At 43.9% G+C, this 115,343-nt stretch carries 104 protein-coding genes and 1 pseudogene (2 of these 105 cut by a window edge); 72 read left to right on the top strand and 33 right to left on the bottom strand.

All coding sequences use genetic code 11. The features are described from left to right. Together hypD and HMPREF1212_RS11965 are read left to right on the top strand one after the other, a co-directional pair. On the top strand, positions 1-109 hold the end of the coding sequence (hypD, locus tag HMPREF1212_RS11970) for a trans-4-hydroxy-L-proline dehydratase (RefSeq protein WP_232430145.1). 2,300 nt of this gene lie to the left of the window's left edge; only the last 109 of its 2,409 coding nucleotides appear in the window; its start codon lies off the left edge, out of view; its stop codon occupies positions 107-109. Between the two features lie 2 nt (positions 110-111). Further along, positions 112-1,020 carry a glycyl-radical enzyme activating protein gene (locus tag HMPREF1212_RS11965; protein WP_046149498.1) on the top strand — a complete coding sequence of 303 codons (909 nt, stop codon included), beginning with the start codon at positions 112-114 and terminating at the stop codon, positions 1,018-1,020. 76 nt (positions 1,021-1,096) lie between these two features. On the opposite strand, the gene HMPREF1212_RS11960 is transcribed toward HMPREF1212_RS11965, so the two are convergent. Together HMPREF1212_RS11960 and HMPREF1212_RS11955 are read right to left on the bottom strand one after the other, a co-directional pair. Further along, a complete protein-coding gene (locus HMPREF1212_RS11960) occupies positions 1,097-3,118 on the bottom strand; it encodes a hybrid sensor histidine kinase/response regulator (protein WP_046149497.1) in 2,022 nt (673 codons plus the stop codon). Between the two features lie 25 nt (positions 3,119-3,143). Continuing rightward, entirely contained in the window at positions 3,144-4,025 is an 882-nt protein-coding gene (locus HMPREF1212_RS11955; protein ID WP_028729469.1) for a helix-turn-helix domain-containing protein, read from the bottom strand. Between the two features lie 163 nt (positions 4,026-4,188). On the opposite strand from HMPREF1212_RS11955, the gene HMPREF1212_RS11950 reads away from it, so the two are divergent. Further along, entirely contained in the window at positions 4,189-4,548 is a 360-nt protein-coding gene (locus HMPREF1212_RS11950) for an Hpt domain-containing protein (protein ID WP_028729468.1), read from the top strand. 95 nt (positions 4,549-4,643) lie between these two features. Here HMPREF1212_RS11950 and HMPREF1212_RS11945 read toward each other — a convergent pair whose 3' ends face one another. Further along, the gene (locus HMPREF1212_RS11945; RefSeq protein WP_028729467.1) at positions 4,644-5,096 is read right to left on the bottom strand and encodes a NanQ anomerase/TabA/YiaL family protein; all 453 of its coding nucleotides are present in this window, start codon (positions 5,094-5,096) and stop codon (positions 4,644-4,646) included. Positions 5,097-5,308: 212 nt separating this feature from the next. Between HMPREF1212_RS11945 and HMPREF1212_RS11940 the strand changes: the two genes are divergently transcribed. Genes HMPREF1212_RS11940 through HMPREF1212_RS11930 form a run of 3 tightly spaced genes read left to right on the top strand, consistent with a single transcriptional unit; the run spans position 5,309 to position 8,405 of the window. Next, positions 5,309-7,519, top strand: coding sequence for a heavy metal translocating P-type ATPase (locus HMPREF1212_RS11940; RefSeq protein WP_046149496.1), 2,211 nt, complete (start codon positions 5,309-5,311; stop codon positions 7,517-7,519). Between the two features lie 12 nt (positions 7,520-7,531). Next, positions 7,532-7,738 (top strand): heavy-metal-associated domain-containing protein, encoded by a 207-nt coding sequence (locus HMPREF1212_RS11935; protein ID WP_046149495.1) that lies wholly within the window; start codon positions 7,532-7,534, stop codon positions 7,736-7,738. Between the two features lie 7 nt (positions 7,739-7,745). Next, positions 7,746-8,405 (top strand): PAQR family membrane homeostasis protein TrhA, encoded by a 660-nt coding sequence (locus HMPREF1212_RS11930; RefSeq protein WP_028729464.1) that lies wholly within the window; start codon positions 7,746-7,748, stop codon positions 8,403-8,405. Between the two features lie 43 nt (positions 8,406-8,448). Here the strand turns inward: HMPREF1212_RS11930 and HMPREF1212_RS11925 are convergent, their stop codons facing one another. The 7 genes and pseudogenes from HMPREF1212_RS11925 to HMPREF1212_RS11895 form a co-directional block, all read right to left on the bottom strand. Then, positions 8,449-9,768, bottom strand: coding sequence for a TldD/PmbA family protein (locus tag HMPREF1212_RS11925; protein WP_028729463.1), 1,320 nt, complete (start codon positions 9,766-9,768; stop codon positions 8,449-8,451). Between the two features lies 1 nt (position 9,769). Further along, positions 9,770-11,302: a TldD/PmbA family protein gene (locus HMPREF1212_RS11920; protein ID WP_028729462.1), complete on the bottom strand. Its 1,533-nt coding sequence runs from the start codon at positions 11,300-11,302 to the stop codon at positions 9,770-9,772. Between the two features lie 6 nt (positions 11,303-11,308). Continuing rightward, the gene (locus HMPREF1212_RS11915) at positions 11,309-12,550 is read right to left on the bottom strand and encodes an anaerobic sulfatase-maturation protein (RefSeq protein ID WP_028729461.1); all 1,242 of its coding nucleotides are present in this window, start codon (positions 12,548-12,550) and stop codon (positions 11,309-11,311) included. Positions 12,551-12,645: 95 nt separating this feature from the next. After that, positions 12,646-13,659, bottom strand: coding sequence for an N-acetylmuramoyl-L-alanine amidase family protein (locus HMPREF1212_RS11910; protein WP_046149494.1), 1,014 nt, complete (start codon positions 13,657-13,659; stop codon positions 12,646-12,648). Positions 13,660-14,332: 673 nt separating this feature from the next. Further along, positions 14,333-15,366, bottom strand: a pseudogene (locus tag HMPREF1212_RS11905) (ATP-binding protein). 121 nt (positions 15,367-15,487) lie between these two features. Next, positions 15,488-16,312 carry a hypothetical protein gene (locus HMPREF1212_RS11900; protein ID WP_046149493.1) on the bottom strand — a complete coding sequence of 275 codons (825 nt, stop codon included), beginning with the start codon at positions 16,310-16,312 and terminating at the stop codon, positions 15,488-15,490. A gap of 101 nt (positions 16,313-16,413) precedes the next feature. Beyond that, positions 16,414-16,974: an NUDIX hydrolase gene (locus HMPREF1212_RS11895; protein WP_046149492.1), complete on the bottom strand. Its 561-nt coding sequence runs from the start codon at positions 16,972-16,974 to the stop codon at positions 16,414-16,416. An 89-nt stretch (positions 16,975-17,063) separates the two neighbouring features. Between HMPREF1212_RS11895 and sucC the strand changes: the two genes are divergently transcribed. The 6 genes from sucC to HMPREF1212_RS11865 are packed head-to-tail and all read left to right on the top strand — an operon-like array spanning position 17,064 to position 25,115. Further along, positions 17,064-18,209, top strand: a complete 1,146-nt coding sequence (gene sucC, locus HMPREF1212_RS11890) for an ADP-forming succinate--CoA ligase subunit beta (RefSeq protein WP_046149491.1) — start codon at positions 17,064-17,066, stop codon at positions 18,207-18,209. A 5-nt stretch (positions 18,210-18,214) separates the two neighbouring features. Next, on the top strand, positions 18,215-19,072 hold the full coding sequence (gene sucD, locus HMPREF1212_RS11885; protein ID WP_046149490.1) for a succinate--CoA ligase subunit alpha: 858 nt from the start codon (positions 18,215-18,217) through the stop codon (positions 19,070-19,072). Positions 19,073-19,129: 57 nt separating this feature from the next. Further along, positions 19,130-20,578, top strand: coding sequence for an SGNH/GDSL hydrolase family protein (locus HMPREF1212_RS11880; protein ID WP_046149489.1), 1,449 nt, complete (start codon positions 19,130-19,132; stop codon positions 20,576-20,578). Next, positions 20,553-21,944 (top strand): GDSL-type esterase/lipase family protein, encoded by a 1,392-nt coding sequence (locus HMPREF1212_RS11875; RefSeq protein WP_046150358.1) that lies wholly within the window; start codon positions 20,553-20,555, stop codon positions 21,942-21,944. The genes HMPREF1212_RS11880 and HMPREF1212_RS11875 overlap by 26 nt, the downstream gene beginning before the upstream one ends. Continuing rightward, positions 21,934-23,463 carry an MBOAT family O-acyltransferase gene (locus tag HMPREF1212_RS11870; protein ID WP_028729434.1) on the top strand — a complete coding sequence of 510 codons (1,530 nt, stop codon included), beginning with the start codon at positions 21,934-21,936 and terminating at the stop codon, positions 23,461-23,463. Before HMPREF1212_RS11875 ends, HMPREF1212_RS11870 begins: the two co-directional genes overlap by 11 nt. Before the next feature lie 26 nt (positions 23,464-23,489). Next, positions 23,490-25,115, top strand: coding sequence for an energy transducer TonB (locus HMPREF1212_RS11865; RefSeq protein ID WP_046149488.1), 1,626 nt, complete (start codon positions 23,490-23,492; stop codon positions 25,113-25,115). Here HMPREF1212_RS11865 and HMPREF1212_RS11860 read toward each other — a convergent pair. Further along, positions 25,099-26,385, bottom strand: coding sequence for a mechanosensitive ion channel family protein (locus tag HMPREF1212_RS11860; protein ID WP_046149487.1), 1,287 nt, complete (start codon positions 26,383-26,385; stop codon positions 25,099-25,101). The genes HMPREF1212_RS11865 and HMPREF1212_RS11860 overlap by 17 nt on opposite strands. A gap of 63 nt (positions 26,386-26,448) precedes the next feature. Continuing rightward, complete coding sequence (locus tag HMPREF1212_RS11855; RefSeq protein ID WP_046149486.1) at positions 26,449-27,618, bottom strand: mechanosensitive ion channel family protein; 1,170 nt, start codon at positions 27,616-27,618, stop codon at positions 26,449-26,451. 161 nt (positions 27,619-27,779) lie between these two features. Between HMPREF1212_RS11855 and HMPREF1212_RS11850 the strand changes: the two genes are divergently transcribed. The 9 genes from HMPREF1212_RS11850 (at position 27,780) to HMPREF1212_RS11810 (ending at position 38,965) form a co-directional block, all read left to right on the top strand. Continuing rightward, positions 27,780-30,644, top strand: a complete 2,865-nt coding sequence (locus HMPREF1212_RS11850) for a M16 family metallopeptidase (RefSeq protein WP_046150357.1) — start codon at positions 27,780-27,782, stop codon at positions 30,642-30,644. 21 nt (positions 30,645-30,665) lie between these two features. Next, a complete protein-coding gene (locus tag HMPREF1212_RS11845; RefSeq protein ID WP_046149485.1) occupies positions 30,666-31,121 on the top strand; it encodes a DUF4268 domain-containing protein in 456 nt (151 codons plus the stop codon). A gap of 7 nt (positions 31,122-31,128) precedes the next feature. Next, positions 31,129-33,681, top strand: coding sequence for a M1 family metallopeptidase (locus tag HMPREF1212_RS11840; RefSeq protein ID WP_046149484.1), 2,553 nt, complete (start codon positions 31,129-31,131; stop codon positions 33,679-33,681). 6 nt (positions 33,682-33,687) lie between these two features. Next, the gene (locus HMPREF1212_RS11835; protein ID WP_028729427.1) at positions 33,688-34,005 is read left to right on the top strand and encodes a DMT family transporter; all 318 of its coding nucleotides are present in this window, start codon (positions 33,688-33,690) and stop codon (positions 34,003-34,005) included. A gap of 256 nt (positions 34,006-34,261) precedes the next feature. Beyond that, positions 34,262-35,113 carry an ATP phosphoribosyltransferase gene (gene hisG / locus HMPREF1212_RS11830; RefSeq protein WP_028729426.1) on the top strand — a complete coding sequence of 284 codons (852 nt, stop codon included), beginning with the start codon at positions 34,262-34,264 and terminating at the stop codon, positions 35,111-35,113. A 3-nt stretch (positions 35,114-35,116) separates the two neighbouring features. Then, complete coding sequence (hisD, locus tag HMPREF1212_RS11825) at positions 35,117-36,397, top strand: histidinol dehydrogenase (protein ID WP_046149483.1); 1,281 nt, start codon at positions 35,117-35,119, stop codon at positions 36,395-36,397. Next, positions 36,394-37,425 (top strand): histidinol-phosphate transaminase, encoded by a 1,032-nt coding sequence (gene hisC / locus HMPREF1212_RS11820; protein WP_028729424.1) that lies wholly within the window; start codon positions 36,394-36,396, stop codon positions 37,423-37,425. Before hisD ends, hisC begins: the two co-directional genes overlap by 4 nt. 2 nt (positions 37,426-37,427) lie before the next feature. Then, positions 37,428-38,555 carry a bifunctional histidinol-phosphatase/imidazoleglycerol-phosphate dehydratase HisB gene (gene hisB / locus HMPREF1212_RS11815; protein WP_046149482.1) on the top strand — a complete coding sequence of 376 codons (1,128 nt, stop codon included), beginning with the start codon at positions 37,428-37,430 and terminating at the stop codon, positions 38,553-38,555. Between the two features lie 11 nt (positions 38,556-38,566). Further along, entirely contained in the window at positions 38,567-38,965 is a 399-nt protein-coding gene (locus tag HMPREF1212_RS11810; RefSeq protein WP_028729422.1) for a lipocalin-like domain-containing protein, read from the top strand. A gap of 239 nt (positions 38,966-39,204) precedes the next feature. Here the strand turns inward: HMPREF1212_RS11810 and ybaK are convergent, their stop codons facing one another. After that, entirely contained in the window at positions 39,205-39,687 is a 483-nt protein-coding gene (gene ybaK, locus HMPREF1212_RS11805; RefSeq protein ID WP_046149481.1) for a Cys-tRNA(Pro) deacylase, read from the bottom strand. A 1-nt stretch (position 39,688) separates the two neighbouring features. Beyond that, positions 39,689-41,815, bottom strand: coding sequence for a Tex family protein (locus tag HMPREF1212_RS11800; protein ID WP_046149480.1), 2,127 nt, complete (start codon positions 41,813-41,815; stop codon positions 39,689-39,691). A gap of 148 nt (positions 41,816-41,963) precedes the next feature. Here HMPREF1212_RS11800 and HMPREF1212_RS11795 point away from each other — a divergent pair, with 148 nt between their 5' ends. Next, positions 41,964-43,472: a PAS domain-containing sensor histidine kinase gene (locus HMPREF1212_RS11795; RefSeq protein ID WP_028729419.1), complete on the top strand. Its 1,509-nt coding sequence runs from the start codon at positions 41,964-41,966 to the stop codon at positions 43,470-43,472. On the opposite strand, the gene HMPREF1212_RS11790 is transcribed toward HMPREF1212_RS11795, so the two are convergent. From HMPREF1212_RS11790 to HMPREF1212_RS11770, 6 genes are all read right to left on the bottom strand, one after another. After that, the gene (locus HMPREF1212_RS11790) at positions 43,465-44,841 is read right to left on the bottom strand and encodes an ATP-binding cassette domain-containing protein (protein ID WP_046149479.1); all 1,377 of its coding nucleotides are present in this window, start codon (positions 44,839-44,841) and stop codon (positions 43,465-43,467) included. The genes HMPREF1212_RS11795 and HMPREF1212_RS11790 overlap by 8 nt on opposite strands. Beyond that, positions 44,841-45,755: a substrate-binding domain-containing protein gene (locus HMPREF1212_RS11785; protein ID WP_046149478.1), complete on the bottom strand. Its 915-nt coding sequence runs from the start codon at positions 45,753-45,755 to the stop codon at positions 44,841-44,843. Before HMPREF1212_RS11785 ends, HMPREF1212_RS11790 begins: the two co-directional genes overlap by 1 nt. A 248-nt stretch (positions 45,756-46,003) precedes the next feature. After that, positions 46,004-47,563: a sodium:solute symporter family protein gene (locus tag HMPREF1212_RS11780; RefSeq protein ID WP_046149477.1), complete on the bottom strand. Its 1,560-nt coding sequence runs from the start codon at positions 47,561-47,563 to the stop codon at positions 46,004-46,006. Further along, entirely contained in the window at positions 47,560-47,700 is a 141-nt protein-coding gene (locus HMPREF1212_RS27565) for a symporter small accessory protein (protein WP_347566545.1), read from the bottom strand. Before HMPREF1212_RS27565 ends, HMPREF1212_RS11780 begins: the two co-directional genes overlap by 4 nt. A 55-nt stretch (positions 47,701-47,755) precedes the next feature. Continuing rightward, positions 47,756-48,181, bottom strand: a complete 426-nt coding sequence (locus HMPREF1212_RS11775) for an acetolactate synthase (RefSeq protein WP_028729415.1) — start codon at positions 48,179-48,181, stop codon at positions 47,756-47,758. Between the two features lie 31 nt (positions 48,182-48,212). Continuing rightward, entirely contained in the window at positions 48,213-49,514 is a 1,302-nt protein-coding gene (locus HMPREF1212_RS11770) for a phenylacetate--CoA ligase family protein (protein ID WP_028729414.1), read from the bottom strand. A gap of 204 nt (positions 49,515-49,718) precedes the next feature. On the opposite strand from HMPREF1212_RS11770, the gene HMPREF1212_RS11765 reads away from it, so the two are divergent. The 3 genes from HMPREF1212_RS11765 to guaD all read left to right on the top strand — a co-directional run bounded on the left by HMPREF1212_RS11765 (position 49,719) and on the right by guaD (position 53,424). After that, complete coding sequence (locus HMPREF1212_RS11765) at positions 49,719-51,362, top strand: PAS domain-containing hybrid sensor histidine kinase/response regulator (protein WP_028729413.1); 1,644 nt, start codon at positions 49,719-49,721, stop codon at positions 51,360-51,362. Between the two features lie 7 nt (positions 51,363-51,369). Continuing rightward, complete coding sequence (locus tag HMPREF1212_RS11760) at positions 51,370-51,921, top strand: DJ-1 family glyoxalase III (protein ID WP_028729412.1); 552 nt, start codon at positions 51,370-51,372, stop codon at positions 51,919-51,921. Positions 51,922-52,083: 162 nt separating this feature from the next. Next, positions 52,084-53,424: a guanine deaminase gene (guaD, locus tag HMPREF1212_RS11755; RefSeq protein WP_046149476.1), complete on the top strand. Its 1,341-nt coding sequence runs from the start codon at positions 52,084-52,086 to the stop codon at positions 53,422-53,424. On the opposite strand, the gene HMPREF1212_RS11750 is transcribed toward guaD, so the two are convergent. Further along, the gene (locus tag HMPREF1212_RS11750; protein ID WP_046149475.1) at positions 53,389-54,363 is read right to left on the bottom strand and encodes a 4Fe-4S binding protein; all 975 of its coding nucleotides are present in this window, start codon (positions 54,361-54,363) and stop codon (positions 53,389-53,391) included. The two genes, guaD and HMPREF1212_RS11750, sit on opposite strands and share 36 nt — an antisense overlap. A gap of 24 nt (positions 54,364-54,387) precedes the next feature. Continuing rightward, positions 54,388-54,612, bottom strand: a complete 225-nt coding sequence (locus tag HMPREF1212_RS11745; RefSeq protein WP_028729409.1) for a putative signal transducing protein — start codon at positions 54,610-54,612, stop codon at positions 54,388-54,390. A gap of 239 nt (positions 54,613-54,851) precedes the next feature. Between HMPREF1212_RS11745 and HMPREF1212_RS11740 the strand changes: the two genes are divergently transcribed. Next, positions 54,852-56,138: a hypothetical protein gene (locus HMPREF1212_RS11740; protein WP_046149474.1), complete on the top strand. Its 1,287-nt coding sequence runs from the start codon at positions 54,852-54,854 to the stop codon at positions 56,136-56,138. A gap of 11 nt (positions 56,139-56,149) precedes the next feature. Here the strand turns inward: HMPREF1212_RS11740 and HMPREF1212_RS11735 are convergent, their stop codons facing one another. Both HMPREF1212_RS11735 and HMPREF1212_RS11730 read right to left on the bottom strand, forming a co-directional pair. Next, complete coding sequence (locus HMPREF1212_RS11735) at positions 56,150-56,761, bottom strand: HU family DNA-binding protein (RefSeq protein WP_046149473.1); 612 nt, start codon at positions 56,759-56,761, stop codon at positions 56,150-56,152. Positions 56,762-57,189: 428 nt separating this feature from the next. Next, positions 57,190-58,458: a type IX secretion system plug protein gene (locus HMPREF1212_RS11730; protein ID WP_046150356.1), complete on the bottom strand. Its 1,269-nt coding sequence runs from the start codon at positions 58,456-58,458 to the stop codon at positions 57,190-57,192. A 132-nt stretch (positions 58,459-58,590) separates the two neighbouring features. On the opposite strand from HMPREF1212_RS11730, the gene HMPREF1212_RS11725 reads away from it, so the two are divergent. From HMPREF1212_RS11725 to nqrF, 6 genes are read left to right on the top strand one after another with little or no spacing between them, the layout of a single operon-like run. After that, complete coding sequence (locus HMPREF1212_RS11725) at positions 58,591-59,940, top strand: Na(+)-translocating NADH-quinone reductase subunit A (protein WP_028729405.1); 1,350 nt, start codon at positions 58,591-58,593, stop codon at positions 59,938-59,940. Between the two features lie 22 nt (positions 59,941-59,962). Further along, positions 59,963-61,165 (top strand): NADH:ubiquinone reductase (Na(+)-transporting) subunit B, encoded by a 1,203-nt coding sequence (locus tag HMPREF1212_RS11720; RefSeq protein WP_028729404.1) that lies wholly within the window; start codon positions 59,963-59,965, stop codon positions 61,163-61,165. Positions 61,166-61,187: 22 nt separating this feature from the next. Beyond that, on the top strand, positions 61,188-61,853 hold the full coding sequence (gene nqrC, locus HMPREF1212_RS11715) for an NADH:ubiquinone reductase (Na(+)-transporting) subunit C (protein WP_046149472.1): 666 nt from the start codon (positions 61,188-61,190) through the stop codon (positions 61,851-61,853). 4 nt (positions 61,854-61,857) lie between these two features. After that, complete coding sequence (locus HMPREF1212_RS11710) at positions 61,858-62,487, top strand: NADH:ubiquinone reductase (Na(+)-transporting) subunit D (protein ID WP_028729402.1); 630 nt, start codon at positions 61,858-61,860, stop codon at positions 62,485-62,487. A 25-nt stretch (positions 62,488-62,512) separates the two neighbouring features. Then, positions 62,513-63,130, top strand: a complete 618-nt coding sequence (gene nqrE, locus HMPREF1212_RS11705) for an NADH:ubiquinone reductase (Na(+)-transporting) subunit E (protein ID WP_028729401.1) — start codon at positions 62,513-62,515, stop codon at positions 63,128-63,130. Positions 63,131-63,157: 27 nt separating this feature from the next. Continuing rightward, positions 63,158-64,447: an NADH:ubiquinone reductase (Na(+)-transporting) subunit F gene (gene nqrF, locus HMPREF1212_RS11700; RefSeq protein ID WP_081693398.1), complete on the top strand. Its 1,290-nt coding sequence runs from the start codon at positions 63,158-63,160 to the stop codon at positions 64,445-64,447. Positions 64,448-65,392: 945 nt separating this feature from the next. On the opposite strand, the gene HMPREF1212_RS11690 is transcribed toward nqrF, so the two are convergent. After that, positions 65,393-65,848, bottom strand: coding sequence for a type I restriction enzyme HsdR N-terminal domain-containing protein (locus tag HMPREF1212_RS11690; protein WP_028729398.1), 456 nt, complete (start codon positions 65,846-65,848; stop codon positions 65,393-65,395). Positions 65,849-65,905: 57 nt separating this feature from the next. On the opposite strand from HMPREF1212_RS11690, the gene HMPREF1212_RS11685 reads away from it, so the two are divergent. The 6 genes from HMPREF1212_RS11685 to HMPREF1212_RS11660 all read left to right on the top strand — a co-directional run bounded on the left by HMPREF1212_RS11685 (position 65,906) and on the right by HMPREF1212_RS11660 (position 73,107). Beyond that, positions 65,906-66,682, top strand: a complete 777-nt coding sequence (locus tag HMPREF1212_RS11685) for an AMP nucleosidase (protein ID WP_028729397.1) — start codon at positions 65,906-65,908, stop codon at positions 66,680-66,682. Between the two features lie 15 nt (positions 66,683-66,697). After that, positions 66,698-67,720, top strand: coding sequence for a DNA polymerase III subunit delta (gene holA / locus HMPREF1212_RS11680; protein WP_028729396.1), 1,023 nt, complete (start codon positions 66,698-66,700; stop codon positions 67,718-67,720). A 936-nt stretch (positions 67,721-68,656) separates the two neighbouring features. Continuing rightward, positions 68,657-69,106, top strand: coding sequence for a helix-turn-helix domain-containing protein (locus tag HMPREF1212_RS11675; RefSeq protein ID WP_046149471.1), 450 nt, complete (start codon positions 68,657-68,659; stop codon positions 69,104-69,106). A 63-nt stretch (positions 69,107-69,169) separates the two neighbouring features. Then, on the top strand, positions 69,170-69,952 hold the full coding sequence (locus HMPREF1212_RS11670) for a dihydroorotate dehydrogenase electron transfer subunit (RefSeq protein ID WP_046149470.1): 783 nt from the start codon (positions 69,170-69,172) through the stop codon (positions 69,950-69,952). Then, the gene (locus HMPREF1212_RS11665) at positions 69,940-70,851 is read left to right on the top strand and encodes a dihydroorotate dehydrogenase (protein WP_046149469.1); all 912 of its coding nucleotides are present in this window, start codon (positions 69,940-69,942) and stop codon (positions 70,849-70,851) included. The genes HMPREF1212_RS11670 and HMPREF1212_RS11665 overlap by 13 nt, the downstream gene beginning before the upstream one ends. Positions 70,852-70,947: 96 nt before the next feature. Then, positions 70,948-73,107 (top strand): alpha-galactosidase, encoded by a 2,160-nt coding sequence (locus HMPREF1212_RS11660; protein ID WP_046149468.1) that lies wholly within the window; start codon positions 70,948-70,950, stop codon positions 73,105-73,107. 87 nt (positions 73,108-73,194) lie between these two features. On the opposite strand, the gene HMPREF1212_RS11655 is transcribed toward HMPREF1212_RS11660, so the two are convergent. Next, positions 73,195-74,376: an MFS transporter gene (locus tag HMPREF1212_RS11655; protein WP_046149467.1), complete on the bottom strand. Its 1,182-nt coding sequence runs from the start codon at positions 74,374-74,376 to the stop codon at positions 73,195-73,197. Positions 74,377-74,515: 139 nt separating this feature from the next. Between HMPREF1212_RS11655 and HMPREF1212_RS11650 the strand changes: the two genes are divergently transcribed. Then, complete coding sequence (locus HMPREF1212_RS11650) at positions 74,516-75,220, top strand: MgtC/SapB family protein (protein ID WP_028729390.1); 705 nt, start codon at positions 74,516-74,518, stop codon at positions 75,218-75,220. Between the two features lie 4 nt (positions 75,221-75,224). On the opposite strand, the gene HMPREF1212_RS11645 is transcribed toward HMPREF1212_RS11650, so the two are convergent. From HMPREF1212_RS11645 to serB, 3 genes are read right to left on the bottom strand one after another with little or no spacing between them, the layout of a single operon-like run. Further along, a complete protein-coding gene (locus HMPREF1212_RS11645; RefSeq protein WP_028729389.1) occupies positions 75,225-75,698 on the bottom strand; it encodes a C-GCAxxG-C-C family protein in 474 nt (157 codons plus the stop codon). A 17-nt stretch (positions 75,699-75,715) separates the two neighbouring features. Continuing rightward, entirely contained in the window at positions 75,716-76,018 is a 303-nt protein-coding gene (locus HMPREF1212_RS11640; protein ID WP_028729388.1) for a Dabb family protein, read from the bottom strand. Positions 76,019-76,034: 16 nt separating this feature from the next. After that, positions 76,035-77,261, bottom strand: a complete 1,227-nt coding sequence (gene serB, locus HMPREF1212_RS11635; RefSeq protein ID WP_046149466.1) for a phosphoserine phosphatase SerB — start codon at positions 77,259-77,261, stop codon at positions 76,035-76,037. Between the two features lie 156 nt (positions 77,262-77,417). Here serB and HMPREF1212_RS11630 point away from each other — a divergent pair, with 156 nt between their 5' ends. From HMPREF1212_RS11630 to HMPREF1212_RS11620, 3 genes are all read left to right on the top strand, one after another. Then, positions 77,418-77,942: a hypothetical protein gene (locus tag HMPREF1212_RS11630; protein WP_028729386.1), complete on the top strand. Its 525-nt coding sequence runs from the start codon at positions 77,418-77,420 to the stop codon at positions 77,940-77,942. 455 nt (positions 77,943-78,397) lie between these two features. Beyond that, positions 78,398-78,898, top strand: coding sequence for a thioredoxin-like domain-containing protein (locus tag HMPREF1212_RS11625; protein WP_028729385.1), 501 nt, complete (start codon positions 78,398-78,400; stop codon positions 78,896-78,898). A gap of 103 nt (positions 78,899-79,001) precedes the next feature. Beyond that, on the top strand, positions 79,002-81,305 hold the full coding sequence (locus HMPREF1212_RS11620) for a family 20 glycosylhydrolase (RefSeq protein WP_046149465.1): 2,304 nt from the start codon (positions 79,002-79,004) through the stop codon (positions 81,303-81,305). Between the two features lie 420 nt (positions 81,306-81,725). Here the strand turns inward: HMPREF1212_RS11620 and HMPREF1212_RS11615 are convergent, their stop codons facing one another. Continuing rightward, positions 81,726-83,099, bottom strand: a complete 1,374-nt coding sequence (locus HMPREF1212_RS11615; RefSeq protein WP_046149464.1) for an aminopeptidase P family protein — start codon at positions 83,097-83,099, stop codon at positions 81,726-81,728. A 194-nt stretch (positions 83,100-83,293) separates the two neighbouring features. On the opposite strand from HMPREF1212_RS11615, the gene HMPREF1212_RS11610 reads away from it, so the two are divergent. From HMPREF1212_RS11610 to HMPREF1212_RS11585, 6 genes are read left to right on the top strand one after another with little or no spacing between them, the layout of a single operon-like run. Then, complete coding sequence (locus HMPREF1212_RS11610; protein WP_028729382.1) at positions 83,294-83,638, top strand: hypothetical protein; 345 nt, start codon at positions 83,294-83,296, stop codon at positions 83,636-83,638. An 18-nt stretch (positions 83,639-83,656) separates the two neighbouring features. Continuing rightward, entirely contained in the window at positions 83,657-84,079 is a 423-nt protein-coding gene (locus tag HMPREF1212_RS11605) for an ATP-binding protein (protein WP_028729381.1), read from the top strand. A gap of 6 nt (positions 84,080-84,085) precedes the next feature. Further along, a complete protein-coding gene (locus tag HMPREF1212_RS11600) occupies positions 84,086-85,465 on the top strand; it encodes a [Fe-Fe] hydrogenase large subunit C-terminal domain-containing protein (RefSeq protein ID WP_028729380.1) in 1,380 nt (459 codons plus the stop codon). Next, a complete protein-coding gene (locus HMPREF1212_RS11595; protein ID WP_028729379.1) occupies positions 85,452-85,790 on the top strand; it encodes a DRTGG domain-containing protein in 339 nt (112 codons plus the stop codon). The genes HMPREF1212_RS11600 and HMPREF1212_RS11595 overlap by 14 nt, the downstream gene beginning before the upstream one ends. Beyond that, positions 85,787-86,530 carry a PHP domain-containing protein gene (locus tag HMPREF1212_RS11590; protein WP_046149463.1) on the top strand — a complete coding sequence of 248 codons (744 nt, stop codon included), beginning with the start codon at positions 85,787-85,789 and terminating at the stop codon, positions 86,528-86,530. Before HMPREF1212_RS11595 ends, HMPREF1212_RS11590 begins: the two co-directional genes overlap by 4 nt. Continuing rightward, positions 86,527-87,051, top strand: coding sequence for an ATP-binding protein (locus HMPREF1212_RS11585; protein WP_046149462.1), 525 nt, complete (start codon positions 86,527-86,529; stop codon positions 87,049-87,051). The genes HMPREF1212_RS11590 and HMPREF1212_RS11585 overlap by 4 nt, the downstream gene beginning before the upstream one ends. On the opposite strand, the gene HMPREF1212_RS11580 is transcribed toward HMPREF1212_RS11585, so the two are convergent. Continuing rightward, positions 87,052-88,449: an MltF family protein gene (locus HMPREF1212_RS11580; protein WP_046149461.1), complete on the bottom strand. Its 1,398-nt coding sequence runs from the start codon at positions 88,447-88,449 to the stop codon at positions 87,052-87,054. An 11-nt stretch (positions 88,450-88,460) separates the two neighbouring features. Continuing rightward, entirely contained in the window at positions 88,461-89,876 is a 1,416-nt protein-coding gene (gene rlmD, locus HMPREF1212_RS11575) for a 23S rRNA (uracil(1939)-C(5))-methyltransferase RlmD (protein ID WP_028729375.1), read from the bottom strand. A gap of 192 nt (positions 89,877-90,068) precedes the next feature. Here rlmD and ppdK point away from each other — a divergent pair, with 192 nt between their 5' ends. The 22 genes from ppdK (at position 90,069) to HMPREF1212_RS11460 (ending at position 113,642) form a co-directional block, all read left to right on the top strand. After that, on the top strand, positions 90,069-92,789 hold the full coding sequence (gene ppdK / locus HMPREF1212_RS11570) for a pyruvate, phosphate dikinase (RefSeq protein ID WP_028729374.1): 2,721 nt from the start codon (positions 90,069-90,071) through the stop codon (positions 92,787-92,789). A gap of 204 nt (positions 92,790-92,993) precedes the next feature. Continuing rightward, positions 92,994-94,490: a tyrosine-type recombinase/integrase gene (locus HMPREF1212_RS11565; RefSeq protein ID WP_046149460.1), complete on the top strand. Its 1,497-nt coding sequence runs from the start codon at positions 92,994-92,996 to the stop codon at positions 94,488-94,490. A 1,095-nt stretch (positions 94,491-95,585) separates the two neighbouring features. Continuing rightward, a complete protein-coding gene (locus HMPREF1212_RS11555; protein WP_046149458.1) occupies positions 95,586-95,972 on the top strand; it encodes a plasmid mobilization protein in 387 nt (128 codons plus the stop codon). Positions 95,973-96,010: 38 nt separating this feature from the next. Continuing rightward, complete coding sequence (locus HMPREF1212_RS11550) at positions 96,011-97,576, top strand: relaxase/mobilization nuclease domain-containing protein (RefSeq protein WP_046149457.1); 1,566 nt, start codon at positions 96,011-96,013, stop codon at positions 97,574-97,576. A 201-nt stretch (positions 97,577-97,777) separates the two neighbouring features. Next, positions 97,778-98,644, top strand: coding sequence for a ParA family protein (locus HMPREF1212_RS11545; protein ID WP_046149456.1), 867 nt, complete (start codon positions 97,778-97,780; stop codon positions 98,642-98,644). Then, complete coding sequence (locus HMPREF1212_RS11540; protein ID WP_046149455.1) at positions 98,634-99,020, top strand: hypothetical protein; 387 nt, start codon at positions 98,634-98,636, stop codon at positions 99,018-99,020. Before HMPREF1212_RS11545 ends, HMPREF1212_RS11540 begins: the two co-directional genes overlap by 11 nt. Position 99,021: 1 nt before the next feature. Then, complete coding sequence (locus HMPREF1212_RS11535; protein WP_087880919.1) at positions 99,022-99,612, top strand: adenine nucleotide alpha hydrolase family protein; 591 nt, start codon at positions 99,022-99,024, stop codon at positions 99,610-99,612. Between the two features lie 11 nt (positions 99,613-99,623). Next, entirely contained in the window at positions 99,624-100,040 is a 417-nt protein-coding gene (locus HMPREF1212_RS11530) for a hypothetical protein (RefSeq protein WP_046149454.1), read from the top strand. An 86-nt stretch (positions 100,041-100,126) separates the two neighbouring features. Next, complete coding sequence (locus HMPREF1212_RS11525) at positions 100,127-100,483, top strand: DUF4134 domain-containing protein (RefSeq protein WP_046149453.1); 357 nt, start codon at positions 100,127-100,129, stop codon at positions 100,481-100,483. A gap of 20 nt (positions 100,484-100,503) precedes the next feature. Next, complete coding sequence (locus tag HMPREF1212_RS11520) at positions 100,504-100,794, top strand: DUF4133 domain-containing protein (protein WP_046149452.1); 291 nt, start codon at positions 100,504-100,506, stop codon at positions 100,792-100,794. A gap of 11 nt (positions 100,795-100,805) precedes the next feature. Continuing rightward, on the top strand, positions 100,806-103,640 hold the full coding sequence (locus HMPREF1212_RS11515) for a TraG family conjugative transposon ATPase (protein ID WP_046149451.1): 2,835 nt from the start codon (positions 100,806-100,808) through the stop codon (positions 103,638-103,640). Continuing rightward, positions 103,634-104,374 carry a hypothetical protein gene (locus HMPREF1212_RS11510; RefSeq protein ID WP_046149450.1) on the top strand — a complete coding sequence of 247 codons (741 nt, stop codon included), beginning with the start codon at positions 103,634-103,636 and terminating at the stop codon, positions 104,372-104,374. Before HMPREF1212_RS11515 ends, HMPREF1212_RS11510 begins: the two co-directional genes overlap by 7 nt. 18 nt (positions 104,375-104,392) lie before the next feature. Beyond that, entirely contained in the window at positions 104,393-105,085 is a 693-nt protein-coding gene (locus tag HMPREF1212_RS11505; RefSeq protein WP_046149449.1) for a hypothetical protein, read from the top strand. Further along, positions 105,075-105,761 carry a DUF5045 domain-containing protein gene (locus HMPREF1212_RS11500; protein ID WP_046149448.1) on the top strand — a complete coding sequence of 229 codons (687 nt, stop codon included), beginning with the start codon at positions 105,075-105,077 and terminating at the stop codon, positions 105,759-105,761. The genes HMPREF1212_RS11505 and HMPREF1212_RS11500 overlap by 11 nt, the downstream gene beginning before the upstream one ends. A 32-nt stretch (positions 105,762-105,793) precedes the next feature. Further along, positions 105,794-106,921, top strand: a complete 1,128-nt coding sequence (locus tag HMPREF1212_RS11495; RefSeq protein ID WP_046149447.1) for a membrane protein — start codon at positions 105,794-105,796, stop codon at positions 106,919-106,921. 18 nt (positions 106,922-106,939) lie between these two features. Beyond that, positions 106,940-107,536 (top strand): conjugative transposon protein TraK, encoded by a 597-nt coding sequence (traK, locus tag HMPREF1212_RS11490; RefSeq protein WP_046149446.1) that lies wholly within the window; start codon positions 106,940-106,942, stop codon positions 107,534-107,536. A 22-nt stretch (positions 107,537-107,558) separates the two neighbouring features. Next, positions 107,559-108,050: a hypothetical protein gene (locus tag HMPREF1212_RS27315; protein ID WP_046149445.1), complete on the top strand. Its 492-nt coding sequence runs from the start codon at positions 107,559-107,561 to the stop codon at positions 108,048-108,050. Continuing rightward, on the top strand, positions 108,047-109,234 hold the full coding sequence (locus tag HMPREF1212_RS11480; protein WP_046149444.1) for a conjugative transposon protein TraM: 1,188 nt from the start codon (positions 108,047-108,049) through the stop codon (positions 109,232-109,234). Before HMPREF1212_RS27315 ends, HMPREF1212_RS11480 begins: the two co-directional genes overlap by 4 nt. A gap of 36 nt (positions 109,235-109,270) precedes the next feature. After that, a complete protein-coding gene (gene traN, locus HMPREF1212_RS11475) occupies positions 109,271-110,143 on the top strand; it encodes a conjugative transposon protein TraN (protein ID WP_046149443.1) in 873 nt (290 codons plus the stop codon). A gap of 3 nt (positions 110,144-110,146) precedes the next feature. Then, a complete protein-coding gene (locus tag HMPREF1212_RS11470; protein WP_046149442.1) occupies positions 110,147-110,620 on the top strand; it encodes a hypothetical protein in 474 nt (157 codons plus the stop codon). A gap of 29 nt (positions 110,621-110,649) precedes the next feature. Next, positions 110,650-112,959, top strand: coding sequence for a type IV secretory system conjugative DNA transfer family protein (locus tag HMPREF1212_RS11465; RefSeq protein WP_046149441.1), 2,310 nt, complete (start codon positions 110,650-110,652; stop codon positions 112,957-112,959). Positions 112,960-112,961: 2 nt separating this feature from the next. Continuing rightward, positions 112,962-113,642: a TraX family protein gene (locus tag HMPREF1212_RS11460; RefSeq protein ID WP_046149440.1), complete on the top strand. Its 681-nt coding sequence runs from the start codon at positions 112,962-112,964 to the stop codon at positions 113,640-113,642. Here the strand turns inward: HMPREF1212_RS11460 and HMPREF1212_RS11455 are convergent, their stop codons facing one another. Beyond that, positions 113,643-114,251 carry a glucosaminidase domain-containing protein gene (locus tag HMPREF1212_RS11455; protein ID WP_046149439.1) on the bottom strand — a complete coding sequence of 203 codons (609 nt, stop codon included), beginning with the start codon at positions 114,249-114,251 and terminating at the stop codon, positions 113,643-113,645. It abuts the gene before it with no gap. 82 nt (positions 114,252-114,333) lie between these two features. Between HMPREF1212_RS11455 and HMPREF1212_RS11450 the strand changes: the two genes are divergently transcribed. Continuing rightward, a complete protein-coding gene (locus HMPREF1212_RS11450; protein ID WP_198286886.1) occupies positions 114,334-115,119 on the top strand; it encodes a DUF4099 domain-containing protein in 786 nt (261 codons plus the stop codon). Positions 115,120-115,131: 12 nt separating this feature from the next. After that, on the top strand, positions 115,132-115,343 hold the 5' portion of the coding sequence (locus HMPREF1212_RS11445) for a MutS N-terminal domain-containing protein (RefSeq protein ID WP_046149438.1). 1,060 nt of this gene lie beyond the right edge of the window; 212 of the gene's 1,272 nt are visible here — the first part of the coding sequence; its start codon is at positions 115,132-115,134; its stop codon lies off the right edge, out of view.

The raw sequence follows: 115,343 nt of genomic DNA, 5'->3' as shown, positions 1-115,343 counted from the left end.
TTACCGTGATCTGTTGGTACGTGTAGCCGGTTACAGTGATTATTTTAACGATATGAACGCTGACCTGCAGGCTGATGTGATTGCCCGCACGGAACAGGATAACTTCTGAGAATGGGTTTGATATTTGATATTAAGCGCTATGCAATAAACGACGGGCCGGGTATCCGGATCACTATCTTTATGAAAGGATGCCCGCTGTCGTGTGTATGGTGCCATAATCCGGAAGGACTGTCCAGTCGGAAACAGAAGCTGTATACAAAGAAGAAATGTATCGGATGCCGTACTTGTGTGGATAACTGCCCGCAAAAGGCGCTGTCATTGACTCCCGACGGGGTTGTGACCGACCGGTCGCTTTGTGATCTGTGCGGCGAATGTGCAGAGTTGTGTCCGGCTATGGCGATGGAGATTTCCGGAACGGAATACTCCATCGATTACCTGATCCATGAGATCGAAAAGGAAACGGTTTTTATGGATCGTTCGGAGGGAGGCGTTACTTTCTGCGGAGGAGAACCCTTGCAGCATCCGGATATGCTGCTGGAAATGCTTCGCCGTTGTGGGGAGTTGGGTATTCACCGTGCCGTCGATACAACGCTATTGGCCGTGCCGGAAGTGGTCAGGAAAGTAATGGAACATTCCGAACTTTTCCTGGTGGATCTTAAGCATATGGATACAGTTAAACATAAACTTTATTGTGGTGTTCCTAATGAGTTGATATTGTCTAACTTACGAATGGTTGCGGAAGCCGGGCACGAGTTCCATATCCGTATTCCCCTGATTGAAGGTGTGAATGCCGATGAAGAAAATATAACCCGCTCGGCCGAGTTTCTCGCTTCTTTACCCTGGCAACATCATACGGTCAATTTGCTCTTATACCATGACATAGGTAAGAACAAGCATGAGAAATTGGGAACGATATATAACCCGGATCATTATCCGATGGCTACCCCTTCGGAAGAAACGGTAGGGCGTTCCGTAGATATATTCAATCAGTATGGAATAGATGTTATAATAGGAGGATAATAGCAAGGAACGATATACCTTAAACCCGAATAATTTGGACATGGGGTATATCGCTTCTTGACATTCTGTTCTGTTCTTATTGCAGGTATTTACCGAGTACGCTCATCAAAGCTGAAATATCGATCGGTTTTGCCAAATGATAATTCATGCCGGCTTTTAGCGCATTGGTTACATCTTCCGAAAAAGCATTTGCAGTCATGGCTATAATTGGCATGCCGGAAATATCGGAACGCTTCAGGGAACGTATCTGGCGGGTGGCTTCATAACCATCCATTACAGGCATTTGGATATCCATCAGTATCATTTGGTAAAAGCCTTCCGGTGACCGGGATACTATATTTACGGCATCCAGTCCGTTCACCGCCGTATCGATGGAAACGCCGGTACTTCCAATAATCTCTACTGCTATTTCACGGTTCAGCTCGTTATCTTCCACCAGCAAGATACGCTTGCCGGAATAATCGGCATCGGAGAGTTTGAACTGTCTGACCGGCTCCGATCGGCTTCCTTCGTGGAGGAATCGTTGTAGTACCTTGAGCAGTTTCGATTTATAGAGGGGCTTGGTTATGAATCCATTGGCTTTTGCCGCTTTGGCTTCCGCTTCATATTCCTCGATGTCATAGGCGGAAAGGATAATAATGGGTATGTCTGTCCCTATAATTTTTCTGATCTGCCGTGTCGCTTCTAAACCATTCATATCCGGCATCTTTAAATCAATGATAACAGCAAAGTAATCGTTCCTTTCCTGATGGCGTAGCTGCACTTTGTTTATCGCTTCACTCCCGGAACAGACATAATCACTGTTTATGCCTATTTCCTGTAGACAATTGCAGGTGCTTTGGCAAGCCGTTTCATCATCGTCAACAACAAGTATCTCCAATCCGTCTGTCCCTATTTTTTCGATAGGAACAAATTCCTGGTAGTGCAACGGCATATTGATTGTAAAACAGGAACCTTTACTGTATTCGCTCTCTACTTTGATATCTCCCCCCATCATTTTTATGATCTTATGGCTGATAGCCATACCGAGTCCGGTTCCTTGAATATTTCTGATCTCATTATCATCGGCCCGCTCAAACGGTAAGAATATTTTATCGAGGAAATCAGGTTTCATTCCCCTTCCGCTATCCTTAAATACAAATTCATAGTTCCCGGTGCCGTCTTTTGGCTCTTTCTCATTGATATCTATTGTTATCTGTCCCTTTTCCGGAGTATATTTAACTGCATTTGACAGGATGTTCATCAATACCTGTTTAATTCTTTGCGTATCCCCTGTTACATACTCATGTTTTAAGTCTTTGACATGAATGTCCAACGTTTGCTGTTTATTCTTTATTTCAGGCTGCATCATAATAACCAGATCCTGTAAAAGCTCTCCTATATTAAAATCATCTTCGGAAAGGATCAATCTGCCGCTTTCGATTTTCGACATATCCAGCACTTCATTGATCAGGCTGAGCAACAGTTTCGAGGAGCCATCGATTTTCTCCATGCAATCGAGCACCCTTTCCTGTTCGTTTATATGAGCTTTTGCAATAGCCGTCATCCCTATAATGGCATTCATCGGTGTCCGGATATCATGACTCATGCGGGCAAGGAAATCAGATTTGGCCTGATTGGCTTTTTCGGCCGAGTCGAGCGCTTCTTTCAGTTGCTTCGATTGTAGTTCGAGCTTTCTCTGTAACTCGCGTTGTTCGGTGATATCGGTGATATCGATCATTACCGTATAGGAGATCGGGACTCCATTTTGCAGTTGGTCTGTGAAGGTGGCGGTGAGCTTTACCCATTTCGAACCATCTTTTACCGGCATCTTCATGATCGCTTCGTAACCGTTGGTATTATTGGCTATTGCATCATATACTTTCTGTCCCAATATGTTCCAGGCTTCTTTATGCTCTTTAAAATATATGTCAGGGCGGTTCTGGAAAAGTCTTTCATACTCTTCTTTGGGATAACCTATCAGGTCATAATAGAAATCGTTTGCCCATAAAAGGGTAAAATGTTCGTCCAGCAAATGTTTACTGACACTGACCCCCATAAGGCCCATTAGTAAACTGTACTCGATATTTGTTCCTGATTGTTGAGCTTCTTTTTCCATATTATTCTTTTCTAAGAGATATTTATTAACTGAAATCTTTTTGATAGCAGGAGTAGGTATATTGTTTGCCTCTATATTCCTGAGGCGTCATTCCTACGTGTTTGCGAAAGAATCTGTTGAAGAATGACAAGTTGTTGAAACCTAGTTCCATTGCTATATTTTTAATTTCCTGATTAGTCCCTTTTAATTGTACTTTGGCATCGATAAGTATTATCTGTGTTAAAACATCGAGAGGGGTCTGGCCGATTGCCTTTTTTATGCAAGTCGCTAAATAGGAGGGCGTCAATCCCAGCCGGTCAGCATAGAATGAGATATTATGCTCTGCTGTATAGTGTTTTAAAGCTTGATTTATAAAATCCTGATAGATCTCCGTGTAGCGGGTTCGCTCTTGTTTTTTCAGCAGTTGTTTACTATCGTATAATTCAATAATACCCTGACTGCATATCGTGAAAATAGCTTTTATCATCTCTTTATTGCTCACAATATTAGGATATACTGCATATCGGCGTAAAAGATCGTAGAAACTGGCAATCAGTTTAGACATGTTCTGGGAAATGGGTATGACCGGATGTCTGTAAATGGACGATAAACAACTCATTGTACTTTTAAGAAAGTTGGCATAACTCATAAAGTCTGAAGAAAAAGCTGCGAAGTATATTAAAATGTCGTCTGACATTTCATGTACTTGTATGTAACTGTTGGGTGTCAATGTTATGACATTATATTTAGTTGTTTTATATTCGGATAGATTAATAGTCGAGCGGACGTATCCTTTCATACAAAGGATAAAAACTCCCGCTTTGATCTTACAGGGAATACCTATATATTGTTTTATTTCATTGGCGGAGACATATTTCCCGACCATAAAATCAGTAGGAGAATCAAGACAGATAATTTGTTTATCCATGTAGGTACAATTTATTTAGGTGTCAAATATAGAACTTATTTGAAAAACAAATGATGTAAGAAAAGAAATGGAACATAAAAAGCAAAGAATGAATTTGTTTATTGTTGCCGATAACCGTTAATTTGCATTCTTATACAAACAACTTCTTCTTTATATAATTAATATGACAGACAAATATAAGTGTCAGCTGCAAGAAGCTGGCGTTAATTTAGATAGCGCCCTGAATCGTTTTATGGGAAACGAAATGTTGTATGCAAAGTTTCTCCGGAATTTTGTTCAGGACGAAAGTTTTCAAAAGCTGGAAGAGAGTCTGAAAGCAAAAGAGATTCACGACGCTTTTATGTATGCCCATACAATGAAAGGGATAGTAGCGAATTTAGGTATCCAGTCTCTTTGGGACATATTGACTCCGATGGCCGAACAGTTGAGGAATGAAGACCCGGAGAACATCCCGGATCAACAGGAAATACTAAAAAGGCGATATAATGAAATCTGTAATATAATTAATGAAAATCAGCTGTAACCTGCTTGGTTAATGATAGATATGACCGATATTTTCCAGATAAAGACAGTAAATCTATCTTTAGAGAAAATACCGGTCTGTCATATCTGGCAATATTATTCTTCTACCTGTACTTTTACGATCATTTTGCGAATGCTTCCTTCGCCTATGCCGGGAGCATGGCCGTCTTCCGGGAAATAGACGGCAAACTGTCCCGGATAGATTTTCGTGTAAGCCGTAGGACGATCCACATAGAAAGCAATATCTTTTTCTTCATCATAGGGGATAGACACTTCCTGCAGTTCGCAACCGGGTTTCCAGCCGATCTTTTCTACTCCCAACAGAGGCAGTTGTATGTCGATATACTTTTTGTGTGTTTCAACGGCAGCCTCTTTCTTGTCTTTACCGGTCAACGTTACAACGCTGATGAATAAGCGTGAGCCTTCCAGTTCATACTTTCCGTCTTCTAATTTGGAGAAATCAGTAGCTTTTATGTAATCGAATGCTTTTTTGAATAAAGGGTGCAAGCGTTCTACCTTTTCTGTGTTGTTTAAAGAATCAAGTATCATACGTATTCGTTTTTATAAATTCATCCGTTAATTATAGTTTGACAAAGGTCGTATATCCGAATGTTAAATAATAGGACAAATATACCAAATAAATCTATTTATTTAGTACATATCTTAATGGGGAGATTTGGAAAATCCGCAACTTTGTTGCAACTGTTTTATTTGTATCTTTGTTCTTCTATTGAGGAATCAGAATAAAAACATATATAATAATGAAAGAGGTAGAAAGTAAGGTACTGCCTGTTCTGGAGATGAGTTGTGCTGTCTGTGCCAACAATGTAGAGAGTACCGTTAAAGCACTTCCCGGAGTAGAGGAGGCATCTGTCAATTTCGCGGCAAACACTTTATCCGTTACATATTCCCCGTCTGTTATATCCTTGCAGAAGATACAGGGGGCTGTACAGGCTGCCGGATACGATTTGATAATAGAATCGGAAGACCCGCTCGCCGAGCAGGAAGAAATGTCGCGTAAACATTATAAAAAGTTGAAACGTAATACGATCGGCGCATGGGTGCTGTCCGTACCGTTGGCGTTGCTGGGTATGGTCTTTATGCACATGCCGTATGCCAATTGGATTATGATGGTGCTGGCATTGGCCATCATGCTGCTGTTCGGCCGATCGTTTTATGTTAGCGGTGCGCGCCATGCGATCCAGGGGAAAGCGAATATGGATACTTTGGTCGCCCTTAGTACGTCTATCGCTTTTGTATTCAGCTTTTTCAATACGGTATATCCTCAGTTCTGGTACGAACGGGGCCTCGAACCGCATGTTTATTATGAGGCTTCGGGGGTGATCATAGCATTTGTCCTGTTAGGAAAATTGATGGAAGAACGGGCAAAGAACAGCACTTCTTCCGCCATTAAGGGACTGATGGGTTTACAACCTAAGACTGCCCGTCGGGTGATAGACGGCAAAGAGGAGGAAGTTCCTATTTCATCCCTGCAAAGAGGAAATGTGCTAAGTGTACGCCCGGGTGAGAAGATCCCGGTAGATGGCATTCTGTTGGAGGGTTCGTCCTCTGTCGATGAAAGCATGTTGAGTGGCGAGCCTATTCCGGTAGAGAAATCGGGTGGCGACCGTGTCCTGGCCGGAACGATCAACCAGAAAGGGGCTTTCACTATGGAGGCAACCGGGGTTGGAAATGAGACGATGCTGGCGCAGATCGTACAGATGGTACAGGCCGCCCAGGGTAGTAAAGCTCCGGTACAGCGTATCGTTGATAAAATAAGCGGTATATTTGTTCCGGTGGTAGTGCTTCTTTCCGTGATCACGTTCGTATGCTGGATGGTGATCGGGGGAGGAGATTATTTTTCCTATGCACTGTTGTCTGCCGTGTCCGTACTGGTTATAGCCTGTCCTTGTGCCTTAGGCCTGGCTACACCGACCGCCTTGATGGTAGGAATGGGCAAAGGAGCCGAAAGGCATATCCTGATAAAGGATGCGTTTGCTCTGGAAAATCTTTGCAAGGTAGATACGGTCGTTCTGGATAAAACCGGAACTTTGACGGAAGGCGTTCCGGTGGTAACGGACTCTTGTTGGCTGTCAGAGTCAAATGTTTGCTTTCTGGATATCCTTTATACGGCTGAACTGAAGTCTGAACACCCGCTGGCATCTGCCATTATCCGTTGGCTGGAAGATTCGGGCGCTTCGACCTGCGAAGCCGGAAATTTCGAGAGCCTTACGGGGCGGGGTATCCGTCTGGAGGTAGAAGGCGTTACGTATTGGGTTGGAAGCCAGGGATTACTGGAACTGTTCGGAGCCCAAATTCCGGAAAAGACATCGGAACAAATCGCAGGCTGGCAGGAGAACGGCCAAAGCGTGGTTTATTATGGAAAAGGAAACGAATTGCTGGCTGCGTTGGCTATTTCCGACCGTATAAAACCGACTTCGGCAGCAGCCGTAAAGGAGTTGACCGGAATGGGTATCGAGGTGCATCTGCTTACCGGAGACGGAGTTAAAACGGCAGAGAGAGTAGCCGATACATTAGGCATAAAATATTTTAAAGCAGAAGTAATGCCCAATGACAAAGAGGAATATATAATGGCTCTTCAGAAGTTGGGAAAGAAAGTGGCGATGGTAGGCGACGGTATCAACGATTCGCAGGCACTGGCTCGTGCGGATGTCAGCATAGCGATGGGAAAAGGAACGGATATTGCTATGGATGTGGCTATGATCACATTGATCACTTCCGATCTGTTGCTGTTGCCCGAGGCGATTAAATTATCCAGACGGACAGTGCGGTTGATCCATCAGAACCTGTTCTGGGCATTTATATATAATCTGATAGGTATTCCGTTGGCTGCAGGTGTCTTATTCCCAGTGAACGGATTGCTTTTAAATCCGATGCTGGCGAGTGCGGCGATGGCATTCAGTTCCGTATCGGTTGTTCTTAACAGTTTGCGATTGAAATTTATGAAGTAATATTTTAAAGTTATGGCAACAATGAAATTTAAAACAAATGCAAAATGCGGTGGCTGTGTAGTAGCTATCGGTACTAAACTGAATAAGTTGGTAAAAGAAGATCAATGGTCTATCGATCTGAAATCACCCGAAAAGATATTGGAAGTAACTGCTGATATTCCTGCCGGTACAGTTATTGCTGCAGTAACGGAAGCCGGCTTCAAAGCTGAGCAACTGTAAACCGGGAATGGTCAGGGCCAGACAAAGACAAACCTATGGCGAGGAAATCGCTAATGTGCTGACTCACGGGGCAGGCATGACGTTCGGGATAGTCGCTATCATCGTATTATTGGTAGCCTCTGTCCGGAGTGGAAATCCCTGGTCTGTGGGTAGTTCACTGGTTTATGCGCTTAGCATGACCTCTTCCTATGTCACATCGACCTTTTATCATGCTTCTGCCAATGCACGGCAGAAAAGGCTGCTTCGGCGTCTCGATCACAGTGCTATTTATTTGCATATAGCAGGAACATATACGCCCTTTACATTGGTGGCGCTTCGGCAGGAAGGATATTGGGGATGGTCATTGTTTGCTATTGTCTGGATTGCAGCGGTAATAGGTATTGCACTTAGTTTCCGGAAGATGAGAAAGACCGATCATTTAAAAACGGTCTGTTACCTGGCAATGGGGTGGGTGGTTATTATCGCTTTTAAACCTTTGTTGGACGTTTGCCGGCGAACCGACTCGATGGATGTATTAAACTGGCTGATCGCCGGAGGTGTTTTTTACACGGTAGGCTGTATCTTTTATGCTTTGGATAAATATAAGTATATGCATCCAATCTGGCATTTCTTCGTCCTGGGCGGCAGCATCTGCCATTTCATTTCGGTCTATCTGTTAGTAAAATGAAAAGCCGTTTCAAATAAAACTGAAACGGCTTTTTATTTATTACTTACAATCCACTGAAATCAACCCCATCGAACAGTAATGAAGGAATACGCCAGCTGGAGAACAGGCGGGGATCGTTCCCGGTTTCTACCAGGTTGCTCCATAAGGAGATCATATTACCTGTTACGTTCATTTCCGAAATAGGCTGTGTCAGTTTGCCTTTTTCAATCAGGAAGCCCTCTACGCCATAAGAGAAATCTCCTGTCGTACTGTTACAGTTACCTCCGTTGAAACCCGTGATCAGAATACCTTTGTCGACTGAAGCCACCAAAGCGTCAGTATCTTTGTTCCCCATCTGCATCGTCAGGATGGAAGGAGAGGCGATAGTCGGTTTCACTTCCATTTTATTCGCGGAATAGGTATCGATATAATACGTTTTCAATACACCGTTTTCGAATACCGGCAATCGGCGGGTGGCAACACCTTCTCCATCGAAATAACGGGCACCGGAGGCTTTAGGCATGTGCGGTTCGTCTATCAACGTCAGTTTGTCGCCCAGCACTTTCTGATCCAGTTTATCCAACAGGAAAGAGTTCTTTTGCTGGATGGAAGAACCGTATAAAGCATCGAGCACCGGAGATAACAGGCGGCCGGAGTTCATATTATCTACAACCATCTGGTATTTTCCGGAAGCGACTTTCTTTTGTCCCAGTTTGCGGAATACACGTTCGAGAGCCTGCTTCCCTAATCCCGTCTTGATCATTGTATCATAATACAATGCAGAGTCGTACCAGTACGATTCGGGACGGGCATCCCCTTCGCCGCGAATGCTTACGCTGGCTACCAGGCTGAAAGAAGAACCACAGGCTTCCCCTTCGAAACCGTTGCTGGCTACCATATATTTAAAATCTTTCTCGTCGCTGTAGGAAGAGTTGGCGGAAATGATACGATCGTCTTTTCCCATCATCTCGTCACAGGTATTCATGGCAAGTGCCACTTTATCATCCGGGAGGATCGAGTCGAATGTAGGATCGATCAGCTGCAGGTCGGCACCACCCCCTTTATAATAAAGCGATGCATCAGGTAATGTGCGGGCTTTGTCTTCGGCCAGGTAACGAGTCGAGTCTATTCCGTTGCGGATAAACTTTTCCAGTTCTTTTTTATCCAGGCGATTGGTAGAAAAAGAGCCGTAGCGGCCATCTACAAACAGGTGAATGACCATGCTGTTTTCAGATGCCTGCTGCAGACGGTCTATTTTCATATCCCGTATTTCAAACGAACTACTGGAACCATTGTACAGACTTACGCGTGAGGCCTGGCAACCGTTTTTCAGAGCGAACTCCAGGGCCCATTGAGCCAGTTTTTTATTTTCGTTAGTTATCATATCAATTTTCTCCTCCTACTGTAAGTTTACTAACCAGAGCGGATGGCATACCGCAAGTTACCGGACAAGACTGGCCGTCTTTACCGCATGTCCATGTCCCGTTATCCATTTTATAATTATTTCCGACCATCGTTATATCGGCCAATGCTTTCGGGCCGTTACCGATGATATTGATATCCTTGATCGGTTGCGTCAGTTTGCCGTTTTCAATCAGGTAACCGTCTTTTACGAAGAATGTAAAGTCGCCGGCACCGATCTGCACCTGTCCGTTGGTAAAGCTGGAAGCATAGATACCCTTCTTTACCGTCGAGATCATATCTTCTTCCGTTACGTTGCCGGCCTCCATATAAGTGGCACGCATACGGGGGATAGGCATCTGGCGGAACGACTCGCGGCGGCCGTTACCCGTTGAAGGGATGCCATAATGCTTGGCGCTGATGCGGTCGTGCAGGTAGCTTGTCAGGACACCCTCTTTCACGATATATGTTTTCTGTCCTTCCACCCCTTCGTCGTCGATATTGACTGAACCACGGTTGAACGGGATCGTTCCGTCGTCTACAACGTTGATATGCTCGTTGCATACCTTCTTATTCAACTGGTCGGAAAAGATAGACGTGTTTTTGCGGTTGAAGTCCGCTTCAAACGCATGTCCGATTGCTTCGTGCAACAGGATACCCGATCCTCCGGCACCCATTACGACGGGCATTTCACCCCCTTTAGGTTTCACGGCCTGGAACAGGATAGAGGTTTTCTCTACCGCTTCCTTCGCCACTTCGGCGATGATTTCGTCGGTCAGGAACTCGGCTCCCATACGGAATGCACGGGCAGCATAGGAATTCTCTATCTTACCGTTGTCTTCCATAATACAAACGGCCCCCAATGTGACCATCGGGCGATAATCGTAATACATTTGCCCTTCCGAGTTACAGAAAAGAATATGCGAAGTCGTATCGCCCAGGGAGGCCATCACTTTATGTACACGTTTGTCGAGTGCAAAAATCTGGTCGTTCAGCTTTTGCAGATAAGGCGTTTTCTCCTTAACAGCAATTTCGTCCCACGGGGTCTGCACGCCGTAAAAGTTGTTGACGATCAGTTCTTCAGTCAGTTTGGCCGGGCCTTTTCCGGCGGCTCCATTGGCGATACGTGCAGCCGTACGTGCAGCTTTCAACATCTCGTCCAATGAAATATTTTCTACATAGGCATAGCCTGTCTGATCTCCGGCCAGGACACGTACGCCCATCCCAAAGTCTATATTTGAAGAGGCGCGGTTCACCGCACCATCCTGCAATCCTATGTTGTTACGGTATGAATGTTCAAAGAAGAGGTCGGCATAATCTCCCCCTTTTTCCAGTGCGGCAGTCAGCACCTTTTGCATGTCACTCTCACTCAAACCAAAATGGTTTAACGCAAATGAGATACCGGCAGCTTTGTCTTCAGGACTTCCGGCACAACCTCCTAAAAAAGAGGGAACCGCTATTGAACCAAGCATAACCATACCTCCTGTTTTAATAAAATCACGTCTGTTGTATTTCATGTTGTTTTATAAAGTCTCTTTGTTCTCTTTAGCCCATTGCATCACGTTTGCAGGCGGACGCTGAGCCAATAGTTCTTTTTTCATAAAATCCATATAAGGAGCTACATGTTTAAAAAACTTCTTGTATCCTTTGCATAAATAGTTTAATCCCGGTTCGCCGCTGGCCGTATGCAGGAAGCGGTTTTTAGGACATTCGCCGTTGCAGGCAAAAAGGAACTCGCACTCTTTGCATTGCGTGGGGAGTTTATCATATTTGTCGGCACCAAACTTCAGTTGGTTCTGACTGTACATCATTTCCGTTAATGTCTGCGTATAGATATTACCCAGTTTATATTCGGGGAATACGAAATGGTCGCATGCATAAAGGTCACCGTTGAACTCCATAACACCGGCATGGCCACAGGTACGTGCCAGCGTACAGATACCCGGCTGTTCGCCTACCCAGTTGGCTAATGTGGCATCGAATAGCTGGATATAATAGTTCCCTACATCTTCTTTCAACCATTCATCGAAAATAGCACACAGAAAATCTCCCCATTTCCCGGAATCGACGGAGAAGGGAGCCAGTTTGATGTTGGCATCCTGCTGTTCCGGCGAGGTAAGCTTCGTACCGTCCGTATGTGTGCCCAGCCGTTCCACAATAGGGGCGAACTGGATGAAATGGCAATCCATCTCTTTGAAGAAGTTGTAAAACTCCAGCGGATAATCGACATTATAGTCGTTCACTACAGCCATTGCGTTGTATTCCACCTGGTGTTTCTTCAGCAGGTCGATCCCTTTCATCACTTTGAAGAAGGAGGGAAGACCCTGGCGGTTGCGGCGGTATTCGTCGTGAAACTCCTGCGGGCCGTCTATCGAGACGCCGACAAGGAAATTATTTTCTTTGAAGAAACGGCACCATTCGTCTGTAAGCAGGGTTCCGTTTGTCTGGATGCAATTATCGATCTGTCGTCCGCGGCCATACTTTTTCTGAAGTTCGAGCGCTTTTTTGTAAAAGCTGATCGGGCGCATCAGGGTTTCGCCGCCATGCCAGGTAAAAAGCACCTGGGGCATTGTCTGGCATTCCAGATAATCTTTGATGAATTTTTCCAATAGTTGCTCACTCATGATATGATTCTTCACTTCCGGATACAGCTTCCCTTTTTCCAGGTAATAACAGTATTCGCAAGCCAGGTTACATACCGAGCCTACAGGTTTCAACATCACATAAACGGGTTTCGCAAAAGGAGATATGTAAGTATTATTCATGATGATTTAAAACGATTCAACAATTAATCACAAAGATACAATTTCTTTATCGAAAAACAGCCATTTCCTGTGCTGATTCTTCATTTTCAAGAGGCTTATTTCAGTTTTTTCCTGTACCGTTTGTAATCTGTCATAAAACCTTCGCACAACCAGTTGGCCAACGCCTGGCGATTGTCGCTGAGAATAAAGCGTTTTTGGTCGAAGCTGTTTTGTATGTTGCCCAATTCCACAAAAACGGAAGGGGGAGTCGTTTTTCTTAAAACATACAATCCGCGTTGTCCTACTGTCCCTGTGAACCCGCGGCCCGGCTGATGCCTGTTGTATTTATGTTCGAAAGTCGACTTCATTGTTTTGGCCAGATGTTTACTCTCCGAGTTTTTATCCTGGTAATAGAAGAATACATCCGTTTGATGGCTTTTACTGCGACTGTCTATATGCATGAAGATAGCACGCTTATAGATCTCTTTGTCCTTCTTGAACAGGGAGTTGATCTTTTCGCTCCGTTGTTCCAGGCGTCGCACTTGGTTGAACGGGATCGGGTCGCCCATGCAGGTTTCGCGTTTGCTGTTTGCCAGGAAACGGTCGTTACGGATGCCGTCCCGCGCGTCCTGGATGATGATATGTACTTTGGCACCCCGCATAAGCAGGTTGCGTGCCAGGCGCAACATCACATCGTAAGCATATTCGTCTTCGTGAAGCTCCACATTTCCCATTTTCCCGATGGCTCCGGGGTCGGGGCCGCCATGTCCGCTGACCAGATAAAAGCAGCAGCCTTTCAATTCGGAAGAAGTAACCTGATATTGTGCTAATTCCTTGCCGAATAAGGGTTCGTAGTTCGGTTTCTTCGCCGCCGCTGCTGCCGCACCTTTTAAGGGAGGTAATTGGTATTTAACCCCCATTTTCAGCGAATTCCCACTACCGAGTTTCGTCTTGTTCAACTTGACAAATTCGTCGTGATACTCTTTTCCCACACGGTTATGACGTTTCAGAAAAAGGGTAATACCTTCTCCTTTTTTAGGGAATGATTTCTCCTGGGCCGACAAAGAACCGTTGAATATGATAGTAGCAACTAATGAAAGTAGTATGACTGTTAATCTTTTTGCGAACATGTTTAAGTAGGATATATGCCGTAAAGATAGATAAATTGGTGTAAAGTTAAAAAGAATCGGTTCGACATTTTGTCAAAATGTCAATCGATCTCTTTCTCTTTGCTTTATTTCCATACGCTCATTGGTATATAATTATTTATGGAAGTCTCCCGGAGTTGAGAAATGACAGAAAAGAAGGAAGGCGGGAAAAACGGTAACAGTTTGGATGGGGCTTGGGTATAGCCCGGCAGATCGTTTTCCGTGCTGTTGCCGGAATGTAGAAAACAGGTACATTTTGTCAGTTCGATATGGAACCTTTTTTGATGCATTCCGGAGGATAATGTATGAGAAAACGGACTCCTTCTGGTATAAAATAGCAGGTGGTTGAATTTACCTCCCAGCTGATCCCAACTGCCTGCCGGGTGAATAGTAATTACCTGCCGGGTAGTTCGAACTATCTGCCGGCTGGCCGGAATTAGCTGCCGGGTAACTGCCGGCAAGACCGTGGTAATAGCAGAAAAGTAAGGGCTCAGGCGGGTCGAAAGGGTCGAATTTATACCGGATGCCCGCTTTTTTGAAAAGAGAGTGTTACAGATTGAATGAAAACAGGATCAATATGGTCCCTCCATTTGATAAATTTGAAACAATATGACAGACCTCGTGGCGGCTCTGTAGGAGTGGCTTTCAACGATAATTAATAAGGCTGTTGGCGTAACCAGATAGCAAAGAAGCGATCGTAAACGATATAACCGGCTTCTGTCCGATAGACCATTTCCATTTTTGTAAGTGTACGAAGAGCGGAATTCACACTGCTGGCGGCTTTCAGTTTGTATTTGGAAATGAAAGAACCGGCATTGATCTCCGGTACGATCCGTTCCTTTGCTATCGCTTTGATTAAACGTATAGCACCGGAAGTATAAGCTGCCAGTAAATTTTGATAACCATATTCATTTTCTGCGACGATTTCGCGTATAGCACGACTCACCATTTCCTGATCGGGGTTTACGGAATATCCATACAGACGGTTTAATATGGCTTGGAGATACCATGTATGCCCTTCGAACTCATTGTAAATGCTGGAAAAAGTATCTTCACTTATAAGAAGGTTTTGTCTGGCAAACCAAGTCGCGGCGAAATCGTAATAAATCTTTCTGTCGATACATCCGATGGTTATTGTCTGTGTACTTTGATAAAAAGGACGTTTGGTCGACAAAAACATTTCCTGCATAACATGCTGTTTACTGCCGGCAAAAATAAAACGGACATTAGGCAAAAACTGGATGTAGGAACGTAACAGGGCTTCCACCCCTTTTTCCGGATATTCCGTGATTTGCTGGAATTCGTCAATGGCGATATAGCAACGTTTTTCCGACGATTGCAGGTAGTTGAATATCTCTTTTAAAGTAGTTTCTTCTTTATCAGTGGCAATATCTATACTGACACTGCCTAATACGGTACTGGCGAATACCTGCACAAATTCATTCAGGTTTTGTGTCGAATAAATATCGAGATAAAGAGTGATAATGTCGGGCTGTTGTTCGTGTAATTTATAGAAAACATGCTTGATCAATCCTGTTTTACCCTACGCCGGGGAGCAACAAGCGTCAGGTTGCGTTCGTTGTATAGAGCATTGATTATTTGCCCGGTTTCCTGTTGTCTGTCACAGAAATAATCAGGGCCGTAATATCCTGCTATCAGGAAAGGATTGTTCGGTTGAATTGTCGACATATCTTTATTGCGTAAATTACGTAACGCAAATTACGTAATAAAGATCGAAGTGTGCAAATATTCCCGGAGGAAGTTATTTGGGGCATTTCCGTTATAACTTCGGTTGAATGACTCCGTGACGTCAATGCAGTTTTATATACCCTAATTTCGTATACCGTATATTTCGGGAGGTATAATGTTTGATTACTTTGGCTGAGCGGATATGCATTTTTTCCCCGATCTGATACGGATGGTCGGCGTTGCTTAATTTGCCGCTTTCCAGACTGCGGTCGGTTGCACGGATGGTGAAGAAAAACAGGTTGCCTGCTTCGTCCGAAGCAACGATTTTCTGGTCGACGTAAAAATGGGTGGTTCCCCGGATAGTACGGGTCTTATATGGATTATCTTCCACTTTGACCCGCAGTATGGAAAGATGCAGGTCACTAAGTTTTTCGTCTATTACTCCGACAAATCGACTAACGGGTACTTTGTGCATACGGGAAGTATATAGATCCTGATGAACCCATGTATAGGTTGCCGCCAGTTCCTTAAAACGCCTTTCACTTTGTACACGCGCTTCATATTTGTTGGCAATCCATGCCACATACTTAGGGTCGATCGTCACGATCTGATATAAACGGTATCCGCGATATTTGCCGAAAGTGATAACGTCGTCGGCATTGTGGGATATGGAGTCGATACGGGGGGTAATGTTCAGCCTGGCGAAGGAGTTGGCTACGGCCTTCATCGCTTTTTCTACTGAGTTGATCGCGTTGACATCCAATGTAGAAAGGAAAACATTCGGATGATATTCAGCACCCGGGTTATAGAACCAAAGCGTATAATAAGCGGTCTTTTCATTAGGCAAAAGAATATAGTACACGCCTTTGTCAGCATTTCTTCCTTCGTTAAACTCTTTCAGTTTATCCAGGACAAATTGTTCGATATAGTCTGAAATGTTACTCATAACTCATCCTCCTCATATTCTTCCTTAACAAATATATGAAAAGAGGATGAATTATCCTAATCAAATTGTGATTATTAACGGGGAAGTCTGCATCTCCCAGTCTATACCAGATGGTTTAAAGCCAGATATTTCCAGAGTGGAGCGGCATGTAATGCTTGTTTTATCCGGTCGGTTTTCAGCAGTTCGATCACTTCTTCGAGTGTAAGGATATGGACAGCCAGATCTTCCGTATCTTCCAGGTGTTGATTGCTGACTTGCTCGACATCTGTCGCCAGGAAACAATGAGTCAGATTGGTATGAGTACTGGGATTCACGCCGATTGTCATGATCTTCGTCCATTCGCCTTTGCCGAAACCGGTTTCCTCCAGTAATTCCCGCTGAGCGGAAACGAGTGGCGTACCGTCTTCTTTTTCGCAAACACCGGCACAAAGTTCATAAGATGTTTCTCCCAAACCGTGGCGGTACTGGCTGATAAAAACAAACTTTTTATCTTTCGTAATGGCGATTATATTGATCCATTCCGGGTATTCGAAAACAAAATATTCCGGGATCTGGTTGCCATTGGGCAGTTCAACCCGTTCGCTTCGTACGGTCAGCCACGGTTTATGGTGGAGATAAGTACTTTCAAGCACTTTCCATTTTCTGTCTTTCAAGTCTTCCATAATTCTTGTATCGTGTTAATTGATTATTTAAACTAACGGTCGTCCCGATTGTTTATTATATAAGTAGGAACCACTAAATTTATTATCCGATGAAGATACACGAATTTCAGGCAAAAAAACTCTTTTCAGATTATGGGATACCGGTAGAGCGGCATATTTTATGTAGTACGCCGGAGGAGGTTGTGGCTGCCTTCAGTCAGCTGGGGAATGAAAAAGTAGCAATCAAAGCACAGGTGCTGACTGGGGGAAGAGGTAAAGCCGGCGGTGTGAAACTGGCAGGGAATGCCGAAGAAGCCTTGCAACATGCCGAAAGCATTTTGGGCATGACTATTAAAGATTATCCCGTCACCCGGGTAATTGTCAGCGAAGCGGTGAATATCCATCTGGAGTATTATATCAGTTTTGTGATCGACCGTAATTCCCGCTCGGTCGTCCTGATGATGAGTGCCGAAGGGGGAATGGACATTGAAGAAGTGGCACACCGCGCACCCGAAAAGATTTTCCATTTCCGGATCGATCCGTTGATCGGAATTCCTGATTATCTGGCGCGGCGTTATGCTTTTACCCTGTTTGATAAAACTTCCCTGGTCAATCAACTGGCCGGGATTATACAGAATATGTACCGGCTTTTTATAGAGAAAGATGCTTCCCTGGTGGAGATAAACCCACTGGTTATGACAAGGGAAGGTGTCTTGATCGCGATCGATGCCAAGATGACTTTCGATGACAATGCGTTGTATCGGCAGCCTCGTGTCTTTTCCCTTTTTGAACCTACCGAGGAAGAAAAGATAGAAGCCCGGGCAAAGGAAAACGGTTTCAGTTACGTGCACATGGGCGGTGAGATCGGCTGTATGGTTAACGGGGCGGGTCTGGCTATGGCTACAATGGATATGATCAAACTATATGGCGGCGATCCGGCTAATTTCCTGGATATCGGCGGTAGCTCCAATCCGGAAAAAGTAATCGAAGCGATGAAGTTGCTGCTGAAAGATCCGAAAGTAAAGGTGGTGCTGATCAATATATTCGGTGGGATTACCCGCTGCGATGATGTGGCTTACGGCCTGCTGAAAGCTTTCGAGCAGATAAACAATGACATTCCCGTTATTGTCCGGCTGACCGGGACAAATGAGAAAGAGGGGCGCGATCTGTTGCGCAATACCCGTTTTAAAGTGGCCGAAACGATGGGTGAAGCAACCCTGATGGCCGTAGAATTATCACAAAACAGCAAAAAATAGTCATCATGAGCATACTGATCAATAAATCTACCCGTCTGATCGTACAGGGAATCACCGGACGCGACGGGCTTTTCCATGCACTGAAAATGAAAGAATATGGAACTAACGTCGTAGGTGGAACTTCGCCGGGCAAAGGCGGAACCGAGATCGATCATATTCCGGTATTCAACACGATGTACGACGCCGTGCAGCAAACGCAGGCAAATACCTCTATTATATTTGTTCCCGCCCGTTTTGCTGCCGATGCCATCATGGAGGCGGCCGATGCGGGTATCGGGCTGATTGTCTGTATCACTGAAGGAGTTCCGACAGTCGATGTGATCAAAGCCTACCGGTTCGTGCAGATGAAGGGTGCGAAGCTGATCGGGCCGAATTGTCCCGGATTGGTCTCTCCGGGCGAAAGCCTTGTCGGTATCCTTCCCGGTAAAGTGTTTATGAAAGGGCACACCGGCGTGTTAAGCAGGAGCGGAACACTTACCTATGAAGTGGTTTATCATCTGACAGCCAATGGGATGGGACAATCTACCGCTATAGGGATGGGGGGAGATCCTGTGGTCGGCCTTTACTTTCGCGAACTGCTGGAAATGTTTGAGAATGACCCGGATACGCATTCTATCGTGATGATCGGCGAGATAGGCGGTAATGCGGAAGAACTGGCGGCCGAATATATCCGTGAGCATGTAACGAAACCGGTTGTCGGATTTATTGCCGGACAGTCGGCCCCGCCGGGTAAACAGATGGGGCATGCCGGAGCTATTATCTCCGGAGGAACGGGTACGGCCGTTGAAAAGATCCGGGCGATGGAAGAAGCGGGTATACGAGTTGCTTGTGAGCCGTCTGAAATACCGAAGCTATTTTTGTAACTATACATGAACATAACAACTTTATCCCTATCTTTGCACCTTCGTAAGATTGAGTAAATGAATAAAGAGGATAATTTCGGCAGATTACTGGTGTTATTACTTATCACGTTTTGTATCTGCCTGGGACTGTATTATCTGCCGGATCAGTTGTTCGGACAGAAAATAAAAAAGGTTGACTTACTTTCGGATTTACGGGTAAAGACGCAATCGTTGTCGATGGACTCCCTGCGCAGGCAGCTTGAACAGCCGGATACGTTGCAAATAGACTCGGTTGCTTTGCGCGATTCGATCATCCGCTCTACGGGGATCGATTCTGCGGCACTGGCTTTGCGTGATTCTCTGTACAATGTAATGTACTCCGTTCAGGGGGCTGATTCGCTCGGTACCCACATTGAAGACTATTCGGTCGGACATATCGGATTGAAACGTTTCTTTGCCGCACTAAAGAAAGGCAAGGAGTTGAAGCGGCCGGTTCGTGTGGCCTTCCTTGGCGACTCGTTTATCGAAGGGGATATCGTGGTTGCAGACTTGCGCTCGGCTTTACAGAAAGAGTTTGGTGGACGCGGGGTCGGATTCGTTCCGATTGCTTCCGTGGCATCACAATTCCGTCCTACGGTCGAGCAGCGGTCGGAGGGATGGCATACCTGGTCGATGCTGACCGATCATGACCACGGCTATACGCTTTCGGGTATGATGTTCGAGCCGAAAGGTGAAAAGGCTTCCGTTTCGGTAAAGACGACGAACCGTTATCCGGAATTACAGACCGTTTCTTCCCTGAAATTCCTATATGAACAGAACACGGGAACCCGTATGAAACTGTTCTGCAACGGCGAACCCGATACGATCAATGAACTACTTCCCGTTACCACTGAAATAACCCAGTACGAAAGGAAAGGTACATTTACCGAAGCTTCGTTCTCGTTTACGGAAACGGACGGTTTCCGGGCTTTAGGTCTTGCCTTGGAAGATAATTCGGGCATTGTGGTAGATAACTATTCTTTGCGAGGTAATTCCGGTATGATCCTTACCCGTCTGGACAGCGCACGCTGCCGGAGTCTGAGCAAGGTGCGTCCGTATGACCTGATCATTCTCCAGTATGGGCTGAATGTGGTGAGCGACAGTGTGCTGCATTATGGATGGTATAGTAACCGGATGGTTGAAGCCGTCCGTCGTGTGCAGGTTTGTTTCCCGGAAGCAGACGTTTTGCTGCTGGGCGTTTCCGATCGCAGCCATCAGGAGGACGGTGAGTTTGAGACGATGCCTGCCGTATTGGCGTTGCTTCATACGCAAAGACAGATCGCCCGTAAAGCGGGTATTCCGTTCTGGAATACATTTGGCGGAATGGGAGGCGAGAACAGTATGGTTCGCTTCGTGGAGAATAATTGGGCCAGCAAGGATTATACGCATCTTAGTTTCCGTGGTGGACGCGAAATCGCAACTGCATTATTTAAAGCATTATTATTAGAAAAGGAGTTTTATGATGAAGCAGACAAAGTGGTTAATTAACTTGTCGGTCTTATTGGCGCTGATAGCGATTACCGTAGGGGCGAAGAACCTTTCGCCTTCCCGTTCGTCGGTTCGGGATGCGGGTATAGCTATGCAAGATACGCTGATCGCGCCGGATACTGTCGCTTTGCCATCTCTTTCCTATAAGATCGGTGCTGTTGTCGACTCGATCCTGTTGCCGGTTTCAGACAGCGGCGTGAAACAGTATGCTCCTTTACAGGACTTTTTTGCGGCACTCGATTCGTTACGTGCCGGGAAAGATACGGTCGTGACCATCGTTCAACTGGGCGACTCGCATATTCAGGCCGGTCATTACAGCGGACGCATGATGCGTCTCCTGCAGCAACAGTTCGGGAATGCCGGACGGGGTTGGATTGCCCCTTTCAAACTGAGCAAGAGCAATGAGCCGGACGATTATTTTATCTCTTCTGTTGCCAAAGAATGGGTTGCCGGACGTTGTATCCAGAATAACCGGAAGGCACCGATCGGGCCGGGCGGTATCGGTATCCAGTCCGTATCGCCTTCTATCAACTTCGATATCAGCATGGCACCGAACAACGGGGCCGGGTATTCTTTTAACCAGGCGGTCATTTACCGGGGGGAGAAGTCTATGCCGATGCTTCCTGCCGGAAAACTGAAAGATTCGGTCAGGACGACATTAAGCACAACTTCCTGTGCGCCGGGTGTCATAGCCGACACCTTCCGTATCTCTTGCCTGGCAGATACATTGCAGCTGCACAGTACCCGCCGGAAACAAGGGACGGACAACTTGCTGCCTGCTTCTTCTTTTAAGAATGTGTATTACGGTTTCAATCTGACGAATGGCCAACCGGGTATTTTATACCATTCGGTGGGAGTGAACGGAGCCATGTATGTGAACTACACGGACGAGAACTATGTCCGCCAGCTGGCTTTGCTGAATCCGTCGTTGCTGATCATTTCGCTGGGAACCAATGAAACGTTCGGCAGACGTTTTACCCGTGGCGAGTTTGCCGGACAGATCGAAGCATTTATTTCTTTGGTAAAAAAACAGATGCCGCATACCGCCATTCTGCTTACTACGCCTCCCGAATGCTATAAGCGGGTGACTGTAAATAAGAAACGGACGTATGTGCGCAACGAAAATACGGAACGCGCCGCAAAAGCTATTACAGAAATAGCCCATCGCGAAGGCCTGGCCTGCTGGGATTTATTTGCAGCGACAGGCGGAAAGAGTTCGAGTGCCAAATGGCATAAGGCCGGACTGATGGGAAGAGACCGCGTTCATTTTACTAAAGAAGGCTATCAGGAACAGGGACTTTTATTGTACCGTGCCCTGATGCAAACTTATAACCGATATATTACAGGCAACAACGATGTTCGATAATCTGGATTTCTCAAAACTGGGCGAGATACTGACCTATCACCGTCTTTCACCGATACTGTTCAGCAGCGGGCTGTTCTTCTTTCTTTTTATTGGCTTCCTGATCATTTATATGTCGCTCAGGAAACATTTGCTGGCTCGTATTATTTATGTAACGCTGTTCTCCCTTTATTTCTATTATAAGAGTAGTGGGTTCTGGTTTTTCCTGCTGCTGTTTACTGCTACGTCAGATTTCTGTATCGCGCAGGGGATATACCATACTGCTGCCAGGTGGAAACGTAAGTTGTTGGTTGTCCTTAGTTTGTGTATCAATCTGGGGCTATTGGGGTATTTCAAGTATTTCAATTTCCTGCTTGAGATCATTGCTACCGTTACCCGGGAGTTTGGCTATCAGTTCGGGAATACCTCTATGCAGAGTGTTACGTATCAGCCGATGGATATTTTTTTGCCTGTCGGTATTTCTTTCTTTACGTTCCAGACAATCAGTTACGTTATCGATGTGTACCGGGGAAAAATTACCCCACTGACGCGTTGGGTCGATTATGTGTTCTATGTATCATTCTTCCCGCAGTTGGTGGCCGGGCCGATCGTCCGTGCCCGCGACTTTATCCCGCAGATATACAAGAATCCAACTGTTACCCGTTCTGAATTCGGGGAGGGGCTGTTTCTGGTATTGTGCGGGTTGTTCAAGAAAACGGTGATTTCCGATTATATCAGCCTGAATTTTGTAGACCGTATCTTCGATGCCCCGTTGCTTTATACCGGGGTGGAGAACCTGTTAGGCGTTTATGGCTATGCGCTGCAGATCTATTGCGATTTCTCCGGATATTCGGATATGGCCATCGGTATCGCCCTGTTGCTAGGTTTCCGTTTCAATATAAACTTCGATTCTCCTTATCAGTCTGCTACGATTACGGAGTTCTGGCGGCGCTGGCATATCTCTTTATCCTCCTGGCTGAAGGACTATTTGTATATATCGCTGGGAGGTAACCGGAAAGGCAAGATCCGTACTTATATAAACCTGATGATCACGATGTTGCTCGGTGGTTTATGGCATGGTGCTTCCATGAGCTTTATCATTTGGGGGGCCATACATGGGGTGGCGCTGGCTATCCATAAGTTTATTATGGGGCGATTCAGTAGTTTTAAGCAATTAGGCTCGGAGATGAAGCCCTGGCGCAGGGTTTTAGGAATACTGATTACTTTCCATCTGGTTTGCTTCGGTTGGATCTTTTTCCGCGCCGACTCCATGCAGACGGTGAAGGAGATGCTGACGCAGATATTTACCAACTTCCATCCGGAAGTGTTCACACAGTTCGTTACAGGATATAAAGGTGTCTTTACGCTGATGGTGGTCGGTTATGTGCTTCACTTTATGCCTAAGTCGGCAGAGAATGCGGTGCAGGGTGTGGTAACCCGTTCACCTCTGTTGGTACAGGCTGTTATTCTGGCAATCATGGTCTTTGTCGTCGTGCAGTTCAAGAGTGCCGGCGTACAGCCGTTCATCTATTTCCAATTCTGATAATCGTTAAACACATTACTATTAATATGAAAACAGCTCCTTTATTCGTATTGCTTCTGACGGCTCTGCTCTGTGGATTTAGCGGAGCAGTTGCACAACAAAACAGTCTGACAGAAGAACAATTGCATCTGCGTCAGGAGGTAAAACCTTATCTGGACAGTCTGATCATCGAAGAGCCTAAGCCGGGTGATAAAGAGTTGTCCCAGTTCCGCCTGGAGGCTATCTTTCCGGCAAAAACGTTTACCCGTTTCGGAACGAATGAAGGCAAGTTTACGGCTTTCACACCTGATAATCCGAAATTGAAAGGGATTGTGACTGAACCTATACCTCTGTTGGACGGTGCAAGGATCAGTATTATTTATTCTTTTGCAGATGATTTTGAGAATAAAGTTCTTATTGACTGGAAATATCGTTTCGAGAGTGTCAAGGAAGAAAAATCTCCGGGAAAAGGTATGGCCCGCCAGTCTCTTTATCTCACTTTGTTGAACGGCTTGCGTTTCTCAAAGGTAAAGGTGGGATTGATGGATGTCGTGATTTTGCCACCGGATAATGAAGGGAAGAATATCAACAACCTGCCATCGTTGGGTTATCGTTCCATGAGCTTCAGTAGGGCGGAAGGTGACCAATATATGCTCTCTTATCTGCTGAAAACCAGTGAGGGTGTTTACAGTCCGATTGCCCGCGAAGAAGGTTCAGACCGTACTTTTCCCGAATACACAGGAGGGTCGGCTGCACAGTTCAGATTTATCCGGCAAAATATGGAATATCCCGAAGAAGCGATCCGGAAACAGGTGAGCGGTACGGTTCTTGTTTCTTGCACGGTCGAACCGGATGGTTCGGTAACAAATCCGCATATTTTCCTGGGTTCGGAACCGTTGTTGAATGATGAAGCCATTCGCCTGGTTGCCCTGACGAGCGGGAAATGGATTCCGGCAACCCGTAACGGGGAGAATATAGCCGACGAGAAAGTTATTCCTGTTCCATTCCGTCTGGAAGATGCTACGGGAGAGAATAATATTATTTTTGAGTCAAAGAAACCTGAAAAGAAATGGCCGGTTAAAAAGATATTGTTCTTTGGTGCGATAGGCGTCGCCCTGATTCTTTATCTGCGCCGTAAATTCAACAAAGGTACCGAAACCGGGCGCCCTGATCCGTCTTTGCGTCCTGTAGCGCTTGTTAATAATGACAAAATGGTGATAGTGGCCGGAGTGAGTGAAGAACAAATGGATGTGATGTTGTGTACGTTCGCTGACATATATAATTCCCGCGATTACGATGCGATCATCCGTATGCATCCGATAAACAATCAGGTCTTTGCTCTTACATTCCCTTATGATATGAAGTGGGAGATTTTTACTGAGCTGATCGACCATCTTATTTATTTTGACGAAAGCGAACAGAAGGCACAGACTAAAGCCTGGTTAACTTTGCCGGAACAATGCGAACCGGTTGCCGGTGAACATGGCATGTTGTCTATCAAGGAGGATGATGAGAACTATGATCTTATCCGGATCACCACCCAATATAACCGTGGCTGGAAAGTTGATTACGAAACCGAGCGATTGGTGGAAACGGAAGTTTTCGAAGAATACGTCAAACCTCCGTTCCCTTATTATGAGATTATTCAGAAGCCTTTCAAAGAGATAGATTGAGGTCGCTTTTCTCTATTCTTATATGGCGTAAATCAGCTCCTGATACACCCTGGAATACGCTTAATCCGAATTCCGGTACAACGGCCAGCAGGTGGTCGAATACATCTGACTGGATATCTTCATACGGTATCCATTGCGTGGTGGAAGCGAAGAAATAGAGCTCCAGCGGTATTCCCTTTTCTGTAGGCTGTAACTGGCGTACCATACAGGTCTGGGTCTGGCTTACATTCGGATTGCTTTTCAGGTAGTTTACCAGGTAAGCACGGAATACGCCCAGATTGGTCTGACGGCGGCCGTTTACCCAGATGGAGGCATCGATGTTATGCTCTTCGTTATATTTTTCCAGTTCCTGTTGTTTACTGTCCACATAGTCGGTGATCAGGGATATCTTGCGGAACTTCGCCAACATTTCCGGTGTGCAGAAATGTACGCTGTTCATGTCGATATTGATGGAACGCTTGATGCGGCGTCCTCCTGACTCCTGCATTCCCCGCCAGTTCTGGAAAGAATCGCTCACCAGCGCATAAGGCGGTATAGTTGTGATTGTATTATCGAAGTTCCGTACTTTGATGGCATTCAGTGTGACTTCAATAACCGTACCATCGGCCCCATATTTGGACATCGTAATCCAGTCGCCCGGACGAAGCATATCGTTTGCGGATAACTGGATGCCTGCCACGAAGCCGAGTATCGTATCCTTGAAAACCAGCATCAGGATAGCGGCGGAAGCACCTAGTCCGGCAAATAACGTAGCGGGCGATTTACCGATCAGGATGCTGATGATGATTATTCCACCGACAAAGAACACAATCACCTGAATGATCTGTACAAACCCTTTCAACGGTTTGTTCTTCATCGATTCTTTCCGGTTGTATATCTCTAATAATAGGTTCAGTGAAGCGTTAATGAATCGCAGTACAACGGCTACAATATAGATACTGCATACCATTTGAAGGATACCGAGCAAAGTAGGCATTTCCTCTCTGGGAAGTGCCAGCGGAAGCATGATATAAACCAGGATCGCCGGGATCAGATGCATCAGCTTATTGATGATCTTCCGTTCTACGATCAGGTCGTCCCACTGGTTTTTGGTTTTCTTGGCGAAGCGTTTAAATAATCCGAGGAAAATGTAACGGCAAGTGTAATCGATACCGACGGTTATTGCTATTAGAAGCAGTAAGACGACCAGGTTGTCCCAAATGTTTGCCGAATCGTGTACTAATCCCCATTTAATCAAGTAACTATTGATCCATTGTTGTAATTCACTCATATATTTGTATTTAAAGTTATGAACACAAATGTAGGGAAAAAATCATTGCTGCCCAAGTCTGCATCAATCAGAGTATTGATACACTTTCAGTTCAAACTGAGGGATCATCGCAAAGAAATGGTCGAATATATCCGACTGGATGCGTTCGTATTCCTTCCATACTTTATTGCGGGAAAAGAAATAGATCTGGATAGGCACACCGTATTCTGTCGATTGCAACTGGCTGATGATCAGGTCGAGGTCGGTGTTTACGACCGGCAGACTGGTCAGGTAACGCTCTACATAGACACGGAACATCTGCGAGTTAGTCGGTGTCACACCTTCGTCCGGCTTATAATCGGCAAGCAGGGGGATTTCTTTGCGCATATTATCGAGCATATCGGGTGTGCAGAATTTGATTGTGTTCAGATCGAGGAAAATGGATTTCATTACGCGCCGTCCTCCCGATTCAACCATTCCCCGCCAGTTCTGGAAAGAGTTATTGACCAGCGTATAGGGTGGGATCGTAGAGATCGTATTATCGAAGTTTTGTATTTTTACGGTGTTCAGTGTGATTTCCTGTACGACTCCGTTGGCGTTCGATCCGGGAACGGTGATCCAGTCGCCCGGCCGTAGCATATCGTTTGCCGATAGCTGTATGCCTGCCACGAAGCCGAGTATCGTATCTTTGAACACCAACATCAGGATGGCGGCCGAAGCGCCCAGTCCGGCAAATAACGTGGCCGGCGATTTACCGACCAGGATGGCGATGATCACAATTCCGCCGATGAAGAAAGCGAGTACCTGTATGACCTGTACAAATCCTTTAATAGAATGATTTTTGTTTACTTCCCGATGGTTGTAAATGTCCATAATGACAAGTATGAAACCATTGATAGCCAGTAATAAAACGATGACGATATAAACTGCACATATCTTTTGGGAAATCAGCAGCAACTCTTTCCCCCGGATAAACGCCATCGGAAGCAAGGCGTAAACGATAATGCCGGGAATGGCATGTACCAGGTTATGTACCACTTTGCGTTTAATCAGCAGCGAATCCCAGAAGAAACGGCTTTTCTCTGACAGTTTCTTGACACTGCCTACAAAAATATATTGACATAAATAATCGATCCCGACTGCTACCGCAATCAATAATACGGCAATAATAATTTCATCGAATGTATCAGCAATCTTCGGATCCACGCCCCAACCGATAAGGAGTTTGTTCATCCAGCTACCTAAATTAACCATAAGCAAATCGTTTTTTTATATTGATAACATTTGACGGGACGTTTGGTTGAGTGAGAAGGGCATAAATATTGTTCCCGGCACACCGTTTATTCGCAGGAATCCGGTATCTTTGCTATTTATAATGTAAATGTGGCAGAAGACCCATGAAAACACTGTTGACGATGATGTTATTTGCAACTGGAACAAATCTGTTGGCTGCTCAGAGTTCAAAAGCGCTGGAAGTTAAAGAATACAAACTGAATAACGGGCTGACCATCTGGCTGAATGAGGATCATAGCCAGCCGAAAGTTTTCGGAGCTGTGGTCGTGAAAGCGGGAGCGAAGGACTGTCCGGATACAGGGATTGCACACTATTTCGAACATATGATGTTTAAGGGTACCGATAAGATCGGAACCATCAACTATGAAGCGGAAAAGGTTTTACTTGACTCTATCTCTGCAAAATATGACGAACTGTCAGCCACGGAAGAGGAAGAAGACCGTACCCGTATCCAGAAAGAGATCAATGAATTAAGCATTCGTTCTTCTGAATATGTGATACCGAATGAATTCAATCGTCTGATCTCAAAGTATGGCGGTTCAGGGTTGAATGCTGCAACATCTTACGATGCAACTATCTATTTCAATACTTTTTCACCTCAATATATGGCACAATGGGCGGAGATAAACAGCGAACGTTTGCTGAATCCTGTTTTCCGTCTGTTCCAAAGCGAACTGGAAACGGTTTATGAAGAGAAGAATATGTATGGCGACTTTATCGGCGGCCCTGTGATGGATCGCTTGCTTGCCCGGTATTTTGCTCCGCATCCGTATGCCTATCCGATTATCGGAAGCACAAAGAATCTGAAGAATCCGCGCCTGACAGAGATGCGGAAGTTCTTTGAAGAATACTATGTGGCATCCAATATGGCTCTGATCCTGAGTGGTGATTTTGATACGGAGGCCGTTTTGCCTATTCTGGAACGAACATTCTCGCGTATCCGTCCGGGCGAAGCGCCTAAAAAGGAGATGGTAGCTATACCGCCATTTAAAGGAAAAGAGAAGATGAAGGTTAAATTCCCCGTTCCGTTGGTAAGGGCGATGGGATTGGGCTTTCGCGGTGTGCCGGCTAATCACGAAGATCAGGCGGCGTTGGCTATCGCAGTTAATATGCTGAACAATGCCAACGGCACCGGGTTTCTTGACAAACTGATGGTAGACCGGAAGATCATGGCCTGTATGGCAATGAACGAAAGCATGAATGAAGCCGGGATACTGGCTGTAGCGGTTATACCTAAACTAATGCTTCAAACCTATGGCGGAGCTGAAAAGCTGGTCTGGCGTGAGATAAACCGTGTGAAGGAAGGGGATTTTACTGATGAAATATTCAATAGCCTGAAGCAGGAACAACGTCGCCAGTACGCATCTAATCTTGAAAATATCGATTCGCGTGCACGCATTATGATGTCGCTCTGTTCGCAGGGGAAAAGCTGGGACGAGTATTTGCAGGAAGTAGCAAAGATAAATGCCCTGACACGGGAAGATATTATGCAGGTTGCCCGGAAGTATTTCAGTGATAATTATCTGTGTGTGACAAAAAAGACGGGGAAATATCCGAAAGATAACCTGAAGAAACCAGACTTCACTCCGGTGGTTCCGAGAAATTCAGAGTCTGTTTCCGAGTATGCGAAGAAGTTGGAGCAGTTGCCGACACAGATCGTGAAATCTCATTTTATCGATTTTGAAAAAGATGTACAAACAGCAAAGTTGAGCCCGCTGGTTACTTTATATACGGTAGCTAACCCGGTGACAGATATTTTTACGCTTAATCTGATCTACCAGATCGGAACGTTAGAACAACCTAAATTAGGACTTCTGGCTAATTACATGCAATTTCTGGGGACTGACTCTTTATCGTTCCAGGATTTCCGTACACGTTTGCAGGTGCTGGGCAGTACGATGTCTTTCGATGCAAGCGATAAACAGTTTATTGTGCGCATCACAGGCTTCGATAATCATTTCAAAGAAACTGTTCAGTTGGCCGGGGATTTCATTTCGCATGTAAAAGCAGACGATAAACAGATCCGTCAGGTTATTAATGATGCGAAAGTAACAGAAAAGGCTTTCTTTGAATCCAGTGATAATATTGCAAATGCTTTATTGGAGAAAGTGAAATATGGGGAGCAGTCACGCTATCTTCGTAAATTACCGCTTTCGGAAGTAAAGAAATTGAAAGGAAAAGACTTGCTGGATGTTTTTGCAGATGTCCGCCGAATGGAGTGTGACCTGCATTATTGCGGAACACTTTCTATCGAACAGGTTGAAGAACAGTTAAATGCATCTATGCCGTTAAAGGATATAACGATCGCGGCTGATGCCACTTATTTCCGGGAACCGAAAGAATATGACAAGCCAGCTGTTTATTTTATGGATATGCCGACTGCTTCGCAAAGTATTGTCTATGGGTTTGTAAAAGGAGAGGTAACGGATGATTTGTGGTCGCGCCAGGCATCCCGTTTATTTTCCGTTTATTTCGGAGGAGATATGTCGTCGTTGATGTTTCAGGAGATCAGAGAGTTTCGTTCGTTGGCTTATCGTGTCAGCGGGCGTTATTTATTGCCGCCTCGTAAGCTGGAAGGGAAGGCCGGAGAGTTCGTTACGATGCTGTCTACACAAAACGATAAGACGCTGGATGCAATGGCAGTGATGAATTCCCTGATTCGTGAAATGCCGGAGAAGCCGGAGCGGATATCTATGATCAAACAATCGATCATCAATCAGGTGAATAATGATTATCCGTCGTTCCGGGATTTGTCGGAGAAAGTGGCCAGTTATAAGAGGAACGGTTTTGAGAGTGATCCGAATGAGGCTTTATTATCTGGCATTTCGGGTATGGAGATGATGGATATTATCCGTTTCTACCGTCATAACATCCGGCTTAAACCAATCGTTTATGTCATCGTTGGAAATTCAAGACGTATCGATATGAAGAAGCTGGCCGATTATGGAGAGATTATAAGACTGAGAAAAAAAGATGTTTATAAGTAACAGAAAGAGCTATTATATATAATGTATAGTAAAGACGAATTGAAGAACCTGAAACTGGAATTCTGGGAAAGCTTCGCCGCATTTTGCGAAGTCCAACCCAATCTGAGAGGGCGTAAGAAGATATGGACGCTCTATGATACGAAGGTGAAAGGGGTGGAGTTGAAGTTTGATGCGAACCGTAAAGGTGCTTATGTGATCCTTGAAGTGAATCACAAGAGGGAAGATCTCCGGTTGGAAATGTTTGAACGCCTTACATGGTATAAGGAAACGCTCGAACAGGATTTTCCGGAAGGCTTGATCTGGGATATTTGTTTTGTGAGAGATACGGGAAAAGAAGTTGCCCGTATCTATATCGCTAAAAAAGGAATCGACTTTCACCGTAAACAGGATTGGGGAGAATTTTTTACTTTTATGGCGTCGCAGATGTATATTCTGGAACGTAACTTTATGTCGATAGCTGAATATTTGAGAGAGTAAAAAGAATATGGAACACATTCATACGATATGCAGGATTGCCGGAGTGGCAGCCGTTGGTCTGTTAACTGCCTGTGGCACACAACAGAGGGACGCTTTGTTGCAGGAGGCCGGAGTGAGCCGTGAACTGGCGCAGTTCAGAAAAGAGCATTTCGGACAGGTTAAATACAATCTGTTTTTCTCTATCCCGGAAACGAAGCGCGAACCGGTGAAAGGGAATGCAGAGATCCAGCTGTCTTTAAAGAAAAAGCAGCCGATCATCATCGACTTTCGTGGAGAAGCTTCGCAAGTGGCTTTAGTGCTGCTGAACGGTCAGCCGGTGCCCTATGAGGTTAAGAATGAGCATATCCTGATCCCTGCCGACCGAAGTATAGTCGGAGTAAATAAGATTACTGTCGATTTTATTCCAGCCGACCAGTCTTTGAACAGGAGGGACGAGTTCCTTTATACCTTGTTGGTTCCTGATCGGGCGCGGACGGCTTTCCCCTGTTTCGACCAGCCGGATATGAAGTCTCTGTTCACCTTGTCATTGGAAGTTCCGGGAGAATGGCAGGCAGTTTCGAACGGTGCTGTTGAAAGTACGGATACAACTTCAGTTCCCGGCCGTAAGATTATATCATTTAAAGAGACAGAGCCGTTAAGTACTTATCTGTTCGCCTTCACAGCCGGTAAATTCGTACGCGAAACGTATAACCGGGACGGAAGGGAAATCTCTTTATATCATCGGGAAACAGATCCGAAAAAGAAAGCCCAATGTCCGGAAATTGCATCGGAAGTATTCGATGCATTGACCTGGTTGGAGGATTATACCGATGTTCCGTATCCTTTTGCCAAATACGATCTGATAATCCTTCCCGGATTCCAGTTTGGCGGCATGGAGCATACCGGAGCCACCTTTTATACCGACCGCCGGATGTTCCTGAACGAGAATCCGACGTTGAACGAGCAGTTGAGCCGCAGTGCCCTGATCGCCCATGAGACTGCTCACATGTGGTTTGGGGATTATGTCACTATGCAGTGGTTTGACGATGTATGGACGAAAGAGGTTTTTGCCAATTATTTTGCTTCGCAGATCGTGGCTCCCCTTTATCCGAATGTGAATCATGCGTTGAATTTTATGCAGGATTATATTCCTCCGGCATACGCTGAAGACCGTACTGCCGGTGCGAATCCGATCAAGCAGGATCTGGACAATCTTCGCAACGCCGGTTTGGTTTATGGTAATATCATTTATGATAAATCGCCTGTTGTTCTTGAGATGTTGATTAAGAAAATGGGAAAAGAGCCGTTCCGTAAAGGTATTCAGGAATATTTAAAAACTTATGCGTACGGGAATGCCACCTGGGATGGCCTGATCGAAATTCTGGATAAACAGACAGATGACGATCTGGCAACCTGGAGCCATATCTGGGTTAATGAGAAAGGCATGCCGGAAATCACTTCTTCTATCGTTGGCGACAGTCTGGTGGTGACTCAAACCGATCCTTTTAACCGGGGGCTTCACTGGCCGCAGGATTTGTCTTATCTGATCGTCCCAAAAACAGGGGAACCGGAGGAGATTTCCGTTTCATTCGGAAGAAATTCGGATTTCACCCGGGAGAAACTGAAAATACATCCGGAAGAGGGTTGTTTCATTATTCCGAATATAGATGGAAAAGGATATGGATTTTTCCGTTTGAATGAAGCCGATGCCCGGGCGTGTGCCGCTTATCTTCCTGGTTGCGATAATGAGTTATTGAGAGGTTCGATATTGATCACTTTGTACGAGAATCTGTTGAATCAGGCAATCACTCCGGATTTCTTTATGGAAACGATGCTGAATTATCTGCCACAGGAAAATAACTCGTTATTATTTTCCGCAGCTTTGGGCTATATCGGAAATTGTCAGCGTTTGTATCCGACAGAAACGGAATTATTGGAAAAGACTTTATGGCAGATTGTAACGACATCTTCTGTCCCGCAGCATCGATTGCAGGCTTTCCGTTCCTATCGTTCTTTGGCAAAATCGCCGGAAGCAATCGCTACATTATATAATATATGGAAAAAAGAACAGGCTCCGGCAGGTTGTTCGTTGAGTGAGAACGATTATATCAATCTGTCTTATACACTGGCACTTTGTTTACCGGAGCAGGCGGACGATATTGTCGGCATTCAGCAATCCCGCATCACAAATCCCGACCGGAAGCGGGAATATGCTTTTATTTCGCCTTCTGTTTCTCCTCATAAGGAGGTGCGTGATAGTGTTTTTGCTTCTTTGCTGATAGCGGATAATCGTCGTGTCGAGCCCTGGGCTTCCGCTGCGTTGGCCAATTTAAATCACCATTCACGGCAGAAAGAAGCTATTGCATATATCCGCCCGGCTTTGGAAGCGATGCAGGAAGTGCAGCGAACCGGCGATATCTTTTTCCCGACAGCCTGGGTGCGTGCTTTGCTATCCGGACATACATCGCCTGAAGCAAGAGCGGAAGTCGATGCTTTCTTCGCCGCTAATCAGGATTATCCGAAGATGCTGGCAAACAAAATACGGCAACAAGCCGATCATTTATATAGAATTAAACACTAATGAAGTATGGGATGGATTTATTTATTGCTGGGTGGTCTTTTTGAAATGGGATGGCCCGTCGGTATGAAACTGGCGCAAACAACGGGATCGCGTTTTCTTTATCTTTCGGTGGCTGTTATCTCAATGGCACTGAGCGGGTATTTTTTATATCTGGCACAACGGACGATACCGATAGGGACTGCTTATGTGGTGTGGACTGGAATAGGTGCTGTAGGCACCTTGCTGATCGGGATCTTTATTTTCGGTGACTCGACAGGTTTATGGCGTATCCTGTCCGCTATGTTGGTCGTGATAGGTATTATAGGCATCAAACTGGCTTCCTAGAAAAAAAGTAAGCTTATTTGCTAATCTTTTGATAGATTTATTTGCAGTTTCAATTATTATTGTAACTTTGCGGCATCAATAAAATAAAAAATGAAAATAAGAGTATCACATCACCATCATCATCATTACAGCGGGCAGTAGTTCGGTGGGCTGATTGGTGTGTAGATACGCATAATATTAATAATAAGGCTTGCCGTCATTCGGTAAGCCTTATTTTGTTTTCGGAAAGTATATAATTATTAAAACAAAGATAAACATGTTACGAATTGCAGTACAATCGAAAGGTCGTTTATACGACGAGACAATGCTATTATTGGAAGAAGCGGGTATCAAACTGAACAGAGGCAAACGTATTTTGCTGTTATCGGCAAAGGGGTTTCCGGTAGAGGTTTTATTCCTTCGTGATGATGATATACCTCAGTCTGTGGCTAATGGAGTAGCAGATATAGGTATTGTCGGTGAGAATGAGTATGTAGAAAAAGGGGGAGAGGCTCGTCTGGTTAAACGATTGGGCTTCAGTAAATGCCGTGTATCGCTGGCTATTCCTAAAGATGAAGATTACCAGGGTGTGGAATGGTTTGAAGGAAAGACTATTGCTACTTCCTATCCGGAAATACTGAAAGCTTACCTGAAAGAAAAAGGTGTAAAGGCAGATTGCCATGTGATCAGTGGTTCGGTTGAAATTGCTCCGGGTATCGGTCTGGCGGATGCTATCTTTGATATAGTAAGTTCAGGTAGTACGTTGGTAAGTAACCGCTTGAAGGAAGTTGAAGTCGTAATGCAGAGCGAAGCGCTTCTGATAGCGAACAATAACTTGTCGGAAGAGAAATTGGCTATTCTCGACGAACTGCTGTTTCGCTTCGAAGCCATACAGGTGGCGGAAGGTAAGAAATATGTATTATTGAATGCACCGAAAAGTAAACTGGATGAAATTATCGAAGTATTGCCCGGTATGAAAAGCCCGACGGTAACACCTCTTGCTAATGGCGATTGGGTTTCTGTTCAGTCTGTTATCGCAGAAAAACATTTCTGGGAAATTATTGGCAAGTTGAAATCTTTGGGTGCTGAAGGTATTTTGGTTATTCCGATCGAGAAAATGATTCTTTAAGTTATGGAAGTAATTAAATATCCGTCGAGAGAAGACTGGGCGTCATTGGCAAAACGGCCGGCATTGGATGTTACGACTTTATTCGATACAGTCCGTACCGTATTGGACGAGGTGCGCCTGGAAGGTGATACTGCGGTTAAACGGTATGAAGAGAAATTCGATAAGGTTCGTCTGGCCGATCTTCAGGTTTCGGAAGCAGAGATACAGGAAGCCCGTGAACTTGTTTCTGAAGATCTGAAACAAGCTATCCGTACGGCCAAAAATAATATTGAAAAGTTTCATGCTTCCCAACGTTTCACCGGACAAAAAGTGGAAACGACATCAGGTGTGACCTGTTGGCAAAAGGCAGTTGCGATCGAAAAGGTTGGATTATATATTCCGGGAGGGACAGCACCTTTGTTCTCGACCGTCTTAATGTTAGCGGTTCCGGCACATATCGCAGGATGTAAGGAGATTGTGTTATGTACGCCTCCCAATAAAGAAGGTAAAGTACATCCGGCAATCCTGTTTGCCGCAGAGACGGCCGGCGTTAGTAAAATATTTAAATCCGGTGGAATACAAGCTATTGCCGCTATGGCATACGGAACGGAGTCTGTTCCCAAGGTTTATAAAATATTTGGCCCCGGAAATCAATATGTAACAGCAGCCAAACAGCTTGTAAGTTTGAAAGATGTTGCAATCGATATGCCCGCAGGCCCTTCTGAAGTGGAAGTAATTGCTGACGAAACGGCTAATCCGGACTTTATTGCCGCTGATTTCCTTTCGCAGGCTGAACACGGAGCCGACAGCCAAGCCATATTGGTTACCTCTTGTGAAGGTATTGTCGCACCAGTGATTAAGGCTATCCAGGAACAATTATCGAAATTATCCCGTAAGGAGATAACAGAAAAAGCTTTGGAACACAGCCGCATAATCGTCCTGAAGGATGAACTGGAAATAATAGACTTTACAAACGCGTATGCTCCGGAACATTTGATCATTCAGACAGCAAATTATTCCCATATTGCCGGACAGATTGAAAATGCAGGCAGTGTATTTATGGGGCCTTATACGCCGGAAAGTGCAGGTGATTATGCTTCCGGAACAAATCATACTTTACCGACCAACGGCTATGCTAAAGCATATAGTGGTGTAAACCTGGACAGCTTTATCAAAAAAATAACTTTTCAGGAGATCACAGCCGAAGGTATTAAGAATTTGGGTGGAACAATTCAGATCATGGCCGCTGGCGAACAGCTGGATGCCCACCGTAATGCAGTAACTATTAGATTGAATACAATATGATGGATTTAAAAGACCTGGTAAGACCCAATATTTGGGAGTTGAAACCGTATTCTTCAGCAAGAGACGAGTTTCATGGAAGTGCATCTGTCTTTTTGGATGCTAACGAGAATCCTTATAACGAACCTTATAATCGTTATCCCGATCCGTTGCAATGGGAACTGAAAGACCGTATTGCCGAGTTGAAAGATGTAGACCGTAATTCAATCTTTCTGGGGAATGGAAGTGATGAACCGATCGACCTTGTTATCCGTGCATTTTGTGATCCGGCGGTCGATTGTATCGTCAGTATCACGCCCACTTACGGAATGTATGAAGTGGCAGCCAATGTGAATGACGTGGAGTTCAGAAAAGTCACATTGACTCCCGATTTCGAACTCGATGCGGATAAATTACTGGCAGAGGTGGACGAATGGGTGAAAATCATCTTCCTTTGTTCACCTAATAATCCGACAGGGAACAGCCTGAACCGGGATGAGATTTATAAAATACTGAACAACTTCGAAGGGATTGTCATATTGGATGAAGCTTATATCGATTTCTCGGAAGAACCTTCATTCCTGCCTGAACTGAAGAAATTCCCGAACCTGATCATTTTACAGACGCTTTCCAAAGCGTGGGGAGCCGCGGGTATTCGTTTGGGTATGGCATTCGCCTCTCCGGAAATTGTTGCTATCCTCAATAAGATTAAATATCCTTACAATGTTAATGTCCTGACACAGGAGCGTGCATTGGATATATTGAATAATGAAACAGAAATGTTGAGACAACTGCGTAGCATCATGTCTGAGCGTATCCGTTTACAGGCTGCATTGCCGGAACTTTCTGTTGTAAACAAAATGTATCCGACCGATGCCAACTTCATTCTTGTCGATGTAGGCAAAGCGGATTCGGTATATAATAAATTAGTTAAGAAAGGCGTTATTGTACGTAACAGAAATAATGTAACTTTGTGCCACGGTTGCCTGCGCATAACTGTTGGTACACCTGAAGAAAACGATGCATTATTGAAAGCATTAAAAAGCATATAAGCATGAAAAGAGCCCTCTTTATAGACAGGGACGGAACATTGGTGATAGAACCGCCGGTAGATTATCAATTGGATAGTCTGGAAAAACTGGAGTTCTATCCCAAAGTATTCCGTAACTTATATTTCATACGTAAACAGTTGGATTTTGAGTTTGTCATGGTGACGAACCAGGATGGACTGGGTACGGCTTCTTTTCCGGAAGATACTTTCTGGCCGGCTCATAACAAGATGTTGAAGGCCTTGGAAGGAGAGGGGATTGTCTTTGATGATATCCTGATCGACCGTTCCTTCCCTGAAGATAATTCTCCTAATCGTAAGCCGCGTACCGGTATGATGGGTAACTATCTGAGCGGCGAATACGATCTGGCAAACAGTTATGTGATTGGCGATCGCCTGACGGATATGGAGCTGGCAGTCAACCTCGGAGCTAAAGGGATCTGGTTGCATCCTTCAGATGAAGAAGCAGAAAAATTGCTGGCAGAGAATCCTTCTATTTCTCCTGTTTTAATCACGGAGGATTGGGATAAAGTGACAGAATATCTTTTTGCCGGTGAACGCCGTGCTGTTGTGCAGCGTACAACAAAGGAAACAGATATATATGTTGAGATCAATCTGGACGGAACCGGAAAAACTGAAATCTCAACCGGATTAGGCTTTTTTGACCATATGCTGGATCAGATAGGAAAACATTCCGGTGTCGATTTGGTTATACGTGTAAAAGGTGACTTGAACGTAGACGAACATCATACGATCGAAGATACGGCTATTGCCCTTGGGGAGGCTTTATTAAAAGCCCTTGGCGATAAACGAGGTATTGAGCGATACGGTTATTCTCTGCCGATGGATGATTGCCTTTGCAGCGTAGCTCTCGATTTCGGAGGACGTCCCTGGCTGGTTTGGGATGCTGAGTTCAATCGTGAAATGGTAGGTGATATGCCTACTGAAATGTTTCTCCACTTCTTTAAAAGTCTGAGTGATGCGGCACGTATGAATCTGAACATCAAAGCAGAGGGAGCCAATGAGCATCACAAGATAGAAGGAATCTTCAAGGCATTGGCGCGGTCTGTGAAAATGGCCATTCGCCGTGATATTTATAAATATGAATTGCCTAGTACAAAAGGCGTCTTATAAAAAAAGAGTATATGAAATACTGGTTAATAGCCGCTGTCGCAATCATACTGGCAGCATGTAATGATGATATTGAACATAAGCTGGAAGGCAAATGGCAGTTGCAGCAGGTGGAAGTAGATGGGGAAGTGATACTGGCTGATACGGTGTTTTATAACTTTCAAAACGTTTTGTTTATGTATCAGGTGTATATTCCTGATTCTAGTAAATATCTATCGCAGTATGGTTTCAATACTTTGGGAGAAGATAATCAGCTGATGCTCGAATTTGCTCACGATCCTCGCCCGGCAGATCGATTCCTGCCTTTTACTGATTGGAAGTCATATAAGCGAACATTCACTATCGAAGAATCCAATAGAAAACATTTAATTCTAAATAGCGAAGGGAAGAGATATACTTTCAGAAAGTTCTGATAATACTTTTGGGTTTAAAAAAATAGTAGCGATCGCGGTTTTTTTCATCATTTGATCAAAAAAATGAAAGAAACTGTGAACGCTTTTATTTTTTGATCGAAAAAATGAAATTGTCTCTGGATTCTTTTACTTTTTGAATGAAAAAATGAAATTGTTTGCGTGCGCGATCATTTTTTGACCAAAAAAATGATATTGTTTGGTGATTCTATCATTTTTTCGGTCAAAAAGCGTTCTTGCAGTTAGTCTCCGCTAACCAGATCGGCAAAAGAAGCATTCGTTTCACGAACGAGATCGGCCGGGGCCAGTAAAACCTGCAATCCACGTTGTCCGGCGCTGATATAGATATTATCGAATTGTTCGGCACTGAAATGGATGTAAGTAGGGAAATGTTTCTTCATCCCGATAGGGGAGCAACCTCCCCGTATATAACCTGTAAGAGGCAGTAATTCTTTCACCGGGATCATTTCACATTTTTTATTTCCGGAAACTTTAGCCGCCTTTTTCAAATCCACTTCGTCTGCTCCGGGGATTACACAGACGAAATAGCCACTTTTATCTCCATGAAGGATCAGTGTTTTGAATACTTGTTCTACGTTTTCACCCAATTGCTCTGCAACATGGATGGCACTCAAATCGTTTTCATCCACTTCGTATGGAACCAATTGATAAGGCACTTTCGCTTTATCTAAAAGTCTGGCCACATTTGTTTTATTGATCTTCATCTTATAACCCTTTCATCGATAGTTGAACCCGTTTACGAACCAGATCCACACTCATTACTTTTACTTTCACATGCTGATGGATAGACACGACCTGTGTCGGATCACTGACAAAACGATCGGCCAGTTCTGAAATATGAACCAATCCGTTTTCTTTGATACCAACATCCACAAAGCAGCCGAAATTGGTAATGTTAGTTACAATACCCGGCAAAATCATCCCTTCTTTCAAATCATTGATTGTCTTTACGGTAGGATCGAAAGAGAATACCTGTATCGTTTCACGCGGATCTCTTCCCGGTTTATCCAGTTCTTCCATTATATCCAGCAAGGTCGGCATACCGACTTTCTCCGTGATATATTTCTTGAGATCCAGTTTCTTCTTCAGTTCTTTATTGGTAATCAGTTCCTCCACGGTGCACTTCAGATCTTTAGCCATCTGTTCGACGATCGGATAGCTTTCCGGGTGAACGGCAGAATTATCCAAAGGTGTTTTCCCATTCTGTATGCGTAGAAATCCGGCACTTTGTTCAAAGGCCTTTTCTCCCATGCGCGGTACTTTCATTAGTTCGCGTCTCGACAGGAAAGGGCCGTGCTCTGCCCGATAATCCACTATATTTTGCGCCAGAGTAGGGCCTAACCCGGATATATAAGTAAGCAGATGCTTGCTCGCCGTATTCACATTCACACCCACCATATTTACGCAACTTTCAACGGTTTGATCCAGGCTTTTCTTTAAAGCTCCTTGTTCAACATCATGTTGATATTGCCCGACACCGATACTTTTCGGATCGATCTTTACCAGTTCGGCCAGCGGATCCATCAACCGGCGTCCGATGCTGACAGCCCCGCGCACAGTTACATCGTATTCAGGGAATTCCTCTCTCGCTATTTTGGATGCAGAATAAATGGAAGCCCCGTTTTCGCTGACTACAAATACCTGCACTTTCCTGTCATAACGGATATTGGTAATGAATTGTTCCGTTTCGCGACTGGCTGTACCGTTACCGATGGCAATCGCATCGATGGCATAGGTGGCAACCAATTGAGATACCTTTGCGGCAGCTTTGCTTTTCTCATTCTGTGGTGGATGGGGATAGATAGCCTCATTATGAAGCAGATTACCCTGTGCATCCAGACAAACAAGCTTACATCCGGTTCGATACCCCGGATCTACTCCCAGTACACGTTTTTGTCCCAATGGCGGAGCCAGTAGAAGCTGTCGCAGGTTCTCTGCAAAGACGCGGATCGCTTCTTCATCCGCTTTGGCTTTACTGAGGTTGGCATACTCTGTTTCGATAGAAGGCTTGAGTAACCGCTTAAAAGAATCGTCTACCGCGTCGGCAACCTGATCGGAAACTTCGCTTCGGCCTTTTACGAAACGTCTTTTCAGTCGATCGAGGGTGGTGTCCGTATCAGGAGAAATGCTGACCCTTAGAATTCCTTCCGCTTCTCCACGACGAAGAGCCAGCAAACGGTGGGAACTGCATCGACTCAACGGTTCACTGAAATCAAAATAATCGCGGTATTTAGCCCCTTCTTCCTCTTTCCCTTTTATCACTTTAGCGGAGATAACGCCTGTATGAGCAAAAGAATTACGTACGGCATTGCGAGCCCCTTCGTTTTCATTTACCCATTCGGCAATGATGTCACGTGCTCCCTGTAACGCTTCAGCAGCATTTTTTACTTCACCTTTGATAAAGCTCTTCACCCGGCCTAACAGATCATGTTCGTTTTGTATCATGATGATCTTTGCAAGTGGTTCCAGCCCTTTTTTTCGGGCTATTTCAGCTTTTGTCACCCGCTTTGGCTTATATGGAAGATAGATGTCTTCTATTTCTGTACTATCCCACGACTCTTCGATACGTTTCTTTAATTCGGGAGTCAGTTTCCCTTGTTCTTCGATAGAGGATAAAATACTTTCTTTTCTCTTTTTCAGCTCGGTTAATTTATCCAGCAAGTCTTTGATATTACCTATCTGAACTTCATCCAGTCCTCCGGTCACTTCTTTTCGGTAACGGCTGATAAAAGGAATTGTAGCCCCTTCTCCCAGCAATCCGATCGTCCGTTCCACTTGTCCGGCCGGAATATTTAAAGAATGGGAGATGATTGTATGAAATGATGTTGTCATATTTATATTCTCTCTGTTTAATGCCTACAAAGATAATCTTTTGCCGATTATTTTACTTTCCTCTTTGAATTCTTTCTTTTATTATTTGCTACTCTCGTTTATTTTCAAGACTTTTGTGAACACATAAACATTAAGTCCCTAAAGCTGTATGATACCAGTAGATTCAGATGCTGATGCATTGGAGCAAAAATATAAAGATCTATCCGGATTGTTGTCGAATATAGTAAATTCGGTACCAATGTATTTTTTTGTAAAGGATACGGGAGATGATTTCCGTTATGTGTACTCCAGTCCGATGATGAACCAGATTTACGGTCGTTTTCATAATGATGTTGTAGGAAGAACGGACTTCGATTTGTTTATTGATCCGGTGGTTGCACAGCGTTTTCGGGATATGGATGAGATAGTGCTTCGTTCCGGTAAAATGCAACGTTATGTTGAACAGATGCTTGACCCCAGGGGAGAACTTCGTTCGATGGATACGATGAAACTGCTTGTCCCGCGGGAAGGAAAATCTCCTTATCTATTGGGTATGTCATGGGATATAACCAAGCAACGTAAAATAGAAGATGAATTACACGAAAACAATAAGAGACTGGCTCTTTCCTGTATGGCCGGACGCATATACCCGTGGATATGGGATGTGGTGAATGAAACAGCTGAATTATCCTTGGTAAAAGACGGAGAGATGGTTCATTCCTATATTTCCCACGAAAGTTTTACGGAAAAGATACATCCTGCCGATCAACAGATGTATCGGGATGTAGTCAATGCTTTTGCCCGCGGGGAGATAGATTCCCTGAAACTGAGTTTTCGTTGTAAATACTTTTCAGACGAATATGTCTGGCTTGAAAAGATAGGGGAAGTATATGAAGCCGGAGAAGACGGTAAACCGCTTAAAGCAATCGGTATTTTAAGAGATATAACAGTCGATAAACGGCATGAAGCAGATGTACAGGCCAAACGGCTGGCGGAAGAAAGCGATCGTATGAAATCGGCTTTTATTGCCAATATGAGCCATGAGATCCGTACACCGTTAAATGCCATTGTCGGTTTTTCTACATTAATGGCTCAGGTCGAGACTCAGGAGGAAAAACAAGAATACCTGAAGATCATTGAATCAAGTAATGATTTTCTGTTACAGCTTATCAATGACATTCTCGACATATCTAAAATAGAATCCGGTAAACTGGAGTTTATATATACGAAATTTAGCCTGAACGATATCTTCAAGCCTCAGGAACATGCCTTTACATTGAGGGCTGATCCCGGAGTAAAAGTAATTTTTGAAAATGATGGTAGTAACTATAGCATTATTTCCGAGAAAACAAGGCTAACCCAGGTATTGACTAACTTTCTATCCAATGCCATAAAGTTTACTTCATCCGGCTCTATCCGGTTTGGCTATAAACTCTCGAAGAATGGTATCCATGCCTATGTCACCGATACGGGAACAGGAATCAGGAAAGATGCTCAGGCAACAATTTTCGACCGGTTTGTCAAGCTCGATAAATTTAAACAAGGTACGGGACTTGGCCTGTCGATCTGTAAGACGATTATAACCATGCTGAATGGGGAGATCGGAGTGGAGTCTGAAGAAGGTTCCGGATCTACATTCTGGTTTACAATCCCCTGTAATCCGATTAAGGTTAATTAATCTCAGGTAACTGGATTGTTGCTGAGGCAAGGCGCTTTAGTTCCTCTTGATCATGAGATGTGAAAATAATGGTTTGTCCGTTTGTTGTTTGTCGCATAAGTATCCGGTCTATAATATGAAGGGTTAATGCTTTATCCAGGCCTTTAAAAGGTTCGTCCAACAACATTATTCCCGAAGGGAAAGCCAGAGCACGGGCTAAAGCGACACGTTGTTGTTGGCCGTAACTAAGTTCTTCCGGATATCGCTTTGCTAACGTTTCCATTTCTACTAATTTCAGTGCCTCTATTGCTTTTGTCTCAGAATGGAGTTTATCGTAAACAGAAGCCAACGGAAGGCATATATTTTGTAATATGGTTAAATGGGATAATAACTCCGGCTCCTGAAATACGTTTGACAGATTCTGCTCTTTTTCGATATCTATTATGCCGTCGGCAGGTTTAAGTGAACCGTTAATTAAGTTCAGCAATGTTGTTTTTCCTGTACCGGACGGTGCTTCTATACCATAAATAGTACCAGGCTCAAAAGTATAGGAAAAATGAGATAGAACATCTGCTTTGCCATATTGAAAAGTGATGTCTGTTATTTTTATGGGAGAAGAGGGTTTCGTATTTGTAGTGAAATTTGTTTTACTGAATAGTATTTTCCAATCTACGGATGCTAGTTTACTAATCCCTTTATCAAACAAAAAACTAATCAGAACAGCAACAATTGTCCATGCTACCAGTTCCGGAACGGCAATAAAATTCTGTGCCCGTTTCATTTCACCTCCAATTCCGAAGGTACATTGGGAAAGAACTTCCCCCATAATGATTGCCCGCCAACCGAAACCGACCGCAGATGCCAGTCCACTGAATAAAAAAGGCTTTAACTGCGGATAAATAACCTGCATCAATTTATTTCTTCTGTTTATTTTAAACTGATCAGCCATAAGGGACAGTCCGGGACGAAGGTTTATTATACCTTTTGTCAGATTCTCCGTCAAGAGGGGAAACATAGTCAGGAAAGCGATCATCAACGGGATGCTTTCAGGGTTGAGGAAGATCAAGGCCAGCAGGATGAAGGAGATCACCGGAACCGATCTCATAACCGTTAATAGCGGTCTGAAAAGCTCGTAAAGCAACGCGTAACGTGCAAATAAAAAGGCAGAGAGCAAGGCGATTACTAAAGATACCAGTATACCTGATATCCCACGGAGAATTGTTGCAAATATATTCTGATAGAATGATCCAGTTCCGAATAACCGGATCAGCGTCTTTAAAAGATCTGGAACAGAGGGTATCAATTCCGGCTGATCCATATAAGAAGCAATCAGTTGCCAGAGAAGCAACAGAAGACATACTGATATAAATGAAATCAATCCTTTTTTCATTATTTACCTGATATAAAAGTATTATCCGGAATTTTACCTCCTATGGCTTTCGGTTCGTATTGTTCTATCAGGCGTAAGAAATCCAGAATACTTTCTTTCGTTTCTTCGGCTGGTAAATATTTAATACGGCATCTTTCAATACTTTCCGGAGTCAGTGAGCCCGGAGCAAATATTTTCCGGCTTTCAAGAATATGTATCGTTTGCTCCGGATGGTGCAAAGCGAACTGACTGGATTCATTTAACAGGCTGTCCAGTATTATCCTTTTATTGCTTAGCGAAGGTGTACAGACGATTGCTGTCTGGGCAAATCCGGGAGAAGAACTGTCGGGGTTATTCAGATTTGACTCAATGTGTATCGTACTATCTTTCTTTAGGGCAACGCTTAGAAATGGTTCAGCCAGTACAGCCCTGTGAACCTGGCCGCTAAGCAATCCCTGTGTTATTTCAAGAGGCGTAGCAAAGGAATAATTCAGGGAATAAGATATCCCTTTCTGCTGTAAATAATAACGGGTCAGGATATCGGGAGTTGTTCCCGCACCGAAAACATGTAAAGAATTTGTTTCCGGTAATTGGTTATTATTTCCTTTCTTGCTGACAATATAAAGGTTTCCCCAGACAGGACAGCCTAATAAAGAGTATTTCAAGCCTTTGTTATACAAATTCGCAGCATTGATCATAGGAAGGGCAGCCAATTCGGTTTCCCCTTTTATCAGCAACGCCTGCATTTGTTCCGGAGAGTCTACAATATTAATAGATAACCGTTTTCCTTCTATTTCCGGAGAATCCTCGATCATTTTAGCAAATGCAATAACAGAAGGCCCGCGGAGAACGGATACATGAATGACATTATTATCCTTTTTGCTATTATTACAACTGCATAAAACCAAAAGAAGTAAACAAAAGTATCTGATCATCTTTTTTCTTGCAAAGGTAGGAATTTAGGATCAATAGTAATAGAAAAATGATTAACTATCGGGATAGGGAAGGGCTATAAACAATTAAAGCCTGTCTCACGACAAGCCCTAATCAACTTTGTTAACCTTAAATCTAATACTATTATGAAAAAACCACGATGCAAATATCGTGGTTTTTCTATGAATAGCAATAGTTAAAATGCTAATTTATGTTTTCTAGCATATAAGAAAAACTAACGTAGTTCAAATTATATGTTATCAGATTTCTTTTGTGTCACCAAGCTAACTACAACGATGGCGATGATAGACAGTGGAAGTGCAAATAATATCGGGTCTATGGCAAACCAGGGATATACATCGATCAGTACATCTTTTCCTGTCAAAGCTTTGCATAAGCCGACAGCACCCGCTTCTGCTTTATGGAAAAACAACATGGCAATCAAACTGGCTAACGCTCCTGTCCATAAACTGGCCAATGCACCTTCCTTTGTTGCCTTTTTCCAATATAAAGAGCAGAAATAGGTCGGCAGGAATGTTGCTGCGCATATTCCCATAAACAAGGCTGTACCACGCGCAATAATGCCGGCACTCAATGTGTAACAAATAATGTAACTGACCAGGATGGAGCATAAAACACCGATACGGACACCCATTGTTGAGTTTGTATTCTTGCTACGGCCTAAATGGGGAAAAGCATCTGCACCAAATGCCGCACCCATTGTGTGGAATTGTGCACTTAACGTAGACATACTGGCCGATAAGATACATAACATAAAGACGGCTCCAAACCATTCCGGCATCGCACGATCTATAAATAACGGAATGATCTTGTCCATATCTTTTATGGCTTCTGATGCTACAACCCCCTCTGTCTTAAGGAAAAACAGATTGGATAAAGCTCCTACATGATAAATAGCTCCTACCGTAACGATCAAGAAAACGCAACCGATCAATACACCACGATTCAACTGTTTGGTACTTTCCACCATCATAAACCGTACCACCAACTGGGGCTGAGCCAGACATCCTATACCAACTCCTAAAATAAGTGAAGAAACCAACGTATACCATTGTGGAGAACCTGTTACCGGCATGGAAGTCCATCCCTGATGCCCCAGTTCCTTAAACCGGTCAGGAACAAGCGTCGATATTTCCGTCAGCTTCTGATTCGCTTCTATAAATCCCATATCCATCACATGATAAAACCAGAACAGCAGGAATAACATACATACAAACATGATAACTGCTTGTAAAGCATCTGTATATAAGACTCCTTTAATACCTCCGGTGATCACATATGCAGCCACAATCAAAGTGAAAATCAGTAAAGCCAGATGCAGATCTATATGAAACATCTGTTCGATAAAGACGGCTCCACCTTTCATCACAACAGCTGCATATAAAGGCATGCCGATAAATATAATTGTAGCTATAAATATTTGTATACTACGGGAATTATAATGTAGCCCTAGTAGTTGGGGAAAAGTTCGGGCATTATGTTCTTCTCCTAATTTACGGGTTCTTCTTCCGAAAAAGATAAAGGCGACAACGACTCCCATAAACATATTCAGTAAGCATAGCCATTGAATACCCATACCGAATGTGGCCGCAACCCCGCCAAAGCCCACAATAGCTGAAGCAGAAATGAATGTTGCCCCATAAGAGAGAGCCATAATAATAGGGTTCACCTTTCGTCCCCCCAGTAGGTAATCACTCGCGTTTTTTGTCTGTTTGTAGCCGATATAGCCTAACCAGGCAATAACGAACATGTAAACTATGACAACAATTCCAAGGGTAAGAGTACTCATTTATCAGACTGTTTAGGGTTATCACTCTCTTTATCTCCTTTATTCCAATTGGTAATTCCGAACCATAAAGAAAAAATTAAACACGCGAAGGCTAACAGGTAGGCTAACCAGATACCAGGGTCATCAATTCCGAACATTTGTTATTTGTTTTAGGGTGGAGAGGCATGATTTACCTCTCCACGATAAATAATATTATAATTTCATTAAGTCGCTTTCGCAAATATATTCCAAACTCTGACGGCGGATCACTTCGCGGGCGGCTTCCCGGTTGTTTGTACGAAGGATCAGGATCGATTTGTCATTCAATGAGAAACAATACATATATTCTATGCTTAAGCCTGCTTTGGTAAAATGAGTCAGTGCTTTGGCAAAACTTCCGGCACAGGCATCGGTGACAATAGCCAGTACATCGGTGAGATTGGCACTGACGTTGTTGCTTTTCAATATCTTATATGCCTTTTGAGGATCACTTACGATGATACGCAGAATACCATATTCAGAAGTATCTGCAATGGTCGCCGCAATGATCCGTATATTTTCTTCAGCAAGCAGAGCCAGGATTTCACTAAGCTTCCCATACTTATTCTCCAGGAAAATAGAAATTTGATTTACTGTCATAGCTGTATATTTTTATTTATTGAACAATTATTTAAGAGAATCTACGCAAGTCTTTTACTCTTACTGCTTTACCTTCCTGCACAGGCAGTGAGCCTTTTGCTACCAGCTTTAAGCGGGGAGTAAGCAATAATTCGTCTTTCAGTTGTCTTGTGATATCTTTTGCCAGACGTTGCAGAACACTGTAATCGTCTGTGAACAGGTCGCTTAATTCTACTTCGATCAGCATTTCGTCACTATTGTTCACTGTTTCAAGAGTGATCAGGTAATTGCTGCCTAATTCCTTGAACTGCATCAATATCGTTTCGATCTGGATAGGGAAGAGGTTCACTCCCTTCAGGATGATCATATCGTCGCTACGGCCTTTGAAACGAGCAAGACGTTTATGCGTTCTTCCACAAGGACATTCGCCGGGGATAATACAAGTAAGGTCGCGGGTACGGTAGCGCAGAAGCGGCATCGCTTCACGGTTTATAGTTGTCAGTACCAACTCGCCGACTTCACCGTCCGGTACAGGCTGCAAAGTTTGTGGATCGACTATTTCCACAATGGTATAGTCTTCCCAGATATGCAAACCGTTTTGTTCCGTACATTCGAATGCCACGCCGGGGCCATTCATTTCAGACATACCGAAACAGTTGTAGGCTTTTACTCCCAGTAGCTGTTCGATGCGTTTGCGCTGTTCTTCGGAATGAGGTTCAGCCCCGATACAAACCGTATGTAATTTCGTGTCTTTCCGCGGATCTAATCCCATTTCATACATTACTTCAGCCAGGCGGGTAGCATAACTCGGTATGATATGCAGGCAGGTAGTTCCGAAGTCGGTGATGAACTTGATCTGACGTTTGGTATTACCCGCAGCTGCCGGAACTGTCAATGCTCCAAGCTTTTCAGCTCCGTATTGGAAGCCTAAACCACCGGTAAACATACCGTAACCCGAAGTGTTCTGGAAAACGTCGGTATCACGTAAACCAACCATATACATGCAACGAGCTACCTGATTGGCCCATTGTTCCAGGTCTTTAGCAGAATGTAATACAACGGTCGGATTACCGGTTGTACCACTGGACGAGTGAATTCGCACACAGTCCTTAATAGGAATGGATGCCATACCGAACGGATAATTGCTACGTAAATCATCTTTAGTAGTAAACGGGATTTTCTGCAAATCATCCAACGATTGTATACTGTCGGCTGTTATACCGCTATCTTTGAGTACTTTGCTGTAGAATGGGGAGTGTCCGGCTAATTCTATTGTCTTCTTTAATCGTTCCAACTGGAATTTATTCAGTTCTTCACGACTCATAGTCTCAATATCTTTCTGCCAATACATCATAGCTTTTTCGTATTATATTGTGTTTAATTCATGAAATTAGACTGCAAATGTATCTTTTATTTTGGATTATAGCTGCATTTTATGTCAAAATTATGGGGGCAGATTATTTAAATGCTTATTTATCAAGGTTCATTAAAAATAATAATTATATTTGTCATCAGAATACACACTAGTTTAGATCATGTACAAACCTTGAATTATATTATGAATACATACGAAAACCTTTCCAGGGAAGAGTTAATCCAGCGAATAAAAGTGTTGGAAACAGATATCGCTCAATATGCCATGAAAGATGCTGAGATAGAGAAAATGAACGAAAATCTTCTAAATCAGCGAAAAATAAACTTTCTGAACATATTAATGAATACTATTCTTTCAAATATATTTGTTGCAATCTCTGTAAAAGATGTATTTGATAGTTTCAAATATATTTACTTCAATCAGGCAGCGGAAGATTTTATGGGAGTAAATGCTTCTGAAGTAATTGGTAAGACAGACTTCGATATTTTTTCCGATCCAAGAAGGGCGCATGAAATCCGGACGGAAGACTATTCCACAATAAATAATGGACGCACTTATAAGTCAATGGTTGAATATGAAAAACCAAATGGTGAGTTCCGTGTCGTAAATATCATCCGTCTGTTGATTACGAATCCGGATCCCGGAGCGTCTCCTTTAATATTAGCGATGCTTTGGGATATTACCGAACAACGCCAGAATGAATTGGACTTGATCAAAGCACAAGAGGCAGACAAAATGAAAAATGCCTTTATTGCGAATATGAGTCATGAGATACGTACTCCATTGAATGCTATTGTCGGTTTCTCCAGGTTGATCACGGAAACAGAAAATGCCAGTGAACAACAGGAGTTTCTTACCATAATTAATAATAACAGTGATTTGTTGCTTCAACTGATTAATGATATTCTGGATTTTGCTAAAATAGAGTCGGGAACATTAAATTATAACATTTCCAATGTAGACCTGAAAGACATCTGCCATGAGGTATACGTTTCACAATCTTTGAAAATGACTTCGGATGTGGCATTGCTATTTCATGGAGAGTTACTGCCTTCCGTTAGGTTACAGACAGATACACAGCGTATTGAGCAGGTTTTATTGAATCTTCTCTCCAATGCGATAAAATGTACGAACCAGGGATTTGTCTCTTTGTCGTATGAGGTTGAAGGAGATTTTGTTCGTGTTTCAGTTACCGATACAGGTATTGGGATCGCTAAAGACAAACAGGATGCAGTCTTTGACCGGTTTGTAAAGCTGGATGATTTCAGACAAGGAACTGGCTTAGGACTATCCATCTGCAGAATGATCGTAGAGAAGCTGGGTGGGGAGATCGGGCTCAGATCGGAGTTAGGCAAAGGTTCTACTTTCTGGTTCACCCTTCCATTGGCTAATTCTGCAACACCTGCAGCGAAAGAACAAGATAATGGAGTGCCGATGGAAGTGGTACCGGATGCTTTACCCGGACAATATACTATTCTTGTTGCTGAAGACGTGTTGGAAAACTATCTTCTGTTGCAGGCTGTCCTGAAGCAACAGTATCGTTTGATCTATGCCGAAAACGGAGAAGTGGCCGTACAACTGTTTAAGACTTATAAACCGGATTTAATCCTGATGGATATAAAAATGCCCGTTATGGATGGATTTGAAGCAACCTGTGAAATACGGAAACTTTCACCGGATATTCCTGTCCTGGCACTTACCGCATTCGCATTCGATAAGGAAAAAGAGAAGGCCAAGGATTGCCAGTTCAATGATTATCTGGTTAAGCCGGTTGATATACCTTTGTTGAAGTATAAGATAAAGTATTACCTTAATAAAAATAAATAGAGAAGATATGAAACAAGCATTTGTATTCCTGGCAACGGGATTTGAAGAAATTGAAGCACTGGGTACCGTTGATATATTGAGACGAGGCGGCATCAGAGTTACGACTGTTTCCATTATGGGAGAACCCAAGGTGATGGGTGCGCATAATATTCCGGTGATAGCGGATTTTGTTTTTGAAGAAGCTGACTTCAGTGCAGCAGATGCTTTAATCCTTCCGGGAGGCATACCAGGAAGTAATCATCTGAATACTTGTACCCGCTTGAAGGAACTTATTATGGAAAAGTATAAGGAAGACATATTGCTGGGTGCTATTTGTGCAGGCCCTATGGTGCTGGGCGGCTTGGGGTTATTGAAAGGACGTAAGGCCACTTGCTTCCCTAATTTTGAACCGACTATGATAGGGGCTATACCTACTTATACCGGAGTCGAACAGGATGGTAATATCATTACCTGTAAAGGCCCCGGGTTTGTTTTTGAGTTTGGTGTAGCGATTCTGAAAGCGTTGAGAGACGAAGAAATAGCGTATGAAGTTGCTGCTGCTTTGCAGTATGATTTATAAACTGAATAATGCGGGAGTTTTGTTTAACGGCAAAACTCCCTTGCATGATATTTCCCCGGATCTTTCATTCGCTTTTAGAAGATTGCAGGTATTTTCTTACCTTTGATGTGTTATATATTGCCTTCAGTTGCTTTATATGTTGAACTTCTAAAAATGTTGAGAATGAATGATCCGATACAAATATTCAGAGGAGAAGTATTTTATTTCAAAGCCTCTCCTTTAGAAAGAGAAGATTCTTATTGCTACTATCCGGATGGAGCTCTGGTTATATCAGAAGGAAAAATAATAGAAACGGCTCCATACCATTCCATAAAAGAAAAATATAGGGATGCACATCTTACAGACTATTCCGGAAAACTATTAATGCCGGGATTGATCGACTCGCATATCCATTACCCTCAGTCGGAAATGATCGGTATGTACGGAAAGCAACTGCTGGACTGGTTGAACGAATATACTTACCCTACGGAAGAAGCTTTCGCCTCGGAAGAATATGCGGAAAGAGTTGCCCGATTCTTTGTGAATGAGCTGTTCAGGAACGGAACAACTACCTGCATGGCCTATGCCACTGTCCATAAAGCCTCGGTCGATGCACTTTTTACTGTCGCTTCAGAATATAATATGAGGATGCTTACCGGAAAAGTCATGATGAATAGAAATGCTCCCCAGGCATTGATGGACACGGAAGAGACGGGGTATGCAGACAGTCGCGAACTTATTGAAACCTGGCATAATAAAGGACGTAATCTTTACGTCGTCACTCCCCGGTTCTCGATAACATCTACACATGGGCAACTGATCACTGCAGCCCGTTTGCATGAAGAATTTCCGGACACCTATATTCAGACACATCTTTCTGAAAATAAGGGCGAAATAGATTCGACCCTTTCTCTGTCCCCCGAATGTCAGGATTATCTCGAAGTGTATGAACGTGCCGGGTTGGTAACGGATCGTTCGGTATTCGGTCATTGCATTCATCTTTCAGACTCCGAATGCCGCCGGATGGCTGAAGCAGGGGCTGTGATAGCCCATTGTCCGACATCCAATCTGTTCCTCGGAAGTGGTTTATTCGATATGCAGCAGGCAAACCGTATTCCAATACAAACAACACTTGCTACGGATGTGGGAGGGGGAACTTCCTTCTCTTTATGGAAAACAATGGCCGAATCTTATAAAGTGCAGCAATTGAACGGTTATTCGATGTCTGTATTTGAATCTTTATATAAATGTACACGCGGCACAGCTAAAGCTTTAAAGCTGGATGATAGGATCGGTAGCTTCGAGCCTGGCCGTGAAGCTGATTTTATTGTAGTCGATTGTACGGCAACATCTTCCCAGCAAATGAGGAAAGAATATCTTCAACGTAATGGGAAGTGGGATATTGAAAATAAACTGTTCGGAATTCAAACACTGGGCGACGATCGTAATATCACGGCAACTTATTTGATGGGGCGTCCGGTATACCAGTCAGATACGGGCAATCATCAGGAAGCAGGTGTGTAAAACAACTGTAATGATGATCCAAAGGCGTTCGGCGGTTGCCGGACGCAATTTCATAAAACGGTATTCAAGTCCCCCATGTTTGCAGGCGGACAGGCAGTCTCCGCAATAAGTGCAGGTGTATCCGATTTGCCCTTTTTCTATATCGTCCTTATGCAAAGCATCGTATTTGCAGGCTTTCAAGCAGGCCATACAATGCGTGCAATCCTTATTTAGCTTTACCCGGAAAGGAGAGAGGTGTTTCATAAAAGAGACTAAAGTGCCGATGGGACAATAACTGCTGCAATGGATCATTTTATTATTTCGGCGTGATAATAACAACATTATCCCCAGCCCAATTAATCCTACGGCAACACCGGTAAGCGTTGCAATCCAGCCATCAGCCCCGGCTAATCTTAATACTATGGCTCCGGCAATCACCAGAAACAAGACGCTATAACGTAACGGGCGATGATAACGAAAAGCTGTTTTATTTGTTTTCCCTTTCGCGCTCCAAGCATCAAACGCCCCGAAATAACAAAGCTGGCTACACCAGGCAGGCCCCGAAAGTAATAAAGTACTCAGGAAAAGTATAGGCATGAATAATCCTTCCAACCGATATAATGGCCCTGCAAGAATAATAGCCGGAACAGGTAAATGCAACTTTCCGGTCATCAGGAATACGGGGTTAACCAATATACCTAACAACAACTGTCCGAAAAAGACTATCGAGAAAAGCAACCAAGCTCTTGTTCTCCATTTCGGACGTTCTTTTCGATCCTGCATTTTATAACACAGCAATGCCCCATAAATAACAGCAATAACGACCTGTATCCAACCGCCTGCCGGTATCAATCGTTCCATCAAAAGCAAAGGTGTAGACGGTACGACCTGGACAATAATCAATAAGGCGGCAATCAGTGATGCCGTTATAGCCGAGGTGTATAAGTATTGTTTGTTCATCAGGACTGCAAAAGACGCTCAAATTTATTCTCCAACCAATTCGGGTAATGCTTCTTTTAAAATCTCCTGAGCTCTCTCGTAATCTTTCTCAAAGACATATATTTCCAGTTGAAACCCCGGAATATTACCTAGTACAGTAGACATATTCTCATTCTTGAAAAAAGACTCTATACCTTCGTTCATTAATAGATCCTTCAGGAGCCCTGCCTGAAAGCTATTATCTAATGTGGATAAAAAAACTGTCTTCATACGATTAATGTTTTATATGTTCCTACCTTTACAAAGATACTTTTTTTACCCCAATAAACATAATTATTCAGGGAATAAAGAAAGGGGGTACTCCAAATAAAATAAATCATAATAATAAAGGCCTGCAAGGGTATCAATTTGATAATATTTCTTACTTTTGAACCAACAAGGATAAGTTGAACCGGATAGCTCTACCGGATTGTACAGCAGTGTGATAGAGTTGAATAACAGTTATTGACATGAAAGATACTATTTTATTGATATGTGTAATCTTTTTTTCTTTTCGGACTTATGCCCAAAATGATCTTTCGGATATATATCACGGCTATTTTAAAGCCGTAGAACAAATATGTAAAAAGGATAACGGTAAATTATGGGGCATAAATCTCTATTCTCCGATCCTTTGCATAGATTCATTACGGAATGTATGGAGCAATGAACCGGATAATGAGAATAAATTTGTCAAACAAGAAAATATCTATCGTGGCAAATATCCGATTGATAAAAGTGTAGCTAACTCGATCACCGAGGTATATGGGAAAAAATGGGTGATGGTAATGGTTCCTTTACCAGAGGACGAACTTGAGAGGAATATTTTATTTACTCATGAAATATTTCATTATTGGCAGGATTCATTGAAACTGATCTCCTTTAACTATAATAATGCACATCTTGAACAAAAGGATGCCCGCATCTGGCTTAAAATGGAATGGTTGGCATTAAGCAAAGCTTTGTCGACCGAGGGAGAAGAAAGAAGGATGTGTATAGAAGATGCCTTGTGTTTCCGTGCTTATCGCCGTTCTCTTTATCCAGATTATGTGACAGCTGAAAATGCATTTGAGATACACGAAGGTATTCCTCAATATACAGGAATGAAACTCTGTATAGACTCTGACTCTCTTTATCGAGCCAAGTTGGATGAAAGCCTTGAAAAGTATCTGGCTGCAGAAAATTTAGTCCGTTCGTATGCTTATCATTCCGGTTCTGTTTATGGCTATTTATTGGATCAGTCGAGGCATAACTGGCGTAAACAATTGAATGCTACATCTGATTTAGGTTCTATAGTTCAGAAAATGTACGAAACGTTTTTGCCAGTCGACATACAAAATCAATGTGAGATAAGAAAAAACAAGTATTCGTATACCCGGATAGAAAAAGAAGAACAGGCAAGGGATAAGAGGAAACAATATGAACTGGCACAGTTAAAGACTGTTTTTCAGACAAACTGCATCACTTTGCCTTTACGAAAAATGAATATAAGTTTTAATCCGAACCGTATCACGGCACTGGAAGGATTGGGCACAGTCTATAAGGAAGCCCGTATTGTTGATGAATGGGGTATTTTGAATGTATTTAATATAGGTTGCCTTATCAACGATGCCTGGAACAGTGTGACTATTCCGCTCTCCGATTATAAGCCTGGCAATGATACTAAACATATCATCACCAACGATTGGCAATTGGATTTGAATGAAGGTTTTATACTGGAAAAAGATTCTCTAAAACAAGAATTCACAGTAAGATAAAGACAGCCGGGTTACTCATCCCGGCCATCTTTTGCCAACATATAAACGACTACCTTTCGGTAGCCTTCCTTAACTATTTTCTTTTCTGCGATCAGTTCCTTCAAATCTTTCAGTGCCAGATAACGGGTACATTCGTTGATCCCCATGCATTCGAAACTCATGACCGTTTCGTGTTTTCCAAGGTATTTCAAGATATTTTCCTTTCGTTCCTCTACCGTATATTTGACTGGCTTTGATGATCCGGGCTTTCTTTCAACTTTCATGCTTCGAAGCCGCTCCGTTATCTCTTTCGAACAACGGAAGTTTACCGATTTGAAGTTGATGTCTTCGGCACGTACTTGTCTGGGGGATGTGATCTTCGGACATTTCAATGAAACGGAGAAATGCCCCAGGCCTTCCAGTTCAACTTCATCACCGTCTTCCAGATACGAAACGAGCACGTCAGCAAAAGCCTGCAATAATCCTTTCACATCTCCCGGGCTAAAGGAAGTGCATTCGGATATTTCCCGTGTAACCCGGTCGATCCGTATGGTTCTTCCCGGTATGATGCGGGCATGAAGAATATTGCTTTCTTTTTCTCCTTTATGCGGAGGATTCCTGAAAAGTCCGTACTGTGCAGTCATAATACTAGGTGTTTTTAATTATAAGGTTATTACTTTCAAATACAAATGTCCCTATCTTCTGTATTTTTGACCTAGGTGCTAAACATTTTCGACCTAGGTAATAAACGTTTTTGACCTTGGTGCAAAACCTTTTCTACCTAGGTCAAAAATATAAAAGGTAGGGAACAAATATATTGAAAGAAAGGAGGAAAAGCAAAGAAATAGCGGAGAAATATATCAGAACATAGATAATATAGGCATAAACTTTGCGTAAATAAAATTATTGTCTATATGTTATATGCTGAGTCCATACATCAGGGAAGTTGGTCGCATGGAACATCCCCGTTGGACTTTCAGGATGTAGTGATTATAAAGAAGAAATAATACGACATAAAATATCCCGGTATTTCTCTATTGATAGAATACCGGGATATTTTTATTTAGTAACTTTAAAATACCTGCATAGCATTCTTAACCGTTGTAACACCGATCAAACGATCGTATTGTGTGCCCATAGGACGGTAATAAACATAGATGCTATATTCGTTTTCTGTCTGGTAATAATTACCTTCTATAGGGCCGGTTTCGCCGACAGTGCTGCCATTCGGTACGTAAAGGTACTGATAATTGTAGCTTCCCTGTTTAAGTAAGACGGCTTTCTCGTATTGATGAGTCTCAAAGTTATACCCCATCTTGCTCTTTTCATCTAAAACGTTATGGAATAGTTCGCCATCCAGGTAAACGCTTCCGTCAAGGAAAGGATCGCAGGCCAACGCAAAATGCACGATGCAATAGTCTGCTTCGGTATTTGGATCGTCGCAGCTGCTACAGCGGATAAAGAAACGGCCGTCCTGATCCTGATCGTATTGATAAGTCTGGTTATTGCGTTTATGGTCGGTCATCAACTCCACATTGTAATAAGGATTATGATAGGAGATACTTTCAATATGCATTCCATTATACTTCGTACTCAGAAACTCCATACGGCGATATTCATTCCCGGCAGAGAAGATCAGGTTGCGATTGTAAGTATAGGATATCTGGTTATCCTGAATCGACATCGGTTGCAAGCCGGATGCTGCATTGTCACGCCGGTTATCCTGATATACATATATCTTCAGGTCTGTCTGGGGGTATGGGATCGGGAAGTTAGGATTGTTAATGGTGAAGCTCACCTGCTGATGCGTTTGGTTGGTATCGATATCCGTGTTCCCGCTGACGGATGCGGAAATATTGACCATCGGTTCCGCAACTGAGAAACAAGCGGTGAGAACAATCTGATCAGGAATATCCTCGTTATAGATCTGTACGGCATAGTTTCCCGAAACCTTAAACTGAACATCGTCATTCGGCAACAGCAAATTATAGTTCGTGTACTGCGTCGTTGTGTTAATGGAATTGGCGAAGTCATCTATTGTTAGTCCTTGAAAACCACTCATATACTGAATGGGAGAGAGGATGGACTTTTGCCAGTTCGCATCACAGTGAATGATGGAATAGGAATAGCGTACGCCACCCTGTTCCAATGCATCGAAGTTGATCTCGATCTGCTGATCGCTGTTCAACTCGATATAAGGCTCGGAAATAAACTCTCCGGCCACCTTCACCTGAAGGGTTTTTATCAGCTTGCTGTTAACGTCGGTAAAGTACGTTTGCTGAGCATTGGCCTGCATGACAGCGGCACAAAACAACAAAAATAGTAAACAATGTACTCTCATTTTCATGTATGTTTCTTTGACGGTGCAAAATTATGGAATTATTTCTTTAATTATTTCTTTATTCCTGCTTTAAAGCATAAAAATTTATGTACTTTTGCGGGAAAATTACATATAAACAATTTTAGTTGTATCATGGCAAATGTGATTAAGATTAAAAAGGGTTTAGACATTAATCTGAAGGGTAAAGCTTCGGATGTACTGCTAAACGGTCGGAAAAGTGATAGCTATGCTATCGTTCCCGATTATTATAACGGTATTATCCCCAAAGTTGTTGCCAAAGTAGGAGAAAAAGTCAAAGCCGGTTCTGTATTGATGATCGATAAGAACCGCCCGGAAATCAAGTTTGTTTCACCCGTAAGTGGTGAAGTAACTGCCGTAAACCGAGGAGAGAAGCGTAAAGTCCTTAGCATTGTTGTTAAGCCGGACACGCAGATCGAGTATGAAGATTTCGGCAAGAAAAATGTGTCTTCACTGAAGGGTGAAGAGGTAAAAGAAGCCCTGCTCAATAGCGGTATGTGGCCTTTTATCAAACAGCGTCCGTACGATATCGTAGCAACGCCGACAGATCAGCCACGCGATATTTTCGTGTCGGCCTTCTATTCTGCTCCGCTGGCTCCCGATTTCGACTTCATCCTGAAGGGACAGGAAGCTGATTTCCAGACTGGGCTGGATGCGTTGGCAAAACTTACCAGTGGTAAAGTTTATGTAGGCATCCGTAAAGGTTCTTCCGTGAATGTGAAGAGTGTTGAAACAGTAGAAGTTGAAGGACCGCATCCTGCAGGAAATGTAGGGGTGCAGATCAATCACATTAAGCCTGTTAATAAAGGCGAAGTGGTTTGGGTGGTTAATCCTGCCGACGTGATCGTTATCGGTCGCCTGTTTAACAAGGGAGTTGCTGATTTTAGCCGGATGGTTGCTATCACTGGTTCTGAAACAACAGAAAGAGGATACATCAAAACTATTTCCGGTTGTACGATCGACAGTCTGGTGGCTGGAAAGATCCTGGAAGGTAAAGAAGACCTGCGTATTATCAGCGGAAACGTGCTGACCGGTACAAAAGTTCGTAAAGACGACTATCTGGGAGCTTACGACAACCAGATCACAGTGATCCCTGAAGGAGACAAAACTTATGATTTCTTCGGTTGGGCAACTCTTGGATTCGGTAAGTACAGCGTTAGCCATTCTTATTTCACCTGGTTGGCCCCGAAAAGCAAAGAATATGTGATCGATGCCCGCATCAAGGGAGGTAAACGTGCGATGATCATGTCTAACGAATACGATAAAGTATTCCCGATGGACATTATCCCCGAATACCTGCTGAAAGCTATCATCGCTTTCGATATCGATAAAATGGAAAATCTGGGTATCTATGAAGTAGCTCCCGAAGATTTTGCACTTTGTGAATTTGTTGACACTTCCAAGATCGAACTGCAGAAGATCGTTCGTCAGGGTCTGGATCTGTTATACAAGGAAATGAATTAATAACATAAAAAATTAGAATACATTGAAAGCGTTAAGGAATTACCTCGACAAGATTAAGCCTAACTTTGAGGAAGGCGGAAAGCTGGCGATGTTCGGTTCTGTATTCGAAGGTATCGAAACATTCTTATTTGTTCCGAGCACTACCTCGAAATCAGGCGTGCATATTCACGACTCTATCGATTCAAAGCGTACCATGACTGTGGTTATCATCGCTTTGTTGCCTGCTTTGCTTTTTGGTATGTACAACGTCGGTTACCAACACAATCTGGCTGTTGGTGCTGATCCGGGATTTTTGATGACCTTCATCTTCGGTTTCCTGGCCGTACTGCCTAAAATTATTGTTTCGTATGTAGTAGGTCTGGGTATCGAATTTGCTGTTGCCCAGGTGAAGAAAGAAGAAATTCAGGAAGGTTTCCTGGTTTCCGGTATATTAATCCCGATGATTGTTCCTATCGATACTCCGCTGTGGATGATCGCTGTGGCTACTGCTTTTGCAGTTGTTTTTGCCAAGGAAGTATTTGGTGGTACAGGCTACAACGTATTTAACGTTGCATTGGTAACACGTGCATTCCTGTTCTTCGCATATCCGGCTGCCATGTCCGGCGACCAGGTATTCGTTCGCACAGCCGATACATTCGGACTGGGTGCCGGTACTGTAGTAGATGGTTTCTCAGGAGCAACTCCTCTGGGACAGGTTTCTATTGCCGGTAAAGACATGATCGGTTCATTCCAGACAGTAGACGTATTGGGTAACCCGTTGTCTACATGGGATATGTTCCTGGGATTGATTCCGGGTTCAATCGGTGAAACATCCGTCTTGGCTATCCTGATCGGTGCCGTGATTTTGCTGTATACTCAGATCGCAAGCTGGAAAACAATGCTGTCTGTATTTGTAGGTGGTGCTTTAATGGCTGCTATCTTCAATATGATAGGAACTACCGTTGCTATGTGTGTATCTCCAGTCGATCACTTGTTCCTGGGTGGTTTTGCTTTTGGTGCCGTATTTATGGCTACCGACCCTGTAACATCTGCACGTACTGAAACTGGTAAATATATTTATGGATTCTTAGTGGGAGCTATGGCTATCATTATCCGTGCACTGAACCCGGGTTATCCCGAAGGTATGATGCTCGCTATCCTGTTGATGAATGTATTTGCTCCGCTGATTGACTACTATGTGGTAGAAAGCAACATCACACGTCGTTTAAAGAGAGCAGTGAAGTAACATTATAATAAGAAGTAGAATTATGAATAGAGATAGTAATGTATATACCGTAGTATATGCTTCTGTAATGGTTCTTCTGGTTGCTGTTGTGTTAGCTTTCACTTCGCAGTCGTTGAGAAGTTTCCAGAAAAAGAATGAAGATAACGATAAAAGACAACAGATCCTGCGTTCAATCAACGTATCGGTTCCGGCTAATGAGGCTGAAGCTAAATACAATGAATTGATCAAGGAGTCTTTCCTTGTTAATGAAAATGGAGAAAAAGTAGAAGGTGACGCATTTAGTGCAACACCCGAACAACATCCTGTATTCGTAGCCAGTGTAGATGGTAAGACCAAATATATCATGGCTCTTTCAGGTGCTGGTTTGTGGGGACCTCTGTGGGGGTACCTTTCTGTTGATGACGATAGAAATACAATTTATGGTACTGACTTCAGCCACCAGGGAGAAACTCCGGGATTGGGTGCTGAAATAGCGAAACCTCAGTTCAGTAATGAATTTAAAGGAAAGAAACTGTTTGTCAACGGTGAATTTAAATCTGTGGCTATCGTAAAACCGGGTAAGAGTGTTGCCGGTCAGGATTATGTGGACGGTATTTCCGGTGGTACGATCACAAGTCAGGGTGTCGATCACATGTTGTTCAATAGCCTGAGTGGTTATGTTAAGTTTTTAACCTCACAAAATCAGTAAGAAGATGGGATTATTATCAAGTAAGAATAAAGAAGTATTGTTAGGCCCGTTGAGCACTAACAACCCTGTGATCGTACAGATGCTGGGTATCTGCTCTGCGCTGGCTGTAACATCGAAGCTTGAGCCGTCTATAGTTATGGGACTTTCCGTGACGGCTGTTGTGGCTTTTGCCAACGTGATTATTTCGTTGCTGCGTAATACAATTCCTAACCGTATCCGTATTATCGTACAGTTGGTGGTTGTTGCTGCGCTGGTAACTATCGTAAGTGAAGTATTGAAAGCTTTTGCCTATGACGTAAATAAGCAGCTTTCCGTGTTCGTTGGTCTGATCATTACCAACTGTATCCTGATGGGACGTCTGGAAGCATTTGCCTTGGGTAACGGTCCGTGGGAGTCTTTCCTGGACGGTATCGGTAATGGTCTGGGATATGGTTTGATTCTGGTGATCGTAGGTTTCTTCCGCGAATTGCTGGGTTCAGGTACGTTACTTGGATTCCAGGTGATTCCGCAGGCATTCTACGACTTCGGCTATGTAAACAACGGTTTGATGATCCTGCCTCCGATGGCTTTGATCGTAATTGCCGTGATTATATGGGTTCACCGTTCTAAGAACAAAGAACTTCAAGAAAATTAATGCAAACTATTAAACGAATAATAGAATGGAAGAATATTTAAGCACGTTTGTCCGCTCGATCTTCGTAGACAACATGATTTTCGCATACTATCTGGGTATGTGTTCTTTCCTGGCTGTTTCCAAGAACGTAAAGACTGCTTTAGGATTGGGTATGGCTGTAACGTTCATCCTGGTATGTACGTTGCCGATCAACTATATGCTCGAAAATTATATTTTGAAAGAAGGCGCCATGAGCTGGTTGGGCGCTGAATATGCAGGTGTGAACCTGAGTTTCCTTTCACTGATCATCTTCATCGCCATCATTGCTTCATTTACGCAATTGGTTGAAATGGTAGTAGAAAAGTTCGCTCCGGCCCTGTATGCTTCTCTGGGTATCTTTTTGCCGCTTATCGCTGTAAACTGTGCTATCCTGGGTGGATCTCTGTTTATGCAGCAGAAAGCATTCTCTAATGTAGGGGTTGCTACTGTATACGGTTTGGGTTCTGGTATCGGTTGGATGCTGGCTATCGTTGGTATGGCTGCTATCCGCGAAAAATTAGCTTATTCGGATATTCCAAAACCTTTGAAAGGTCTGGGTATCACCTTTATCATTACCGGTCTGATGGGTATGGCATTTATGTGCTTCTCCGGACTTAAGATCTAAGTATTAACGCATTAAACAAAAATAAAGATGATTATATTAATGTCGGGCGGACTTACCATTGCGGTGGGAGCAGTTGTATTCCTGGTGATTACACTGATCCTTGTAGGTGCGCTTTTATTTGCGAAAGCAAAATTAATACCATCGGGCAATGTGAGGATGGTTGTTAACGGAGAGAAGGAATACGATGTTCCCATCGGTGGAACCGTATTGAATACACTTCAGAGCGAAGGTATTTTCCTTTCATCTGCTTGTGGTGGTAGCGGTAGCTGTGGTCAGTGCCGTTGTCAGGTGCCTGAAGGTGGTGGAAATATTCTTCCTACGGAAGTTGGTTTCTTTTCTCGTAAACAGATCAAGGATCATTGGAGACTGGGATGTCAGACTAAGATAAAAGAAGATATCAAGATCAAAGTTCCTGATGAAGTATTCGGTGTAAAAGAATGGGAATGCGAAGTGATCAGCAACAAGAACGTGGCAACTTTCATCAAAGAGTTTATCGTGGCATTGCCTAAGGGTGAACACATGGACTTCGTCCCGGGTTCTTATGCACAAATCAAGATCCCTGCATATTCGATGGATTATGATAAAGATATTGATAAAGATCTGATCGGTGACGGCTATCTTCCTGCATGGAAGAACTTCGGTTTGTTCGGTTTGAAATGTCAGAACACAGAACCGACTATCCGTGCTTACTCTATGGCTAACTATCCTGCAGAAGGCGACCGTATCATGTTGACTGTACGTATCGCAACTCCTCCTTTCAAACCGAAAGATCAGGGTCCTGGCTTCCAGGATATCATGCCGGGTATCGCTTCTTCTTATATTTTTACCCTGAAACCGGGTGATAAGGTAATTATGAGTGGCCCTTACGGTGATTTCCATCCGATCTTCGACTCTAAGAGAGAAATGATGTGGGTCGGCGGTGGTGCCGGTATGGCTCCGTTGCGTGCTCAGATCATGCACATGACTAAGACATTGAAGACTACAGATCGCAAGATGACTTATTTCTATGGTGCACGTGCATTGAATGAAGTATTCTATCTGGAAGACTTCCTGGCAATTGAAAAAGAATTCCCGAACTTCGAGTTCCGTCTGGCACTTGACCGTCCTGATCCTGCAGCTGATGCAGCAGGTGTGAAGTACACTGCAGGATTCGTTCATCAGGTAATTTATGATACTTATCTGAAAGATCATGAAGCTCCTGAAGATATCGAATACTACATGTGTGGTCCTGGCCCGATGTCGAAAGCTGTAGAAAATATGCTTGACAATCTGGGTGTGCCTCGCGAAATGTTACATTTTGATGACTTCGGTGCATAAATAGAGGTTATTCACAAGCCTTAATAGATAAAAAGGGAAGAAATAAATAATTTCTTCCCTTTTTTTGTTTTTAGTGTTTCCTTCATTGAAAATTAATATAAAATTCATTGGTACAAATCTTTACGCTTTTTCAAAAGATGAAAATCAACTCCTTTTCTAAAGAAAAAATAGAGAAAATATACTTTTTCATGTAATATCGTGCAGCATTTCCCGTTGTTATTACATCTTAGCTAATATAGACATAAAAATTGAGCAAGATTATGAAGTCGTTGATTCTATCTTTTTTCGCAGTAATATTAGGTTATTCTCTTCTTTTTAACGAGAAAGAGGAGATTCAGCAGCCCATCCACGGTGTTGACAATTCTGTGTATATTCAAAAAACTGATACGCAGAGAATTGATTCTATCGAAATATATCGCGACAGAACTGCGTACGCGTTATAATATTTGTTTAAGAAAACTACTCTTAATAGCAATATTTATTCGATAAAAGTTTGTTTATTAAATAAATATTGCTATGTTTGTTCCGTATAATTGTTAACATACGGAAATGCTGCATTCATTTATCACTATATATACTTCTGATCTTTGGATAACCATGCTCTTTGGAGTATTGGTTTTTCTGTGTTTGCCTGTATTCTCAGGTGAACTAAATAAATTACCTCAAATTAATAATGTGATCCATATTACTCCGGTTGCATCTGATACTGTTTTTGCGGGGAGACAGGACGGACTGACGGCGTATAAGGGAATCATTATTCCTCATACAACACGTTACAGATACTTGATAAGAAATTCCAGGTATCGATTGGGCTGATGAACCCTTATCCGGCAGAAAGACGCTGAAGGATAAGGGGAGAGGCTTTGTGGAAAAACTTAAGTGCTTATTGTCTGTTCTATATTTCAGGCAAATAAGAATAATGTTATTGCCTTTTCCTTTCAATTTTCATCCCTCCAGAATACCATATTCGGGAATTCCCTCCAGAAAAGAATAAGTTAGATTTTCGTAATCGATCTTGCAACAGAAATGACTGATGCCGTTGCTGACTGTCAGGTAACGTACGTGCAAGACCATGTTATAACGCACTATCTGGTCGAATACGGCGCTCGTTATCTCTATGGTAGGGGCTTTATACTCCACGATCATTAAAGGGGCTAAAAAGCGGTTGTATGCAACCGTGTCACAGCGCTTGGCTGTTCCGTTCAGTTTCACAGGAACTTCATTGGCCAGGAGCTCTTTTGGATATCCTTTGTCCGTCACCAGATAATTCACAAAATGTTGACGTACCCATTCCTCGGGAGTCAAGGCTACATATTTGCGGCGTACCGGATCGAATATGACGGGCTTCCCGTCTTTTTCCTTTACTTTCGCGGCGAATGATGGCAGGTTTAATGATAGCATTTACTATATTTGTCGTTTATATATGCACTATAATTCTACCCTCAAAGGTAATGATTTATGAAAACAAAACAAGAAATCGTTGAAAATTGGTTACCCCGTTATACGGAGCGTAAACTGGAAGATTTTGATAAGTATATCTTACTCACTAACTTTACCAAATATGTCGAGCTGTTTGCCGAACATTTTGATGTTCCTATTCTGGGATTGAAAAGTTCGATGCCTAACGCATCGGCCAAAGGGATTACGATCATTAACTTCGGTATGGGAAGTGCGAATGCAGCGACTGTTATGGATCTGTTGTCGGCAGTCAGCCCGACAGCTGTCCTGTTCCTTGGAAAATGCGGTGGCTTGAAAGCGGCCAATAATCTGGGAGATTATGTTTTGCCGATCGCTGCCATTCGGGGAGAAGGTACTTCCAACGAATATTTGCCACCCGAAGTCCCGTCTCTTCCTGCTTTTTCAATGTTGCGTGCTATATCTTCTGCGGTTCGCGATAAGGGAAAAGATTACTGGACTGGAACGATCTATACTACCAATCGTCGTGTCTGGGAATATGATACGGCGTTTAAAGATTACCTGAAACGTACGCATGCTACCGGAATCGATATGGAGACGGCCACTTTGCTAACTGCCGGGTTCGCCAATAAGATTCCTACCGGAGCCTTATTGATGATTTCTGATAAACCGATGGAAGAAGATGGGGTGAAGACTGAAGCCAGCGACCGGATAGTTACCCAGAACTTTGCTCCTGAACATGTAAAACTTGGAATAGAAGCTCTCCGTCAGATCATCGATGATAAGAAAACGGTTCGTCATATTCGCTTCAGTTGGTAATATTAAAGTTCTATTATGGCAAAAAAAGAAAATACGTTTGAAGAAATATGCCGGGATATAGTAGCTAAGAAGTTTCAACCTGTCTATATCCTAATGGGTGAAGAACCTTTTTTCATGGATCGGATAACAGATTTGCTCCTGGAGAATGTGTTGTCTGAATCCGAGAAAGATTTTAACCAGATGATCATGTATGGTGCAGACACAGATGCAGCCATGATCATAAATGCCGCCCGCCGATTCCCGATGATGTCGGAATATCAGTTGGTGGTTGTTCGCGAAGCTCAGTTGGTTCGTGATATAGAGTTGCTGACCAATTACGTAAAAAGTCCGCTTAAATCGACAGTTCTGGTTATTAATTACAAATACAAAACTTTGGACAGGCGGAAAACATTGGCTTCAGCTACAGACAAGACAGGCATTTTATTTGAATCGAAAAAGATTCCGGATTATAAAATGCCGGCGTTTATCGTCTCGTTTATGCAACAGCGTTCTATTGGGATCGATCCCAAGGCCGCTCAGATGCTCTCAGACTTCCTTGGAAACGATTTAAGTCGTCTCAATAAGGAATTAGACAAGCTGGCGCTGATCTTGCCGGAAAAGGCCGCAAAACGCATCACTCCGGAGTTGATAGAACAGAATATCGGAATAAGCAAAGAATACAATAACTTCGAGCTGATAAAAGCACTTGCAGTGAAAGATGTACTAAAAGCAAACCGGATAGCTCAATACTTCGAGAAAAATCCTAAAAGCAATCCGATACAGATGACCCTTCCTGTAATTTTTAACTATTTCTCAAACCTGCTGATTTGCTACTACACCAAAGACAGATCGGAGACAGGTATAATGACAGCACTAGGTTTACGGGGTACTTTTCAGGTGAAAGATTATATGACCGGACTTAGAAATTATCCGGCAATGAAAGTTTTTAATCTGATCAGTGATATCCGGACAACTGATGCCAGATCGAAAGGAGTAGAAAACACTTCTGTCTCTGATGCGGATCTTCTAAAAGAATTACTTTACAAAATTCTTCATTAATACAAATTCACGAATACGATAAAATTGCTTGCGCACTAAATTCTGATTATGTGCGCAGGCAATTTTCGTTATATGTGCATCTGATTTTAAGAACCTGCCCAAGTATTGCTATTCTGTGACTTTTTCAAGGCTATTTTTCTGGAACGAACCAAAACTTGAACAAGGAAAACTACCTTCTGCTTTTTGTTTTTCAATTATTGAGTATGCAAATTACCCCTCTGAGAATTTAATATTTCTTTCTTTCTGTACAGATGTATACAAATATCATCTAAAAATCAAGTTTTAGGGGATATGATACAAAAGTATATGCTTTTGAATAAAAGAATGAGAATGAAGTAGGACATTTTGACAGAAGTGATTTAGATGAACTAGATGCGTGATCACAATTATAACAAAATAATAGGTGGTTACAAATGTATTTAGATACATTTGTGTAACAATACAGGGGTAGAGTGGTTACTTATGTTTCGTATACTTGGTTTATACATTTGTATCAAGTTACATTACTAATATAAATCAATAAAAATAGGTTTAAATACTGTTATAGTCAATATATATGATAAAAGGTCAAAAGCCAGGCTTTTATAACGAAATACCGATTGTTTACATTAATTTATTCTAATATAATCGCATATTAATGTAAATTTTCGTGTAAAATCAGATAAAAATAAATCCATAATGCATTATATTACAGTGTTTTATTTATTTAAATCATAAGTTTAAGTTTAGCTCTATTTTACTGCAATTAAATAGGTTTACAGAAGTGATCGTTAGATGTGTAACGGCGTGGTTACATATGTATTGGTTTATTGTTATAATTATAAATTGCACAATTGAAAATAATGATTTATATTTGTATCGGTGTATAATTCTATATTATACTGGTGTAAACAGACATATTGGCAGTAATTTTCGATAAAAAATCGTTTTTTAGTCATGAAAGATCGTATTCTAACAGTAATGGAACATGAAGGATTGACTCCTTCTAAATTTGCTGAAGCAATCGGCATCCAACGTTCAGCTATGTCACATATTATATCTGGAAGAAATAATCCGAGTCTGGATGTGCTGGTTAAGATACTGGAACGGTTTACTTATGTAGATTCCGACTGGCTTCTATTCGGTAAAGGTAATATGATACGTCAACATGTGTTAACTGAGCCTGATTTGTTTACAAATACGGCGATAAATCTGTCCGATGGGCAGGAAACTCCCGAATATCGCAAGGAAATCAGGGTTGAGACACCTGTAAACTCCCCTAAACCTCCTGTAATTGAACAGATTGTATATCCTGAAAAGACATCCAGAAATGTAAGCAAGATAATGATATTTTATTCGGATAATACATTTGAGACTTTTACTCCCGAAAAAAACAAGAAAGACTAAGCGAACATTGGGGATTACGTCTTATTCATGTATCTTTGTATAGAAATTGAGTAATCATATTATATGAAGAAGTACATGTTAGATATGAAGGTTACTGAAAACAACCGCCTTCATAAAAATTATTGCCTGCTAAAGTTGACCTGTGACGACACTTTGCCGGAAATGCTTCCCGGTCAGTTCGTTCAGGTTCTTGTGGATAACTCTCCTACAACATTTCTTCGCCGACCTATTTCAATTAACTTTGTAGATAAAACAACCAATGAATTATGGTTGCTTATCCAGTTGGTTGGTGATGGAACTCGTCGTATGGCAGAATACCGCCCCGGAGATATTGTAAATATTATGTTGCCGCTAGGTAACAGCTTTACAATACCGGCAAAAGAAGATAAAAACCAAAAGCTTCTGTTAATTGGTGGTGGTGTGGGCACGGCTCCTATGTTATGCCTGGGAGCTACATTGAAGAATGCCGGTTTTGAGCCGGTTTTCCTATTGGGAGCGCGTTCGAAAGACGATGTGTTACAACTGGATGAGTTTAATAAAATAGGAACTGTTCACATAACTACCGAAGATGGCTCTTTGGGTGAAAAAGGTTATGTAACAAACCATTCCATATTGAAAAACGTTCATTTTGACAGAATTTACACCTGTGGACCTAAACCGATGATGGTTGCTGTAGCTAAATATGCTGCTGCGGAAGCGATCACATGCGAAGTCTCTTTAGAAAACACAATGGCTTGTGGTATAGGTGCTTGCCTATGTTGTGTAGAAAAGACTCAGAAAGGTCATGTATGTGTTTGTACTGAAGGTCCCGTATTTAATATAGAAAAATTGACATGGCTGAGTTAAATGTAAACATAGGAGAATTGCAGTTAAAAAACCCGGTAATGACTGCTTCCGGAACTTTTGGATACGGAGTTGAATATTCTGACTTTATGGATATCTCCAGACTGGGTGGTATTTTTGTAAAAGGTACGACTATCCAACCACGTGAAGGAAACTTGTATCCGCGTATGGCGGAAACTCCTTCCGGAATGTTGAATGCCGTAGGTTTACAGAACAAAGGGGCACAATATTTTGTAGATAATATCTATCCGGAAATCAAGGATATCGACACCCACATGATCGTAAATGTGAGTGGATCGTCTGTGGAAACCTACGTGGAATGTGCAGAAAAGATAGCCGAACTGGATAAAATACCAGCTATCGAACTTAACATTTCATGCCCGAATGTGAAGCAAGGCGGTATGGCTTTTGGCGTAACAACCTGCGGTGCGGCTGAAGTTGTGAAGGCTGTCCGCAAGGTTTATCCGAAGACCCTTATTGTAAAACTTTCTCCTAATGTGACTGACATTACAGAGATAGCCAAAGCGGTCGAAGGCGAAGGTGCCGACTCTGTTTCACTGATCAATACTATGCTTGGAATGGCTATCGATGCAGAGAAACGTAAACCGATATTATCTACAATAACCGGTGGTCTTTCCGGGCCCTGCGTAAAGCCGGTTGCCCTGCGTATGGTGTGGCAAACATATAAAGCAGTAAAAATACCAATCATTGGTTTGGGCGGTATTTCAAACTGGAAAGATGCCGTCGAATTTATGTTGGCGGGAGCTACGGCAATACAGATAGGTACATACAATTTTGTCGATCCGACCGTATCCGTGAAAGTGATCGATGGCATGAATGAATATCTCGACAGACACGGATTTAAGTCTGCAAAAGAACTTATCGGAGCTTTAGAAGCATGATATTTCAATAGAAAAAGTGTCTGTTCAAACCAAAACAGGCACTTTTCTTCGTTTTATATTTAGTATATATAGACCACAATCAAGTAAAAAAGGAACATGAAAAACAGACTATTCTCTTTGATATGCCTATTGGTCATATCTATATCGCTGAAAGCCAGTGATAAAATTGTAATTCCAATCTCGACCGAGAATATCAGCCTTATATATAAGGTAGGCGATAATGGACGTTTGTACCAATCGTATCTAGGTCAGAAACTTCGGTTCAGTAGTGATATCGATCAGCTTCACCTGGGTGGTGAAGCCTATATTACACACGGTATGGAAGATTATTTCGAACCGGCTATCCGTGTTTTGCATAATGACGGCAACCCTTCATTACTTCTTAAATATGTCTCTTATGAGACTAAACAACTTCAGCCGGATGTAACAGAAACAGTTATTAAATTGAAGGATGATATTTATCCTGTAACAGTCGATCTTCATTTTGTCTCTTATGCAAAAGAGAACATAATCAAGTCTTTTACGGAGATCTCACATCAGGAGAAGAAGCCGGTTACGCTTTATAACTATGCTTCTTCGCTACTTCATTTAAACAGTGAAAAGTATTTTTTGACTGAATTTGCCGGAGATTGGGCACACGAAGTAAATATGACGGAACAGCAGCTTTCATTTGGTAAAAAAGTATTGGATACAAAGTTGGGAAGCCGCGCAAATATGTTCAATTCCCCCTTCTTTTTGCTGTCCCTGAATGAAAATTCTAGAGAAAATGAAGGGGAAGTTCTTTTCGGAACCATCGGTTGGACGGGAAATTTCCGTTTCACATTTGAGGTGGATAACGAAAATAAATTACGTATCCTTTCTGGTATAAACAACTATGCTTCAGAATATTCACTAAAACCTAAGGAACTGTTCCGCACTCCGGAGTTTATATTTACCTTCAGTGCCGAAGGAAAAGGTAAAGCCAGTCGTGATTTTCATAGATGGGCACGTAAATATCAGGTAAAAGACGGCGAAAAATCACGTCTGACCTTGCTGAATAACTGGGAAGCTACCTATTTCGATTTCAACGAGGATAAACTGGTCGACATTATGGATGAAGCTAAAACACTGGGAGTCGATATGTTCCTGTTGGACGACGGCTGGTTTGCCAATAAATATCCCCGTAGCAGTGACCGTCAGGGATTAGGAGACTGGGATGAAACCGTAGAAAAACTACCGAACGGTATCGGTAAACTGGTGAAGGAAGCTACTGATAAAGGGATTAAATTCGGTCTATGGATTGAACCGGAGATGGTAAATCCAAAGAGCGAATTGTATGAAAAGCATAAGGATTGGGTCATTCATCTGCCAAACAGGGATGAGTATTATTTCAGACATCAGCTGGTATTGGATCTTAGCAACCCCGAAGTGCAGGATTATGTATTTGGTATTGTAGACAACCTGATGACCAAATATCCGGGTATCGCCTATTTTAAATGGGATTGCAATAGCCCAATCACCAATATTTATTCTCCGTACCTGAAAGACAAGCAGTCTCATCTTTATATCGATCATGTAAGAGGATTGTATAATGTACTTGAACGTGTTAAAGCAAAATACCCCAACCTGCCGATGATGCTTTGTTCCGGTGGTGGCGGACGTACTGATTATGAAGCTTTGAAATACTTTACAGAGTTCTGGCCGAGCGATAATACCGATCCGATAGAACGTATCTTTATCCAGTGGGGCTACTCTCACTTCTTCCCTTCAAAGACAATGGCTGCACACGTTACAAGCTGGAATAAGAGTGCCGGCATTAAGTTCCGTACAGATGTTGCTATGATGGGTAAGTTGGGATTTGATATCCGTACACATGAAATGACTCCGGCAGAACAGGAATATTGCAAAGGAGCTGTACAGAATTTCAACCGCTTAAGTGTTGCGATCCTGGGTGGAGACCTGTATCGTCTGGTTTCTCCTTATGAAGGAAATCACTCGGCGGTTATGTATGTCAATGAAACGACAGATAAAGCTGTTCTCTTTGCATTCGATATCCATCCTCGCTATGGTGAAATGTTGCAACCAGTTCGTTTACAGGGATTAAATCCGGATGCTCAATATGAAATAAAGGAGATCAATCTTATTCCGGGTACGAAGTCAATACTGAAATGTGACGGAAAAACGTTCTCCGGCGAATTGTTGATGAAGGTCGGTATTCCGGTATTTTCCGGCAGACAACTGGCAAGCCGGGTTATTGAAGTTTCGAAAGTGAAGTAATTCAGCATACTATTTAAATGAAAACGGAGAGGCTTATCAGATTAAGCCTCTCCGTTTTTGTTTTATCACTTATAAAAATCCGGATCGTTATCTCTTTTCCTTCGACAGTAAAGTTACGCATAAAGAGGCACAGCAAAGAAGTACTCCGACGCAGGCTGTTCCCGCCCAACCGAATAGTTGCCAGGCTGTTCCGGAAAGGAAAGTACCCAGCGAGCCACCGACAAAATAAGTAGTCATAAAGATCGTATTGACACGGTTGGAAGCAGCCGGACATAATTCAAAAATACTCGACTGGTTACTTAACTGGATACATTGCATACCTATATCGATAATGACAATACCGGCAACAATAGAGATATAATAGTTTCCTCCAGCATAAAGCAATAACCAGGCAAGCAATATCAATCCGCATCCCCAGAAGTTGAAACGTCTGACTCCCACCTTCTTAACGTATTTCCCGACAAGAGATGCCGATAATGCCCCGGCCATACCACAAAGTCCCAGCATCCCGACAACATCGCTACCGGCAAAAAAAGGAGCCTGTCCCATCTTGAATGCCAGACACGACCACATAGCCAGAAAAGATCCGAAGGCTAATCCGGAGCGGACTGCGTAAACCCTCAGTGCAGGAAATTCTTTCAGCAATGACAACAAGGATTTCATCAACTCCGAGTACCTGCCTTTAAAGGTTGGCTGTATATCCGGTAATACCGTTATCACAACAATGCCGCATACGACCATTAATCCGGCAGCGATATAATACATTTCCCGCCAACCGAACAAATCACCGATCAGTCCGCTTATTACGCGGGATACCAATATTCCGGAAAGTAACCCCGACACGACCAGTCCTACATTTCGCCCTTTATTCTCCGGTTTCGAGTATATGGCAGCTATAGGTATAAATATCTGCGGTATCATGGAGCAGATCCCGGTAAACAAAGAAGCAATAAGAATAACATGAATATTGGGGGCCAGGGCAATACTTAGCAATGATATGGTCAAAATGGAGAAGTTCGTAATGATAATCTTCTTACGTTTATACATATCGGCCAATGGCACAACAAATAATAATCCCAATGCATAACCAATCTGCGTAACCATAGCGATCAGGTTGGTTGTAAATTCAGATACGTCGAGCTCCTGACGTATCATATTGAGAAGTGGCTGATTATAGTAAAGGTTGGCTACCGATATACCGGCTACAATAGATAATGTCCATAGGATTAAAGGAGGAAGGCCTCCGTTTTCTTTTAAAACTTGTTTCATACATTACTTTTTAGTCCGGCAAATTTACCCCAAAAATTTGAATAACCGAAGCCTTTTCAATGCATGATATAGCTTCGTCAAGTATATGGAGATATTCAAATAATTAGTTATATTTGCCAATAACTAAAACAGAAAATATATGTTGGATCACATTAACGAGATACTTCAAAATACAACCATTACGCCGACTACTGCGGCTGTAAAACTCTTTGTCAGTTTCCTGTTAGGCGCTATTATCGGTATAGAGCGCCAGTTCCGCCGTCGTGAAGCCGGAATGCGTACGTTTACCCTGATCTGTATGGGGTCGGCGGCAGCGATGCTTATTTCTATCTGGATACCGCAATGCTATCCGAATTTTTTGAATGGAGACCCGGGGCGTATTGCTGCCCAGGTACTTACCGGAATAGGTTTTCTGGGAGCAGGAGCGATCATGCAAAGTCACGGCAGTATTCATGGATTGACTACGGCTGCTTGTATCTGGGTCGTTGCCGTTATCGGGTTAGCCGTAGGAGCGGGGATGTATGTTCCGGCCTTGATCGGTACGGGTCTTACATTAGTGATACTGGTCAGTCTTGAAAAACTGGAGAAAAGAATGTTCCTGAATGGAGTAAATAAGATACTGACTATTACTTGTACTACTGCAACCCCGGATCTGAAGGCTGTCCGTAAGATCTTGGAAGAGAAGAATATTTATATTGTAAGTGTTTCGTTCGAGTCTCTGTTTGAGCTGAATAAGGCAGTCATTACTTATAAAGTGAATGTTAAGGCACAATCCTCCTACATGAATTTGTTCAGTGAAATAAGAACGTTGGGATATGTTTCTCAAATAAGATTGATGGCCTGAGCCATCAATCCAATTCGTTTTTCAGCATCCGGCCTGCTATGCGAGCAGCTTCTTCCACATATTTGCTGCAAGGACGTTTTGCATAATATTCCGATGTTCTTTCGGAAGGAGCGGGAGCTGTCTGGCTGGCTTCAGCAGCAGGTAAAAGACTGCGGCAAATGATCGTACCGTGCTTTTCCTTGAACATCTCAGACATTTTCTGCACCATCGCATAATTCTTTGTCCGCGCTTCCTGATCATTCTGATCCAATACAGGATATTTGAATCCGGCTAGCATAGCCATAGCACTTACTGTACCACATATTTCCCGCATACGGCCAACACCACCACCGAAAGAGACAGACATCTGTTTTGCCATATTCAGATCCAGCTCGAATACATCCGAATAAGCAAGGAATACAGACTGTGCACAGTTGTACCCCGACTCGAAATTCTGAACAGCGGCTTGTACCCGCTGTTCAATATCAAACTCCTTCATAAAGGAATAATCTTTAATTAATATTCGTAATCCACGCAAGCTCTGTCAGCCTTTACCGGGCCGATAATGCCTTTCGAGATGGCCACATGTTCAGGATGAGTGGCATATGTCTTCACATCTTCCAGTGAGTCGAGTTCCGTTGTAAGAATAACGTCCCAGGCTTCTTCCGGATTTACATTGAAGTCGACACGGATCATACGCAATACGTCGATCTTGTCGATCAAAGCTTCCAAACCTGTTTTTATTTCCTGCATTTTAGCCTGTTTGTCGGCCGGAGTTGCAAACTCAGTCAGTTTAAACATTACAATGTGTCTTATCATAAACGCTTTTATTTAATTACATTTGTTCTTCCAAATATGAATCTTTGTATCCCAGGAAATATAATATTCCGTCCAGGCCAATCGTCGAAATCGACTGTTTGGCGGTTGCTTTCACCTTGGGCTTGGCATGGAAAGCAATTCCCAAGCCCGCTATGCTGATCATTGGCAAGTCGTTAGCTCCGTCGCCAACAGCCACGGTCTGACGGATATCCACATTCTCGACCTGGGCGATCAGGCGAAGCAATTCTGCTTTTCGCTTGCCGTCGACGATATCTCCGATATGGCGTCCGGTCAACTTGCCGTCTACCACTTCCAGCTCATTGGCATATACATAATCTATATTGTATTTCTGCTTCAGGTAGTTGCCGAAGTAGGTAAATCCTCCGGAAAGGATCGCAATCTTGAATCCTACCTTTTTAAGGATGCGCATCAAACGGTCTACACCCTCCGTGATCGGTAAATTCTCTGCAATATCCTGCATGACAGATACATCCAAACCTTTTAACAGGGCACAGCGCTGGCGGAAACTTTCGCTGAAATCAATCTCTCCGCGCATGGCCGATTCGGTAATCGCTTTTACCTGCTCGCCAACACCGGCACGGATGGCCAGTTCGTCGATCACTTCCGTTTCAATCAGGGTCGAATCCATATCGAAACAGATGAGACGGCGCATACGGCGATACATACTTTCTTCCTGAAACGAAATATCCATCACCTGTTCGGACGAGAGTTTCATAAATTCGGCCTTCATCAGCTCCTTATCACGTGGTGTACCACGAACCGAAAACTCCACACTAGCCTTCGGCGTACGTGAGTTTTCATCCAGCGGGATACGTCCTGTCAGACGTTTGATGTCGTCTATGTTCATCCCCTGGTCGGCAACGATACGGGTTACGCCTGCTATTTGCTTTGCCGTCAGCATGCGTCCCAGGATAGTGATAATATACCGGTTCTTTCCCTGCATATTCACCCATTTGGTATATTCTTCCTCTGTGATAGGATTAAAACGGATATTTACATCCAATTCATAGCTTTTGAAGAGTAACTCTTTCAAAATATCACCCGAATTTCCTCCGCAACTCTGGAAAAGAATACCCAACGACAGGTTATTATGGATATCGGCCTGACCGATATCGAGGATAACAGCATTATTCTTTGCCAGGATTTCGGTTAGGGCGGCGGTGACCCCAGGGCGGTCGGATCCGTTTATATTTATCAGTATAATTTCGTCTTTTAGTCCCATGTTTTTTGTTTTATAAGGCAAAGGTAAACAAGTTATGTGCAAATTTCTACATTTGGATAAACAAAAATTCAAATGGAATTGTTATTTTTATAGACGCGTTATATTTAATTTAGAACCTGGCAACCTTAATAAGTCCTGACTGGCAGGCAAATCGAGATGAAAATTCAGTTTGAAATTAAGGAAAAGCTGCCTGAGATTATTGCCGAAATACGGCATTCAGACAAATGGCAAACAAAAGTAGTAGAAAAGACACCTGCTTTAGAGAGAGTTACGATTAAAGATCCTAACTATGATTCTGAAGCATGTGTTGAGATTTGGGAACACGAGATTCATATCCGCACCGCATGGTCAAATTACACATATCGTGTTTTTGAACAAGGCAATACCAATTGGTGTGAGTATATCGGTGCCTACCGTGGATTGTTGGAGCAGACATTACTTCCTACACTGACGCCGAAGATGAATATTCTTGACTCGGTAGTTGTTGAAAGTTCCCTGACCGGGAATAAAAAGGAAACTTTACGTACTTATAGCACGGAAAACCTAAAGTTGAAGAACTTCCGTCGTGGCAACTTCAAAGCAGAATACAACGTCACTTCTCCCCAGGATCACCCGACTGTCGTATATGATGAATATATCAAAGAAGGGGTGCCGATGCCTTCTCCTTATGATAAACTGTAATAATAGAAAAGATAAAGTCCGGTGAATAATCGGACTTTATTTGTTGAAAATATATGATCTTGAACCACTATCAAATAACTCGTTTTACCCGGAAATCACTTTTCCCTCCCTTCTTCATGTTAAAATAGCACCTGTTTTTCCCCTGGCTAAACTGCAAATAATCGTTAACGATATGCTATAAAACACCTGTTTTGCAGGAATTCCGTGCAATAAAACATATAAAAAACCTTGTATTTCACTCGAATTATGTTATTGCGTTTGGAAGGAAAGACTCTTTACCCGTATCTTTGCCAACGTTAAAAACAAGAAAGTGGCTCCTTAGCGAAGGAAAAACACTTGTTTACTTCCTGAAAATCAGGAATCGGACATAAAGGATGACAGAGAAGAGCCGCCGCAGACCGGTAATTATCCGTAGGAGGTTATGTTCCGATTAAGTTTAACGTAAAAATTACATTATGAAGGTAAGAGCTTATGTTCTCATTGTAACGGTTGCATTGGCAACAATGTCATCCGCAACAAAAGAAGCAAGACCTACCGTGGGTACTAATCCTGGTGATCTGGCTCCGAGAATAGAGTCTTTAGGAAATGAAAGTAATATTAATTTCCAAAATCATTCCGGACGTTACACGTTGCTGAATTTCTGGGCAGCTTACGATGCTGAATCGCGGGCCCGTAACGTTCAATTATGGAATGAAGTTAATAAACTAAGTTCGGATAAAATTGCGATGTATTCTGTTTCTCTCGACGAGAAAGAATCAATCTTTACCGAGACGGTAAAGGCAGACAAGCTTAGCGGCACCAAGCAATTTCGTGAAGAACTGGGAAAAAAGTCAGAGTTGTATGGAAAGTTTAACCTGCAAAAAGGTTTGAAGAACTTTCTGATTGACGACAAAGGAGTGATCATCGCCGCAAATGTGACTCCGGATCAATTGACTGAAGTTATGAATAAGATTTAATCAGTAGATTATTATTTAAAAAGAGCTGTTCTACCCAACAAGAACAGCTCTTTTTTTGTATTTTTGCTTCTAATTTATTACCAAACAAATAAACACAATTAAAATGTACAGACAACTTATTGCGGCTTGTTCCGTGACCGGAGCATTATTGCTGAGTGCATGCTCGCCCACCACGCCTGTGTCGCACGATGTATCCATTATTCCCATTCCCAAAGAGATTAAGAATGCCAACGGCGAGTTTACCTTGAAAGACGGTATGACCATTGGCGTGGCCGACAAACAATTATTACCGGCAGCCAACTATCTTTCCGGCCTGCTTTCCCGTTCAACCGGTTATATATATAATGTACGCGAAGGAGATGGCGACATATCCCTGGCGGTTAGTGATATCGCAGGACAAAATGAAGGTGCTTATACGTTGGATGTTTCTTCCGGCAAAGTGCAGATCAAGGGAAATACGTATGGGGGAGTTATTTCCGGTATCGAGTCACTTCGCCAGCTTCTTCCGGCAGAGATCGAGTCACCGGAAGTGGTAAGCGATATTACCTGGAGTGTTCCGGCCGTTCAGATCACCGATGCTCCGCGTTTCGGCTGGAGAGGGTTGATGCTGGATGTTTCCCGTCATTTTTCGACAAAAGAAGAAGTGAAGGAGTTGCTCGATATGATGGCTCTTTATAAGTTGAACAAGTTCCACTGGCACCTGACGGATGATCAGGGTTGGCGTGTCGAGATAAAGAGATATCCGTTGCTGACCGAAAAGGGAGCCTGGCGTACCTTCAACAATCATGACCGCGAATGCATGAGATTGGCAAAAGTACAGGATAATCCTGACTATGAAATACCGGCAGAGAAACTGCGCATTACACAAGGCGATACTTTATACGGAGGTTTCTATACGCAGAACGATATTAAGGAAATTGTAGAATATGCCGGCGTACGTGGTATAGATGTCATCCCGGAAATAGATATGCCGGGTCACATGCTGGCTGCGGTAAGCAACTATACCGGTGTTTCCTGTTTTAATCAGACAGGCTGGGGAACGACGTTCTCTTCTCCCGTTTGTCCGGGTAAGGATTCGGCACTTGAATTCTGTAAAAATGTTTATAGTGAGATAATTCCTCTTTTCCCTTATAAGTATATCCATCTGGGTGCTGATGAAGTGGAAAAGACAAACTGGAAGAAATGCCCTGACTGTCAGAAACGAATGAAAGACAATGGCTTGAAGACCGAAGAGGAGTTGCAGGCCTGGTTCGTTCACGACATGGAGAAATTCTTTAACGAGAACGGAAAAGAGATGATCGGCTGGGATGAAATTCTGGAAGGCGGATTATCTCCGACGGCTACAATCATGTGGTGGCGCAGCTGGCATCCGCAATCGGTTCCGGATGCAACGGCACAAGGCAACCATGCGATCATGAGTCCGAATACCAATTTCTATTTTGATTATCAGCAGGATAAAAACTCCCTGCCGGGCGTATATAACTTCAATCCGATGCTTGAATCGCTGAATGATGCACAGAAAGCATTGATCCTGGGTATACAGGCAAATCTCTGGTGCGAGTATATCCCTTCTTTCGAGCGTGCACAGTATATGATCATGCCCCGTATGATGGCCCTGTCTGAACAGGCTTGGAGCGATCCTTCGGTTAAGAGTTGGGATGGTTTCACAGAAAGGTTGGTTAAGCAATTCCCCCGCCTGAACATTATGGGTGTGAATTACCGTATGCCGGATCTGGAAGGTTTCAATAATACAAATGCGTTTATCGGTGAAGGCAACGTAACGATAACATGCCTTGATCCGAGTGTGGAAATTCATTATACGACAGACGGCAGCATCCCGACACTGGAGTCTCCCCGCTATACGGAGCCGATCAAGGTGCCGGAAACAACCGACTTCACTTTCCGTACTTTCCGTCCGAACGGTAAGAAAGGCGACATTGTAAAGACCCGTTATATCAAAAGCGAATATGCTCCGGCAGCGGAAGCAACTCCTTTAAAGAAAGGTTTGCAGGCTGTATGGCATGAGTTCAAAGGCAATAAATGCGCAGATATAGAGAAAGCTCCGGTTAACGGCACGTACGAAATATCTGAAGTAACGATCCCGGCTGAAGCAAAAGGTAATATCGGCCTGGTAATATCCGGCTATTTCAATGCGCCGGAAGATGCTATTTACACCTTCAACCTGATCTCTGACGACGGCAGCACGCTGACTATCGACGGCGAGCAGGTGGTCGATAACGACGGCCCTCACTCGGTACGTGAAGTGACAGGCCAGAAGGCTTTGGCGAAAGGTTTGCATCCGATCCAGGTGAAATACTTCGATAATAACGGCGGTATGCTTCAGTTGAAGGTAATGACTGCCGATGGCAAAGAGATACCTGCTAATACGAATATGTTCGCTTACTAACAGACAGTTAATCCCCAAAAAGATCCCCGTAAAGAGAAGTAACAAGCTCTTTACGGGGATTTTTCATTTATATAGACTACGTATTACCTTACTACTCATTACCGTCAAACCTATTATAAACTATGCCTTAAGTAATGACTTATAATCTTAATTACCTTCGTCGTTAAGCTTTGCGACAGACGTCGTTAAGTAAATTAAACGTAATGTTTGACTTAGTAGGCTTATATCTTTCATCTAGTGTCCAGGTATGTAAGTGCTAGTAGTAAGTAATCTGAAACGATAAAAGGTGAAGGGTTCAAACCAACCCTTCACCTTTTTAAGCAACCATTCACCTGTGTGAATGGTACTTTATATGTTGTTTTATAATGCATTAACCTTCATGAGGTGAATGGTGAAGGGTTTAATGCTTGTTTTGCTATGTTATCTTAATGCTTCCACTTCATCCGTATGCAAAGGAATCTTCTTACCCAGCAGACGTGCTCCGTCTTCTGTGATCAGGTAATCTTCTTCGTTACGGATACCGCTGAAGTCTTTGTAAGTAACCAGTTTTTCGTAATTGATAAACTCGGTGAACTTGTTCTGGCTTCTCCACAGATCCATCAGTTCAGGAATAAAGTAAACGCCCGGCTCGATAGTGAGAACGAAGCCCGGTTCCAGTTTGCGTCCCAGGCGGAGAGACTTACGGCCGAACTCTGTGCTTTTCGGCTGTCCGTCGTAACCGACATATATTTCACCCAGGTTTTCCATATCATGCACGTCGAGTCCCATCATATGTCCTAATCCGCAAGGCATGAACATGGCATGAGCACCGGCCTTTACAGCTTCCATCGGATCGCCTTTTACAAATCCAAGGTCTTTTAATCCTTCCATAATTACCTTACAAGACAGCTCGTAAACGTCGACGAAAGGAATGCCCGGACGAAGGGCGGCAACAGCAGCTTCGTGGGCAGCTACCTGAATATCATAAATATCTTTTTGGCGGGTTGTGAATCTGGCGTCGGCAGGAATGGTAGACGACATATCGCCCGCATAACCCATTTCCGTTTCTGCACCGGCATCCAGCAGTAACATATCGCCGCTCTTGATCATATTGCTATGATCGTGGTTGTGCAACGTTTGTCCGTTGATTGTCGCAATAATAGGGAAGGAGAGCTGGTAGTTGTTAGCGTAAGCTACTTCGGCGACAGCTGCAGCCACTTCGCTTTCACGGATTCCCGGACGGACAGTACGCATGGCGGTCAGGTGCATATCGGCAGTAACCGTACAAGCCTTTTCGATCTCTGCAATTTCTTCCGCACTCTTATAATTACGTTGGTTCACAACACCCAGGATGAAAGGAACCGAAGGTTGTTCCGTACCCGGCACGACACCCAGCCACTGGAATAACTTGATCTGATGTTCGGCACGGTAAGTCGGCAGGTAATGAACACGTTGGCTCTTCTGCTGCGCCGCTTTCAGATACGTTTCGATTTCTTTGAACGGACGAACTTCCGTGATACCGGCTGCTTCGCTTTTCTCTTTCAGCGTAGGCTGGGTTCCCATCCATACGATTGCATCGATGGTCAGTTCGTCACCGAAGATGATTTCTTTGTTGTTGTCAATATCGATGATAGCAGACAGCCCGGCATAGGGAAGTCCGAAGAAATACAAGAAAGTGGAATCCTGGCGGAAGTGGTATGTGTTATCTGCATAGTTCATACCTGACTCATCATTTCCGAGGAAAAGTAACAAACCTGAACCGATAGTCTGTTTCAGTTTAGCCCTGCGGGCCATATACGTTTCTTTACTAAACATAACTTTTGGATTTTATTTATTGCTATCAAAGATAATGCAAGCCGAGAGCAGAATAAAATGAACGAGTTCATTTTTTATGCCGAGGCGCAGCTTATCTTCGTTTTGAAACAAAGATAGTAATTAATATAAACTAACGGGTATCTATTAAAAAATATTTCTTACATTGGCCTCACAAATTAAACCTTGCATACATTATGAAGATTCAGCAGATACAAGAACTTACCGAAGCAACCGTAGCATGTGGAAGCGATAAGCTAGACCATGAAGTGCAATGTGCTTTTGCCAGCGACCTGATGAGCGATGTATTGACAGTGGATTGTAATGAAGTGATCCTGATCACCGGACTCTGCAACCTGCAAACGATCCGTACGGCCGAAATGGCCGATGTGTCCTGTATCCTTTTCGTCAGGGGCAAACGGGTGACGGATGAGATGTTGGCGGTAGCTTCGGAAAACAATATGATCCTGCTTGAAACGGAACATTCCATGTACCATACGGTGGGCGAGTTATACTGTAGCGGCCTTTTACCTATTTTTTAAGGAAAGGAGGAAATCAGCATGCAATATAGTTTTGAACTGGAAGGAGGAAACTTTTCGAAAGCCGGATATGCATCCAGCCAGATAAAGAAGGTATTGAAGCAATTGTCTATCGATTCCCGCATTATCAAGAGGATCGTCGTTGCTTTGTACGAAGCCGAGGTAAATATCGTAGCTCATGCGTGGCGCGGAAAAGTATCTGCCACGCTGGATGCCGAAAAGATCACCTTGCTACTGAAAGACGAAGGCCCCGGCATTCCGGATATTCAGCAAGCCATGCAGGAAGGCTATTCGACCGCTTCGCCTGCTGTGCGGGAAATGGGATTCGGTGCGGGAATGGGACTTCCCAATATGAAGAAGAATGTAGACGAACTAACAATAGAGAGCGAGGTAGGCGTGGGGACAACCGTACGCATGGTTACCTGGTTCGCGACAAAGGAATAAAGCGTTATGGAGAAGACCAAGTTTTATCATGCCCTGAGGATCGATAAGGATCGTTGTATCGGTTGTACCCATTGTATGACGAAGTGTCCTACACGGGCAGTCCGTATCCGCGATGGAAAAGCCGTGATCCGTAAAGACTGGTGTGTCGATTGCGGTGAATGCCTGAAAGCCTGTCCGACAGAAGCGATCTCTGTTGAGCAGGACGACTTCCAGAAGATATTTGGTTATGAATGCCGCGTGGCATTGGTTCCTACTGTTTTTATCGGGCAGTTCTCCAAATACACTACGGAGGAAGAGATATTCAGCGCCCTGTATGAATTAGGGTTTACCCATGTTTACCAAGTGGAGTTTACGGCCGACATGATCCATCGCGAAATGCTCCGTCAGATGGAGCTGGCCGAGGAGAAGCCGGTTATCAGTTCTTTCTGTCCCGCTATCGTACGGTTGATACAGATCCGTTTCCCGGCACTGGTCGATAATATCCTGCTGGTAAAGAGTCCGGTCAATGCTACGGCCACTTATTATCATCAGGTGTTGACGGAAGAAGGGTATAAGCCGGAACAGATCGGTCTTTTTTATGTCACGCCTTGTGCCGCCAAGATTGCGGCATTGAAAGGAGAGGACGGCTATTCTTCTACGATAAACGGAGTGATCAATATGGATACATTATATAATAAGGTATACCATATCCTGCAAAACCGTCCGAAAGGCTATAAGCCGGAATGTGTCCTTCCGCCGGCACTTACCAAGAAAGAGATGCGATGGAGCCAGACCGGAGGTGAAGCCAAACACTTCTCCGGCCGTTGCCTTGCCATCGATGAAATACACAATGTGATCGATTTCCTGGAACGGATGGAAACGACCAATGAGGTGCGCAACGTCGATTTCCTCGAACTCCGTGCCTGCGACCGTAGCTGTGCCGGAGGGGTGCTTGCCGTGGCCAACCGTTTCCTGACTTCCGAACGGATCATGAAGCGTTCGATGAAACGTGATAAGGCACCGCTTATTTATGCTTCCGAGCGTTTCGGCGCTTTGGCTTATCTGAAGCAACACATTACCATCCGTCCGCTTCATCCGAATCCGAAACTGCTTTTCGACGGCAATATCGAAGAAGTCCTGAAGAAGATGGAGCAGGTGCGCCGCCTGATGTGTTACCTGCCGGGTATCGACTGCGGAGCTTGCGGAAACCCTAATTGCCAGAGCCTTGCGGAAGATATCGTCCGCCACGAAGCCCAGTTCAGCGACTGTGTTTTCATGCAGCGTAATATGGAGAAGCATGGCAAACTGGATCAGGAACATGCCTTCCGTCTGATAGAAAAGACTTGGGGGAAAGATCGTTTAAACAAAGACTGTTATAAGAAAGGAGCAAAATATGAAGGTCAGTGATCTGATAAAAGAACTGGAACTCACCGTCTTCTGTGGCGAAGAGAGTCTGGATACGGAGATAAAAGGCGGTTACACCAGTGACCTGCTGAGTGATGTAATGGGGCATATGGAAGAAGGAATGCTGTGGGTGACCATGCAGACTCATCAGAATATAGTCGCTGTTGCCACATTGAAAGATGCTGCCGCCGTATTGGTGGTCAATGGAGCTTCGCCGGATGAAGAGACGTTGCAGAAAGGCAGGGAAGAAGGTATTCCCTTGCTCGGGACGCCGCTTTCCGCTTTCGTTATCTCCGGTAAGATTTATCAACTCCTGCAAAACGCATGAATCTTTACCGGGCTGATCTGCATATTCATACCTGCCTTTCACCCTGTGGAAGCCTGGATATGAGCCCTACGGTCGTTGTCGAAACAGCTCTTGCCCGTGGCTTGGATATCATTGCCGTAACGGATCACAACAGCACGTTGCAATGTCCGGAAATTCAGGCGTTGGGAGCAGAGGCGGGATTAACGGTCCTGGCCGGAGCTGAAGTCTGTACCCGTGAAGAAGCGCATTGCCTGGCCTTATTCGGAACTGAAGAAGCCCGTGTTGCTTTTCAGCAATACCTCGACCGGCATCTTCCTTCCGTCCCTAATGATCCCGAACGTTTCGGCGATCAGGTCTGGGTGAACCGGAACGATGAAATAATGGGAGAAGCTCCCTACTTGCTGATCTCCGCACTCGACCGGAATGTCAATCAAGTAGCGGCTGTAGTCAAAGGGTTGGGCGGGCTTTTCGTTGCGGCACATGTGGAACGGCCTTCTTTCAGCCTGATCAGCCAGCTGGGGTTTATCGATCCGTCCTTGCCTTTGGATGCGATCGAGTATACGGATGCATCCCGTTTTGCCCGGCTTTTGTCGGAACAGAAGTATCTGTCAAAGTATATTTGTTATCAGGCTTCCGACGCTCATTATCCCGAACAGATTGGAAGTAAACCTTGCCTGATACGGGCTTCGGCTCCTTTATTCGATAATATCAGGATGGCTTATTCGGGTAGTCAGGATCATTTAATACTTTCGTCAGGATGAACACACTAACATTTCATATTACAGATATTGCCTCGAACAGTGTCCGTGCGGGAGCGACCCGTATTATGCTGGATATCGTTATCGAGGGGAATAATGCGCGTATCCGTATTGCTGACAACGGTTGTGGGATGGATGCCGAAACCGTTTCGCGCGTTTCCAATCCGTTTTATACCACCCGTACCACCCGCAGGATAGGGCTGGGAATACCTTTTCTTATACAAAATGCGGAGCAGACAGGCGGGTCTGTAAAGATAATATCCCAACCGGGGGAAGGCACGGAAGTTACAGCCAGCTTTCATACGTCTCATATAGATTGCCCGCCGTGGGGAGACCTGGCGGGAACGGTCGCGATGCTGATAAGCGGTAATCCGGCTATCAACGTCTGTTTTACCTATAGGAAAGGGGAACATAGCTTTGAATTGAGCACAAAAGAACTTCAAAGTATTTTTGAGGATATACCACTAAACCATCCGAAAGTGATACTCGTGATCAAAGAAATGCTGGCTGAAAATCTGAAATGATCAGTGGTGCCGGGTCTTTGATTTGTAATAGTCAAACCGTTCCAACACTTCGCGTACATAATTGAATGTTTCCGAGCCACGCAGGTAACCGTGCTTGCAGACCGGGTCGTTATAGTATTCCGGATCGCTTTTCAGGCGGACATATTCGGCTACATTGTTGTCCCAGACTTTCGGGTCTTTGCCGTACTTCTCGGCCAGACGCTGTGCGTCATAGATATGTCCGATACCTGCATTATAAGACGCTAATGTAAACTTTACCTTCTCCTGCGGATCGGTTATTTCGGAAAAGCCCTGACGGAACTTGCGCAGGCAGTCCACCCCGGTGCGGATGCCGACATCAGGATCTTTCAGTTCGTGGGGAGTGACACCGAGTGCCCGGGCTGTATTCGGCATAATGCCCATCAGACCTTCGGCTCCGGCCCATGAAACGACCGACGGGTTGAAATGTGATTCCTGATAAGAGATGGAAGCGAGCAACTGCCAGTCCCATCCGATATTCTTGGAGTGCTTCTTAAACAGATCGTCGTAAGGGGAGATATGCCCGTTTTTGACAGGGGGCAAGTCTACGGTAAGCGGCTGTTTACCTAATTCAAAGTACCGCTTCATCGCTGCCTTGTAGACATGGGTTCCGGATTTGTCCGACGCCCAGGCGTTGATTGCTTCTGCCAGTTTCGGACTGGTTTTACGTACTAGCCACGAAGAGCGCTGCATAAAGCTGACCTTCAACGAGACGTTGATATTCCAAAAATAGGTCTTGTTCAGGCGGGCCATGTTATCATCACTGATCGTATAGGGTATCTCTCCCTGCGAAACCATCGAGATCAGGTCTTCGGTTGTGATCGTATCTTTTTCTATATCTTTTATGTGGATGCCACCGCCCAGTTCTTCATTGAGATTCTTCAGACGTTGGTAGTACTTCGTTGCGGGCTTTACGTAAACGTCTTTACCGATCAGTTGTGTTACGTCTTTGAGGATCGTGTCTCCTTTGTTGGCACGCTGAACGAGCACCTGGCTGGTCTGCGATTCACGTCCGCAATATAGATAATCTTCCTTCAGCTTATTGTTCACCAGGATAGGGTAGGCTACGACATCGGCTTCGCCGGCTTCAAGCATTTCGATCAGGCGGGTGGCGTTTTCAGCTACTTTGATATTCAGCTTCAGTCCTTCAGAACGGGCAAAGTCTTTGATCAGGTCGTACTCGTATCCCATCGGTTCCATCTTATATTGGAAATAGGACGTGGAACTGTAGAGCGTAACGGCGGTGATCTCACCTGCCGCCTTCAACTGGGGAAGGTCTGTAAAGACAGAATCGTCTTCCTTTTGCTCTTGTTGCTTAGTGCCGGAACAGCTATTCAAAAGCAAAGTGATACACAAAAGGGAGACGATTTTCCTATACATTATTATATATGTTACTTTTTCTTTTCCAGTAAAACGACATTCTCCACATGATGTGTATGTGGAAACATATCTACCGGCTGTACCTTCTTCACGGCATATTTCACGTCGAGCAGACTCAGGTCGCGTGCCTGTGTGGCCGGGTTACAGCTGACATAGACGATACGCTCCGGTTCGGCAAGAAGGATGGTGTTGATTACATCGTCATGCATACCGGCACGTGGCGGATCAGTAATAATAACATCCGGACGACCGTGTTGGTTTATGAAATCGGTAGTAAGAATATCTTTCATATCGCCTGCGTAGAATAAGGTATTTTCAATCTTGTTCAGGGCGGAATTGACTTTTGCATCTTCAATAGCTTCCGGAACGTATTCTATTCCGATTACTTTCTTTGCCTGCCGTGATACGAAGTTGGCAATCGTACCGGTTCCTGTGTAAAGGTCGTAAACCATTTCGTTTCCGGTCAGTCCGGCAAATTCGCGGGCTATCTTATATAAGTTGTAAGCCTGTTCGCTGTTCGTCTGGTAGAATGATTTAGCGCCGACTTTAAACTGAAGACCCTCCATCTCTTCGATCATATGATCTTTTCCACGGAATACCAAGATTTCCTGGTCGGTAATCGTGTCGTTGCACTTCTCGTTGATTACATATAATAAGGAAGTGATTTCCGGAAATTGTTCTGCTACGTGCGACAACAACGCTTCGCGACGTTCTACGTCTTCGTGATAGAAAACAACGACAACCATCAGCTCACCGGTTGAAGCCGTACGGATCATCAATGTACGCAGAAAACCTTCCTGATTTCTCAGGTCGTAGAAAGGATACCCTTCGTGTGTCAGGCAATAGTCTTTGATACAAAGGCGGATGCGGTTTGAAATATCATCCTGCAACCAGCATTTATTGATGTCGAGCACCTTGTCGAACATTCCGGGAATATGGAAACCGACACCATTCATACAATCGAACGTAGCTCCAGACTTTACTTCTTCTTCCGTCAGCCACTTCTTGTTAGAGAAAGTATATTCAAGCTTGTTCCGGTAGAAAGTGGTACGTTCAGATCCCAGAATAGGGAAAATCTCTTCCATTTCGATCTTTCCGATACGGGTAAGATTGTCGATAACCTGCTTGTGTTTATACTTTAACTGTTCCTTGTAGGGGAGATGTTGCCATTTGCAACCGCCGCAAACACCGAAATGTTCGCAAAAAGGAGTGGCACGTTCCGCTGAGTACTCGTGGAACCGTACAGCCCGACCTTCTGCAAAACTACTTTTTTTACGGGTAATCTGGATATCAACAATGTCGCCGGGAGCAACAAAAGGGACAAATATTACTTTGTCATTCACTCGTGCAATCGCTTTACCTTCAGCGGCTACGTCTGTAATTGTTACCTTTTCCAACAAGGGTAACTGCTTCTTATTTCTTGCCAATTTTATCTGTGTTTAAAATTTTCGCCACGCAAATGTACATATTTAGCTGATACGAATGGTATGGAATGGTTATAAAACATATAAAATTATTTAACTTACCGTATCCTGCATACCCCTAAATAGCATATATTTGCACCATTGCAATGTAGAGATAGCAAAACTGAAATCTAATAAATAAAAACTGTCTGACACATGGAAAAGAAAAGAGTCTACACATTCGGAAATGGAAAAGCCGAAGGTAAAGCGGATATGAGAAATCTGCTGGGTGGTAAAGGTGCAAACCTTGCCGAAATGAATTTAATTGGTGTTCCGGTTCCTCCGGGATTCACAATCACTACAGATGTCTGCTCGGAATATTACGAACTGGGCCAGGAGAAAGTAGTAGAGTTACTGAAGTCGGACGTTGAAAAGGCTATCGCTAATGTAGAAACGTTGATGAACTCCAAGTTCGGAGACATAGAAAACCCATTGTTGGTTTCTGTCCGTTCCGGAGCACGCGCTTCTATGCCGGGTATGATGGATACGATCCTTAACCTGGGTTTGAACGACGAAGTAGTAGAAGGGTTAACACGCAAAACCGGTAATGCTCGTTTTGCCTGGGACTCTTATCGCCGTTTTGTACAGATGTACGGTGATGTTGTTTTGGGTATGAAACCGACCAGCAAGGAAGATATCGACCCGTTTGAAGCCATCATCGAAGAAGTAAAAGAGGCCAAAGGCGTAAAGCTGGATAACGAGTTGACCGTAGATGACCTGAAGACATTGGTTACAAAATTTAAGGCTGCTGTTAAAAAACAAACCGGAAGCGACTTCCCAACTTGTGCTTATGAGCAATTGTGGGGTGCTGTTTGCGCCGTATTCAATTCATGGATGAACGAACGTGCTATCCTGTATCGTCAGATGGAAGGTATTCCGGCTGAATGGGGTACAGCTGTAACGGTTCAGGCTATGGTGTTTGGTAATATGGGAGAAACGTCAGCAACGGGTGTATGTTTCTCTCGTGATGCTGGTAACGGTGAAGACCTGTTCAATGGTGAATACCTGATCAACGCACAGGGTGAAGACGTTGTAGCCGGTATCCGTACTCCGCAACAGATCACAAAGATCGGTTCACAGCGTTGGGCTGAACGTGCCGGTATCCCTGAAGAAGAAAGAGCTGCCAAGTATCCTTCTATGGAAGAAGCAATGCCGGAAATTTATAAAGAACTGGATGCATTGCAGACTAAACTGGAAAATCACTACCGTGATATGCAGGATATGGAATTTACTGTACAGGAAGGTAAACTGTGGTTCCTTCAGACCCGTAACGGTAAACGTACTGGTTCTGCTATGGTAAAGATCGCTATGGATCTGCTTCACCAGGGAATGATTGACGAAAAAACAGCATTAGCACGTATCGAACCGAACAAACTGGATGAATTGCTTCACCCGGTATTCAATAAGGCTGCGTTGAAGAAAGCAAAAGTATTGGTAAAAGGTCTGCCTGCATCTCCGGGTGCAGCTACCGGTCAGATCGTATTCTTTGCTGATGATGCCGCTGAATGGCATGCTGCCGGAAAACGAGTAGTTCTGGTTCGTATTGAAACATCTCCTGAAGACTTGGCAGGTATGGCTGTTGCCGAAGGTATTTTGACTGCCCGAGGCGGTATGACTTCACATGCTGCTGTTGTTGCCCGTGGTATGGGTAAATGCTGCGTATCGGGAGCCGGTGGTTTGAATATCGATTACAAAAAGAAAACGATCGAAGTTGGCGGTGTTACGCTGAAAGAAGGTGACTTCCTGTCTATTAATGGCTCTACCGGGGAAATCTTTGAAGGACAAATCGAAACACAGGCCGCTGAGTTGTCTGATGATTTCGCAGAATTAATGAAGTTGGCCGACAAATATACCAGACTGCAGGTTCGTACCAATGCGGATACTCCTCATGATGCGGAAATTGCCCGTGCATTCGGTGCAAGCGGTATCGGTTTGTGCCGTACGGAACATATGTTCTTTGAAGGCGAAAAGATCAAAGCTATGCGTGAAATGATCCTGGCAGAAGATGCGGAAGGACGTAAGAATGCATTGAAAAAGATTTTGCCTTATCAGCAGGCTGACTTTAAGGGTATCTTCAAGGCTATGCATGATCTGCCTGTTACTGTTCGTCTGCTCGATCCTCCTTTGCACGAGTTCGTTCCTCACGATCTGAAAGGACAGGAAGAAATGGCTGCTGCTATGGGGGTTTCTGTAAAGACTATCCAGCAGCGTGTGGAATCGCTTTGCGAACATAACCCGATGTTGGGTCACCGTGGTTGCCGTTTAGGTAATACATATCCTGAAATCACAGAAATGCAGACACGTGCCATTTTAGGTGCGGCATTGGAATTGAAAAAGGAAGGTATTGTTGCCAAACCGGAAATTATGGTTCCGCTGACAGGTATCTTATATGAATTTAAAGAACAGGAAAAAGTAATCCGTGATGCTGCAGAAAAGTTATTTGCAGAAGTGGGAGACCGTATCGACTTTAAAGTGGGTACCATGATCGAAATACCACGTGCCGCTTTAACAGCCGACCGTATCGCTTCTTCTGCCGAATTCTTCTCGTTCGGAACAAACGACTTGACTCAGATGACATTCGGTTATTCACGCGACGATATCGCTTCTTTCTTGCCTATCTATCTGGAAAAGAAGATCCTGAAAGTAGATCCGTTCCAGGTATTAGACCAGAATGGCGTAGGTCAGTTAGTAAGAATGGCAACAGAAAAGGGACGTGCTATCCGTCCGGATCTGAAATGTGGTATTTGCGGCGAACATGGCGGTGAGCCTTCTTCTGTTAAATTCTGCCATAGAGTTGGTTTGAATTATGTTTCCTGCTCACCTTTCCGCGTGCCTATTGCACGTATCGCAGCGGCGCAGGCAGCAATAGAGGACTAAAGAGATTTTTAGCTAATCATTGATTTAGGCTGTAATGCATTGATATTCAAGCATTACAGCCTAAACTGTTTTTAGGCGGTTCGTACATTTGACCGCAAAAAATGAGCCAAATAAACGGCATTTGCATACACCACGCATACACTTTTGAAACCCCGCGCATACACCAACGTATACACTAAGAAACAACTTATAAATCAATTAGTTATGGCAACATTCAAAGTAGTAGTTAGAAAGAAGAGAACCGATGGCTTTTATCCGGTGTACATACGCGTCGTTCACCGCTCCAAAATGGGCTACATCAAAACTGATAAGCTCGTCACCGAGAAACAGATTTTGAAGTCTGGAGAAATTAAGGATGCGATAGTAAATGAGTACTGTTCTCGTGAGATTATGCGTTATATCGACATGGTAAATCGCAAAGATATTTCGGAGTACACAGTTACGGAGTTGATTGGGTATTTGACAGAAACTGATGCCGATGTATGCTTCAGCACGTATGCCAATCATTTCATCGACCAAATGGAAAGAGAAGGTCACGAGCGTAATGCGAAAAATTATCGCCTTGCCGTCAACCATTTGGAACGCTATCTGGGATCAAACCGTTTGATGTTTAGTCTCCTGACAACAGCTGTCCTGAGAAAGTGGATTGAAAGTCTGGGACAAACTAATCGTGCAAAGGAAATGTATCCTACTTGCGTGCGTCAAATTTACAAACGTGCTTTCATCGAGTTCAATGATGAAGAACGAAACATCATCCGAATTAAGTTCAATCCTTGGTTGAAGATAACGATTCCTAAATCTGACCATGGTATGCAGCGTGCTATTAGTGCCGAAGCGTGTCGTGAGTTCTTCAATCGTCCTCTGCCAAAGACGAAGATGCTATCTTCCCTTCCTGAATTAGGAAGAGATGTAGCTATGCTTTCATTGTGTTTGGATGGAATGAACACCGTAGATATGTATGAGCTCAAGAAGAAAGACTATCGCAATGGCATCATTGGCTATAAGCGAGCAAAAACTCGCCATAGCCGTAGAGACGAGGCCTATATGGAAATGCGTGTAGAACCTTTTATCAAGTCCACTTTTGAGAAGTACCTTTCTACCGACAAGAAGGAAGAGTATCTTTTCAACTTCCATCAGCGATACAGCAACTCTGATAGTTTCAATGCCAATGTAAACATAGGCATTCGAAAGATCTGTGAGGATATGGGTATGGATAAGGAGGATAACTATTGTTTCTATACCTTCCGTCATACTTGGGCCACCATTGCCCAAAACGACTGCGATGCCAATCTGTATGAGGTCGCTTTTGGCATGAACCATAGTCATGGCTTTAATGTTACTCGTGGTTACGTCAAGATTGATTTTACCCCAGCCTGGACGCTCAATGCTAAAGTCATAGATTTCATCTTCTTCAGCGATCAAAAGAGTAAGCAAGGAAAGGCTCGTGATTTAGAGGCATCAGAAGAAAAGCTGTTTCGTATTTCAAAGAAGATGATGATTTATGGTCGAGCTTATTTCAAAGGAAAGGTGGTTGGAGAGTTGACTGATATTGGTTTCAGCAATGTGGATCAGGTGATAGCCAAACTTGTAGTACAGTTACCCAAGGACATCCCTACCGGCTGTAACGTACAGTTCCGTCTCACCAATTGTGATACGCAACGTGAGGCCGTCTATGAACGAAGCAAAGGGAAAGGTTTTTAATTTCCCTTGTAGTCCCCAAGTGAACTTCCCAACGTAGAGGGAAAAACTTAGTTGATGCACAAAAAGCCGTATTGGTCGCAATGACTTGTACGGCTTTTGTTCTTCTTCCCTCTGGCTGGCACCCAGCTTCAGCCAGATGCTTTGCGCCCTATAGTGATGGCAAATGACAGCAAGATACCTTTCCACAAAAGCACAAAGAAATTCTTCACCAACCTGATGGCCAGTTTGAGTATGCTCAAGATAATCCACAATCCAAATTTGAAGAGCAAAATTGCCACCAAACATACTGGAAGCAAGTACAGAAATAATAGTAATCCGTACAACATAAGTTCAATATTTTACTTCGACATCATAGGCTAAATCTCTATGCAAATATAGTGATTTTCAACGAAATAATGAAATAATATCGCCTTTATTTTGAGGTGTAGATAGCTCTTTTACAAGTATTTAAGTGTCATGATTTGTTGATATTTTAGTCGATTATTCCATGATCTTTTAGTTTGGTTTACCGTATGCCAAAAGGAACATCTATAGTCCGAATCTCGGTTATTGCTATTTGGGTAGCACCACTTCATGAACCCAATTATCGAGTATCTGACTAACTTCGGATATTTGGTTTGGCGGCCATTGGGCTTTTATCATTAGGATGCTTGAGACTCTGGATGTATATGTCCTTTGTATCTCGGTTTATTACATCGACATATCAACGAACCAACATATTCATCAACCAGCCAATCGACGACTCCAAGCTATTATCAGTCTGATTATCCTGTAACCTTGGTTAGATGGATTACACAACTCATAGTCTGCGAAACCTCAGTCACTTGAGCCATGGGTTATTGGCTCCATAACTATTGTGTTGCCCATTTCTTCGCAAAGCGTTTCTTTTGATAACTTTGGTGCAATAAAGCTCCCTGGAGACCATCGAACTGCGTTGCAGGATTTGCTAAGCAAGTTGTACCTTTGTCATTACAAAACTGCGTTTCTCCATGCCAAAGGTGACTTGCCGACTGCCACCGCAGCGGGACGATTCCATCGTGTTACGCTCCGCGAAAGGGTGTCCGGGATATTTGTCCACCCAATTATCAGAAGAAGATGAACCAACGAACCAAGTACTTTCAGTTACGGCTTACTCCAACTGAAGCCGAACACCTAAGGGAGAAATCAGCTTCCTACTCCTCTGTGAGCCACTATATCCGTTCGGCCATAGCGGAATACTCCAATGTGAACGCCAAGCAACGACTTGAACTTATCAATGACCTTAGTGCGTTTCACCGAAAGTTCCAGAATGAGTTATCATGGGTTGGCAGTAACCTAAATCAATCGGTCAAGCGAGCCAATGAACTTTCGGTAGCCGGGTTACTGGCACCCAGTTATCTTCAGGAGGTCATAATGCCTCAGATACAGGAAACCCAGAGAACTTTAAACGAGATAAAACGAGAACTCGATGCCGTAACACAAAAGGCCATCAAATTCAAATAACCGAATAATTGAATAACTGAAATACCCAAAACACTCAGATGATTGCAACGATATTACCCGGAAGTTCAAACTTCCATGCTGTTGGTTACAATGAAAGAAAGGTAGCGAAAGGTGTAGCCCGATTGCTCGAGATTCAAAATTTCGGAGCACTCGGAACCTTCGGTAAGCCTACCCCCGATGAATTGGTTCAATATCTTCAGGATTATACCTCTCGAAACGATAGAATCCGTAAAGCCCAGTTTCATGTGGCCTTCTCCTGCAAAGGCCATGAGATGTCGGAGGCAGAAGTGCTGGACTTTGCCCATCGTTATCTGTCAGAGATGGGCTATGGTGAAGCTGGCCAACCTCTACTGGTCTATTCCCATTACGATACCGACAATACCCATCTGCATATCGTAACCTCACGTATCTCACCTGACGGCAAGAAGATAGCACACGACCATGAACGAAGACGTTCGCAGGAAGTCATCGACCGCATCTTGGGTAATGACCGCAAGAAGACGACCAAGAACGACATAGATGCCGCCAAAGAATACACCTTCTCCTCATTCGCCCAATACAAAGCTATCATGCAATCCATGGGTTATGAGGTCTATCAAAAGGAAGGAAAGGTATTCATCAAACATGGTGGCAAAGTACAGCAAGCGATGCCATTATCTGAATTGGAATCCTTGTACAAGAATGGTTATCGGGAGCGAACACGTTGCCGCCAGCTCCGAAGTATTCTCAAAAAATATCGTGATGTGAGTGCCAACAAGGAAGAGCTTCAGAAAGAGTTGAAGAGCAAGTTCGGTATCGACATCATCTTCTTTGGTAAGAAAGATGCAGCCTATGGCTACATGATAGTGGATCATGCCAATAAAACAGTTATCCATGGAGCCAAAGTCCTCTCGATGGAGGAACTGCTTGATTTCGCCACTCCCGAACAACGCTTTGACCGCATCGAGAGCTACATCGACCAGTTGCTCACCATCAATCCCAAGATTACCCAAGGCGAGATTTATCAGAAACTAAGAAAGCAGCGTGCCTATATAAAGAAAGGTGTCGTATACTTTGATGGCCAATCGCGGCCACTCAAGGATTTTATGGCCGAAGCTATCGACCGTAACAACCGTATTGAATGGGTTGAAAAATTCAAACCCACCACCGAAGCCGAGCGAGATTTGCTTTGCCGTATCTTCAAGGTCAATCGCCCGGACCTTGTTTCCCTCTCGTCAGAACGACCCAAAAACTACGAGCCAAGCGTCAATCGCTTGCGTGCAATATTCGAGGATGAAACAGCCACCGCCTCAGTCAGAAGCCAACTTCGTGCCGAAGGCTTTATCATACGTCAGGAAGGAGATGCGGTCTATGCCATCAACTTCCAAAAGCATGTCATCATCAATCTCTCAGAGGAAGGCTTCAATCTTGAACGCTTGAAGTGGCAGCCACAAAGAGGTAGCCAGCCTGCTCCATTAGCGAATAGTCAAGTAGGCTCGAAGCGACTACACTTGCCTAAGTTCAAAGATGGCGGTGGTGGTAGCCAAAGTGAGAAGCGTGAATGGGAAGTTGGTCAAAAGGGCAACTACGATACCGTTGACGATGAACGCTCTCTAAAGAGATAATTTGAACGTTCTAAAGGTTACAGTAGAAGTCGAATAGGACTTTCTATTGTAACCTTTTTAGTTTCTATCAACTCCCATAACTGGGATGATAAGTCCACATGTACTAAGGTTGAATCAACCCAAAGCACAAAAGTGTTGTGCATTTCGTTTTGCAGGTTACTCCACTTATATATTTGTCGGAGAATCAAATTTTATACAGGAATGATACAGACTCCGATTATCGTCACATTCGCAAACCAAAAAGGAGGTGTCGGCAAGACGACCCTCTGCGTAACCTTCGCCAACTATCTGGTGACGAAAGGCGTGCGTGTGGTGGTGATTGACTGTGACTTTCAGCACTCCATCATGAAATGTCGCAATGCAGACCTTCAAAAATATGGGGAACAGCAGATGCCCTATGAGGTATGGGCTTATGAAGCCAACGATAAGGAGATGATGACCTCCCTGATGGAGAAGTTGCACAATGATCCAGAAATCGATGTAGTACTGATGGATTCACCCGGTAGCTTGAAAGCCGAAGGGTTGGTACCGATGTTCGTCAATACGGACATCATTGTAGTACCATTTCACTACGATGTGGTAACGGTTCCCTCCACTGCAAGCTTCCTGATGTTTGTCGATAGACTTCGAAAGGCGGTTGGCGATCGAATGAAAGCCCAACTCTTCATTATTCCCAACCTGAATGATGGAAGAGTGGGAAAACGCTCAGAGCTGATTATCTGGGACAACACCCGGGATGCTTTTTCCAATTATGGCTATGTCACCTCCAAGATACCCAAGCGGGCAGATATGGAACGCTTTAGCACCATGGCCGCATTGGATATGCAGGTTGCAATCGTGACTCCAGTCTTTGAGAAAATCTATGTTCGCATGTTCAATACGGTCAATCCAATTCGGGAGGTTGAGCTATCTGGCATACAGCTTACTGAAAACATAGTGCCAAAGCCAGAGAAGAAGAAAAAGAGTTCTCCACCCGAAGAATCTGTTCAAGCTACCGATGAACCTACTGATTCTACAGATAAAGATAATACTCATAACCCTCAAACTTCAGACGACAATGACGAATGACATTCCTCAAATAGACGACCTCACGAAAGGTATCAACGACTCAGACTTCATCTTGGGCAAACCCAAGGACAAGGTGATACCGACTACTCCTATACCCGCTGAAGAACAAGCCCCATCTGCCACCATGGATAAATGTTGGAATGACTTCATGGGCTATTTGGAATCTCCTGACGAACAGAAAGACAAAAGCGACCGGTTGGTTTGCAAACTCGACCGTGATCTGGCCGATTCGTTGGATGATTGCAACATACACAACCGCTGCCGTAGCGACTTGGTTAACGCCATCGTTCGCTCCTTCTTCGAGAATTATCTGCCTTTGTTGGCTCAATATCGACGAGAAAAGAAATCCCTATTTACGAACCTCAAAGATGAATGATATGAGAAAGACCAAATGGACCGACAATATGATTCGGGCACTTACCGAGTTATACCCGGTAGAGACAACCGCCTATACAGCTGCTTGTCTGCAACTGAGTGAGACAGCCGTCAAGAACCAAGCCCGTAAATTGGGTCTTGGCAAGATTGCTAAATCCAAGTGGATGGTACGTGCCGAGCATGTGCGGAACCACTTCCATCAATGTTCCTTCTCTGAAATGGCCAGAGAATTGGGCATTACCAAGATGAGCGTCAGCCGTATTGCTGCCAAATTAGGTTTGATACGCACTAAGGCAGAAAGCTATCAAGTAGCCTCACGTATCCGTGGCGAGATGATTCGTAGAGAAAGACGTCGGGTAGTCTTCGGTTTGGAACCAATTACGCAAATTAAGGTAGTTTCCAATCGGGCCAGGGTTCGTCTTCGTTCCCGCCTCAAATCCAAAGGCTATATCGTGGACGAAGAGCGTAATACCCTTTTCTATACCAACGACATCCAGCGAAAGAATCACTTGGAATGTCGTGGTATGAAGTTAGGGCTGCAATTTCTACCTTTTCCCTTTCTGTGTGAAGTATCTCTATTAGCAACGCCTTAATCTCAACAGCTATGCAGTACGGACAAATAGTATTCATTCTCTTCATCCTGATGCTGTGTTATTATACAGCCCTCATCGTCATGGATATCCGTAAGGAAAAGGCAGCCAGGGCCGCTGAACACAATCTTCATGCAGAAGAGGATATAGACATTACTGACGAGGCACAGAACTTCCAACCTGTTCAGGTAAGCCGTGATGAAACGCCTAGGGAACCAAAGGGAAACGAAGTTGGTGGCTCAGAAGGTGAAGCTGGTGAAGATGATGAACCTGAGCAAGAGACACCCATTGAAGACCGAATCGTTTACCGAGAAGCCATTATGACTGATGGTATCTTGGTAGAGGAAATCATTCATGAAGTCAACAAAATGGCCGAGACTGGCACCTGCGATTTAGGGGCTGTTATCTTCAGTTGTGAGCACGCACGATAAGCATTTCTGCTTATCTGACTCTATACCCGTTTCTTTAGCGACCTCTGTTCCTTTGGCGATGACACTCATCAAATCATTTCAAAACAATGCAACAGATTAAAACAAGATTCCAACAGGCTTGGAATCGTCTCTTGAGTACGCGATTTGCCCAATTCTGCTTGACGTTAGTAGTAGCGCTAACGCTCTCTGTCGGTAATCTGATGGCAGCCAGTAAAGGTGCAGCCGGCTTTACCAAAGCTACGCAGGAAGTCAGTTCCTATCAAACTCCAGTCTCCAACCTTATGAAGGCCATTGCCGCCGTGATTGTATTGGTCGGTGCCTTCAACGTCTATTTCAAGATGCAGAATGGTGATCAGGATGTCAAGAAGACCATCATGTTGACCATTGGTGGTTGTATTGCTTTCATCGCACTCTCAGAGGCTCTACCGCTTTTCTTCAAGTAAAACCATCATATAATACAGCTATGGCAATGAATCCAGAGGGCTATCCTGTATTCAAGGGATTGCAAAAACCATTAGAGTTCATGGGCATTCGAGGCCGCTTCCTCACTTTGGCGGCAGCAGCCATCGGTGTCTCCTTCGTCGGCTTTATCGTCTTCTCCATTACACTAGGAAAACTCGCTGGGTTTATTGCCATGCTGGTGATGGCGATAGCAGGCCTCATTACTATCTACGTTAAGCAACGAGGTGGGCTTCATAACAAGAAGAGAGCCAAAGGAATATTTATTTACAAAAGTATTCATCGTCAAACATAATCCTTCTATCTATGGCACGCCACAAGAAACGAATCTTTGATGGGCTTTATGCGCAGTTGGAAGAGACAAATGGCAATGTCGTTCTGTTCTCTGTCAAAGGTGAACCGTCTGTCATTTTCGAGATGACTAATCCCGTCCAGCAACTTTGTACGGACGCAGAGCAATACCAGCTTTTTCAAGATGTGCTCTCCAATGTGGTACAAACCCTTGGCGAGGGCTATGCTTTGCAAAAGCAGGACATCTTCTGTAAGCAAGCCTACCACCATGAAGTACCTAAGGATGCGGAGTTCTTGACCAAAAGTTACTTCAAGTACTTTGAGGGAAGAGAATTTACAGAGATACGCACCTACCTGATTATTACACAGGAAGCCGTGCGCAGCCAGTTTGTGCAATACGACTCGAAAACCTGGTTAGACTTCCATTCTAAGGTATCGAAGGTGGATGATATTTTGACAGAGAAACGTATCAAGCATCGTAAGTTAAGCAAGGTAGAAGTCAACGAGTATTGCCATCGATTCATGGCTTTCCAGTTCCGACATGGGCCCTTCTCGATGACCAACTTCAAAGCCTCTGATGAGTATTTGAAGATTGGTGACCGCGTGGTACGCTCTTACCCATTGGTGGATATTGATGAGATAAACCTTCCTACGATGGTAAAGCCCTATACGCAGATGAGCATCAATGGTTATGGCATAGCTACCGATGTACTATCCTTCTTGACAAGCGTACCTCATGCCGATTGTGTGGTATTCAATCAAGTGGTACAGATACCCAATCAGCGAAAACTTCTTCGTAAGCTACAAGCCAAGGCCAAACGTCATGGCTCGATGCCGGATCCGAGCAACAAGATTGCTAAGTCCGACATCGAAGAGGTCTTGAACCGATTGGCGATTGACAGTACCCAGCTGGTCTATACCAACTTCAATATCTTGGTAAGTTGCCCACCGGAGAAGGTAACGCCCGTGACTTCCTATTTGGAAACCAAACTGTATGAGTGTGGCATCTTGCCTTCTCGCACGGCTTACAACCAATTGGAACTCTTTACGGATAGCTTCCCTGGCAATGCCTATGCGTTCAATCCTGATTACGATCTCTTCCTAACCCTGTCCGATGCCGCCTTGTGTTTTTTCTTCAAGGAGCATTTGAAAGCATCTGAGAATACTCCTTTGACGACCTACTACACAGACCGTCAAGGACTTCCAGTCTGCATCGACATCACCGGCAAGGAAGGAAAAGTAAAGATGACTGACAACGCAAATTTTTTCTGTATCGGACCAAGCGGAAGTGGGAAAAGTTTCCACATGAATACGGTCGTTCGTCAACTTTTGGAGCAAAAAACGGACGTGGTGATGGTAGATACGGGTGATTCGTATGAGGGTATTTGTGGCTATTACAAAGGCACTTACATTTCATATTCGAAGGAGAAACCCATCTCGATGAATCCCTTCAAAGTAACTAGAGAGGAATACGACCTGAACTTTGGCGAAAAGAAAAATTTCTTGAAGTCACTCATCTTCCTTATCTATAAAGGCAACGAGTTCCCTTCCAAGATAGAGGACATGCTCATTAACCAGACGATTGTGGAGTATTACGAAACCTACTTTCATCCGTTTGAAGCATTCTCAGACAAGGAGCGTGAAGGATTACGTCAGAAACTATTGGTTGCTGCCAAGATGGAAGATGATTACGAGACCTTTGCCCACCAGATGAAGGACATTGATAAGCAAATCAGTGAAGAACCTAAAAGCGAAAAGGCCGAGGAAAAAAGCTTGTTGCTTCCCTCTGAAGTGCGCCGTCTAAAATTGATCCGCCAGTGTTGTTCACTTACAGCTTTGCTTCATGATGAAGCCTCTACTGCCTCAGAAAAGGAGCGTGCCCTTCGCATCATCGATTCGCACAAAAAGGAATTGTATAACGATACCTTGCTTATCAAGATAGACAAGCAAATCAATCACATGGAAGAGCAAAAGAGACGATTGAAAGTATCAGAGTTGTCCTTTAACTCTTACTACGAGTTTGCTCTGGAGCGCATTCCGCAAATCACCACCTTGGAGAAAATCCAGTTCAATATCCGTGATTTTGCGGCTATCCTCAAACAATTCTATCGAGGTGGTGAGTTGGAAGTGACGTTGAACTCCGATTTGGATGTCAACCTCTTCGATGAGCAATTCATCGTGTTTGAGATAGACAAGATTAAGGATGATCCCGTGCTCTTTCCCATTGTGGTGCTCATCATCATGGACGTTTTCCTTCAGAAGATGCGTATCAAGAAAGGTAGAAAAGCACTCATTATTGAGGAAGCCTGGAAAGCGATTGCTTCACCTACCATGGCAGAGTATATCAAATATCTATACAAGACAGTTCGCAAATTCCATGGAATAGCCGGTGTAGTAACGCAGGAACTCAACGATGTGATTGATTCACCTATCGTCAAGGAGGCTATCATCAATAACTCAGACGTAAAGATCCTGCTTGACCAAACCAAGTTCAAAGACCGATACGAGGATATTGCCGCCATCTTGGGCTTGACACCTATCCAGCGCCAGCAAATCTTCACCATCAATGCCTTGAACAACCGTGAGAACCGCAGCTACTTCAAAGAAGTCTGGATATGTAGAGGTCAGAACTCCGATGTCTATGGTGTAGAAGAAGCCCCTGAATGTTACTGGGCCTATACTACAGAGCGTAGTGAGAAGGAAGCGTTGAAGATTTATCTTCGACACTATGGCACCATGCAGGAGGCCATCACTCATATTGAGATAGACCGCAAGAAAGACGGCAATCACTTCTATCTCGAGTTTGCACGTAAAGTCAATCAACAACAAAAAGTAATGTCGTTATGGTAAAGCTTCGTTTCTTGTTGCTGGTGACGCTATTGGCAGTCACTTCAACACACCTACATGCCGCATGGCGCATCGTCATCGACCGCCGTAGTTTGGCAGCCGTGTCAGCGAATATGGCTTCTCAAAAGCTCATCGAAGACCAACACAATGCTCGTTTGGACTCGATAGCCGAGAAGCAGCGCAAAGTAGAACTTTATATGGTGAGCATGGCCACCATCAAAGAACTCTACAAGATGTCGATGGAGAATATCAAGGGCTTCGGTACCGAGAGTATCTACTACAAAGAAATTGGATCCTGTGCATTTGATATTCTGCAGAATGTTCCTGAATTGGTCAAGACCGTGAGCAAAGCGAAGTTCACCAATAAGCTCTATTGTTTGACGGAGCTAAGTGGACTGGTGATGGAGACCCAGCAACTGGTGGGAAACTTCGTTAATATTGTAAACAATGCTAAAGTCAGAAATCCCCTCAAAGGACAAGGTACAGCTGAACAAAAAGACGATGGCTATAACCTGTTGGACAGATACGAACGACTATCCTTGGCCAATCGCATCTATACCGATTTGATGGAGATACGCTATAAGGTCGAAGGCATGATGATGATGGCACAGTATGCCACACTCAATGACTTGTTCTTTGCCATCGATCCCGAAGGATGGGCCAATATCATGACCCTGAGAAACGGTGTGAGCGGTCTTATCCAAGACTGGAATGGTCTTGTAGCCTCCAATTACTAACCTCAAAACAGGAAAACTATGATACGACGAATCGCATTTTATCTTGTTACGATATTCATCGTGCCGTTCAACTTGTCTGCCGGGGTCATACCTATCCCTAATGACTTGCCCACCCTTGAGGCATTGATGTCGCTTCATAAAGCTATCAAGAAAGATGAGGATAAAGCCTTGCAGCGGGTAGCTACTAGCTTTGGGGAGCAATCGCTAATCACCAAAGGGGCGAACAAGTTCAATGAGGTGCGCACCACTTTGAATACCAAACTCAGTAATGCTCATTCCTATCTGGTCTTGGCAGGAGCCGTTTCTTCTACCGCCAATTCGCTTTATCAGTTAGTCAAGGAGTACAAAGATTTTACAGGAAATACCTTTAATCACGTATCCAAGAAGCCTTTCGTAGCCTGGTACTACACTGATGCCAATTTGGCCATTGCTCGAGAAGTCAAGCACTGTTACAAGCTCTATGCTTCGGTAGCAGCTTCAGGTATCAACCTGATGAAGGCCTCCATGGATGAGAAACTCAACTTAGTCATGACCCTCAAAGCCGCTATCGACCGAGCAAGATACATCATTGACAATGCCAATCTCTATTGCTACCTCATGACTAACTGTGGATGGAAGCCCGACTACATCTGGGAAATACTCAATTCAGATGTAACCGATGAGATCGCCAATCGTGTAATCAATCAATGGAATCAAGGATATGAAAGCTAAGAACATTATAATAGCCCTTCTTACCATCGTGAGCATTAGCTACCCACTCAAGGGCAAAGCACAAGCTATGGTGCATGACGAAGAGAAAGAAAAGCAATGGAAGTCAATGGAGAATGGACCATGGGATTTTGCCCCTGACTGGTACTACTACTTCCTGCATAAGAGTTATTCTGGCGCAGAAACCTATTGGAAATGGGCCGGGTTCAAATCTGGTTGGCGGGTACGCTTCAAGGAGCACAAATCCAACGTCAAGCGCATCATGCCGGTGCGTGTGATGGCCGAGGAAACCCAACGACAGAAAGTCAAAAAAGCCGAAGAAGAACGTGCTTACATCGAGGAACTCTACAAAGAAGAGTTGTTACGTGAAGCTGATCGCGCAGTTGACCTCATGTATTCCACGTACAAGAGCGAGTTCAATCGGATGCAGGACTGTATCACCGAAGGCTTACTCTATTGCCTAACAAAGAGTAAAGGCCAACTTCAATACCAAGTCGATGAACTCAGCCGACAGAATGAAATCATCTGTGCCGACATCGCCTATATCCATAAGACAGGTATTGGTTACGGACTTGAAAATGCCAAACGTCAGCAAGCGTATGAAGAAGCCAAGGAGAAGATGAGTAAACTGGTGGATCGAACTGCTCGTTTATGCGCTGTAGCAAGTACCCATTATTAGACAATCAATTGCAAACTATAAAAAATATACACATGAATCTATTAGCTGTAATACTGACCATCGGCCTTCCAGCCATTGATGAAAGTCTGGAGAAACTGTTGGTCGCCATGGAGACCTTTCCGAATGTTGCGGTACTAGGCGATGCTGTCAGCATGGCTCGGGCGTTGGGACTGTGTCTAGCACTTTGTGTAGGCTCCTATGAGTGTTGGATGATGATGTTGGGCCGTCGGGGGATGGATGTGATGAAACTCTTGCGTATCATTGGCATTTCTATCTGCATTTCCTCTTCCTCTTGGATATGTTCTGCCCTGCAGGTCCCGGGCAAGGGACTGGAATCCGCTACTCATGTCATGGCCAAGGCCAAGAACCGAGAAGTAGCAGCTTTCGAGCTAAAGGTAGCCCAGAAGCAGAGTGAGTATCTGGACCGTTTAAGAGCCGTGCAAGATTCTATCTCCACCGCTCAACAAGTAGCCGTCATTGGCCAGGATGCCGCTTGGTGGGACAAACTCATCTATAATGTAGAGAATCTGGGTAACACCATCAATAACTATGCGCAACGCGCCGCAGTTGCTGCTGAGACCAAAATGAGTGAGTGGATCAACGATGTCATACGCTTTGTGGGTGAACTCATTTTTCAAATGTCCTACTATGGCATCTTGGTAGCACAGCGGATCTTCATGGCTATCATGGTAATATTCTGTCCCATCATGTTCGCCTTGTCTTTGGCTCCACCTTGGAACTCTGCTTGGAGTCAATGGATGTCGAAATACCTTTCCCTCTCGTTGTGGGGTTTTGTCACCTACATGTGCCTCTACTACATCGACTTTATATTGCTCTACAACCTACAGCAAGATATGGTTGCCTACAATCACTTGCTGCATGGCTCCGTCAATTCGTGGTCACAAATCGGGGCTTTGGGTTTGCAAGGCATCGGATCCAACTGCATGTATGCCATGGGTATGTTAGTGGGTGCCTACATCATCCGTTTTGTGCCCGAAGTTGCCTCTTGGTTGATTCCCGGTGGTGTAAGTTCCGGTACAGGTTCAGCAGCAGGCGCCACCGTAATGGGCATGGCTACTACTGCAGGTGCGATGGCAGGCAGTGCGGCTGGTTCTGTAGCCGGTAGTACGGGTTCCATGGTCAAATCAGCGTTCAAATAATCTCAAAACTGATAAGATATGCTTATAGAATCATTAGCTCAGAAAACCAAACTCGCCATGATGACAGTCTTGACCACCATCGGTGGTTGTGTGGTCATCTGTGGATTTACCGTATGGTGTTGTATCTCGTTGGTCACCCAAGAAAGGAAACAGATTTACATCTTGGATGGTGAAATCCCTTTCTTAGCCCAACGCGCCCAGTTGGAGGCCAACTTCACGATGGAAGCCAAGGCTCACATCCAACTCTTTCATCAATACTTCTTCAACCTGCCACCGGATAACGATTACATCAAGTGGACGTTAGGCAAAGCGATGTATATGGCCGATGGTACGGCTTTGAAGCAAAAGCAAGCTATGGATGAGAATGGTTTCTACTCAGATATAATTTCCTCCTCAGCAGTCTGTACCATCATTTGCGATTCAATCCAGTTTGATGAACAGGAGCGGAGGTTTACTTATTATGGTACACAGCTTATCAAGCGTCGTACCACGGATTTGAAACGTTCCATGGTAACTACAGGCTTTATCGAAACAGTGCCGAGAACGAGAAACAATCCACATGGGTTGATGATTACCAACTGGAGAACGCTGGAAAACAAGGATTTGGATTATTAAAACGGATTACGGATATACGCTTATGAGATCATTCAGAAAGACATTGCGTGAGCACCGGCTCAAGACGCATGAACAGATTCGAAGTTGGTTACAACCAAAGTTGGGACGACTGGGTACAAGACACCGATTGGCCGCCCGAATCCGTTTGGCCAATTGCTGGGCAAGAAAGCATCCCAAACGAACTTTCGCCACTGTGGTAAGTTCTTTATCACTCCTGTTGTTGAGTACCGTAGCTTTGGATCAGCTACATGCCGACAAAGAAAATGGGCCTAATATCAGTATGATTGCCAATATGGAACCTATGTTTGAAGGCTTTCGAACCATTCAAGCCAATAAGGATGTGCATCGACACACCTTGCAGAATATGGCTTTAGAGGGTCAAGTGTTACGGCAAAAATTGGATTCCATGATAGCCATTCCGCATAAGTCGCATATGGATTCTATCCGTATTATCCAAAGCTATAGGCAATTGGAGAACATAGTCAATTCACTCAAAAACAACGATACCCCATGATGAAAATCAACTTTAAACAGCCCAAGTATATCTTTCCGCTGGTCATCTTCGTCCCTCTATGCGCCTTGATATACTTTGTGATGCAGAGCTTTGGCGGGAGTAGCGACGAGCAACAAGCCGTAGCAACCGACCGCATCAATATGGAGCTTCCCAAGGCCAATGCCGAGGAAGCTGGTGACAAAATGTATGAAATGTCTCGACGCTTTGGTGATGAAGATGCCTTTACTGCCGTAGGTGGTATTGGCGAGGATAAGAAAGAGGAAGAAGAACTGGAGCATGGTTACAGCGAAGAGGAGTTGAATCGTTTAGACGCTGCCGAAGCTGAAAGACTCCGACAGCAGAAGGAACTCGAAGAACTGGAGCGCTCTTTGGCAGAATCCAAGAAGCATATCAATAGCTATGCTTATGGTGGAAATAATAATTCCAATCCCTCGTCCAACTCTACCGATGATTTTGCCCGAGACCTCGAAGAGATTCAGCGTCGTAGCTATGAACGTCAGAAGGCCATTGAAAGTGGCTTAGGCTTTGGTCAAGCTGATGCCGACGAGAGGGAAAAGAAGTTGCGAGCGGATTCTATTGCTAAGGTACGTCAGGAAGAGAAGGAACGTAATCGGCCTAAACTGGTGATGAAGTCCAAAGATACCAATGCAGAGAAGTTCCATACCGTTTCGGGTGATGAAGAAGCAGTAGAAGCGAAACTGATTAGGGCGATGATTGACCAAACGACCAAAGCCAGAGAAGGTACCCGTCTTCGCTTCAAACTCCTCGATGATGTAACGGTGAGTGGTACTAAACTCAAGAAAGGCACCTATCTCTACGGTACGGTAACAGGATTTGGCCAGCAACGGGTACGTGCCACCATTACCAGCATTCTGATTGGCGATAAGTTCATCAATGTCAAGCTATCAGTCTTCGACAACGATGGTATGGAGGGTTTCTATGTGCCAGAGTCTGCCTTCCGTGACTTTGTCAAGGATGCCGGTTCCAGCACTGTTCAACAGAATATCAGCTTTGATTCTGAGAATGGTGAGACTGGAATATCCGGAGAAACTATTGCCTTGCAAGCATTGCAAAATATGTACAACTCCGCTTCCTCGGCTATCTCCTCCAGCATCCGAAAGAACAAGGCCAAAATCAAGTATAACACCATCGTGTATCTGATTAACTCAGAAGAAGCCCGATAACTCAATCCCATTTGTAACTCCTAAAATTTAGAATATATGAACACGAAGATTCTTTTAGTCGTATTCGCTTTTCTCTGCACACTATCTGCTGTTGCCAACGAGAAAATCTATGTAAACTGCGAAGTGACGACCCATATCGTGATGCCTGAAAACATCAAGATGGTGGACATCTCTACACCTAAAGTAATAGGTAATCAATGTGCTGATAACATTGTGCGTATCAAGCCCTTTCAGGATAATGATTCAACCCATACCTGTACCTATGCGGAGAACGAATTATTGGCGACGCTAACTTTGATTGGTGAACGACGCATCGCTCAATACGACATCGTCTATACGCACTCTCCGCAAATGGCAGCTTCCATCTATCGGGTTGCCTATAGTGAAACGCAGTCCTACATCAATCCGGAAGTAACCATGCCCATGGCAGAAATGGCTCGCTATGCCTGGGCTATTTATGGTAGTGAACGCAAGTACAATCAGGTCGTATCAAAAGCTCATGGTATGAAGGCGGTGGTCAACAATATCTACTCCATCGGAGATTACTTTTTTATTGACTATTCTTTACAGAACAAAACCAAGATTGCTTATGACATCGAGGAATTACGAGTGAAGTTGGCCGATAAGAAAGAGACCAAGGCCACTAACTCACAAACCATCGAGCTGACTCCGGTCTTTTCGCTCAATCATGTCAAGAAGTTCAAGAAGAACTATCGCAATGTGCTGGTGCTACCCAAGCTCACCTTTCCTGAAGAGAAAGTATTGCGCTTGGAAATTTCCGAGAACCAAATCAGTGGTCGTGTCATCATCCTGACCATTGAATATGAGGACATTCTCAATGCCGATGGCTTTGATGCCAACCTGATGAAGCATACTCCTTATTATCCGTATTACTACATATCCGATTAAGCCATGAAGAAGATCATCCTACTCATGCTTTGTGCCTTTACAGCTATGGGCACATTTGCGCAAGATAAGAAACTCACTGTGAATGCGGGCTTTCTGTTCCCCAGTACGTTAAATGCCATGGTGGGTTATGAATACCCATTAAGCTATGGGAATGCAGTTGAACTGTATGGAGAAGCGGGTACACATTGGCAATCGCCTACCTGTCATCGCTTTTGGGAGGATTACTATTGGGATGGTGGACTGGTCTATAAGCATCGACTGGTTCGTTACAAGAATGGAATGCTTCGCTTCCGTTTCGGCCCTCAGTTCGGTGCTGTCCAGCACAAGTTCTTCATGGGATTGGAAGGTGGCTTTGAATATAGCTATGTTTTCCAAAACGGATGTGAGTTCACCTTGATCCAAAAGAATAACGTGAACTTCCTGCATGGAGATACCTTTCGCAATGGCTTGTTGATAGGTTTCAAGATACCGTTCTGACCTCTTTACTCACATAAACCACTTTGCTTATGGCATTCGAAGAAACTCGCGAACAGCAGCAGATGTACAACTACTTCCGCAGCTGCATCTATATCTTTCTCATCATTGAGATTGTGATGAATCTGCCAGTGACAGCGGATAATCGCATCACGCAATTCATCATCGACCTTCTGGGACGGTTCAAGGTCTTCAATTCGGTATCAGGTTGCAAGATTACCGAACTGATTTGTATCTGTGTAGTCTGCATTGGTACTAAAGCTAAGAAGGCGTTAAAATTCAATCTCAAGACCATGGTCGTCTATCCTGTACTGGCCGGACTGACCTTAGTGGGACTTTGCTTTGTCTTCCATAACATGAGCATGGGCATTAGCTGGATGGGCTTCCCTGCCAATCGCATTCTCTATGCAGTCTGTTCCGTAGTGGGTACCATGCTGGTGCATCAAGGCCTCGATGGCATCGCCAAGTATTACAACTACAAGGTAGGCGAAGACCGCTTCAACTTCGAAAATGAGTCGTTTCAGCAGTCTGAGGTATTGGTCAATAACGACTATTCCGTGAATATCCCCATGATTTACTACTGGAAGCAGAAGATGCACAAAGGGTGGATCAACATCATCAATCCCTTCAGAGCGACGATCGTCTTAGGTACGCCTGGCTCTGGTAAGTCCTTCGGCATCATCGACCCGTTCATTCGGCAACATGCAGCCAAAGGGTTTACCCTTATGGTCTATGACTTTAAGTTTCCAACGCTTGCCAAGACGCTTTTCTATCAGTATTGTAAGAACCGCAAGGCTGGACGCTTGCCTGTCAACTGTGGCTTTCGTATTGTCAATTTTACCGATGTAGAGTACTCCAATCGTATCAACCCGATTCAGCGGAAGTACATTCCGGATTTGGCAGCAGCTTCAGAAACAGCAGCTACACTATTGGCTTCCCTTAATAAGGGAGGTGGGGAGAAGAAAGGAGGTTCAGAGGCATTCTTCACCAACTCAGCAGAGAATTTCTTGGCAGCCATCATCTACTTCTTTGTCAATTTCCATCCTGTGGGTTTCCGGAACGGCAAGAAACTGAAACGGTTTGTTTCAGTAAATGGACAAAAACTGGAAATTGTGATTCGTAATTGGGATGACTTCAATGCCATCGACAAGGACGGTTACGTGATTCTGGACTTTGTGGATGAGCATGGAAATGATGTCTCTACCGATGAAGACCGTATGTTTGTGGATTTGAATGGCTATCGTTACAAAGACCGTAACGGCCAAGAAGTCAAGATTGATCGATGCTGGTATGAGGATGAGAATGGTCAAGAGGTGGAACCCGATACCATTACGGGTGAATATTCAGATATGCCTCATGTACTTTCTTTCTTGGGCAGACCTTATGATCAGGTGTTCAATATCCTGATGCAAGACGACAAAATATCATCACTGATGGCTCCATTCAAGAGTGCTTACGAGAACAAAGCAAACGATCAGTTGGAAGGTATGGTGGGTACACTTCGTGTGAATGCAGCCCGATTGGTATCTCCAGAGGCTTATTGGGTGTTTACCGGGGATGATTTCGATTTGAAAATTTCAGACCGCAACAATCCCAGCTACTTGGTCATTGCCAATGACCCCGAGAAGGAGCAAGTAATTGGTTCACTCAATGCGTTGGTGCTTAACCGTCTGATTACACGAGTCAACTCGAAAGGGAACATTCCAGTGAGCATCATCGTAGATGAGTTGCCTACGCTCTACTTCCATAAGATAGACCGCTTGATTGGTACGGCACGTTCCAATAAGGTGGCCGTGACCTTGGGCTTTCAGGAACTTCCTCAGCTGGAGGCCGATTATGGCAAGGTGGGCATGCAAAAGATTATCACGACCTGTGGCAACATCTTCATGGGTGCAGCCCGTAACAAGGAAACACTGGAATGGGCGCAGAATGATGTTTTTGGTAAAGCCAAGCAGACTTCCCGTTCTATCTCCATCAACGACCAAAAGGTATCGACCACCATCGCAGAGAAGATGGACTACTTGGTGCCAGCCTCCAAAATTGCCGACATGGCCACCGGCTGGTTGGCCGGTCAAACTGCCCGTGACTTCACCGCTACCGATGACAGTATGCTCGACCGCTTTGACATTGAGCAGTCTGAAGAGTTCAAGACGACGAAGTACTTCTGTAAAACTCATTTCGACATGAAGCAGATTAAGGACGAAGAGAATCACTATGTTCCTCTTCCCAAAATCTATGAGTTCAAGAACGATCGAGAGAAGGAGGTCTTGCTCAATCGCAATTTCAAGCGGGTAAATCAAGAAGTAGAAAATATTGTCAAGGAATTATTGGGTATTGGCTGATTATGAGTACTTTCAAACTACCAACATTAAATGGTAGCACATTGAAGACCATCGCCGTAATCTCTATGGTGATAGACCATTGCGCCTACTTCTTAATGACGTCAGACACGAGGCAGTATGAGGTGATGCGGTGTTTGGGCCGTATCGCCTTTCCTGTTTTTGCCTTTTTGGCCGTGGAAGGATTTCTGCATACGAGGAACCGAATGCATTATCTTCACACGTTACTGGGTTTTGCCGTAGTAAGCGAAGTTCCTTGGTTATTACTCAATGGGAACGATGGGACACATAATGTATTGTTCACGTTAGCTTTGGGTGTAACTACTCTGATATTCTTGGATAAGCTAATCAAGAGTAACCGAACATTGAGTATTTCGGTAGTGCTTGTGATGGCTTACCTTGCTTATTACTTAGGGGTAGATTATGATTGGAGAGGTATGCTAATGATGGCTATCTTCTTTATTTTGAAGAGTAAAGGTGCTTCTCATTCACCCTTTAGTCGGGTGCTTCAGCTAGTATTTTCCTTCCCCTTAATGATGCACTACGGCATAGTAGGAGCCATGCTTGCCTGCACGGTTCTCTTTATGTACGATGGGAGCAGAGGATTTATCCAAGGTTCTGTGGCTAAATATGGATTCTACGCTATCTATCCTGTACATCTGCTACTCATCTGGTTTGTTCGCTGATTACAGCATCTTCAACACCTTAATAACCGACCGTATATAGTTTGGATCTTCCGCATAACCAATATCTCTGAGCCATACCAAGTAGTTGCCACCCTTATAGCGGTATTGCACCTTGGTATAGTAAGCCCGGACGCTTTCCGTCCAATGGTCAAATTCATAGTACTGTCCCAAACGAGGATTGGTTAAACCGAATAGATTGTGTCGATTCCGGCATAAAGGTGAAGTAAACCATCCTGTTTCCAGAATAGCTTGCGCCAAAACGACCTTCGGATGTTGGATATTATACCGCTTGATTTCCGCATAAAGATTGGGGATGGTTAGTTCTGGTAGCCCCTTCAATGGCTTCTTCTTTGACACCTTGGTTCTAACTTGATTGAGGGACGCCCTATGGTCACATTTCTGGACTCTGACCTTATGATGCATCATCGTGTCATTCATCACCTTCTTATCTTTTTCAAGCACTAGTGAATCTTTCTCTCCCTTATGTACTGCCACATTCTTTGAAGAAACCGCCTCGATGGCAGCTTCCTTGGTGATGGTATAGAACTGAGCCGATACCATCTGGGCGTTGAGCATCAAGAGTGATGCTATCAAAATAGTGTTGCGCATTTCTGTAGGAGTAGGCTTCCGCCCATACTTTTGTGACGGACAAGCGGTTACGACCGCAAAATTAACTCCTAAATAAATGGATATGGAAATGCACAACAGAAATCAATCAGAAATGCTGCCTTATGAGAAATTGGCAGTATTGGGCATTGACCGCGAAAAGGCTGATAGTTTACCCATTGAGGTAAAGGAAAAGCTAGTCGCTGGTGAAGTCACACCACTTATGCAGGTGTCGATAAGTGCCCAAAATGGTGACGTAATCACCATCCCCCTCAAACTCCAGCTGACTACAGACCAAAATGGCGCGCCGGCACTGATGGCTTATCCCGTCCGTGCAGCCCTCGAAGTGGAACGCAATCAGGCGCTTCGTCTCACTGAGCAAGAAGCGGAGCGTTTAACGAAAGGGGAAGTGATTCAGAAGGCGGTGGATGTGAATGGGGAGAAGACACAACAATACCTTCAACTCGACCCTGAAACGAAGTCGGTTATCCATCGCCGTGTGACGGACATCAAACTGGAGCAACAACTCAAGGACATGGAGAAGGTCAACGACATTGAGTTGGGAATGCAACAGAAGCAGCAGGTTCGTGAGGGTAAGCCCGTAGAACTGAATGTAGGTGGCGAGAAGGTGGCTGTAGGTATAGACCTCAAAGAGCCGCAAGGATTCAAAGTGATTCAGGGCGATATGAAGGAATGGGACAGACAGCAGAAACTGCGCTACGATGACCTCCACCCAGAATACTTGGGCCTGGTGATGACGGACAAGAACCGATGGGAATACCAGCAGGTAGTCGATAAGCAATCCCAAGAACGAGCCTTGAGACTGTCATCCACTCAGAAAGAATCGAAATCTCAATCTCTCAAACTTTAACCCTTTACAGCTATGCCCAAACAATCACCTCCAGAGAAAGACAAAGATGTGGGTATTCTCCAGCAGTTCGACAATTTGAAGAAGAAGCATCCGGATGCGGTTCTCCTCTTCCGTCATGGCGACTTCTATGAGACTTTCAAACAAGATGCGGTCAATGCAGCAACGGTGTTGGCTATTGCCATTGCTGATCGAATCTTCCCTATGGAGAAAGAGCCGATAAAAGT

It is taken from the genome of Parabacteroides sp. HGS0025 (assembly GCF_000969845.1).
Classification (GTDB): domain Bacteria; phylum Bacteroidota; class Bacteroidia; order Bacteroidales; family Tannerellaceae; genus Parabacteroides; species Parabacteroides gordonii.
This window is presented reverse-complemented; position numbering and strand designations above follow the sequence as displayed.

Excerpts from the sequence above, each read along its gene's own strand:
- HMPREF1212_RS11965 (WP_046149498.1), top strand. The coding sequence starts at position 112 with ATGGGTTTGATATTTGATATTAAGCGCTATGCAATAAACGACGGGCCG.
- HMPREF1212_RS11960 (WP_046149497.1), bottom strand. The coding sequence starts at position 3,118 with ATGGAAAAAGAAGCTCAACAATCAGGAACAAATATCGAGTACAGTTTA.
- HMPREF1212_RS11955 (WP_028729469.1), bottom strand. The coding sequence starts at position 4,025 with ATGGATAAACAAATTATCTGTCTTGATTCTCCTACTGATTTTATGGTC.
- HMPREF1212_RS11950 (WP_028729468.1), top strand. The coding sequence starts at position 4,189 with ATGACAGACAAATATAAGTGTCAGCTGCAAGAAGCTGGCGTTAATTTA.
- HMPREF1212_RS11945 (WP_028729467.1), bottom strand. The coding sequence starts at position 5,096 with ATGATACTTGATTCTTTAAACAACACAGAAAAGGTAGAACGCTTGCAC.
- HMPREF1212_RS11940 (WP_046149496.1), top strand. The coding sequence starts at position 5,309 with ATGAAAGAGGTAGAAAGTAAGGTACTGCCTGTTCTGGAGATGAGTTGT.
- HMPREF1212_RS11935 (WP_046149495.1), top strand. The coding sequence starts at position 7,532 with ATGGCAACAATGAAATTTAAAACAAATGCAAAATGCGGTGGCTGTGTA.
- HMPREF1212_RS11930 (WP_028729464.1), top strand. The coding sequence starts at position 7,746 with ATGGTCAGGGCCAGACAAAGACAAACCTATGGCGAGGAAATCGCTAAT.
- HMPREF1212_RS11925 (WP_028729463.1), bottom strand. The coding sequence starts at position 9,768 with ATGATAACTAACGAAAATAAAAAACTGGCTCAATGGGCCCTGGAGTTC.
- HMPREF1212_RS11920 (WP_028729462.1), bottom strand. The coding sequence starts at position 11,302 with ATGAAATACAACAGACGTGATTTTATTAAAACAGGAGGTATGGTTATG.
- HMPREF1212_RS11915 (WP_028729461.1), bottom strand. The coding sequence starts at position 12,550 with ATGAATAATACTTACATATCTCCTTTTGCGAAACCCGTTTATGTGATG.
- HMPREF1212_RS11910 (WP_046149494.1), bottom strand. The coding sequence starts at position 13,659 with ATGTTCGCAAAAAGATTAACAGTCATACTACTTTCATTAGTTGCTACT.
- HMPREF1212_RS11900 (WP_046149493.1), bottom strand. The coding sequence starts at position 16,312 with ATGAGTAACATTTCAGACTATATCGAACAATTTGTCCTGGATAAACTG.
- HMPREF1212_RS11895 (WP_046149492.1), bottom strand. The coding sequence starts at position 16,974 with ATGGAAGACTTGAAAGACAGAAAATGGAAAGTGCTTGAAAGTACTTAT.
- sucC (WP_046149491.1), top strand. The coding sequence starts at position 17,064 with ATGAAGATACACGAATTTCAGGCAAAAAAACTCTTTTCAGATTATGGG.
- sucD (WP_046149490.1), top strand. The coding sequence starts at position 18,215 with ATGAGCATACTGATCAATAAATCTACCCGTCTGATCGTACAGGGAATC.
- HMPREF1212_RS11880 (WP_046149489.1), top strand. The coding sequence starts at position 19,130 with ATGAATAAAGAGGATAATTTCGGCAGATTACTGGTGTTATTACTTATC.
- HMPREF1212_RS11875 (WP_046150358.1), top strand. The coding sequence starts at position 20,553 with ATGAAGCAGACAAAGTGGTTAATTAACTTGTCGGTCTTATTGGCGCTG.
- HMPREF1212_RS11870 (WP_028729434.1), top strand. The coding sequence starts at position 21,934 with ATGTTCGATAATCTGGATTTCTCAAAACTGGGCGAGATACTGACCTAT.
- HMPREF1212_RS11865 (WP_046149488.1), top strand. The coding sequence starts at position 23,490 with ATGAAAACAGCTCCTTTATTCGTATTGCTTCTGACGGCTCTGCTCTGT.
- HMPREF1212_RS11860 (WP_046149487.1), bottom strand. The coding sequence starts at position 26,385 with ATGAGTGAATTACAACAATGGATCAATAGTTACTTGATTAAATGGGGA.
- HMPREF1212_RS11855 (WP_046149486.1), bottom strand. The coding sequence starts at position 27,618 with ATGGTTAATTTAGGTAGCTGGATGAACAAACTCCTTATCGGTTGGGGC.
- HMPREF1212_RS11850 (WP_046150357.1), top strand. The coding sequence starts at position 27,780 with ATGATGTTATTTGCAACTGGAACAAATCTGTTGGCTGCTCAGAGTTCA.
- HMPREF1212_RS11845 (WP_046149485.1), top strand. The coding sequence starts at position 30,666 with ATGTATAGTAAAGACGAATTGAAGAACCTGAAACTGGAATTCTGGGAA.
- HMPREF1212_RS11840 (WP_046149484.1), top strand. The coding sequence starts at position 31,129 with ATGGAACACATTCATACGATATGCAGGATTGCCGGAGTGGCAGCCGTT.
- HMPREF1212_RS11835 (WP_028729427.1), top strand. The coding sequence starts at position 33,688 with ATGGGATGGATTTATTTATTGCTGGGTGGTCTTTTTGAAATGGGATGG.
- hisG (WP_028729426.1), top strand. The coding sequence starts at position 34,262 with ATGTTACGAATTGCAGTACAATCGAAAGGTCGTTTATACGACGAGACA.
- hisD (WP_046149483.1), top strand. The coding sequence starts at position 35,117 with ATGGAAGTAATTAAATATCCGTCGAGAGAAGACTGGGCGTCATTGGCA.
- hisC (WP_028729424.1), top strand. The coding sequence starts at position 36,394 with ATGATGGATTTAAAAGACCTGGTAAGACCCAATATTTGGGAGTTGAAA.
- hisB (WP_046149482.1), top strand. The coding sequence starts at position 37,428 with ATGAAAAGAGCCCTCTTTATAGACAGGGACGGAACATTGGTGATAGAA.
- HMPREF1212_RS11810 (WP_028729422.1), top strand. The coding sequence starts at position 38,567 with ATGAAATACTGGTTAATAGCCGCTGTCGCAATCATACTGGCAGCATGT.
- ybaK (WP_046149481.1), bottom strand. The coding sequence starts at position 39,687 with ATGAAGATCAATAAAACAAATGTGGCCAGACTTTTAGATAAAGCGAAA.
- HMPREF1212_RS11800 (WP_046149480.1), bottom strand. The coding sequence starts at position 41,815 with ATGACAACATCATTTCATACAATCATCTCCCATTCTTTAAATATTCCG.
- HMPREF1212_RS11795 (WP_028729419.1), top strand. The coding sequence starts at position 41,964 with ATGATACCAGTAGATTCAGATGCTGATGCATTGGAGCAAAAATATAAA.
- HMPREF1212_RS11790 (WP_046149479.1), bottom strand. The coding sequence starts at position 44,841 with ATGAAAAAAGGATTGATTTCATTTATATCAGTATGTCTTCTGTTGCTT.
- HMPREF1212_RS11785 (WP_046149478.1), bottom strand. The coding sequence starts at position 45,755 with ATGATCAGATACTTTTGTTTACTTCTTTTGGTTTTATGCAGTTGTAAT.
- HMPREF1212_RS11780 (WP_046149477.1), bottom strand. The coding sequence starts at position 47,563 with ATGAGTACTCTTACCCTTGGAATTGTTGTCATAGTTTACATGTTCGTT.
- HMPREF1212_RS27565 (WP_347566545.1), bottom strand. The coding sequence starts at position 47,700 with ATGTTCGGAATTGATGACCCTGGTATCTGGTTAGCCTACCTGTTAGCC.
- HMPREF1212_RS11775 (WP_028729415.1), bottom strand. The coding sequence starts at position 48,181 with ATGACAGTAAATCAAATTTCTATTTTCCTGGAGAATAAGTATGGGAAG.
- HMPREF1212_RS11770 (WP_028729414.1), bottom strand. The coding sequence starts at position 49,514 with ATGATGTATTGGCAGAAAGATATTGAGACTATGAGTCGTGAAGAACTG.
- HMPREF1212_RS11765 (WP_028729413.1), top strand. The coding sequence starts at position 49,719 with ATGAATACATACGAAAACCTTTCCAGGGAAGAGTTAATCCAGCGAATA.
- HMPREF1212_RS11760 (WP_028729412.1), top strand. The coding sequence starts at position 51,370 with ATGAAACAAGCATTTGTATTCCTGGCAACGGGATTTGAAGAAATTGAA.
- guaD (WP_046149476.1), top strand. The coding sequence starts at position 52,084 with ATGAATGATCCGATACAAATATTCAGAGGAGAAGTATTTTATTTCAAA.
- HMPREF1212_RS11750 (WP_046149475.1), bottom strand. The coding sequence starts at position 54,363 with ATGAACAAACAATACTTATACACCTCGGCTATAACGGCATCACTGATT.
- HMPREF1212_RS11745 (WP_028729409.1), bottom strand. The coding sequence starts at position 54,612 with ATGAAGACAGTTTTTTTATCCACATTAGATAATAGCTTTCAGGCAGGG.
- HMPREF1212_RS11740 (WP_046149474.1), top strand. The coding sequence starts at position 54,852 with ATGAAAGATACTATTTTATTGATATGTGTAATCTTTTTTTCTTTTCGG.
- HMPREF1212_RS11735 (WP_046149473.1), bottom strand. The coding sequence starts at position 56,761 with ATGACTGCACAGTACGGACTTTTCAGGAATCCTCCGCATAAAGGAGAA.
- HMPREF1212_RS11730 (WP_046150356.1), bottom strand. The coding sequence starts at position 58,458 with ATGAGAGTACATTGTTTACTATTTTTGTTGTTTTGTGCCGCTGTCATG.
- HMPREF1212_RS11725 (WP_028729405.1), top strand. The coding sequence starts at position 58,591 with ATGGCAAATGTGATTAAGATTAAAAAGGGTTTAGACATTAATCTGAAG.
- nqrC (WP_046149472.1), top strand. The coding sequence starts at position 61,188 with ATGAATAGAGATAGTAATGTATATACCGTAGTATATGCTTCTGTAATG.
- HMPREF1212_RS11710 (WP_028729402.1), top strand. The coding sequence starts at position 61,858 with ATGGGATTATTATCAAGTAAGAATAAAGAAGTATTGTTAGGCCCGTTG.
- nqrE (WP_028729401.1), top strand. The coding sequence starts at position 62,513 with ATGGAAGAATATTTAAGCACGTTTGTCCGCTCGATCTTCGTAGACAAC.
- nqrF (WP_081693398.1), top strand. The coding sequence starts at position 63,158 with ATGATTATATTAATGTCGGGCGGACTTACCATTGCGGTGGGAGCAGTT.
- HMPREF1212_RS11690 (WP_028729398.1), bottom strand. The coding sequence starts at position 65,848 with ATGCTATCATTAAACCTGCCATCATTCGCCGCGAAAGTAAAGGAAAAA.
- HMPREF1212_RS11685 (WP_028729397.1), top strand. The coding sequence starts at position 65,906 with ATGAAAACAAAACAAGAAATCGTTGAAAATTGGTTACCCCGTTATACG.
- holA (WP_028729396.1), top strand. The coding sequence starts at position 66,698 with ATGGCAAAAAAAGAAAATACGTTTGAAGAAATATGCCGGGATATAGTA.
- HMPREF1212_RS11675 (WP_046149471.1), top strand. The coding sequence starts at position 68,657 with ATGAAAGATCGTATTCTAACAGTAATGGAACATGAAGGATTGACTCCT.
- HMPREF1212_RS11670 (WP_046149470.1), top strand. The coding sequence starts at position 69,170 with ATGAAGAAGTACATGTTAGATATGAAGGTTACTGAAAACAACCGCCTT.
- HMPREF1212_RS11665 (WP_046149469.1), top strand. The coding sequence starts at position 69,940 with ATGGCTGAGTTAAATGTAAACATAGGAGAATTGCAGTTAAAAAACCCG.
- HMPREF1212_RS11660 (WP_046149468.1), top strand. The coding sequence starts at position 70,948 with ATGAAAAACAGACTATTCTCTTTGATATGCCTATTGGTCATATCTATA.
- HMPREF1212_RS11655 (WP_046149467.1), bottom strand. The coding sequence starts at position 74,376 with ATGAAACAAGTTTTAAAAGAAAACGGAGGCCTTCCTCCTTTAATCCTA.
- HMPREF1212_RS11650 (WP_028729390.1), top strand. The coding sequence starts at position 74,516 with ATGTTGGATCACATTAACGAGATACTTCAAAATACAACCATTACGCCG.
- HMPREF1212_RS11645 (WP_028729389.1), bottom strand. The coding sequence starts at position 75,698 with ATGAAGGAGTTTGATATTGAACAGCGGGTACAAGCCGCTGTTCAGAAT.
- HMPREF1212_RS11640 (WP_028729388.1), bottom strand. The coding sequence starts at position 76,018 with ATGATAAGACACATTGTAATGTTTAAACTGACTGAGTTTGCAACTCCG.
- serB (WP_046149466.1), bottom strand. The coding sequence starts at position 77,261 with ATGGGACTAAAAGACGAAATTATACTGATAAATATAAACGGATCCGAC.
- HMPREF1212_RS11630 (WP_028729386.1), top strand. The coding sequence starts at position 77,418 with ATGAAAATTCAGTTTGAAATTAAGGAAAAGCTGCCTGAGATTATTGCC.
- HMPREF1212_RS11625 (WP_028729385.1), top strand. The coding sequence starts at position 78,398 with ATGAAGGTAAGAGCTTATGTTCTCATTGTAACGGTTGCATTGGCAACA.
- HMPREF1212_RS11620 (WP_046149465.1), top strand. The coding sequence starts at position 79,002 with ATGTACAGACAACTTATTGCGGCTTGTTCCGTGACCGGAGCATTATTG.
- HMPREF1212_RS11615 (WP_046149464.1), bottom strand. The coding sequence starts at position 83,099 with ATGTTTAGTAAAGAAACGTATATGGCCCGCAGGGCTAAACTGAAACAG.
- HMPREF1212_RS11610 (WP_028729382.1), top strand. The coding sequence starts at position 83,294 with ATGAAGATTCAGCAGATACAAGAACTTACCGAAGCAACCGTAGCATGT.
- HMPREF1212_RS11605 (WP_028729381.1), top strand. The coding sequence starts at position 83,657 with ATGCAATATAGTTTTGAACTGGAAGGAGGAAACTTTTCGAAAGCCGGA.
- HMPREF1212_RS11600 (WP_028729380.1), top strand. The coding sequence starts at position 84,086 with ATGGAGAAGACCAAGTTTTATCATGCCCTGAGGATCGATAAGGATCGT.
- HMPREF1212_RS11595 (WP_028729379.1), top strand. The coding sequence starts at position 85,452 with ATGAAGGTCAGTGATCTGATAAAAGAACTGGAACTCACCGTCTTCTGT.
- HMPREF1212_RS11590 (WP_046149463.1), top strand. The coding sequence starts at position 85,787 with ATGAATCTTTACCGGGCTGATCTGCATATTCATACCTGCCTTTCACCC.
- HMPREF1212_RS11585 (WP_046149462.1), top strand. The coding sequence starts at position 86,527 with ATGAACACACTAACATTTCATATTACAGATATTGCCTCGAACAGTGTC.
- HMPREF1212_RS11580 (WP_046149461.1), bottom strand. The coding sequence starts at position 88,449 with ATGTATAGGAAAATCGTCTCCCTTTTGTGTATCACTTTGCTTTTGAAT.
- ppdK (WP_028729374.1), top strand. The coding sequence starts at position 90,069 with ATGGAAAAGAAAAGAGTCTACACATTCGGAAATGGAAAAGCCGAAGGT.
- HMPREF1212_RS11565 (WP_046149460.1), top strand. The coding sequence starts at position 92,994 with ATGGCAACATTCAAAGTAGTAGTTAGAAAGAAGAGAACCGATGGCTTT.
- HMPREF1212_RS11555 (WP_046149458.1), top strand. The coding sequence starts at position 95,586 with ATGAACCAACGAACCAAGTACTTTCAGTTACGGCTTACTCCAACTGAA.
- HMPREF1212_RS11550 (WP_046149457.1), top strand. The coding sequence starts at position 96,011 with ATGATTGCAACGATATTACCCGGAAGTTCAAACTTCCATGCTGTTGGT.
- HMPREF1212_RS11545 (WP_046149456.1), top strand. The coding sequence starts at position 97,778 with ATGATACAGACTCCGATTATCGTCACATTCGCAAACCAAAAAGGAGGT.
- HMPREF1212_RS11540 (WP_046149455.1), top strand. The coding sequence starts at position 98,634 with ATGACGAATGACATTCCTCAAATAGACGACCTCACGAAAGGTATCAAC.
- HMPREF1212_RS11535 (WP_087880919.1), top strand. The coding sequence starts at position 99,022 with ATGAGAAAGACCAAATGGACCGACAATATGATTCGGGCACTTACCGAG.
- HMPREF1212_RS11530 (WP_046149454.1), top strand. The coding sequence starts at position 99,624 with ATGCAGTACGGACAAATAGTATTCATTCTCTTCATCCTGATGCTGTGT.
- HMPREF1212_RS11525 (WP_046149453.1), top strand. The coding sequence starts at position 100,127 with ATGCAACAGATTAAAACAAGATTCCAACAGGCTTGGAATCGTCTCTTG.
- HMPREF1212_RS11520 (WP_046149452.1), top strand. The coding sequence starts at position 100,504 with ATGGCAATGAATCCAGAGGGCTATCCTGTATTCAAGGGATTGCAAAAA.
- HMPREF1212_RS11515 (WP_046149451.1), top strand. The coding sequence starts at position 100,806 with ATGGCACGCCACAAGAAACGAATCTTTGATGGGCTTTATGCGCAGTTG.
- HMPREF1212_RS11510 (WP_046149450.1), top strand. The coding sequence starts at position 103,634 with ATGGTAAAGCTTCGTTTCTTGTTGCTGGTGACGCTATTGGCAGTCACT.
- HMPREF1212_RS11505 (WP_046149449.1), top strand. The coding sequence starts at position 104,393 with ATGATACGACGAATCGCATTTTATCTTGTTACGATATTCATCGTGCCG.
- HMPREF1212_RS11500 (WP_046149448.1), top strand. The coding sequence starts at position 105,075 with ATGAAAGCTAAGAACATTATAATAGCCCTTCTTACCATCGTGAGCATT.
- HMPREF1212_RS11495 (WP_046149447.1), top strand. The coding sequence starts at position 105,794 with ATGAATCTATTAGCTGTAATACTGACCATCGGCCTTCCAGCCATTGAT.
- traK (WP_046149446.1), top strand. The coding sequence starts at position 106,940 with ATGCTTATAGAATCATTAGCTCAGAAAACCAAACTCGCCATGATGACA.
- HMPREF1212_RS27315 (WP_046149445.1), top strand. The coding sequence starts at position 107,559 with ATGAGATCATTCAGAAAGACATTGCGTGAGCACCGGCTCAAGACGCAT.
- HMPREF1212_RS11480 (WP_046149444.1), top strand. The coding sequence starts at position 108,047 with ATGATGAAAATCAACTTTAAACAGCCCAAGTATATCTTTCCGCTGGTC.
- traN (WP_046149443.1), top strand. The coding sequence starts at position 109,271 with ATGAACACGAAGATTCTTTTAGTCGTATTCGCTTTTCTCTGCACACTA.
- HMPREF1212_RS11470 (WP_046149442.1), top strand. The coding sequence starts at position 110,147 with ATGAAGAAGATCATCCTACTCATGCTTTGTGCCTTTACAGCTATGGGC.
- HMPREF1212_RS11465 (WP_046149441.1), top strand. The coding sequence starts at position 110,650 with ATGGCATTCGAAGAAACTCGCGAACAGCAGCAGATGTACAACTACTTC.
- HMPREF1212_RS11460 (WP_046149440.1), top strand. The coding sequence starts at position 112,962 with ATGAGTACTTTCAAACTACCAACATTAAATGGTAGCACATTGAAGACC.
- HMPREF1212_RS11455 (WP_046149439.1), bottom strand. The coding sequence starts at position 114,251 with ATGCGCAACACTATTTTGATAGCATCACTCTTGATGCTCAACGCCCAG.
- HMPREF1212_RS11450 (WP_198286886.1), top strand. The coding sequence starts at position 114,334 with ATGGAAATGCACAACAGAAATCAATCAGAAATGCTGCCTTATGAGAAA.